This is a genomic window from Telluria sp. LT2P80 (assembly GCF_059685955.1).
The window spans coordinates 1-83,280 of sequence record NZ_JCASIO010000013.1 but is presented as its reverse complement, the minus strand read 5'-3'; the positions used below and the strand labels follow the sequence as shown (position 1 = coordinate 83,280).

Here is an 83,280-nt window from a genome sequence, read left to right as displayed (position 1 = left end):
GCCGTTACGCACAAACTAGCGCATCTGATTTACGGCGTTATCCGAACAGGCAAGCCATTCGACGCAAATTTCTTATCGAATCGGCTTGTAATTCAAGACGGTATCTGACCCCAGCTGCTAAGGCTGACCCCAGCTGCTAAGGCTGAGGTCGTGTCCGAATGTCAGACCTGACCCCAGCTGTGGGTTGTGATGCCTATTTCAGCGTGACGATCGTGCCAGTGCTGAACGCACCGAGCGCAGTATTCCATGCCTGCCGGTTGCCGGCATTGTCTGCGTTGGCCGGTCGTACTGCGAATCGTGGATCGCCGTTGATCTGCGCTGCGCCATCCGGAAGGGCAAGGTAGGTATCGTATTCACCGGACTGGGCTGTCGAGGGGATGACGATTGAGATATCGTGCGCGAACGTATTGCCGGCAGTCCAAGTTCTTGGATCCACTGAGGTCACGAGCTTGAGGACATTGCCGCTGACGCGATGCTTCAGGAAGACACTGAGCTGTCGAGGTTTGTACGGCCGCGCCCAGCCGACGTTGCGCACGGTGATGCGAATCGGCCACGCTGCGCCAGCCGCTGCGGTAGCGCCATGCTCGGTGGAGAGGAACTCCAGCCGGTAGCCCATCGAGCGCTGCACTTCGGCATAGCAACCGTCCTTCTTCCAGCGGCTGTGGAACGCCTCGGTATGGTACTCACTGTTCAAGTACGTCAGCGAAAACTGTTTACCTTCGCCCAGGATCGCCGCGCAGCTCGTGCGGGGCTGTGCGCCATCCTCATCTGCCGGATCGCAGGTTTCGCCACCGAACGGGCTTACCTTGGACAAGGCCATCGTGTAGTTGCGCTGCTCGGTCCTCGTGCTGGCGTTGTCGCTATAGGTGCCGACGTCGGTCGCACTGGCCAGGAAGCAGTCGTTGTGCACGCCGGAGCGCGATGCCGCAGAGCCGTTCAATGCACTCGATTCACCGGGCGCACTGGCAAACCATGCCATCAAATGGGGCGGATAGCGGAACTGGACGAACTGGTCCTTTGGCATGGCATCGAGGAGGGCGTCCCGGATGGCCGTGCGGTTGGTACTGCTGGCCAGACCATTGGACGATGTATGCCACTCGCCCCAGGCCCCGATGAAGCCGGCCTGCAGGTAGGCAATGACGTCGCTGTTTTCCTGCAAAACCGGCTTGAGCTGGGCGATATGCGCCAGCACTCGGCTCAGCGATGCATCGGTGACATCCCGGTACTCGGTTTCGCTGGCCGGATAGTTGTAGACGAATCGCGGAATGACCTTCACGCCCGATTGCCGCGCGTTTGAAAACGCCGTGCGCAGCCTGGACAACAGACTGGCTGGCAGCGCGCTGCTCTTGTAACCGTCGAGTCGGACCATGGCATAGACAATCCGGATTCCATTCTTGTACGCATCAGCGCCGTCGCTCTTGCTGAACTGATCCAGATCAGTCCATGCCCAGCGATAGAAGCCCCGCTCGGGGTTGGCGATCTCGGCATCGGTGCCACCAAATTGTGTGAAGACGAGTGGTGCGGAGACGGACGGTGGCGCCGGCGCCGGGGTCGGCGTTGGGGCGGGTGCTGCGACCGACGTCGGCGTCGGCACCGGTGCCGGGATCGGTGTCGAAACCGGCGCTGGATCAGGTGTCGGATCTGGTGCCGGAATCACGATGGGCGCCGGAGAAGAAACAGGGCTGCTGGCGCTCTCGCCAGATTGCTTGCTTTCCTCAGTGCCACCGCCGCAGCCGCTCAGAAGCACAGTGCTGGCGCAGAACGCAATCGACACCGTGAGGTTCGGGAATGACAGGTTGCTCAATGCCACATATGAATTTTTCTGTAGAACAGTGGTGAGTGGACATGCACCGATGAAGGGAAGGCGTCAGCGTACAGGATCGATTTGATTTCCTATGGGCAATAATACAGAGCGTCGGTACTATGCACGTAACCAATAATTTAATCAAGAATGACACGCAGGGTGGTTCGGGCAGAACGAGGCAATGGTCGAATCCAGATGCCATTCCCGATACCCCAACAAAAAAGCCGCCCTCAGGCGGCTTTCTCATTCACGAACCAGCTTACTGCCCGCGCTTGGCGCGTGCCTTCGCCGCAATGCGCATGCGCAGCGCGTTGAGCTTGATGAAGCCGCCCGCGTCGGCCTGGTTGTACGCGCCGCCATCTTCATCGAACGTTGCGATGTTCATGTCGAACAGCGAATCGGTCTTCGAATCGCGCGACACGACGATCACATTGCCCTTGTACAGCTTGATGCGCACCCAGCCGTTGACGGTGGCTTGCGTGTGGTCGATCAGCGTCTGCAGTGCGACGCGTTCCGGCGCCCACCAGTAGCCGTTATAGATCAGCGACGCGTAGCGTGGCATCAGGTCGTCCTTCAGGTGCGCCACTTCGCGGTCGAGCGTGATCGATTCGATGGCGCGGTGCGCGCGCAGCATGATCGTGCCGCCCGGAGTTTCGTAGCAGCCGCGCGACTTCATGCCGACGTAGCGGTTTTCCACCAGGTCCAGGCGGCCGATGCCGTGCTTGCCGCCCAGGCGGTTCAGCTCGGTCAGCACGGCGGCTGGCGACAGGCGCTTGCCGTTCAGGCCGACGATGTCGCCGCGCTCGAATTCGACGTCCAGGTATTCCGCTTCGTCCGGCGCCGCTTCTGGCGAGACGGTCCAGCGCCACATCGATTCCTCGGCTTCGGCGCTCGGGTTTTCCAGGTGACGGCCTTCAAAGCTGATGTGCAGCAGGTTGGCGTCCATCGAGTACGGCGCGCCGCCGTTCTTGTGCTTCATGTCCACCGCGATGCCCGCGTCTTCCGCGTACTTCAGCAGTTTTTCGCGCGACAGCAAGTCCCATTCACGCCATGGCGCGATGATCTTGACGTCCGGCTTCAGTGCGTACGCACCCAGCTCGAAACGCACCTGGTCGTTGCCCTTGCCGGTCGCGCCGTGCGAGACGGCATCGGCGCCGGTTTCGTTGGCGATTTCGATCAGGCGCTTGGCGATCAGCGGCCGTGCGATCGACGTGCCCAGCAGGTATTCGCCTTCGTACACGGTGTTCGCGCGGAACATCGGATACACGAAGTCGCGCACGAATTCTTCACGCACGTCGTCGATGTAGATGTTCTCTGGCTTGATGCCGAACTTGATGGCCTTGGCGCGTGCCGGTTCCAGTTCTTCACCCTGGCCGAGGTCGGCGGTGAAGGTGACGATTTCGCAGCCGTAATTGTCTTGCAGCCATTTCAGGATGACGGAGGTGTCGAGGCCGCCAGAATAGGCCAGTACTACTTTCTTGATGTCGCTCATGGGATGTTCCAGTGATGGAGGGAGGGTAATGGTCAGCTGGCTCGCAAATCCAGCCCGGCAAGCGCCGGGATGGACGGCCAACGATCAAGCTTCAGGGGTAAAAATCAATCTTCGATACGGCCGAGCAGCAGGTACTCGATCAGGGCTTTTTGCACGTGCAGGCGGTTTTCGGCTTCGTCCCAGACCACCGATTGCGGGCCGTCGATGACCTCGGCGGCCACTTCTTCGCCGCGGTGCGCCGGCAGGCAGTGCATGAACAGTGCGTCGCTCGCGGCGCGGGCCATCTTGGCCTCGTCGACGATGAAGCCGTCAAACGCCTTCATGCGCTCGGCGTTTTCTTTCTCGTAGCCCATGCTGGTCCAGACGTCGGTATTGACCAGGTGCGCACCTTCGCAGGCGTCTGACGGATTGTCGAACAGGGTGTAGCGCGTGGTCGAGACCAGGCTCGGGTCCATCTCGTAGCCTTTCGGCGTGGCGACGTTCAGGTGGAAGCCGAACACTTCGGCCGCCTGCAGCCACGAGTACAGCATATTGTTGGCGTCGCCGATCCATGCGACCGTCTTGCCGGCGATGGAGCCGCGGTGTTCGTGGAACGTGAACACATCCGCCAGCACCTGGCACGGGTGGTGTTCATTGGTCAGGCCATTGATGACCGGCACGCGCGAATTGGCGGCGAAGCGGTCGATGATGTCCTGGCCAAAGGTGCGGATCATGATGATGTCGCACATGCGGCTGATCACCTGGCCGGCGTCTTCCACCGGTTCGCCACGGCCGAGCTGGCTGTCGCGGGTGTTCAGGTAGATGGCGGCGCCGCCCAGCTGGTGCATGCCGGCTTCGAATGAGAGGCGCGTGCGCGTCGAGCTTTTCTCGAACACCATCACCAGCGTACGGTCGACCAGCGGGTGATACACCTCGTAGGCCTTGAACTTGCGCTTGATGATCGCCGCGCGCTTGATGACGTATTCGAACTCGTCGCGCGTGAAGTCGGAAAACTGCAGGAAGTGCTTGATCGGTGGGGTGCTCGTCATCATAAGTCTGCTCGTGTCTGCTGCGATGTTTGTCCCTTGAATTATAAGGGGAATTTCTTTCCGTTAGGGAAAGTAGTCAGGGCCTTAGTACAGGGTCTGCGCCGATTCGTGCAGCAATTGCCCGTACAGTTCATGGCGGTGCTTCCAGATTTTGCCCGCTGCCACGGCGTCGAGAATGGCGCAGAACGGCTCGGCCAGGTGGCGGCAGTTGTAGTACTTGCAGCCGCCCAGGTAGGGCTTGAACTCGACGAAGGCGCGCTCGAGCATGCCTTCGCTCAGGTGGTACAGGCCAAATTCCTGGAAGCCCGGCGAATCGATGATCGCCCCGGCCTTGCCATCGACTTCGGGCAGCCAGTACAGGCGCGTGAAGGTGGTCGTGTGCTTGCCGGTATCCAGCGCGGCCGAGATTTCGCGCACGGCGATATCGGCGTCCGGGATCAACAGGTTGATCAGCGACGATTTGCCCATGCCCGACTGGCCGATGAAGATCGACGACTGGCCGGCCAGCAGCGGCTTGAGGATTTCCACCGTTTCTTCAGGATGCGCCTGGGCCGAGACCTCGTGCACCGGGTAGCCGAGCCGGGCGTACTGCGCAGCGCGCTCCCGTGCGCGGGGCAGCAGGTCGGTCACGTCGGTCTTGTTGAGGATCAGGTGCGCTTCGATGCCGGCCGCTTCGCATGCCACCAGCGAGCGTGACACCAGGTCGTCGGCAAAGCCGGGCTCGGTGGCGATCACGACGAACAGGCGCGAGATGTTCGCTGCCAGCAGCTTGGATTTGTACTGGTCGGAGCGGTACAGCAGCGTGGTGCGCTCGGCGATGCGCTCGATCACGGCCTGGTTCTCGGACGTCCTGACCACGTGCACGACGTCGCCCACGGCCACGTTGGTCTTCTTGCCGCGCGTGACGCACTGCAGTTTTTCGCCGTCGATGTCGGCCAGGTAGTGGCGGCCGTGGGCCGCGATGATGGTGCCGGTCAGTTCAGTGGGGGATGCGCTCATGCGGTTTCCTGGTTGAGGTACAGCGCATTGGCTTTCGCGGCGCAGATAAAGTCGTTGTCGGACAGCGTGCTGCCCGCGGAATGGGTGGTCCAGTTGACGCGGCAGGTGGTGTAGCCCACCGTCATCTCAGGGTGATGGTCTTCGTGCTCGGCCAGCGTTGCCACCGCGTTGACGAATGCAATCGTGGCGCGGTAGTCGGGCAGCGTGAAGGTGCGCGCCAGGACGTTGTCGGCCACGGTCCAGCCAGGCACTTCGTGCAGCAGCGTGGCGATGGCCGCCCCGTCGAGTGCAACCCCTTGCCGGGTACAGTGGCGCTGTTCCAGTTTCATGCGGCCGCCATCGTCAGGCGCTTGACCCGGACCGACGCCGGCGGGTGCGAATCGTAGAACGCCGAGTGCAGCGGATCGGGCGTCAGCGTCGACGCATTGTCTTCGTACATCTTCACCAGCGCCGATACCAGGTCGCGGTGGTCGGTGTGCTGCGCAGCAAAAGCGTCAGCCTCGAATTCATGCTTGCGCGACGTGATCGAGCTCAGCGGCGCGAGCACGAAGGTGAACACCGGCAGCACGAGGATGAACAGGATCAGCGCCATGCCGTCGTTCGACGCATTCATGAACGGCAGCACGCCCAGGCCCGTGTAGAACCAGGCCTGGCCTTTCAGGTAGCCGAGCAGGGCAAGGAAGGCCAGCGAGATCGCGAACATCGTGGCCACGCGCTTGACGATGTGGCGCAGCTTGAAGTGGCCCAGTTCGTGCGCCAGCACCGCTTCGATTTCCTGCGGCTCCAGGCGCGACAGCAGCGTGTCGAAAAACACGATGCGCTTGGCACGCCCAAAGCCCGAGAAATACGCATTACCGTGCGCGCTGCGCTTGCTGCCGTCCATGACGAACAGGCCGCGCGACGCAAAGCCCACGCGCGTCATCAAGCCATCGATGCGCTGTTTGAGGCTGACGTCGGCCAGTGGCGTGAATTTGTTGAACAGCGGCGCGATCACGGTTGGGTAGAACGCAATCATCAGGAGCTGGAACCCGCTCCAGACGAACCACGTGTACAGCCACCACAGCGAGCCGCTTGCTTCCATCAGCTTGAGCACGACCCACAGCAGCGGCAGGCCGATCAGCGCGCCCACGAACGTGCTCTTGATCAGGTCGCCCCACCACAGGCCGGGCGTCATCTTGTTGAAGCCGAAGCGCTGCTCGAGGACAAACTGGCGGTACCAGTCGAGCGGCAGATCGAGCACACTGGCGATCACGGCAAACGCAACGACCAGCACCAGCTGGTGCATCAGGCCGGGGCCGGTAAATGGCAGGATCGCCAGCGACAGCAATTGCAGACCGCCCATCAGCGTGAAGCCGATCAGGACGATGGCGCCCCACAGCGTGCCGATCAGACCGAGCCGGGTCTTGGCGACGGTGTAGTCGGCCGCTTTCTGGTGCGCCGCGATTGGCACTTTCAGCGCAAACTCGGCCGGCACGCTGGCGCGGTGGCGCGCGATATGCCGGATATGGCGCGCGGCCAGCCAGGTGCGCAGCGACAAGGTGAGCAGCAGGAAAACGACGAACAAAACCGAAAACGCGAATGAAGACATTCTGTGCCTGTGAGAAAATGCAGGATTGATTAGGCAAAGAGAGAATTATGTCACAAGCGACACCTTCCGCAGTGCCGGGCACGCCCCAGCGGCCCAATGAATTCAACCTCGTCTGGCTCGACATGGAAATGACGGGCCTCGACCCGGACAACGACCGCATCATCGAGGTCGCCGTCGTCGTCACCGATCCGGACCTGAACATCATCGCCGAAGGCCCGGTGTTCGCGATCCACCAGTCGGATGAAACACTCGACAAGATGGACAATTGGAACAAGGGCACCCATGGCAAGTCGGGCCTGATTGACCGGGTCAAGGCGTCAACCGTGACGGAAGCCCAGGCCGAACTCGAACTGATCGAATTTCTCAAGCAGTACGTCCCCAAGAACAAGTCGCCGATGTGCGGCAATTCGATCTGCCAGGACCGCCGTTTCATGGCCCGTGGCATGCCGAAGCTCGAAGCGTTCTTCCATTACCGTAATCTCGACGTGTCGACGCTGAAGGAACTGTGCCGCCGCTGGAAGCCCGAGCTGGCATCCGGCTTCAAGAAGCACCAGAAGCACACGGCGCTGGCCGACATCGTCGAGTCGATCGAAGAGCTGCGCTACTACCGTGAGCACTTCATCAAACTGTGATGCTTTAACGGTAATGCGAGAGTTGTAAAGTTGCGCAAGGGCCACTGTCAAACCGGAAAAAGCTGCAATCCGGCAAGCAAGTTATGCGACAATCCTTGGCATGGCCTCGCTCTCCGCTACCGCTTTTTCGGGTGACAGTGTAATGGCTGCGCAGATGCGCAGCCACGACTGGCGCCAGTGCCCGCCCGGCGCACCCGACACCTGGCCGCCGTCCCTCCGGACGGCCGTCGACATGATGCTGCATTCCGCGTTTCCGATGTTCGTTGCGTGGGGGCCACAGCACATCGTCCTGTACAACGATGCCTACATCCCGATCCTCGGCGAGCGCCATCCGGGCGCGCTCGGCCAGCCGTTCGCGGCCGTGTGGCCCGAGGTCTGGCCCGAGCTGCAGCCGCAGATCGAACGCACCATGGCGGGCAAGCCGGTCTTTTTCGAAGATTACGCGCTGTGCCTGCTGCGGAACGGCTACCCCGAGCGCACCTGGTTCACCTTTTCGTACGCCCCGCTGCATGCCGACGGCGGCAGTGTCGGCGGCCTGTTTTGTACCGCGATGGAAACCACGGCCCGCATGCTGGGCGAGCGCCGCGCGGCGTTCCGGCTCATGCTGTCCGACGCGCTGGCAGCGCTGGCCGATCCGGGGGAGGTGATTGCCACTGCCAGCACGCTGCTGGGCGCAGAATTAAGCGCAGAATCGGCCACGACACGCGTGCTGTATGCCGAGATCGATCCGCTCAGCGGAACGCTGGCCGCACCCTCCCTGTCGGCGCTGGCGGACAGCGCGCCGCGGGCGCAGCCGGACCGCTTCGGTCCCGCAATGATGGCCGCGCTGCAGCAGGGCGCCGTGGTGAGCATCCACGACACCGCCAGCGATCCGCGCGCGCTGCAGTCGCCGTTTGGCGAGCGCGTGGGCGCCATGCTGGTGGTGCCGTTGATGGCGGCGGGCCGCCTGGCCGCGTGCCTGTGTGTCGATGCGCCAGCACCGCGCGCGTGGACCGAACACGATATCCGGCTGGCGCGCGACGTGGCCGAGCGCACCTGGGCCGCGGCCGGCACGGCGCGTGCGCATGCGATGCTGCGCGAGGAGCGTGACCGGGGCCGCGAGATTTTCGCCAACATTTCCGAAGGTTTCGCGCTGTTCGACCGCAACTGGGTGATGCAGCACATGAACACCGAAGGCTTGCGCATCTGCGCCGTCACGAGCGACGAGGTCATTGGGCGCAATCACTGGGATGTGTTCCCGGCCATGCTCGAGTGCGAAGCCGGGCGCATGTACCAGAGCGTGATGGCCAGCCGCAAGGCGGGCAGCGCCGAACAGTGCCGCGTGTTTCCCGATGGCCGCCGCGTCTGGATCGATCTGCGCGCCTATCCGACCCAGGACGGGGGCATTGCCACGTTCTTCCGCGACATCACCGACCGCAAGCTGGCCGAAGAAAAACTGGTAGAGGCCGACCGCCGCAAGGATGAATTCCTGGCGATGCTCGCGCACGAACTGCGCAATCCGCTCGCGCCGATCAGCGCCGCGGCCGAGCTGCTCCGGCTCGGCAACGTCGATGCGCGCCGGGTGCACCAGAGCAGCACCATCATCAGCCGCCAGGTGCGCCACATGACGCGGCTGGTGGACGATCTGCTCGACGTCTCGCGCGTGACGCGCGGCCTGATCACGCTGGGCCAGGCGCGCGTGGCGGCGCGCACCGTCATCGAAGAAGCCATCGAACAGGTGCGCCCGACCATCGACACGCGCGCGCAGACGCTCACCGTGCGCCTGCCGTCGGCCGGCGTCGCGGTGCTCGGCGACAAGGCGCGCCTGGTGCAGGTGGTGGCCAATGTGCTGGCCAATGCGGCCAAGTACACGCCGGCCGGGCGCAGCATCGACCTGCGCGCCGACCTGCACGGCACGCGCCTGGTGCTGAGCGTGCGCGACGAGGGCATCGGCATGGATGTCGAACTGACCGGGCGCGTGTTCGACCTGTTTACGCAGGCCGAGCGCTCATCGGACCGGGCCCAGGGCGGCCTGGGGCTCGGGCTGGCGCTGGTCAAGCACCTGGTCGAGCTGCACGGGGGTACCGTGGGTTGTTCCAGCCCGGGACTGGGCAAGGGCAGCACGTTCGTCATCACGCTGCCGCTGCTGCTCGAAGAGGCGCCGGACCTGCCAGCGCCGGTCGTCGCGGCGCCGGCCGGCGTCGCGCGCCTGAAAGTGCTGGTGGTCGATGACAACACGGATGCGGCCGAAATGCTCGGTTTGCTGCTGGCGGCGCAGGGGCATGACGTGGCGATCGAGCACGGGGCGCTGGGCGCGCTGGCGCGGGCGCGCAGCATGCGGCCCGATGTCTGCCTGCTCGATATCGGCCTGCCTGACATCGACGGGCATGAACTGGCGCGGCGCCTGCAGCAGGATCCCGGGATGGCCGATTCGGTGCTGGTGGCGGTGACGGGCTACGGGCAGCCGCAGGACCGCGATGCGGCATTGGCGGCGGGGTTTGCGCACCACCTGGTCAAGCCGCTCGATGTGGAGGTATTGCTGGAGGTGCTGGCTGGCGTGCCGGGCAGTGTGCCCGGGCAGCAGGTTTTGAATAGGGTCCGAGAACAGGTTGGGCAGGATTGACGGCCAGGCCGTCAATCCTGCAGTTTATTATTCAGCGCCGCAGCACTTCTTGAATTTCTTGCCGCTGCCGCAGGTGCAGTCGTCGTTGCGGCCAACCTTCGGCTCGTCGCGCACGATCGTTTCCACCGCCGGCTTGCGCAGTGGCAGCCAGTGACGGTAGATCGCCGGCACGTTCGCCTCGATCTGCAGCGCCAGGGCATGTACCTTGACCGGATCGTCGACCTCGGCCAGTTCGGCTTCTTCGATTTCGTCCGCGCCCAGCAGGTAGATCGGGCGGATCAGTTCGGCGACATCGCTGTCCCAGATCGCATCCCACGAGCCGGCGCGCAGTTCGACGCCTTCCCAGAAGCCCCAGCACCAGGCTTCCGGATCGATCAGGACCTTGCCATCGACCTCGTGCTCGCAGAACAGCGGCTCGAAGTCCTTCGGCGCGACTTCGAACGTGATCAGCACTTCGTTCATGAAGCGCATGATCAGGTTGACGATGCGCTCTTCGTCGCGCTTGTTCTTCCATTTCGGCACCGCGGCCTCGTCTTCGCCCCAGACCATCGGCAGCCATTCGGCCGGCATGATCGATTCCGGGCCGATCGCAATGGCGGTCAGGTAGCCGTGCAGGGTGTCCATCGTCATCGCGTCGTCGGAGCAACGGTCGGAGAGCAGGAACTGGTCGAGTTCGTCGAATTCTTTTTCGGAGAGGGGCTGTTCGAGGTGCATGGGGTAGGTGGTCTGTGGCGCGGGCGCGCCTGTTGCGTCAAAGGCGCCAGTGTAACGCCTGCGCCGTCGCCGGGCACGAAAAACCTGCCGGCGAGGCGCTGCTTGCAACGTTTACTTCAGTGAAAAATGATTAACGCTTGGCGTTGAATGCCTTGGTCAGCTCGTCAGCTGCGAACTGCTGGGCTTCCTTGGCCTTCGGCACCACGGCGTCCATGCCGAAGAACTCGTGGGTCACGCCGGTGAAGTGGCGATAGTTGACGGTCACGCCTTCCTTCTTGAGGCGGTCGGCGTACGCCTTACCCTCGGTCATGAGCGGATCGATTTCTGCGGTGATCACGGTTGCCGGTGGCAGGCCCTTGAGCGAGGCGGCCTTCATCGGCAGTGCGTGCGGGCTCTTCGGATCGGCGCCGTAGTGCTTGAAGAACCACGTCATCATCGCCTTGTTCAGCGGCTTGGCGTTGGCGTTCTTCTTGTACGACTCGTTGTTCATGTCGTCGTTCACGACCGGATAGACCAGCAGCTGATGCACCGGCATCTGGATTTTCTTTTCCATCGCCATCATCGACACGACGGTTGCCAGGTTGCCGCCGGCCGACTCGCCCGCCACTGCGACACGCATCGGATCGCCATTGATGCTCTTGGCATTGGCCAGCGCCCACTGGTAGGCCGCGAATGCGTCTTCGGTCTGGGTCGGGAACTTGTGCTCTGGTGCACGGCGATAGTCGGCCGAGATCACGATCGCCTTGGCTTTCTTGGCCAGGCCGCGCACCGATGCTTCATACACCTTGGTGTCGGCAATCACGAAACCGCCACCGTGGAAGTACACGACGACCGGGAACGGGCCCGCGCCTTCAGGCGTGAAGATGTGGATCGGGAAGCTGCCGTCCTTGCCCTGGATCGATTGCGTCTTCATCGTGACGCCTGGTTCCGGTGCCGTGCTCTTGCCGGCGTCGGTCAGTACTTTCTTGACAGCGTCGCTCGGGGTTGGCTGCTTGCGCGCTTCTTCCGGGCTCAGGGTTTCGATCGGCTTTGGCTTCAGGGCCGCCATCGCGTCCAGCACTTTTTGCATGTTTGGCTCGGCCTTCGGCGGCTGGGCAGCAGTTTGTGCGATGGCGGTGCCGGCCAGCAGGCCAGCGGCGAGAGCGATGACGGTCAAAGTCAGTTTTTTCATGGTCAGTCCTATGCGATTATTTGTTCGCAGCACAATGCGCGAATCCATACATGACATGAGACCTTGTTAGATTGTCACGCTCTGTGCGAGAACGAACACAGCAATAGTGAAATGTTCGCAATCACCACGCGGCCGTGCGCCGCCGTACAATGGTGCATGGATAACCTGAACCCCGCCACCGCCGACGCCGCGCCGGATCACCCGTACGCGCGCCTCGATCCCGCGACCGTGCTCGATGCGCTCGACAGTGTCGGCCTGCATGGCGACGGGCGCCTGCTGGCGCTGAACAGCTACGAAAACCGCGTCTACCGTGTGGGCCGTGAAGAAGGCGAGCCGGTGGTGGTCAAGTTTTACCGGCCTGAACGCTGGAGCGACGAGGCCATCCTGGAAGAACACGGATTCGTTGCCGAGCTGGTGGCGCAGGAGGTCCCTGTCGTGCCGGCCATCGAGATTGACGGGCGCACGCTGCACACGTTCGACGGTTTCCGGTTTGCGGTATTCGAGAGCCGCGGCGGGCGCGCCCCTGAGCTGGGTGACCCTGCCGTACTGGAATGGATTGGCCGCTTCATCGGCCGCATCCATGCGCAGGGCGCCGTCAAGCCATTTTTGCTGCGCCCGGCGCTCGACCCGGTCACGTTCGGCCGCGAACCGTTCGACTGGCTACGCAGCCACGACTTCGTGCCACCCGAACTGATGCCGGCCTGGTCGAGCGTGATGGAACAGGCGCTTGAAGGCGTCGCGCGCTGCTACGAGCGCGCCGGCGAGTTGCCGCTCGTGCGCCTGCATGGTGATTGCCATGGCGGCAACGTGCTGTGGACGCCCGACGGGCCGCACTTCGTCGACTTCGACGACAGCCGCATGGGCCCGGCAGTGCAGGATCTGTGGATGCTGCTGTCAGGCGAGCGGCAGGAGATGGTGGGCCAGATGGCCGACGTGCTGGCCGGCTACGAGGATTTCTGCGATTTCCACCCGCGCCAGCTGTATCTGGTCGAAGCATTGCGCACACTGCGCCTGATCCATTACTCGGCGTGGCTGGCAATGCGCTGGACCGATCCGGCGTTCCCGGCCGCTTTCCCCTGGTTCAATACCCAGCGCTACTGGCAAGACCGCATCCTTGAACTGCGCGAGCAGGTCGCGTTGATGGATGAGCCGCCGCTGTGGCAGATGTAGAAGGGTGTGGCAAAGCGCCAAGCTGACGCACGATTGCCACCCAGTTCGGCATAGCACGAGAACCGGATTTACCGGATAATCAACAGGACTGCCGCCACAGAGACTCCGCATGGAACCGAACCCAGCCCAACAAGACGACACCGACTTCACGATCGACCTGTCGCCGGCCGCCGGCGCGCTGGCGCCGACCGATGTGGCGTCAATGCCAGTGCCAGTGCCAATACCAGTGCCAACGCCGGCGGCTGCTGCATTTGCGCAGCCGGTCGTGGCTGTCACGCCGGTGCTGCCCGCTGCGGCGGAAACTGCCGAATTTGCCGGTCCGGGTCGCAAACCACTCGAAATGCGCGAAATCCAGGAAGCGATCGCGCGTGTCGAGGCGGAAGCCAAGGCCAATATGGCGGCCGAGAGCCGCCACCACGCCGAAGCGCGCGCCCGTTCGCTGGCCGATGAGCGCGCGTCCATCGACGCCGCTGCCGCTGCGGCGGCGCAAGCCAATTCCCAGGCCTCCGAAGACGCCATCGCCGCCAACCGCGAACGCCTCGACTCGCTGCGTGCTGCCGCGCAAGCCTCGAGCGAACGTCTGGAGGCGATCCGCCAGGAGACTGCCGAACTGCGCGCGCGCGTGAAAAGCGATACCGAAGTGCGGGTCGCCACCGAAGCGCGTGCCCGCCTCGAAGAAGAAGCGCGCCGCCGCGCGACAGCCCAGATCGAAGCCGAGGCCGAACTGGCTGCCAAGGCCGCCCGCGCGGCAGATGAGCTGGTCGTGCACACCGAGCAGGCGCGCCTGCAGGCGGTCGAACGCATGGCCGCTGTCGAGGCGGCGCGCGAAGAAGTGCAGCACAACGCCAGCGCCGACGCCCGTATCGCCATCCTGGCACGCGAGCGCGAACGGGCCGAACGCTCCGCGCGCCAGACCGCCGAGAAACTGGCCGATGCCGAAGCCGAAGCCCTTGAACTGACCCAGCAGCGCGAGCGCGCCGACCAGATCGCGCTGACGTCGGCCTTCGCCCGCGCGGCAGCCGAAGCGCGCGCACTCGAAGAAGCGCGCGCCTACGCCCACATCGAGCAGGAACGCGAGGCGATCGCGCTGGCCCAGGCCGAGTCCGAACGCGTGGCCGGCCAGTCGCTGCGCATGCGCCTGCAAACCGAAAAAGACATCCGCGACGCCGCCGTGCACCGCGAGCGCCAAGAACAGATGGCGGCCTCGAGCGCCGCCGCGCGGCGCGATGCCGAAACGCGCATCCTGGCCGCGACCGAAGCGCGCATCGAAGCCGACCGCAAGCTGCGCCTGGTGGCCGAAGACCGCGCCCGCGCCGAAGAAGAAGCGGGCGAGCAGGTGCAGGCGCGGCTGGAAGCCGAAGCCCAGGCCGCGCTCGACGCGCGGGCCCGCATGGCGGCCGACGAAGCAGCTACGGCTGCGGCGCAGCGCGAAGCCGAAGAACACCGGCGCGAGCGCGCGCTGGCCGACGAGCGCGCTGCGCTGGCACAGGCGGCAGCCGACGCGCAGGCAGCATTGAACGACGACGACGCGTCGGCCCTGGCGCTCGAAGCGTCGCAGGTGCAGTTGCAACAAGAGGCCGCGCAGCTGGCGGCGCAGCGCCGCGAACAGGCCGAACACCTGGTGCAGGCCGAGCAGGAGCGCACCGCCGCCGAGGCCCAGGCCCTGGCGGCGCTCGAACAGAAAATCGCAGCCGAGCACGCGCTGACGCTGGCGGCGCAGGCGCGCAGCGAGGCCGAAGCAGCGGCTGCCGCAGCCCTGCAGGCAAAGGTCGAGGCCGAGCGGCGCATCGAGGAAGCGCAGCGCGCTGCCTGGGAAGCGCAGCAGGCGCAGGCCGACGCGGCCATCGAAGAAGCCTCCCAGGCCGAGGCGGCAGCCGCCGCCCAGCAGGCCCACGCGCGCCGCGCCGCCGAGCTGGCCCAGGCCCAGGCCGAACGGGCCGAGGTCGAGCAGCAGCAGGTGGCATTGACCGAAGCGGCCATTGCTGCCGAACGCGACGCGACCCGGGCTGCGCGCGAAGCGCTCGTGCTGGTCGAGCGCAAGCTGGCCGCGCAGCGCGAGCAAGCCGCCGCCGACACCCGCGCCAACGAAGCGCAGGCGGCGCGTCTGGCGTCCGAACAGGCAGCGGCGCAGGCGGCCGTATCGCGCGCCGACGCCGAGCAGGCGCAAGCCGAACTGGCGCGCCAGCGCGAGCTGGCCGAGCTGGCGGCCGTGCAGGCGGCGCTCGAAAAACGCGAAGCGCAGCGGGCGCTGCTCGAACACGCGCAAGAGCACGCCGAGATGCAGCGCAAGGCGGCGCACGCGACGCAGCAGATGGCCGACGCGCGCAAGCAGCTGGTGAATCTGGAAAGCCGGCGTCAGGATGACGACGCGGTCGAGCTGGCAGCGACGCAGCGCGCCATCGGCGAGCGCAAGGTCGAAGCAGGGCAGCGCTCGGTCTCGGCCGACCTGACGCGCGAGGTGCTGGGCCGGTTCAAGCAGTCGCAGGCGCGCGCCGGCGATACATCGGCGGCGCAGGCGGCCGCCAGGCTGGCAGAAGTGATTGCGACCCAGCGCGAGCTGGACCCGGATCGCAAACCGTAACGGGGGCGGGCGGCCCGCCCCCTGTGCTTACTGCGCCGGCGCCTGTTCAGGCAAACCCGGCGCCTGGCTTGGCGACAACGGATTGTCCGGGCCGCCGGCCACTTTCGACACGAAATACTCGGTCTCGCCAAAGCACGTGGTCGGCACACCCTTGTGCTGGTCATACGTCAGCTGTACGCGCTTGCCCATGCTGGCCAGCAGGGCCGGCACCACGGTTTCGTCGCGCACCGTAAACACGAAGCGCTCGGGAATCGCGCCCGGCATGCTCGACAGCAGAATCTCGCCTTCCCACGTTTTGCACAGCCAGCCGCGCTTGGAGAATTTCTGCAGGTAGCCGGCACGCTCGCCTTCCGAATACGACCAGGTCAGTGTGAACCAGGTATAGCCTGCAGCCAGGACAGCGACGACGGCGATGAGGATGAGCAGGATGGCGGAAGTGCGCTTGGGCATGGTAGTCGGCATGGTTGGGGCTGGTCGATCAAGAAAGTGGGCAGGGTTGGCAAACGGGCAGCGCAAACGCGGTGCGCGCCCATTCTGCCATGCCTTGCCTTAATCGCAAACCGGGATTCCGGCGACTGGCCGGGTCAGGCCGATTCGGGGCCGGTCAGCGCCTCATGCGCCAGCCGCCGGCGGTAGCGGATCGATGACCACAGCGACACGAGAATGAACGCCAGCCCGGACAGCCCGGTGAACCATTCGGGGATGTGATAGTGCACGCTGGCGAACATGATCAGCGCCAGGATGCCGATGGCGTAGTGCGCGCCATGCTCCAGATACACGAATTCCTGCAACGTGCCCTTGTAGACCAGGAACACGGTCATCGAGCGCACGAACATGGCGCCGATGGCCAGCCCCAGCATGATGATGACGACATCGTTGGTGATGGCAAACGCGCCGATCACGCCGTCGAAGCTGAACGACGCATCCAGCACCTCGAGGTACAGGAAGCCCCCGATGCTGCCCTGCGAGATCATCGCGCCCACCGACGGATCGTGTTCCTTCGCTTCCAGCAGGTTGCTGAGCCATTTCACGGCTATATAGATCAGCACGCCGGTGACGCCGGCGATCAGCACCGCCAGCTTGCGCGCCTCTGGCATCAGGCGCATGGCGAGGACCACGCACAGCAGCGTGAGCAGCACGGCCAGGCCTTCGGTGCCGTATTTGCCGACCTTCGCTTCGAACCAGTGCAGCCAGTGCAGCTCTTTCTCATCATCGAACAAAAAATTCAGGAACACCAGCATCAGGAAGGCGCCACCAAAAGCCGCGACCTCGGCGTGGTGCGCCGTCAGGTTGCGCGAATACTCGTCGGGATTGTTTAGCGCCATGTGCCAGACGTCCGGCAACCCCAGCCCGGTTGCGGCCGCCACGATCACCAGCGGAAACAACAGGCGCATCCCGAACACCGCCACTAGGATGCCGACGGTGAGGAACAACTTGCGCCAGAATTCGTTCCAGTGCTTGAGCACCGAGGCGTTGACCACCGCATTGTCGAAAGAAAGCGACACTTCCAGCACGCCGAGGATGGCCGTGATCCACAAGGCTTGCAGCAGCCCGGGCCAGCCCCGGTGCGCGTAGCCCCACCAGCCGGCGAGCACCATGAGCACTGCCGTCACGACGAACGACCACCGGAAATGCCGCATATGCGCCTTTTGTGTGCAGGTACCTGTTGGGACAATATTACCGTGTCCCTGCCAAAATGGGCTGTACCGAAAGTCGCCCGCCGAGCCTTGCTTCTGAGATAATTCTGCCCAGCATTTTTCACTCTAAGACATCATGGAAATCATTTATCTCGTCACACCGGTACTGACCTGGATGGTAGTCGGCCCGATCAAGTTCCTCATATCCAGTGTCCGCTACCGGCGCTGGGCCTTCGACCTGGTTGGCAATGGCGGCTTCCCCAGCAACCACAGCGCCGTCGTTTCCAGCATGGCCACGCTGATCGCGCTGCGCGAAGGCATGGGCCATCCGGCGTTCGGCGTGGCCGTCACGCTTGCCTTCATCGTCATGATCGACGCCAACAGCCTGCGCCAGCACGTCGGTCGCCACGCTGTCACGCTGAATCGCCTGCATGACGGCAAAGAGGATTATGTGATCCTGCGCGAGCGCATGGGGCACACCCGGTTCGAGATCGCCGGCGGCATCCTGACCGGCATCGGCATGGGCTTTCTGATCTACACCGTGCTGGGCGGGTTCTAATGTATGTACGGGATGCGTGCGCCGCGCATCCCGTGGACGTCCGGGCGTCCATCGTCTGTCCGTTTTTTACGGCATTCCATCCCGGACGGAATGCAGCTCATCGCCAGATTCCGCACTTCATCCATCCAATTCCGCAAACCACAGGATCGTCAATTGACGCTGCTGGAGACCTCCTGAATACTGCGCGCTGGATGTATCTGACCTTATTTTTATAAAAACACCGAGTCCATTTCCGGAGAACCACCATGCTGCGCAAAACACTCCTCGTTCTAGCCATCGCATCAAGCTTAGTTGCTTGCGGCAAGGATGCCAAAGCCCCCGAGGGCAAGGACAACAAGCCGACCCAGCTGACTGTTGCGCAGGAGGATGTCCTGACGATCCAGAGCGCGTCGGTGTCGTCCGGCCCGGTGATTACCGGCTCGATCGAGCCCGAGCGCCGCGCCGACCTGCGCGCCGAAGTCTCGGCCATCGTGTTGCAGGTACTCAAGGAAAACGGCGAGCCGGTCAAGCGCGGCGACGTGCTGGTGCGCCTCGACGAAACCTCGATCCGCGACACCCTGATGTCGGCCGAAGACATGCAGCGCGCCGCCTCGCTGGCGGTCGACCAGGCCAATCGCCAGCTCGAGCGCCTGAAAACCCTGACGGCGTCGGGCATGACGTCGGCCAAGGCGCTCGACGACGCCGAAATGGCGCGCAACAACGCTATGAGCGAACTGTCGAGCTCCCGTAGCCGCGTGGCCACCGCGCGCCAGCAACTGGCCCGCACCACGGTGCGCGCGCCATTCGACGGCATCGTTTCCGAGCGCAAGGTCTCCAATGGCGACACCGCCACCATCGGCAAGGAACTCGTCAAGGTCATCGATCCGACCAGCATGCGCTTTGAGGGCGCGGTCTCGGCCGACTCGGTCAGCACCGTCAAGATCGGCCAGAAGGTCAACTTCCGCGTCAACGGCTACGCCGACCAGACGTTTGCCGGCGTGGTCAAGCGCATTGACCCGGCCGCCAATCCAGTCACGCGCCAGGTCGAGGTGCTGGTGGGCTTTGTCGACAATGCGCAGCCGCGCGTGGCCGGCCTGTACGCCGAAGGGCGGGTCGACGCTGCCGCGACCGACGCGCTGATGCTGCCCGAGAGTGCGCTGGTGCGCGTGGGCGACGCCAGCCACACCTGGCGCATCAAGGACAAGACGCTGTCGAAGGTCAAGCTGGTGGTCGGCGCGCGCGACGCCCGCACCGGCAGTGTCGAGATCAAGCAGGGCCTCGCGGCCGGCGACGTGGTGCTGCGTGCGCCGACGTCGAACCTGAAGGACGGCCAGAAGGTCGACATGCCGAACGCCCGTGTGGCCAGCGCCAATGGCGCCGGTGCGGGCGCCGGCGCGGTCCAGGGCAAGTAAGCCCAGGAACACCAAAGGAAAACCCACCATGTTCCTGTCCAATTTTAGTGTCAAGAAACCGGTCGCGACGATCGTCATCATCGTCGCGATGATGGCCATCGGCCTGCTGGCCCTGTCCAAGCTGAAGGTCAACCAAAACCCGGATGTCGAGATTCCGATTATCGTGGTCGACATTCCGTATCCGGGCGCATCGCCCGAGACCGCCGAGCGCGAGATCACCAACCGCCTCGAAAAGCAGATGCAGGCGATCCAGGGCGTCAAGGACGTCAATTCCAACTCCTACGAAGGCGGCGCCTCGATCTGGATGGAGTTCGACTTCAACCGCGACCTGATCGAAGCATCGGACGACGTGCGCAATGCGATTGCCGCCGTGCGCTACAAGCTGCCGATCGAAATGCGCGAGCCGGTGCTGCGCCGGATCGATCCGTCGGCCCAGCCGATCATGTCGCTGGCGCTGTCGTCGAGCACCCAGACCCACGCCGAAATCTCGCGCTACGCCGAAGACGTGCTGGCTGACGAATTCCGCGGCATCGATGGCGTGTCCACTGTGGTCGTCAACGGCGCGCTGCGGCGCGAGCTGTCGGTGCTGCTGCGCGCCGAGAAGCTGAGCGAATTCAATGTCTCGGCGTCGGATGTCACCAACGCGCTGCGCAACGGTAATACCAATGCGCCGGTGGGCAAGCTGCGTAGCGAACTGGACGAAAAAGGCATCCGCCTGGTCGGGCGCATCGAGCGGCCCGAAGATTTTTCGCAGATCGTTGTCAAGCGCAATGGCGACCAGATCGTGCGCCTGAGCCAGGTGGCCGAAATCCGCGATGGCTTCGCCGACGTGAACACGCTGTCGGTGCGCAGCGGCAGGCCGAATGTAGGCCTGCAGATTTCGCGCTCGCGTGATGCCTCGACCGTATCGCTGGCCAAGCGCGTCCACGAAGTGGTAGCAGCGCAGAGCAAACTGCTGCCGGCCGGCACCAAACTCGAGGTCGTGATTGACGGCGGCAAGGATGCGCAGTCGAGCCTGAACAACGTGATCGAGGCGCTGGTACTGGGGGCCGTCCTGACCGTGTTCGTCGTCTACGCGTTTCTCAATTCATGGCGCTCGACGCTGATCACCGCGCTGGCGTTGCCGACGTCGGTGCTGGCGGCGTTCATCGCGGTCTGGCTGTGCGGCTTCACGCTGAACTTCATGACGCTGCTGGGCCTGTCGCTGGCCATTGGCGTGCTGATCGACGATGCGATCGTGGTGCGCGAAAACATCGTGCGCCACATGGAAATGGGTTCCGACCGCCGCACCGCGGCGCTCGAAGGCACCGCCGAAATCGGCATGGCAGTGGCCGCAACCACCTTCTCGATCATGGCCGTGTTCGTGCCGGTGGCCTTCATGCCGGGTGTGTCCGGTGAGTGGTTCCGCCCGTTTGCGCTGACCGTGACCTGCTCGGTGATCGTGTCGCTGTTCATCTCGTTCACGCTCGACCCGATGATGTCGGCCTACTGGGGTGACCCACCGGATCACCACAGCCGCCCGAAGACCGGCATCGGCGCCGTGCTCGACCGCTTCAACCACTGGTTCGACCATCAGGCCGACCGCTACGGCCGCGTGATTGCCTGGGCGCTGCATCACCGCCGTGCGATGGCATTCCTGGCAGTCGCCAGCCTGATCGGCGCGCTGGCCATGCACCATTTCTTTGGCGGGTCGAGCTTCCTGCCCAAGCAGGACTCGGGCAACCTGCAGATCGAGGTGCGCACGCCGGCCTCGTCGTCGATCGAGTATGCGCGCCGCAAGCTCGAAGCGGCCGCGGTGCTGGCCCGCACCCTGCCTGAAACGAAGGACACGAACAGCAACGTCAAGACCAGCGGCGGCTCGATCTACGTCGACATCGGCAAGCGCAGCGAGCGCAAGCGCTCTGCGTCCGAAGTCGCCGTCGAACTGCGCGCCAAGATTGCCACCCTGGTGGGCGCCGAATACACGGTCATCGATGACCTGTCCGGCGGCGGCAAGCCGGTGCAGGTGGAATTTACCGGTCCCGATTCGCGCAAACTGATGGAGCTGACCACCGCCTACATGGAAAAACTGCGTGAAGTGCCGGGCGCGGTCGACGTCGCGCTGTCCGAGCAGGATCCGAAGAACGAACTGCAGATCGTGCTCGACCGGGGTCTGGCCAATGCCCTGGGCATTTCGGTGGGCGATGCGGCGCAGTCGCTGCGCGTGGCGTTTGCCGGCATCGAAGTGGGCGACTGGGTCGATCCGACCAGCGAAACCCGCGACGTCGCCGTGCGCCTGCATCCCGACGACCGCGTCAATACCGACAGCATCGAGCGCCTGCCGATCCCGGTCGCCGGCACCGGCATGATGGTGCCGCTCGAGCAGATCGCCTCGATCACGATGGGCAAGGGCCCATCGGCGATCCGTCACAAGAATGGCGAGCGCATGATCACCGTGTCGGCCAATGCCCAGGGCCGTTCGGCCGGTGAAGTCACGACCGACGCCATGAAACTGGCGCGCACCTTCGACTTCCCGCCGGGGTACGGCCTGGCGCTGGGCGGCTCGGGCGAAGACCAGCAGGAACTGTTCAAGGAGATGGTCATTGCGCTGTTCTCGGGCATTGCGCTGATGTACCTGATCCTCGTGATGCAGTTCGGCTCGTTCACGGCGCCGATCGGCGTGATGCTGTCGTTGCCGCTGTCGCTGATCGGCGTCGTGCTGGCCCTGATCATGACCGGCAACACGCTCAACCTGATGAGCATGATCGGCATCCTGATGCTGATGGGGCTGGTGGCCAAGAACGCGATCCTGCTGCTCGACGCGGCCAGGGCGCTCGAGCACGAAGGAATGGACCGCGAAGAAGCGCTGATGGCGGCGGGACGCAAGCGCCTGCGGCCGATCCTGATGACCACCTTCGCACTGATCGCCGGCATGCTGCCGGTGGCGCTGGCCCTGGGCGACTCGGGCGAGTTCTACCAGCCACTGGCCATTGCGATCATCGGCGGCACGATCACCTCGACCATCCTGACGCTGCTGGTGGTGCCAACGTTCTATGACAGCATCGAGATCGCCCGCGACCGCATGGTGGCCAAGTACGGCCGCCGCGCCGAGCACCGCAATGCGCTGGTGGCGTTCCTGATGACGTTCGTCGAAGCCATCCTGGCGCTGACGCTGGTGCGTCTGGTCTATCGACTGGTCATGCGCCTCGTGCAGATGGTGACGGGGCGCGGCCGTGCCAAGGTGGCGCCGGTCTGATCCCCCACGGCAGGGCGCCGCACGCGCCTTGCCGGATTTTCCGGACACGGCCGGTGATAACTGGCCGTGTTTTTTTATGCATGACTAATGGTTGGTTTGCCGGGGTTGTAAAATAGCACCCCGGCAACCAACGGACGACGGCTTATGGTCTAATAGCGGCTGTTTTGCCATGCACTTTGCCATCAGGCAGCCTGTGCAACGGTGGCGTGCCTCCGCATGACGCCACGCCGCATCTCCATTTTCCTCCGTAAGGTCCAGCCCCATGCCCGCAGCCCAGCCCATTGCCTTGTTCGTGAACGACGACATGAACTGGCTCGCCGGTGGGGGCGAGATGGGCGAACTGATCCGCAGTATGGACTGGTCGACGACGCCGCTCGGACCGCTGTCCGGCTGGCCGCAGAGCCTGCGCACATCGGTCAGCCTGTGCCTGTCGTCGACGTTCCCGATCCTGGTCTGCTGGGGCCCGGACGACATCCAGATCTACAACGACGCCTACCGCCCGATCTGCGGCGACCTGCATCCCGCAGCCATGGGCGCGCCATTCAAGGTGGTCTGGGCCTCGGCCCTGCCGGTCGTGGGCGAGGCCTTCGAACTTGCGCACCAGGGCTCCGGTGCGTACATCCGCGACCAGCAGATGTTCCTCGACCGCAGTGGCTATCTCGAAGAAGCCAATATGACGTTCTCGTTCTCGCCAATCCGCGACGAGTCGGGCGCGATCGGCGGGATATTCCACCCGATTACCGAAACCACGGTCCAGGTGCTCAGTGCGCGCCGCAGCAAGGGCTTGCGTGACCTGACCGCGAGCCTGGCGGGCGTGCGCTCGATCGATGACATCGGCACGCAGCTGGCCAGCTACTGCGCGCAGATGACGGCCGACGTGCCGTTCGTGCTGTTCTACCAGATCGATCCCCAGACCGGCACGCTGGCGCTGCGTGGCAACGCCGGCCTGGCGGCGGGCAACCCATTGGCGCCGCTGACAGCTGCCTTCGATGACAGCATCTGGCCATTTGCCCGCAGCAGCAGTTCGCATTCGGTTGAACAGGCCGACGACGTTGCCGCGCGCCTGGGGAGTGTCGCTTGCGGACCCTACGAGGACGCGCCGCGCTCGGCGCTGGTCCTGCCCATGACCTTGCCCGGCCAGCAGGAGCTGTTCGGCTTTGTCGTGGCCGGGGTCAGCGTGCGCCGCGCGCTCGATGCCGACTACCGCAACTTTTATGCATTGCTCGGGGCGGCCGTCAATACCGCCGTGGGCAATGTGATTGCCTACGAGCAGGAACAGCGCCGCGCCGAAGAACTGGCCCAGATCGACCGCGCCAAGACGGCGTTCTTCTCGAACGTCTCGCATGAATTTCGCACGCCGCTGACGCTGATTCTCGGCCCGCTCGACGATGCGCTGGCCGATGCGCCCGAGTCGATGAATGCGATCCAGCGCCAGCGCGTCGAGCTCACCCACCGCAACTCGCTGCGCCTGCTCAAGCTGGTCAATTCGCTGCTCGACTTTTCGCGCATCGAGGCCGGCCGCGTGCAGGCCAGCTACGTTCCGGTCGATCTCACGCGCCTGACGGTCGATCTTGCCGGCGTGTTCGAGTCGGCCATGGCCAAGGGCGGCCTGCGCTATGACGTCGTGCTGGAGGAACTCGGCCAGCCGGTTTTCGTCGACCGCGACATGTGGGAAAAGATCGTCTTCAACCTGCTGTCGAACGCCTTCAAGTTCACGCTGCACGGTGGCGTCACGGTGACGCTGCGTGAACATGCCGGCATGGCGCGCCTGTCGGTGCAGGACACCGGCACCGGCATTCCCGAGCATGAACTGCCGCGCATGTTCGAACGCTTCCACCGCATCGAAGGCGCGCCGGGCCGCACCTACGAAGGCACCGGCATCGGCCTGGCGCTGATCCAGGAGCTGGTGCGCCTGCATGGCGGGACGATCGCAGTCTCGAGCACCTTCGGCGAAGGCACCCGGTTCGACGTCGATCTGCCGTTCGGCGATGCACACCTGCCGGCGGATCGCATCGTGCAGGCGCCGGAGACGATGGCCGACCGCCAGCGCATGGGCGCGGCGTTCGTCGAAGAAGCACTGCGCTGGCTGCCCGACACGCAGGAAGGAGCAGCGCCGGCGCCGGAGCCGACGCCGGATATGGACATGGACACAAGCGCGCCCGCGCAGCCTGAAGCGCGCCCGCGCATCCTGGTTGCCGATGACAACAACGACATGCGCGCCTACCTGAAATCGCTGCTCGAACCGCATGCCGACGTGCGCGCGGTGGCCGATGGCCAGGCAGCGTACGAGATGGCGCTGCTGGACCCGCCCGACCTGGTGGTGTCGGACGTGATGATGCCGCGCCTGGACGGTTTCGGCCTGATCGCGAAGGTGCGCGCCAGCGAACTGCTGCGTCATCTGCCGGTCATGCTGCTGTCGGCGCGCGCGGGCGAAGAAGCCAAGGTCGAAGGCTTGCAGGCCGGCGCCGACGACTACCTGGTCAAGCCGTTTTCAGCCAACGAGCTGCTGGCGCGCATCGGCACCCAGGTGGCGCTGGGACGCGAGCGGCGCCAGAACGCACGCGATGCGCAGGCGCGCGAAGCGCATGTGCGGGCGCTGATCGACGCTTCGCCCGCGATGCTCTGGACCACTGACAACGACAGCCTGTGCACCTATCTGAGCCGGCGCTGGTACGACTACACGGGCCGCACGCCCGAGCAGGACCTGGGCATGGGCTGGCTCGAGAACGTGCACCCCGATGACGCCGCGCGTTCGGGCGAGATCTTCCTGGCCGCCAGTGCGGCCCGCCAGCCGTTCTCGTTCGATTACCGCCTGCGCGGCCATGACGGCAGCTACCGCTGGTTCATCGACGCCGGCCTGCCGCGCGTGAATGCCGCCGGGGAGCCGGACGGGTATGTCGGCACCGTGATCGACGTCCATGCGCGCAAGCTGTTGCAGGAGCGCTTCGAGCGCGTGTCCGAGGCGGGCGATATCGGCGTCTGGTATGCCGACGTGCCGTTCACGCATTTCCAGATCAATGCCGAGATGGCGCTGCACTTCGGCGTCGACATGGGCCGCGCCGCGTCGGTGAGCGAACTGCTGGCGGCGGTGGAGCCGGAAGACCGCGAGCGGCTGGCCGAGAGCGTCGAGCACGCGGTGCGCGCCGGCGCGCCGCTGGACCTCGAGTTCCGCACCCGTGTTGCCGCAGCGGACGGCGGCGATGGCACGCCGCGCTGGTTGCGCGCCATCGGCTGGTGTGGCCTGGACAAGAACGGCCAGCCCGAACGCTTCGACGGCGTCACGCTCGATATCGACAGCCAGAAGCACGCCGAGCAGGAACTGCACCGCCTGGCGCGCGAACTGGGCGCAAAGAACCGGGCGCAGAGCGACTTCCTGTTTACGCTCGCGCACGAACTGCGCAATCCGCTGGCCCCGATCCGCTCGGGCCTGGAGCTGATGCGCATCGGCGCGGCCAGCGGCGACGTGCAGGCCATCATGCGGCGCCAGGTCGATCACATGGTGCACCTGGTCGATGATCTGCTCGACATGGCGCGCCTGGCCGAAGGCAAGGTCACGCTGCGCTGCGAGCGTGTGCTGCTGGCCGACGCGGTGCGCGAAGCCGTCGACATGAGCATGCCGCTGGTCGAGCGCGGCCGCCACGCGCTGGCCGTGCATCTGCCCGATGGGCACGTGGGCCTGCACGCCGACCGCCATCGCGTGGCCCAGATCCTGAGCAACCTGCTCAACAACGCGGCCAAGTACACGCCACCGGGCGGTGCGCTGGAAATCCGCGCGCAGATCGAGGGCGACGACGTGGCCATCTCGGTACTGGACAACGGCATCGGCATCGCCGCCGATGCGCTCGAGGGCGTGTTCGACATGTATGCGCAGGCCCACGCGGGCGCCGAGATGGCGCAGGGCGGCCTGGGTGTTGGCCTGAACCTCGTGCAGCGCCTCGTGAAGCTGCATGGCGGCCGCGTGGCTGCTACCAGCGCCGGGGTCGGGCAGGGCAGCCAGTTCACGGTCTGGCTGCCGCTGCCGGCCGACAGCGCGACGCCGCCTGTCGCTGCGGCCGGCACTGTGCTGCAGGCAGCGCAGACCGACCCGGGCATGCTGCGTATCCTGGTGGTGGACGACAATGTCGATGCGGCCCAGACGCTGCAGGCCCTGCTGGAGATGAACGGGCACGCGGTGACGGCCGTGCATGATGGCGCCTCGGCGCTGCTGCAGGCGGCGGCGCTGTTGCCGCAAGTGGTGTTTCTCGATATCGGGCTGCCCGACATGACCGGCTACGACGCGGCCGAAGCGATGCGGCGCATCGCCGGCATGGAGACATCGACGCTGATCGCGCTCACGGGCTGGGGTGCGGAGCAGGACCGGAAGCGCTCGAGCCAGGCAGGGTTCGATCACCATCTGACCAAGCCAGCCGATTTTTTGATTGTGGAGCAACTGATCCGCGACGTGGCGGAGCGTACGCCGGCATCTGGTCCGACAACGTCACAAAACAAACAGCCCGGCTGAAAAGCCGGGCTGCGATGGTGCGCCGAACTCGCCCTGATCTGCAGGGCGCTGTCCGGCTGGTGACCGCGATTACTTGCCGGTCGTGCCGGTTGGCGGCGTGGTGGTGCTGGTTGGATCGGTGGTCTGTGGGCTGGTGGCGCCTTCTGCGGTGCCGGTCATCCCCGTGGTGCCGGTGGCGCCAGTCGTGCCCATGGTGCCAGCTGCGCCCGACGTGTCGGTCGTGGTGCCGGTGGTGCCGGCAGCAGCGCCCGTGCCCATGTCGCCCGTACCGGTGGTGCCGGTGCCCGTTGCGCCAGTGCCGGTGTCACCCATGGTGCCAGTGGCGCCCGAAGTGCCGCTTGGCATAGTGGCCGAGGTGTCGGCTGGAACGGTCGTGGTGGTCGCTGCTTCGTCTTTCTTGCATGCGCCCAGCAGGGTTGCCAGCACGGCGGCGGTCAGCAGAATTTTTGGTGCCTTGGTCATTGCATTCATTTTTTACTCCTCGATTGACGTCTATTTGTGTGCCGCAGATCCCGGACTGCTTGTTGGGACATTGCGGCGCCAGATCGGTTCCACTGTGACGCGATGGTCGCTGGTGAAACGTTGAGGGTACCGACGCAATACGCGGCCCCAGTGCGTACTTCAGTGAATCTGTTTCGACTTCAATGCATCTGTGCCAATTAGACCGCAAGCCCGACAGCTGGTTCGTTAGATACCGCACACTCACGGGAATCGGTAACATTATTTACACACTTCGTGTGACCGCCGGTGTTCTAGGAGCCCAGGTGAACATCGCCCGCCACGGACATCGGATCGTTCACTGTTGCCTTGTCTTTCTGGCCAAGCTGTTCCAGTAAAACCGGTACCTCGGCGGCAAGTTCCCGGGCCAGATAACCGAGCGTTCCCAGGCGCTCTGCAAGCCGGTCGCCGGCGCGTGCATGCAGCGCGACGCCCCAGCAGGCCGCCTGCGCTTCGGTCGCGCCGCGCGCCAGCAGGCCGCCGATGATGCCCGCGAGGACGTCGCCCGAGCCCGAACTGGCCAGTCCGATATTGCCGGCGCCTTCGTGCTGCCACAGCGTGCCATCCGGCGCGGCGATCACGGTGCGCGCGCCCTTGAGTGCGATGACGGCGTTCCAGTCGCGCGCCGCGGCCAGGGCCGGCCCATCGGGCAGGCCGGCGATGCAATCCTTGTCGATGCCCGTCAGGTGCGCCATTTCGCCGCAGTGCGGCGTCATGATCACGGGACGCTCGAAGCGCATCGGCTTGCCCGCGGGCCAGTGCTCTGGTGGATGAAGCCGGACGTCCATGGCACAGGCGTCGAGCACCAGCCCGACGTCCGCTTCAACCAGGCGGGGCAGCAGTGCATGCACCAGGCGCGCCGTGCTCGCTTCGTCGCGCATGCCGGGACCGATCAGTACTGCATTCACGCGATCGGCCAGCGGATCGAGGCTGGCCACCGCATCGAGGCTGAAGCCATCGGTATCGTGCTCGGTCAGGCCAATCACACGCGCCTCGGGCATCGCCAGCGCGACCAGCTGGGCGACACTGGCGCCGGTCGCGATCGTGAGTTTGCCGGCCCCGGCGCGCAGCGCGGCCGTCGCGGCCAGGATGATGGCGCCCGGCATCTCGCGCGAGCCGCCGATGATCAGGATGTGGCCGCGCATTTCCTTGTCGCCTCCGGTGCCCGGCTGCGGCAGCGGCCAGGCGGCCAGCATGGCGGCATCGACATCGTGTACCTGGTTCTTGTCCATGGCGGATGACCTTACGCGTTGGGGGCGGATGCGACGTCCTTGGCCACGGTGACCGGTGTGCCGGTCTCCTCCAGCGGCGCGACGAAATTGACCAATCGCAGCGCCAGATCGCCGCGCTTGCCGGCCTCGGGATCGAATTCGTACGATGTGACGGAACAGTTCGGGACATCGCCGTTGCGATCGAACTCGAGGATCTGCGCTTCGGTGAGATGCTCGAACAGGTAGCGGAAGCAATTGACCGTGACCTGGTGCGCGACGATCAGCACGCGCTCGCCGGCAAATTCCCGTTCCAGCGTATCCATGACACTGCGCAGGCGCAGGATGACGTCGCACCAGCTTTCGCCGCCGGGAGGGCGGAAATAGAACTTGCCAACGTGATGGCGCTGCTCGTACAGGTCGGGGAAGTCGTGCGCGATACCGTGCGTCGTCAGGCGGTCAAGGACGCCAAATTCCTTTTCGCGCAGGCGCTCGTCTTCGCGCACGCACAGGCCGTCGCGGTCGAGGTGGCGCATCACGAGGTTGGCCGTTTCGGTGGCGCGCACGTACGGCGAATGCAGCACGACGGTCGGGCGCTGCGCTGCGGGGAGCGATGCGAACCAGGCGCCGAGGGCGTCGGACTGGCGCTCGCCAAGGTCGGACAATGGCACGTCGACGTCGCGCTCGGCGATGTCGATGCGGTGTCCTGCTGCTGCTTCAGCCAGGTCGCGGGCGACGTTGCCGGCGCTTTGTCCGTGCCGCACGACCCAAATTTCTTGTGGCCATTTTTGTTCCATGAAGTCCGCCAAAAAGTTATCTTGGCGTCATCATAGAAGGTTTCACGACGGCCTCAGCGCACGATTGTTCCGTGCACGGAAACCGTCAGGCGGCGTCAGACGGCCCGCGCCTCGCTGTCCAGGTTAATGTCGGCATCGTCGTCAAACACCCGCATGTCGGTCTGTCCCATGACCCGGCTGGTCACGGTGCCGGCAGCGATCGAGCCGCTGACATTCAGCGCCGTGCGGCCCATGTCGATCAGCGGTTCGACCGAAATCAACAGACCAGCGAGCGCCACCGGCAGGTCCATCGCCGACAGCACGATCAGCGCCGCGAACGTGGCGCCGCCGCCGACACCGGCCACGCCGATCGAGCCGAAGGCGATGATCGCCAGCAGCGGCAGCAGGAACGCGGCCGTGAACGGATCGACGCCCACCGTCGGCGCGATCATCACCGCCAGCATGGCCGGGTAGATGCCGGCGCAGCCGTTCTGGCCGATCGTGGCGCCAAACGACGCGGCAAAGTTGGCCGTGCCCTCCGGCGTGCCCAGGCGCGCGGTCTGCGTGGCCACGCTCATCGGGATCGAGCCCGCGCTGGTGCGCGAGGTGAACGCGAAGACCAGCACCGGGAAGATCTTCTTGACGTAGCGCCATGGCTTCAGGCCGGCCGCTGCGACCATCGCCAGGTGGACGCAGAACATCAGCGCCAGCGCGGCGTACGAGGCGACCACGAAGTTGAGCAGGCCAAGAATGTCCTGCCAGCTCGAGCTCGACACGACCTTGGCCATCAGCGCGAACACGCCGTACGGGGTCAGGCGCAGCACGAGCGTGACCATGCGCATCACGATCACGTGCGCCACGTGCACGAAACTGCTGAACGACGTGAAGACTTCCGGCTTCTTGCCGGCGATGCCGGTGGCCGAGACGCCGATGAAGATCGCGAACACCACCACGGCGATGGTCGAGGTCTTGCGCGCGCCGGTCATGTCGAGGAACGGGTTGGCCGGGATGAAGGACAGGAGCAGCGACGGCAGCGACAGTTCCTTGGCCGCAGCCAGGTTGCCCTGCATGTATTCGCCGCGCGCGACTTCGGCGGCGGTGGAGGTCAGGCCGACCGCCGTCAGGCCGAACAGCTTGGCCATCAGGATGCCGATCGAGGCCGCCACGATGGTCGTGATGAGCAGGATGCCGATCGTGAGCGTGCTGATCTTGCCGAGCGAGGAGGCATCGCGCAGCTTCAGGATCGCCTGGATGATCGAGACCATGATCAATGGAATGATGATCATCTGCAGCAGCTGGACATAGCCGCTGCCGATCACGTTCAGCCATTCATTGGTGGCCTTGATTTCCGGCCCACCCACGTCATACATCACCTGCAGCGCGGCGCCGAGCACGACGCCAAGGCCAAGGCCGGCGAACACGCGCTTGGTGAACGAGACGTGATTGGCCTGCAACCGGTACAGGAAAACGCAGACAGCCAGGGCAATGGCCAGGTTGAGCAGGACGGGAAGTGTCATGGGGGCTTCGTTGGGACGGCGTGGACAATCATGTCATTTTATCGACAAAGTTGCCTGTTCACAGTGCGCTTGTCATTTTTGCCAAGGTGCAGCCTGGACCGGCGGCCAGCGGGTTGTTGCGGACCAGCGACGCCTGTCCCGTGTTGTATAGGGAACCCGTCAATCTCGCGTTCAATACTTCCCATGGATAAGGATAAGTTTCTATAATCCAATAAAGCACCAACTTATTCCTCCTTACGTCAGCCTAGCGAACATGTTCAAACATCTCAGCATCAAGTCGCGCCTCATTTTCGTCATCGCGTTTCTCGCGGTCGAACTTATTGCCGGCGCCGTCATCGGCATCTACAACCTCGGCACAGCCAACGCTGAGCTCAAGCAGATGTACGATCGCCGCCTGGTCGGATTGAGCCAGGCCGGGGAGGTCACGCAGCTGATCACGGCAAACCAGCTGACCGTGGCCAAGGCGGTCACTATGGAAGATGCCGCCCAGCGCAGCGCTGCAATGGACACCGTCCAAGCGACGAGCGCCACCATCAACAAGCTGTGGGGCCAGTTCACGCAAATCCCGATGAGCGAGAAGGAGCGGGCGCTGGTCGCGGAGATCGCCGCGGCGCGCAAGGCGTTCCTCGATGGCGGCCTGTTGCCGGCAGTGGCCGCGATCCGCGCCAATGACAATGCGCAGGCGATCCAGCTGCTGAACGGGCCGATGACGCAGCTTTACGCATCGCTCAATACGCTGGGCATCCGGCTGATCGACGAGCAGCAGGCTGCGGCGCTGGCCGAATACCGGGCCTCACAGGCGACCTTTGAACTGGTGCGCGCGGTGTGCCTGGCCGGCCTGGCCTTTGGCCTCATCATGGCCGCGCTGGTCGGGTATCTGCTGGTGCGCGCGATCGTGCGTCCGATCGAGCAGGCCGTGAAGATCGCCGGCGCCGTCGCCCAGGGCGACCTGACCCAGACCATCGAGGTCACGTCGACTGACGAAACCGGCCGTCTGCTGCAGGCGCTCAAGGACATGAACGAATCGCTCGTGCGCATTGTCGGCCAGGTCCGCACCGGTACCGACAATATCGCCACCGCCTCAAGCGAAATTGCTGCTGGCAATCTGGATCTGTCGTCGCGCACCGAGCAGCAGGCCGGCTCGCTGGAAGAAACCGCCTCGTCGATGGAAGAACTGACGTCGACCGTCAAGCAGAACGCCGACAATGCGCGCCAGGCCAATGCACTGGCCACGTCGGCATCGGAAGTAGCGGGCAAGGGCGGCGCCGTGGTGGCGCAGGTGGTGCAGACGATGGGCGCGATCAATACGTCGGCCACCCGCATCGTCGACATCATCGCCGTGATCGACGGCATCGCGTTCCAGACCAATATCCTGGCCCTGAACGCGGCCGTCGAGGCGGCGCGCGCCGGCGAGCAGGGCCGCGGCTTTGCCGTCGTGGCGGGCGAGGTGCGTAGCCTGGCGCAGCGCAGCGCAGCGGCGGCCAAGGAAATCAAGGTGCTGATCGACGATTCGGTCGAGAAGGTGCACCACGGCTCGGAACTGGTGGACCGCGCCGGTACGACGATGGCCGAAATCGTGCAAAGCGTGAACCGCGTGACCGACATCATGTCCGAGATCACCGCGGCCAGCCAGGAACAGACGGCCGGCATCGAGCAGATCAACGGCGCCGTGGCGCAGATGGATCAGGTGACGACGCAAAATGCGGCGCTCGTCGAACAGGCGTCGGCAGCGGCGACGTCGCTGCAGGAAGAAGCGGCCAAGCTGGCGCAGACCGTGGGGGCGTTCAAGCTTGCTACGCCGGCAGGCGTGCGCGCAGTCGTGGCCAAGCCGCGCGTGGTTACCAGTGCGCCGAAGATGGTGGCCAACGCGGCGCCGAAGCCGGTGGAGAAGGCGCCTGCGAAGTTGCCTGCGAAGTTGTCTACGAAGGCGCCGGTAAAACCGGTCGTGACAAAAGCCCGCACCGATGCCGCGCCAGTCGCGAAGCCGGTGAAGCCAGCGAAGGCAGCGAACGCAGAGACCGCCAACGCCAGCGCCGGCGACGGCTGGGAAGAGTTCTGACGCAGTCCGGGGTTGGCGGCCCGGCCGCCAATCCTACCGTACCGTGCGCAAGGTGCGCAGCCCCGCCGCCAGCAGCAGCAAGGCCAGCATGGCCAGCGCCAGCAACTGCCCTGGCGCCAGCGTCCCCTTCATCGCGCTACCGTCATACACGGGCAGTTTCGCCGCATCGCTTGGTGTGAACGGCCGCTCCCCGAACAGGTACGGATAGAAGAACTGCCGCAGCTGCGTGTGATACGCCCCGATCCGGTCGTGGTACGCCAGTTGCGACGCCAGGTCGGTATCGGCCAGCCGGTGCAGCAGCACCTGCACGTTCACCGACGCCAGCAGCAGCCCGGCGCGCGCGGTCCAGTCTTCGCGCGCCACCATGCTGGCGCGGTACTGCGCCACGCTTGGCGCCACCGCGTCGTCGCCCGCCTGGTGCATCGCGTAATACCACTTCCAGTGGAAGCGCCCGGTGACCGGCGCCGTGTCCTTCCATTCGGGATGCGTGCGGAAGAATTTCTCGAACGTCTCCGTCTTGGGCACGTCCCACGCCGAGTGCACGGCCTGGCGCTGCGCCAGCGCCAGCTCGACCCCCTTCGACACCGGCGACAGGCGCGCGATGCCGGCATCGGCCAGTGTCGGCAGGATCATCGTCAGTCCCACCAGGCCCGCCAGCAGGATCGCGGCGCTGCCGGCCGACGTGCGCGCACGCGCTGCCACCCAGGCCGCGAGGCCAAACCAGAACGCCAGGTACAGCGTCGCGACCAGCGCAATCTGGCCGAAGCCCGTCACGCCGGCGCCGGCGATGAACGCGCCCACGGCCAGTGGCAGCAGCGCAGCGAGCCATAGCAATCCATAGCGCAGGCCGACGCGGCGGCGCCAGGTATCGGCCGCGCCTTTGGGCAGGGACGCCAGCAGGCGCAGGCGGCCGGCTTCGCGTTCGCTCGAGACGAGATCATGCATCAGCGCGATGACGAACAGCGGCGTCAGGTACACCAGCACGAACGCAAAATCGAAGCGCCCCGGCATGGCCAGCTCGGGATTGATCGACTCGGATTCATACAGCTGCGACTGCAACCCGAGAATCCGCACGCGCAGCGCCGACGGCTGCAGATCGCGCCCGCCGATGGCGGCAAACGCCAGTGGCGACGGCGGATTGACGGTCAGGTGCGGCAGGTAGTAGCCGACCGCGCCGGCTTCGGCGCTCCCGGTTTTGCTGACAGCGCGTAACTGCGTAGCCAGGATGGCCGCATGGTCATGTGCGTGGCTTGCGGCGATGCGCTCAAGCGTGGCGCGCTGCTGGTTCACGGCGTGCAGGCCGGTCCAGACCGACAGCGCGGACAGCAGCGCCAGCAGCACGACGGCGCCGACAGCCAGGCGCGAGTGCGCGATCTGGCGCAGTTCAAGAAAGTACGTTTTCATGCCGGATTCCTTTCCAGGCGTTTGGCGATCCAGCCGCCGATGGCGAACAACGCCAGCAGCCAGCCGCCCAGCAGGGCAAACGCGGGCCAGGCATGGCGCGCGGCGACCTCGGCGAACAGTGCGGGGGCGTAGCCGAAGCGCGGCGTGTCTTCCCAGTGGTGCTTGTCGATGCGCTCGTCGCCGGCGCCGGTGGGCGTGACGACGTTGACGTGCAGGCCGTTGAGCCGCTGGACGAAGGCGTAGCGGTAGCGTTCACCTTCGAGCAGGAAGCGCGCATGGCTGTCGAGGTTGGTGCCGGACAGCGCGGTCGACATGCGGCGCAGCGCGATCAGCGGACTGGCCACGCTGGCCGAATGGACGATCGCGCTTTCCGCAGTTTGACGTGCGTAATCGGCGCGCATGAATTCATCGAACAGGGCGCTCGTCATGCGCTCGCCCTCGGCCATCAACAGGCCGCTGTAGTTGACCGGCAGGTCTTCCACGCGCGTCACGCCGTAGTGTTGCAGCGTGCGCGCCCGGAACGCATTGAAGTACGGGTCGTCCGGATTGTGGCTGTCGCCGATCGCGGCCAGGCGCTCGTGGATGGCGACCTCGGTTTCGATGCGGCTCGGGCGACCCACGTCGCCAGCCGCCACATCGGGCATCACGCGCGGCAGCAGGATCGCCGTGACGATCCAGCCGGCCACCAGCGCCAGCAGCGCATCGCGCGCCCGGGGCAGCGACGCCGATACCAGCACGGCCGCCACGACCCACACCAGCAGGTACAGCGCGTACCCGGCCAATAGCGCGATCGCCTCGGCCGCGACGGCCGGGTGCACGACGGCGATCGCCACCAGCGCGATGAAGGCCGGCGCACCCAGCAGCAGCGCTACACCGGCGTGGGCCGCGAGCTTGCCAAGCAACAGCGTCGCGCCGCGGACACCCTGCACGATCTGCAGCCGCAATTGGCCGCGCTCGCGTTCGCGCGCGACGCTGCCGAACGCGAGGAACACGATCAGCAGCGGCGTGAGCACCTGCAGCACGAAGGCCGGGGTCAGCTGGCCAAAACGCAGCAGCACCGACGATTGGGCGGCGTCGCTGAAGTTGGCGCTGTTCTGGCGATGACCCTCCAAAAAGAGCGTACTGCCAGTGAACGGATCGACGCCGAAATCGAAGAAGGCGAGGGGGCTGAGTGGCCGGAACACATAGTGGCCGTAATGGACGACACGGTGCGGGTGGCGGTCCGGCTGGTTGGCCCACTGGGCGTCGACCGTGCTCTGGAAGCGCGCCCGTTCGGCGTTCACGGTGCCCACGCGCTCATGACTGACAACGATGGCCACGAGCGTGAGCGCCAGCATCAGGATGCCCGCGGCGACGGCCACCTGGTTGCGCAGCATCGCGCGCCACTCGCCCACGGCAACCGCGGGCAGTGCTTGAAAAACGCTCATGCGGCCTCCGGTCTGGCGGCAGCGTTAGTGGCACCCGCGTAGCGCCGGTACAGGTCGCGCACGTCATAGCGTTCGGCGCCGCTGGCGGCCACTTCGTGGCTGATGTGGCCACGCTCCAGAAAGCCGATGCGGTCCGCCACTTCGGCGGCGCCCAGCAGATCGTGCGTGACCATGAAGATGGCGCTGCCCCGCGCGCGCAAGTCCTGCAGCAGCGTGTTGAATTCGCTGGTCGCTTGGGGATCCAGGCCCGTGGTCGGCTCGTCGAGCAGCAGCAGCGGCACCTGGCGCGCCACGGCGAGCGCAATCGCGACCTTCTGGCGCATGCCTTTCGAGTAGCCGCCCAGGCGACGCGTCCATGCGGCCGGGTCGAGCCGCACTGCGCGCAACGCATCGTCGATGGTGGCGTCGATGGGGTGACTGCCGGCCAGGCGCAGGAAGTAGTCGATGTTTTCGCGGGCGCTCAGGTGTTCGTAGAGGGCGACGTTTTCCGGCACGTAGGCAAGCTGGCCGCGCGCGGCGAGCGGGTCGGCGACGACGTCGATGCCGCACACGCGCACGCTGCCGGCTTGCGGTGCGAGAAAGCCGAGAAAGGCGTTGAGCGTCGTCGATTTGCCGGCGCCATTGCCGCCCAGCAGGGCATAGATTTCACCGCGCGCAACGCGCAGGTTCAGGTCGCGCAGCACGGTCGTGGCGCCATAGGCGACGGTCACGCCGGTCGCTTCCATGGCAGGAGTGGTCATGGTCATCGTGTTCTTTCAAGGTAAATAAGGTATGCCGGCGCACGCATGCAGCGTGCGCGCCGGATGCAGACGCGCACAGGTGCCGCGACCGCAAACGGGACGGAGATGACTCGCGCCGCTACGCCGTCAGGCCACGTTGGTAGCCGCGGCGGCGCACGAGCGGATCAGTGGACGGACTGGTGGCGTGGTGGCGCCTGGGGGGAAGGGATCAGGTACTGGCGCCGGTAGAACGGCGCAGGGCGCGGCAGGCGCGCGAGGAGGTAGACGACCGCCAGGAAGACGGCCAGCAATTGTGGCGACACGGCCGGCAGGTCGGCCGTGGCATGGGCTGCAACCTGGCAGCTGACGCAGTCGGACAACTGCTCGGCCAAGTCATGGTCGTGATACGAGCTGCCGATGAGTTGCAGTGCCAGGATCAGCGCGCACACGCACAGGAGCAACCGGCGCAGGGCCGTGCTGGTGTGCGTAATGCGTAGCGTGTGCAACAGCGACATGCGATCCTGGCTGAACGGGTGACGGCGCAGTATAGCCCGGCCGTAACGGCGCGGGCAAGGCGCAATGCGGGGCGTAATGCGGGGCGAAATGCGGCGGCTTACTCGAACGCCACCAGCAACGTGGCCAGGCCGATGCAGACGACCGCGACCACGCCGATGCGCTGGCGCAGGCGGCGGCTGCTCGAGACGATGTCTTGCGCAATATGACGGCGCGGCTTCTTCGGATTGCTGCGGTCGACGGCGGTCGCCGTATGGATCGGCGTGCGGTGACGCTGGACTTGTTCGGTGTGCATTGATGGCTCCAGTTGCAGGCCCCGGCGGTGCACGGTCAGTACTGTGCTTCTGCTTGTGTTTGAGGCAATAAACAATCCTAGCATGCACGCATTGGGTTGTGGAAGGCCACGTTGTCAACCGTGCGCGCGTACGGACAGCCAGCTTGCCCGGCCTGCAGGACCGTCCAAAAAGAGGCGCTGCGCAATCGTAGTGCGCTCCGCGCGCCATGCTGCGGTGCACCGCAGCAGCGGCCATTCTCACGCTCACTCTGCGCCGGCCACTGGCACGAAGCTTGCGTAATGAGTAATGCGCAACGGAGCGCACGAGGTGAATGCCAACGCTGGCCCCGCCTCCCCGGACAACGACGTCTACCAATGCATGAACACGTTCATGTGGGGTAGCCGTTTTTTTTTGCCTGATCACTTTTTGGGATTTGCAATGGAAAATCAACAGCGTCAAGCGCAGGGCAATTCGTCCACCGGTACGAACGTCGATGGGACGCGCAGGAACATCATCCAGGGTGCCTCGCTGGCAGCGGCCGGTGGCCTGCTGGGGCTGGCCGGGGGCGGGGCATGGGCGGCGGGGTCGGACAAGCCCGAAAAGACCGAGATCAAGATCGGCTTCATTCCACTGACCGATTGCGCATCGGTCGTGATGGCGTCGGTGCTGGGCTTTGACAAGAAATACGGCGTCAAGTTCGTGCTGAGCAAAGAGGCCTCGTGGGCCGGCGTGCGCGACAAGCTCGCCAACGGCGACCTGGACGCCGCCCACGTGCTGTACGGCCTGCTGTACGGCGTGCAGATGGGCATTGGCGGCCAGAAGAAGGACATGGCCGTGCTGATGGGCCTGAACAACAACGGTCAGGCCATCACGCTGTCGAAGCAACTGGCCACCAAGGGCGCGGTCGACGGCGCCTCGCTCGCCAAGCTGATGCGCACCGAAAAACGCGACTACACATTCGCGCAAACGTTCCCGACCGGCACCCACGCGATGTGGCTGTATTACTGGCTCGCCGCCAATGGCATCAATCCGATGAAGGATGCCAAGGTCATCACCGTGCCGCCGCCGCAGATGGTGGCCAATATGCGCATCGGGAACATGGACGGCTTCTGCGTGGGCGAACCGTGGGGCCACCGCGCCATCATGGACGGCATCGGCATCACCGCCACGACGACCCAGGACATCTGGCGCGACCACCCCGAGAAGGTGCTGGGCTCGACGCTGGAATTTGCCAAGGCCAATCCGAACACGTGCCGGGCGATGATGGCCGCCATCCTGGAGGCGGGCAAGTGGATCGATGCGTCGCTGGCCAACAAGAACAAGATGGCTGAAGTGATCGCCGCCAAGTCGTACGTCAACACCAGCAAGGATGCGATCGACCAGCGCATCATGGGCCGCTACCAGAACGGCATGGGCAAGACCTGGGACGACGCGAACCACATGAAGTTCTACAACGACGGCCTGGTCAACTTCCCGTACCTGTCCGACGGCATGTGGTTCATGACGCAGCATCGCCGCTGGGGCCTGCTCAAGAGCGATCCGGATTACCTGGCCGTGGCCACGGCGGTCAATCAGGTCCAGTTGTACAAGGACGCGGCCACGATGACGAAGACGCCGGTCCCGGCGGGCTTGCTGCGCACATCGAAGCTGATGGACGGCACCGTGTGGGATGGCAAGAACCCACAGGCGTACGCCGCGTCGTTCAAGGTCAAGGCTTGACCATCCACCCGTACTGCGAGGAGCCGTCATGAATGCCCTGTTGAAATCCGTTCCCAACGAGCCGGCGCCAGTGCCGGTGGCTGTCAGCGGCCCGGCGCGCGCCGCGCCCCCGCGCAAGCCGGCCGCCGCCGTCGCTGCGCGCCGCGCACAGCCGTTTGCCACGGCAGTCCGGCGTGTGGCGCCGCCGCTGACCGGCATCGCGCTCGTGCTGCTGGTATGGCAAGTGATCGCCGCGCAGAACGAGGCGTTTCCGTCGCCGCTGGTCACGTGGCAGGCGGCGCTCGAACTGTTCGCCGATCCGTTCTACCGCAACAGCCCCAACGACCAGGGCATCGGCTGGAACGTGCTGGCGTCGCTGCAGCGCGTGGCGATCGGCTTCGGCCTGGCGGCGCTGATCGGCATTCCGCTGGGCTTCGTGATCGGGCGCGTGCAATTTGTCAGCCGCATGTTCGGCCCGATCATCAGCCTGCTCAAGCCGGTCTCGCCGCTCGCTTGGCTGCCGATTGGCCTCCTGGTCTTCAAGTCGGCCGACCCGGCGGCGATCTGGTCGATCTTCATCTGCTCGATCTGGCCGATGATCATCAACACGGCCGTCGGCGTGCAGCGCGTGCCGCAGGACTACATGAACGTGGCGCGCGTGCTGAACCTGTCGGAATGGAAGATCCTCACCAAGATCCTGCTGCCATCGGCGCTGCCGTACATCCTGACCGGTGTGCGCCTGGCCATTGGCACTGCATGGCTCGTCATCGTGGCAGCTGAAATGCTGACCGGCGGCGTGGGCATCGGCTTCTGGGTATGGGACGAGTGGAACAACCTGAACGTGGCACACATCATCATCGCCATTGCCATCATCGGCGTGGTCGGCCTGCTGCTCGAACTGGCGCTGGTGTCGCTGGCACGCGCACTGACCCACGAACAAGTGGCTAACTGAAAGGGTTTCGATCATGGACGAACTGCAAAAAAAATTCATCGACATCACCGGTGTCGAGATGGCGTTTCATACCAAGAAGGGCGTGTTCCCGGCGTTGCAGGGGATCGACCTCACGGTCAGCAAGGGCGAATTCATCACACTGATCGGCCACTCGGGGTGTGGCAAGTCGACGCTGCTGAACCTGGTGGCCGGTTTGCTCAAGCCCACTGCTGGGCTGCTGATCTGCGCGGGCCGCGAGATCGGCGGCCCGTCACCGGAGCGCGCGGTCGTGTTCCAGAATCACTCGCTGCTGCCATGGCTGACGTGCTACGAGAACATCCATCTGGGTGTCGAGCGGGTGTTTGGCTCACTTGAAACCCGGGCCCAGTTGCGCGAGCGGACGATGGATGCGCTGGCGCTGGTGGGCCTGACGAGCGCCGAAACCAAGCGGCCGCATGAAATCTCGGGCGGCATGAAGCAGCGCGTCGGCATCGCACGGGCGCTGGCGATGCAGCCGAAGGTCCTGCTGATGGATGAGCCGTTTGGCGCGCTCGACGCGCTCACGCGGGCGCATTTGCAGGATGAGCTGCTCAAGATCGTGGCGGCCACGAAATCCACCGTGGTGATGGTGACGCACGATGTGGACGAGGCAGTGCTGTTGTCCGACCGGATCGTCATGCTGACCAATGGGCCGGCAGCCACGATCGGCGAGATCGTCGCCGTGGAACTCGAGCGGCCGCGCGACCGGGTGGCGCTGGCGCAGGATGCGCGCTATACCGAGCATCGGCGGCAGGTGCTGGAGTTCTTGTACCGCAAGCAGGCGCATCCGGCCGTAGCGGCTTGACACGCGGTAGGGTGGACGGCAGAGCCGTCCACCCTACGGTTCTTCACTGAGCGGCGATGTCTGCTTAAACGGCTTTTTTCTTCTGCACCTGACGCTGCTGCTGCTTGCGCTGCGTCTGGTTGCGGTTCTGCTTGCCTTCGTGGAGCGCGGTGGCGTCCAGCTTGGCTTGCTCGGCGGTGCGCAGCTCTTCCTTGTCGTCGTGTGCGACAAAGTAATCGTTGGCTTGCGCGTCGACCACCAGCTTGATCGCCGCTTCGTCGGTGAGGTCATACATCTCCGTGAGGAGCGTGGTCACCTCGTCGAGAAAATCTTCATAAGTCATGGTGGGATCATCCTAATATGAGCGGAACACAAAAAAGCCAACCCGAAGGTTGGCTTTTCTGCTGAATCTTTGGTAGGCCGTGCGGGATTCGAACCTGCGACCAACGGATTAAAAGTCCGCTGCTCTACCAGCTGAGCTAACGACCCGAAGAAGCAAGATTATAGGGGGCGACACGGGCGCTGTCAAATGCCGCGCCCGGTGTGTGGTGTGCCTTTGCCGTTACTTCAGCGACGCCAGCCGATCGCGCGCAGTCTGCGCGGCGCTCGAATCCGGGTACTTCGCCACCAGCGTCTGGAGCGACTTCTTCGCGTTCTTGTTGTCCTTGAGCAGGGCGTAGCTGCTGGCGATATTGAGCATCGCGTCCGGGACCTTCTGGCTCGTGCCGTAGGTGGTGGTGACGACCTGCTGCGCCGCAATGGCCTTCTTGTAGTCGCCCAGTGCGTAGAAGGTGTTGCCGAGCCAGTATTGCGCGTTCGATGCGTACGGCGACTGCGGGAACTGCCGCACGAATTCCTGCAGCGCGACCGAGGCGCCCTTGTAGTCGCCCGACTGGAACATCGCGGTGGCGGCTTCGTACGCGGTCTTTTCGGTGGGCAGCACTTCGGCGGCCTGGCCGTCGATCACTTCGGCGCGTGGCTCGACCTTTTTCAGGCGCGCGTCGAGGTCGGCGTACAGCTGCTTCTGGCTGTTCTGGGCCTTGGCGACTTCATTGGCCAGCACTTCGATCTGGCCGCGCAGGCGGGCGATTTCCTGCATCGTCTGCTCGTGCTGGTTGAGCATTTCGATCTGCACCGTCTTGTCCGATTTGCTGTCGATGCGTGCGGTCAGGTCGCGCGTGATGTTGTCGACCTTGGTGCGCAGGTCCAGGATGGCCTTGCGCGCTTCTTCGTCGTCGAACGGGCCGGCGACGGCGTGCAGTGGCATCGACAGGGCCAGCACGAGGCATGCGAGGCGGGACTTGGACAGTTTGAGCATAAGCGTTGTGTTCTTTCTACTAAGCCGGTGACTTCGGCGGTTGCTGAGATAAAACAAGGGGCGGGTAGCAGTCTGCACTGCGTCCCGCCCCCTGTCAATCGAACCTGTCCGGCTTGTTCAGCCGAATCGATTATTGATAGACGATGTCTGCGCGGCGGTTCTCAGCCCACGATTCTTCGTTGCTGCCGGTGGCTTTTGGCTTTTCTTCGCCCAGCGACACGGCTTCGATCTGGCCTTCCGACACGCCCAGCGACGCCATCGAACGACGGACGGCTTCAGCACGCTTCTGGCCCAGGGCCAGGTTGTACTCGGTGCCGCCGCGTTCATCGGTATTGCCCTGGATCAGGACTTTACGCGACGTGTTCTTGGTCAGGAACGCCGAGTGGTTCTGGACCACTGGCTGGCCATCAGCGCGCACGACGAAGCTGTCGTAGTCGAAGTAGATGCTGCGCTTGGCCAGAACGCCTTGTGGGTCGTTCAGCGGATCGACGCTGCCGGTCTGGACCGGGTTGATGTCGCGTGGATCAGCAGCTGGCGCTGCCGGGGTTGGCGATTTCTCGACGACCGGGGTTTCGTTCAGCTTGGTTGGCGACGAGCAAGCGGCCAGCAGGGCTGCGGTGGAAACGATGAAAGCTACACTCTTGAAGTTGCGCATGGATTTTCTCCTGTTATGTTGAGGTTTTACTTCTTACTTCATGAAGGGACCCCAGCTGGGCTCCCGAATGTTTCCCGCTTTGGTCGTCAAGCGTTGCTTGACTCGTCCATCCACAGACACCACGGCCAGCGAGGTGCGACCGCCACCCTTGGTTGCATACATGATGTACTTGCCGTTAGGCGAAAAACTCGGTTCGGTGGCCCCATCGGCCAGGCGCAGTTCCTGGCCGCTGGCCAGGTCCATCGCATATAAGGAGTAAGCGCCGCCGCGCTGCGAAATCCAGGCCAGCGTCTTGCCGTCGGACGACACGCGCGGGCTGATGTTGTAGCTGCCATTGAACGTCACACGGGTGGCGTTGCCGCCGGCTGCGCTCATCTTGTAGATTTGCGGGCCACCGCTGCGGTCGCTCGTGAAATAAATGGTCCGGCCGTCGGCCGAGAACTGCGGCTCGGTGTCGATCGCCGGGTTGTTGGTCAGGCGCTTGTGGCCGGTACCGCCCGAATTGACCGAATAGATCTCGGTATTGCCGTCCTTCGACAGGGCCACGGCCAGCGTCGAGCCGTCCGGCGACCACGATGGCGCCGAGTTGTTGCCCTTCTGGTTCGATATCACATTGCGGCGACCCGTCATCAGGTCTTGCAGATAGACGACCGGCTTGCGGTCTTCCATCGAGACGTAGGCGACTTTCGAGCCGTCCGGCGACCACGATGGCGAAATGATCGGTTCCTTGCCCTGGGTGGCGATGACTTCGTTCTCGCCATCGGCATCCGAGACGGCCAGGATATAGCGCTTGGCGCCGCTGTCGGCCTTCACGTAGGCAATGCGGGTCGAGAAGATGCCGCGCACGCCGGTCAGCTTTTCATAGACGTCATCGGCAATGCGGTGCGCCTGCAGGCGCGTGTAGCGGGGCTGCACTTCGCCGCCCATCTGCGAGATTTCGCCGCCCTTGACCGTGTCCATCAGCTTGTAGCGGATGGCAAAACGGCCATCTGGCTGCTTCGACACGCTGCCGACCACGAGCGCGTCGGCGCCGCTGGCCTTGAAGGCGGCCAGGTTGATGCTGCCGGCGTCACGGTCGCTGATGACCTGGCCAGCGTCGATGACCTTGAACACGCCACTGCGCTCGAGGTCGGCGCGGATGACGGCCGAGACCTTATCGGGTGCGACGGATTCGTCAGCGAAGGCCGCAATGGCGACCGGAATCTGGTTGCTGCCGACACCGGCGATTTCGATTTGCAGCTGCGCATTGGCTGCCGATCCCATGGCGAGGGAAGCGCTAAACAGCAGGAAATGGATTTTTTTCATAGTTTCTCTTGTAAACTGGTTCGAACCGAATCAATCGTAATCGCGCATCGAGAAATTCACGTCAAGCGTACGCTCTACCGTCCCGTCCTTCTTTTTGGGCAGTGGCGATGCTTTCTTGATACCATTTTCCACTGCCCTGTCAAATTCTGGCACACCGCTGCTTTTCACCAACCTGACCGACATGATTTCACCGGTCGGCAACTGGTCGACGCGGAACGTGGCGCGTGGATTTCCCGACACATCGGTGTTGCCCGGATAGGCCGTGCTGCTCTTGATCGCCGCCGTGATCGCGGCAATATAACCGCCGTCCGATTTCGGGCCCGTCGACTTGGCGGCGCTGCCGCCGCTGCCCATGGCGCCGGCCATGCGCTTGAGTTCGTCGGCACGCAGCTTCGCGAGCTTGGCGTCTTCGGCAGCGGCCGCTTTGGCTTTGGCGGCGTCCGCCTTCTTCTTCTCGGCCGCCGCCGCGACCTGTTCGGCTTTCTTTTTCTCGTCCGCTTCTTTTTTCTTTTCCGCCGCGGCCAGCGCTGCCGCTTTCTTGTCGGCTTCCTTTTCAGCTTCTTTCTTCTTCTCGTCCGCTTCCTTCTTCGCCAGCAGCTCTTTTTCTTTCTCTTTCTGCTTGCGTTCTGCCTCGTCCTTCTTCTTTTGCTCGGCGAGCTTTTCGTCACGCTCGCGTTTTTCCACGTCGCGCTTCTCGGCCAGCGCCTTCTTCTTGGCTTCCTCGGCCTTGCGTTCCTTTTCGCGCTGCAGCGCGATATCCGGTGCCGGCTTTGGCGCCGGCTCTTCGACCACCGGTGGCGGTGGCGGTGGCGGTGTGCGCACGGGTTCCGGCGTCGGCTCGGGCGCTGGCTCCGGTTCAGGGGTTGGCTCAGGCTCCGGGGTAGGCTCGGGCGGCAGCTCGGGCGCGGCGGCCGTCTGTACCGACATGTCCCATACTTCGGCCTCGACGGTGATCGGCGTCTTGGCCGTCCAGCTCACGCCGATCCACAGAAACGCCAGCAACGCGGCGTGCACGGCCACTGCCAGCAGGAACGATGGCAGGCGGCTCGGTTCTGGCGGCACGTGGTACGGCACGCCGGCGTTGTCTGGCTTTATTTCGGGCATATTCTAGGCATCAATGCATCGACATCACTGGGTGGCCAGGCCAACCCGGTTGATACCCATCTTCTTGGCTTCCGAGATCAGTTGGATGACGTCGTCGTACTTGCTCTCGCGGTCGCCCGCGATCAGCACCGGATAATCGGGATGTTCTTCATGCAGCGCGCGCAGGCGCTGCAGAAGGGCAGAGCGGTCGGCCACGTCTTCTTGGGCCACGCGGCCCTTGCCCTGCACGCCGATTGACAGGCGATTTTCGGGTTCGATCGAAATCTGGATATAGGTGTCCGGCGGCAGCGCCGATTTCTCGGCGCGCGGCAGGTTGACCACGCTCGGCGCCTGATTGGCTGGCACTGCCATGAAAATAATGAGCAGCACCAGCATCACGTCGATGTACGGCACGACGTTGATCTCGGATTTGAACTTGCGGCGACGTCCGCCGCGCATGCTGCTGGAAAAGGCCATGGTCGGGCTCCCTGGATCAGCGCGACTGGCGCTGGAGAATGTTCGAGAATTCTTCGACGAAGCTCTCGAAGCGGTTGGCCAGGCGGTCGATATCGTGCGTGAAGCGGTTGTATGCCACCACGGCCGGGATCGCGGCAAACAGGCCGATCGCGGTCGCGATCAGTGCTTCGGCAATGCCGGGTGCGACGATGGCCAGCGTGGCCTGCTCGACGCTGGCCAGACCGCGGAACGCGTTCATGATGCCCCAGACGGTACCGAGCAGGCCGATGTACGGCGAGACCGAGCCGACCGACGCCAGGAAGTTCAGGTGCGATTCCAGTGCATCGAGTTCGCGCTGGAACGAGGCGCGCATGGCGCGGCGAGCGCCGTCGAGCACCGAGTTCATGTCGAGCGTTTCGCGCGACGCTTGCTTGCCCTTGATGAATTCACCCATGCCGGATTCGAAGATGCGGGCCAGGGCGCCGCTCTGGTCACGCTGGCTGCTGGCGCTCTGGTGCAGCGTGTGCAGATTGCCGCCGGCCCAGAAGCTGCGCTCGAACTGCTCGGTCTGCGCACGTGCGGCGCGGATCGCGAATACCTTGCGGAAGATGTACGTCCAGCTCACGATCGACAGCAGCAACAGCAAGGCCATAATCAATTGCACCAGCACGTGGGCATTGCCGATCAGGGCGACGAATGAAAGGTCTGGGGTGACGGTCATGGGCTATTTATTTAGGTATGTATTCAGGCGGCACGCATTTTAGCAGCCACGTGGTCAGGCAAGGGGCGCGGGCGCATTGTTGCAATATCGACACAACACACGGTCACGCTCGCCGTATTGAGCAGGGTTTCACCGCACCAGGCCTGCTGCAGAAACTGGACCGATGCGCGGCCCAGCCTGGCAACACTGGTTTGTATCGTCAACTGGTCGTCGAGGCGCGCCGCAGCGTGATAATCGAGGGTCACGTTCTTGACGACGAAGGCAGTGTTGTCCGCGTCGAGCAGGGATTGTTGCTGCACGCCGAGTGACCGAAGCCATTCGGTGCGGGCGCGTTCAAAGAATTTCAGGTAGTTGGCATAGAAAACAATGCCGCCAGCGTCGGTATCTTCGTAATACACCCTGACTGGCCAGTTAAATACTGAAGACATTGTTACTGCCGATACATGAACATGAGAAACATTCTACGCGAGTTTCCTTCTCGATATCACCGTTTCCGGCCGTCGAGCGTGGAAATTACTTACGTACCCCTCGCACAAAATCGTGCTTTTGAGCGGTAGTAGACTTGAAACTTGGCAAAAAGACCAATCACTGTAACATTTTCTCACAAATGGCGGGCACGCTATCGGTTGCCATTCAGCGTGCCAGCGTAACCGCCGCGCGGTCACTCGCCGGGTCAGGCGCGCTTGATGGTGAATGGCGAAAAGCCCTGGCAGGTCGGCATCAGTTCGATGCTGTTGACGTTGACGTGCGGTGGCAGCGTCGCGATCCAGTACGCGGTGTCGGCAATATCCTTTGCGCTCAGCGGCGTCGTGCCTTCGTACACTTTGGCTGCTGCCGAATCGTCGCCCTTGAAGCGCACGTTGGAGAATTCCGTGCCGCCGGACAAGCCCGGCGCCAGATTGGTGGCACGCACGCCGGTGCCGACGAGATCGGCGCGCAGATTGAGCGTGAACTGTTCCACGAAGGCCTTGGTGGCGCCGTACACATTGCCGCCCGGGTAAGGGTAGTGGCCGGCAGTCGAGCCGATATTGATGACCAGTCCGCTGCCGCGCGCGACCATGTCGGGCAGCACGAGCCGGGTCATCGTCACCAGGCCTTTGCAATTGGTGGCGATCATGGTTTCCCAGTCTTCCAGCGGCACTTCGTGCGCTGGCACCGTATTCAGGGCCAGCCCGGCATTGTTGATCAGCACATCGATCCCCTTCCAGTCGGCCGGCAAGCCGGCCAGCGCAGCCTCGACCGACGCGCGGCTGGTGACGTCGAGCGTTACCGGCAGGGCGGCGTCGCCCAGTTCGCCTGCCAGATCGGCGATGCGGTCGGTGCGGCGGGCTGCCAGAATCACGCGGTGGCCGTGCGAGACGAAGGTGCGCGCCATTTCGGCGCCGAAGCCGGCCGATGCGCCGGTGATGAGGACGATCATGATGAATCCTTGAAAAGGGCAGTGAGGGAGCAGTGCGCAGGCAGATGCAGGGTTGCAAAATTGTAGCCGAAATGACCAGGACGCCGTGGCGGGCGGGCGATTACGCCCCGGCGGGTCACCAGGACGGCGCTTTCCTTGCCCTTCAATGGGGAGTTCAGTACAATTTGCGGACTTTACGTCTCACGTAACTGGCGAAACACCGCACAAGCGCCACCGATTGGTGCGCGGCGCGGCAAAGGTGGGTACCCACCGGGGAACGTGAGACGCCATACGCCGTTCGCCTGGGCAGCCATCAACCGGTACGCGTTCGATCGCGGCTGCCCGCGCCCTTTGGCTCCCGCACCCGCACACAGCGCCGCTCGTTGCCTGGATTACTATCGATTGGAGTTTTACATGTTTGCTAAAGACCATACGCTGGCCAATGTCGATCCGGATCTGTGGAATGCCATTCAGAAGGAAAACGTCCGTCAGCAAGACCACATCGAGCTGATCGCGTCCGAAAACTACACCTCGCCAGCCGTCATGGAAGCGCAGGGCTCGCAACTGACCAACAAGTACGCCGAAGGCTATCCGGGCAAGCGCTACTACGGCGGCTGCGAATACGTCGACATCGTCGAGCAGCTGGCAATCGACCGCCTGAAGCAACTGTTTGGCGCGGAAGCCGCCAACGTGCAGCCGAACTCGGGTTCGCAGGCGAACCAGGGCGTGTTCTTCGCTGTGTTGAAACCAGGCGACACGATCATGGGCATGTCGCTGGCCGAAGGCGGCCACCTGACCCACGGCATGCCGCTGAACATGTCGGGCAAGTGGTTCAACGTCGTCTCGTACGGCCTGACCGCTGAAGAAGACATCGACTACGAGGCGCTCGAGCGCCAGGCGCACGAGCACAAGCCGAAGATGATCATCGCCGGCGCATCGGCGTTCTCGCTGAAGATCGACTTCGAGCGCATCGCCAAGGTCGCCAAGGCCGTCGGCGCCTACTTCATGGTCGACATGGCCCACTACGCCGGCCTGATCGCTGCAGGCGAGTACCCGAACCCGGTGCCGTTCGCCGACTTCGTCACCTCGACCACGCACAAGTCGCTGCGCGGCCCGCGCGGCGGCATCATCCTGATGAAGGCCGAGCACGAGAAGATCATCAATTCGGCCATCTTCCCTGGTATCCAGGGCGGCCCGCTGATGCACGTCATCGCCGGCAAGGCCGTCGCGTTCAAGGAGGCGCTGACGCCTGAGTTCAAGACCTACCAGCAGCAGGTCGTCAAGAACGCCAAGGCACTGGCCGACACGCTGACCGCACGTGGCCTGCGCATCGTGTCGGGTCGCACCGAATCGCACGTGATGCTGGTCGACCTGCGCGCCAAGAACCTGACGGGCAAGGAAGCCGAAGCCATCCTGGGCCAGGCGCACATGACCTGCAACAAGAACGGCATCCCGAACGACCCGCAAAAGCCGTTCGTCACGTCGGGCATTCGCCTGGGCAGCCCGGCCTTCACGACGCGTGGCTTTGTCGAAGAAGACGCCGTCACCGTGGGCAACCTGATCGCCGATGTGCTGGACAACCCGCACGACGCTGCGACCATCGAGCGTGTCAAGGGCGAAGTCAAGAAACTGACCAGCCAGTATCCGGTCTACGCTGCCTGATTTGCCTTCCGGGCCGGTTCGCCGGCCCGGAAGTACCCCATGTAGTATTGCAGCCCCGGCGCCATGAAATGTCCCTTTTGCCAGCATGAAGATACACAAGTCCTCGATACCCGCGTATCGGAGGAGGGGGACGCCATCCGGCGCCGGCGCCGCTGCGGCAAGTGCGACAAGCGCTTTACCACCTATGAGCGCATCGAACTGTCGATGCCGATCATCGTCAAGAAGAACGGCAGCCGCACCGAGTTTGCCTCCTCGAAGCTGCGCGGCAGCCTGATGCTGGCGCTGCGCAAGCGGCCGGTGGCAGCCGAAGCGATCGACAAGGCCGTTGCCTCCATCGAAGAAAAGCTGCTCACCAGCGGTCTGCGCGAAGTCGATACCGGCCATGTGGGCGAGCTCGTGATGCAAGAGCTGAAGGGCCTCGACAAGATCGCGTATATCCGCTTCGCATCGGTCTACAAGAATTTCGAAGACCTGGATTCCTTCCAGGCAGCGCTGGCCGAAGTCGGGCACCAGCGCAAGCTCGACAACTAATCCCTTTTCAAGGTTCCCCGATTGGCGCGGCGTACGCTTGCGCCGACGCACGGGCGTGCAAAGCCGGCCTGATAACGTCGTAGCTCGTTATCGGGAGGCTTGGGTGCGCAACCATTCACACCACGGTTTTACGCTCATCGAAGTGCTGGTGGCCTTGTTCGTGCTCGCCATCGGCATCGTCGGCGCCGGGGCGGCCCAGCTGGCGGCGCAGCGCACGCAACAGCAGGCAGCGCTGATGGCCGAAGCGGGCCAGCTGGCAAGCTCGCTGGCGGCGCGCATTGGCGCCAATCTGCCGCTGGCCAGCCTGCCCGATGCGGGCAATCCCTATCTGTCGCTCGATTACGACGCCGTTGCCGACGGCCCGCCTGTCGCCGCCGCCGCGTGCTTCGGCACTGCCGCATGCGATCCGCTGGCGCTGGCGGCCTTCGATCTCGATGAGACGCGCCTGCTCGTGCACCGGCGTTTTCCCGGCGGGCGCATTGCCGTATGCCGCGATGCGGCGCCGTGGGATGCCGGCAGTCGCCGCTATCGGTGGGCGTGCAGCGGCGGGGCGCATGCGGCCGTGGCCATCAAGATCGGCTGGCACGGCAACGATGACCTGCCGGCATTCGTGCTGATGGTGGCGCGATGAGGATCCATCGGTACCGGTGTGTGCGTCAGGCTGGCTTTACCATCGCCGAATTCATGGTCGCGATGACGCTCGGCCTGGCCGTGCTGCTGGCGGCTGGCTCGCTGCTGATCGGCGCCACACGTGCACATGCGGCGCTGCTCGAAGCGGCCGAGATGGACGACGCCGGTCGCTACGCGCTCGATGCGCTGGCGCGCGCCGTGCGCCTGGCAGGCCACGTCGACTGGGCGGCGCATCCGGTGATCGATCCTGCGCTACCTGCCGCGATCGCCGGGCTGGATGCTGCCTCGCTGACCCATGCCGGCGCCGGCATCGATGCGCCGCTTCCGGCGACGGTCAACGGCAGCGATGTGCTGGCGCTGCGCTTTGCCGGCACCGGCGCGCCGCCGCATGGCGACGGCGGCACGCTCGATTGCGCTGGCTTTCCCGTGCATCGCGATCAGGAAGGCTGGAGCATTTTTTATGTAGCACGCAATGCGCAGGGCGACGCTGAACTGCGCTGCAAATACCGGGGCGCCGGCAACTGGTCGTCCGATGCCGTGGCAGGCCACGTCGACAGCTTCCAGGTGCTGTACGGACTCGATACCGATGGCGATGGCGCGCCCAATCGATACGTGAACGCCAGCGCGATCCGGGCGCTCGACGCGGCGCTGGTGCTGGCCGGGTCGACTCCAGATGAGCTGGCCGCCGACCTGCGTACGCGCAGCCACTGGAAGCACGTTGCGAGCGTACGGGTCGGCTTGCTGCTGCATGGGCCGCGTCAGGCGCCTGATGCCGGTGAGGGCCTCGTCCATTGGCTGTTCGGTCCGGGGTATGACGGTGCGCTGGCGGCTGCCGATCTAGGTGTCCGGCTGGCGGCGGCCGACCTCGATCGCGACGGCGATGCGCGCATGCACAAGGTGTATGGCGCGGTGATCGCGGTGCCAGTCGCGGTGCCAATTGCGGTGCCTGTCGCTCCACCCGGCGTGCCGCCATCTGCGCCGCCGGTCGCGCCGCGTTGAGCAGCGTATGCGCCATCAGCGTTTCCCTATCCCACGGCGCCAGGCCGGCATCGCGCTCATCACCGCGCTGGTGCTGATGCTGGCCGTGCTCATGACAGGCATCGCCTCGGCGCGCGGCGCCCTGCAAAGCACCCGTGCCGCGGCATACGAACGCGAGCGCGCGCTGGCCCTGCACATGGCCCACGCCGCCTTGCTCGATGCCGAACACGATATCGACGGCGGCGCAGCGCCAGGCTCGGCGCGCGCCAACGCGATCCGCAGCGGCAGTGCGGATGCCTTCGTCGGCGCGTGCCTGGGCGCCCGGCCGTACAACGGTTTGTGCGCGCACGACGCCGACGCCAATGGTCAACTGGCCCGGCTGGCGCTTGACGACGGCCCGGCCATCCCGTTCGGCACCTTCACCGGCGCCACGCTGCCCACAGGGGACGGCGGCTTGCCACTCGAGACGCCACGCTACCTGATCGAGCTGATGCCGGCGTCCGCCGACGGCCCGCTCTACCGTATCGCCGCGCGCGGTGCCGGCAGCATGCAGGGCGCCGGGGCCGCCGTCCAGGCCTATTACCGCCTGCCACCCGCCGGCGGGCATGGCCGGCGCGTCGGCTGGCGCGAGATCGGCAACTGGTCCGCGCTGGTCGCCGCGGCATCCGAATGACGTACCCGGGCAAACAGGGGCAAACAGGAGCACATCATGACCCGACACCGCAATGGCTTCACGCTGATCGAACTGCTGCTGGTGCTGGCGATCGTCGGCATCCTGACATCGGTGGCCTATCCGTCGTATGCGCGCCAGATCGTCAAGGCGCGCCGGGTCGAAGCCCAGCTGGCGCTGCTCGACCTGATGCAGCGCCAGGAGCAATACCGCGCCCAGCATCACAGCTATGTCGCGTTCTCGATGGCCACGGGCGCCTTTGAAGCGGGCCAGTTCCGCACCTGGCTCGGCAACAGCGCCGCAGCCAGTGCTTATGAGCTCGACGGCGAGGCCTGTCCCGAGCAGACGATTGCCGCCTGCATCGTGCTGCGTGCGCGGCCCGGCACGGTCAATGTCAATACTGCATTTGCCGATCCGGAATGCGGCACGCTGACGCTGGACAGCACCGGCGCGCAGGGCGCCAGCGGGGCTGGTGGTTCGAGCGGCTCAACTGGCGCAAGCGGCCAGTCCACACGCTGCTGGCCATGACAACGCGCCTTGAGGCCACGCTGGCCCGCGCGATCCTGCGCCGCCACTGCACCGGCCTGTCGATGGCCGAACTGGCCGTGGTGCTGGGCATGGTGGCGATCACGTCGTCGCTGGCGGCGCCCGGCCTGCACCGGATCGTGCAGGGCCAGGAACTGCGCGTGGCCGCAGGCGACCTCTACAGTGCAGTCCAGCTCACCCGATCGATGGCGATTGCCCGCAACGAACCCGTGATCCTCACAGCGAACGACGCAGCCGGCATCGACTGGTCACGCGGCTGGACCGTGTACGTCGATCGCGACAACAATCGCCAGGCGGGCGCAGGCGACGAGATTCTGGCCGTGCGCGCCACGCTGCCGCAGGGGGTGCAGGTGAGCTATTCCTTTGCCAGCCCTGCAGCCCCGCAATACATCGCCTACAATGGCGCGGGACGCAGTTGCAGCGATACGAGCAGCGCCGCGGCACGGCCGGGCACGCTGTCGCTGTTCCACGGCGGCGGGGTACGTCGTATTAAAATCAATCTGCTTGGCCGCCCGCGCCTGTGCAACCCGGCGCATGACGCCGGCTGCGATGGCGTCGCCGCACCGCCCTGAAACAAGACTGACAACAAGCTTGAAACCAAGCGCATTGCACGATGCACACCGATGAAAGACCACGTGACGCACGACAGCCAACCGATTCTCAACGACACCGAAGGCATGGCCGCGGCGCTGGCCTGGGCGGCGCGCGGCATGTTCATCACTGCGCCCAATCCCCGCATCGGCTGCGTGATCGTCAAGGACGACGTCGTCATCGGCGCCGGCCACACGCAACCGGCCGGCCAGGCGCACGCTGAAATCCAGGCGCTGCGCGACGCCGCCGCGCGCGGCAACGATGTGCGTGGTGCCACCGCCTACGTCACGCTCGAACCGTGCAGCCACCACGGCCGCACGCCGCCCTGTTCGGACGCGCTGATCGCCGCCGGCCTGGGGCGCGTGGTGGCGGCCATGGTCGACCCCAATCCGCTCGTCGCCGGTCGTGGCCTGGCGCAGCTGGAAGCAGCGGGCATCGCCGTGCGCTCCGGGATCATGGCGTGCGAAGCGCAGGAACTGAATATCGGCTTTTTCTCGCGCATGGTGCGCGGCCTGCCGTGGGTGCGCCTGAAAGTGGCCGCCAGCCTGGATGGCGCCACGGCCCTGGCCGGCGGCGAAAGCCAGTGGATCACCGGCCCCGACGCCCGCGCCGACGGCCACGCCTGGCGCGCGCGGGCCAGCGCGATCGTCACCGGCATCGGCACCGTCAAGGCCGACAACCCGCAGCTCACCGTACGGGGCCTGGCCACACCGATGCAGCCGCGCCGCGTGATCGTCGACAGCCGCCTCGAGATCGCTCTGGATGCGCACATCCTGCAGGGCGAACCGTGCTGGCTCATCGCCGCAGCCGAACAACCGGGCGGCGAGAAAGCCGCTGCCCTGCGCGCCGCCGGCCACGACGTGCTGTACCTGCCGAACGCCCACGGCAAGGTCGACCTGCCGGCGCTGATGCGCGAACTGGGCCGGCGCGAAGTCAATGAAGTCCACGTCGAAGCGGGCAGCAAGCTCAATGCCTCGCTCGTGCGCGAAGGCTGCGTCGACGAATTGCTGGTCTACCTGGCGCCCAGCCTGATCGGCCCGGGGCAGGGGATGTTCGACCTGCCGCCGCTCACGCAACTGACCGAGCGGCGCCAGTTGCGCTTCCACGACGTCACGCGCGTGGGCGACGACCTGCGCATCCTGGCCCGCTTTGCCGAAGCTGCTTCCCCATCCTCTGCTACCCCCAACAAGGAATAACGTCGTATGTTTACTGGAATCGTCGCCGCTGTCGGCACCATCACTTCCGTTGCGCCGCTGGCCGGCGGCCTGGACGCCGGCGTGCGTCTCGCCATCGATGCCGGCCCGCTGTCGCTGGCCGACGTGGGTCTGGGCGACTCGATCGCCATCAACGGCGCCTGCATGACCGTCACCGAAAAGAGCGCCACAGGGTTCACGGTGGACGTCTCGCGCGAAAGCCTGAACAAGACCGTGGGCCTGGACGCGCCCGGTGAAGTCAACCTCGAGAAAGCCCTGACGCTGGCCGAGCGCCTGGGCGGGCACCTGGTGTCGGGCCACGTCGACGGCCTGGGCGTCGTGCACAGCTTCGAACCGGTCGGCGAATCGCGCGAACTGATCATCGATGCGCCGCACGAGCTGGGCAAATTCCTGGCCTATAAGGGGTCGATCGTCGTCAATGGCGTGTCGCTGACCGTCAATCGCGTGGCTGACCTGGAAGAGGGCGGCCAGAAAGTCTGCCGCTTCTCGATCAACCTGATTCCGCACACGATCGAGGTCACCACGCTGCGCCACCTGGCGGCCGGTTCGCGCGTCAATCTCGAGATCGACCTGATTGCGCGCTACGTCGAGCGCATGCTGGCAGCGACCACCGCCAGGTAATCGAGTACCCGGCTCGAGTCCACCGGCTTGGTGAAGTGCGCATCGAAGCCGGCGGCGCGCGAGCGCGCCAGGTCGTCCTGCGCGCCCCAGCCGGAAACAGCGACAATGGTGCAGCGTTCAAGCCCGGCGATCTGCCGCAAGGCGCGCGCCACGTCGTGGCCCGACATGTCCGGCAGGCCGATATCAAGAAACACCATGTCCGGCCGGTATTGCGCGGCCACCTGCAGCGCCCGCTGTCCGTCATGGGCGACCGTAACGGCGTGGCCCTCCATCTCGAGCAGCATTGACAACGTCACCGCCGCATCGACATTGTCGTCCGTGACGAGAATGCGCAGCGGCCCGACTGGCGCGCCCAGTGCTGCTGGCGCGTTGGCAGGCGCCGGCGCCACTGTCGCCTGAGCGAGCGCGAGCCTGACCACGAACGTGCTGCCCTTGCCGATGCCCTCGCTGTGCGCACTGACCGTGCCGCCATGCAAATCGATTAGCTGGCGTACCAGCGACAGGCCGATGCCCAGGCCGCCCTGCGCGTGCTGGCGGTTGCTGCCCACCTGGCTGAACATCTCGAACACCGATTCCAGTGAGGCGGCGGGAATGCCGACGCCGTTGTCGGTGACGGTGATGACGGCGTCAGTCCCGTCCTGCGTCACGTACAGCGACAGCGCGCCACCCGGCGGCGTGTACTTGGCCGCATTGGTCAACAGGTTGCCGATCACCTGTGCGATGCGGGTGGCGTCGGCCTGTACCGGCAGCGGCGCAGCGTGCAGCTGCAGGTCGAATGCATGCCGATGCTTGTCGATCAGCGGCAGGCTGGTCTCGACCGCATTGTTCACGATCGCGTTGAGGTCGACGCGGGTCTTGCGTATCTCCACCTTGCCGTTGGTGACGCGCGCAATGTCGAGCAGGTCGTCGATCAGGTGCGCCAGTTGCCGGACCTGGCGCTCCATCATGTCGCGCACATTGGCCGCCACGGCGGGGTCGCGGGGACCTACGCGCAGTAATTCCAGGCCCGTCATCAAAGGGGCCAGCGGATTGCGCAGTTCGTGCGCCAGCACGGCCAGGAATTCGCTCAGGTTGCGGTTGGCCCTGGCCACTTCGTCAAACAGTTCGCGCTGGCGGGATTCGGCCAGGCGCAGCGCTGCTTCGGTGCGTTTGAAGGCGTCGATGTCGGTAACGATCGCCACGTGGCCGCGTGTGACATCGTCGCGGCCCTTGAGCGGCACGGCCGCCACCTGCGTCCAGATCTCGACACCATCGTCGCCCAGGTAGCGCGCTTCGATGCCCGGGACGACGCGCTCGCCGCGCGCCGCGCGTGCGCCGGCGAAATCACGGCGCTCAAGCGGCCGGCCAGCCGCATCGAACGCGGTCCAGCGCATGTAGCGCTCTTCGTCCAGCGATGGCAGCACGCCGGTGGGCAGGTAGCGGTGCATTGCCTCGTTCGACAGCAACAGCTTGCCGTCCTGGCCGGCCACGGCCACGCCCACCGGCAGGGCGTCGAACATCGTCACGAGCGTGTCGCGCGTCTCGTGCAGCGCCTGTTCGGTGCGCTTGCGGTCGCTGATGTCGAGCACATTGCCGACAAAACCCAGGAAGTCGCCGTTCGCCGCAAAGCGCGGCTGTCCGGTCGCAATCACCCAGCGGTACCCATCGACGACATGCTGCAGCCGATGCTCCATGCTGAATGGCACGCGGCGCGCATTGGCATCGACGACCGCGTGCAGCGCCGCGTCGCGCTCATCGGGATGCACGGCTGCCGTCCAGCCGAACGCCAGGCTCGTTCCCCGGTCCTGGGCCGTGAATTCGTGCCAGGCGCGCGACAGGAACGAGAGTTTGCCATCGGGTTCGGTGACCCACAGCATGGCCGGTGCGGCATCGGCCAGGTCCTGAAAGCGCGACTCGCTGCGCGCCAGCGCGCGTTCGGCCAGGCGCCGCTGCAGGATGGCGGCGGCCTGGTTGGCGGCCACACCCAGCAGCAGGCGCTCGTGCTCGGATGGAAAGCCGGCGCGCCGCGCGCCGATGACCACGACGCCGGGATCGTTGCCGATGCCAAAGCGGGCGGTGCCCAATTGCAGTGATGCGTCGCCGGTTTGCAGCGTTGCCGGCTGCACGCCATCTACGGCGCCCGACTGCATGGCGGCATCGAGCGCCGCGCGCGCGGCGGGAAGCGTGTCGCCGGTCTCGCCGCGCCGTAGGCGGATGACTTCCAGCGGATCGGTCTCGCCCTTGCCCGGCAGGTGGATACCGACCAGATCCAGGTTCAGGGTGTTGAGCAGGACGCTGGCCAGGCTGTCGATGACACCTTCCGGCGGCAGGTCGCCCCAGACGGCTGGCAGGGTGGTCATGGCCACCAGGTCGCGCGTGGTCTTGCGCAGGCGGTCGATCTCGGCGCGGTACTCGTCGGGTGAATGCATGCCGGTGTGCCTGCCTATCGCGCAGCGCTGGCCGGCGTGACTCCTGCCAGGCGACGCGCTTCGAGCTCCTCGAGCATCTCGGCCGGCGGCACGAAGAAAGGATTTTCCTGCAGGATGCCGCCGATGATCACCATCGGGTGGGTGCGCAGGATGTCGATCACGATATCGGCGCTGAAATGCGTCAGGTCGTAGGTGCAGACGATCGGGTTGTGGTGCTCAGGGAGTACCTGGTTCAGGCGCGCCTCGTATTCGACGATGTCGTGGGCGTCGGGACGCGCGCCGGGCGACCATGCCATGTCGGCGATATTGCGCGTGACGGTTCCGGGTGGTGCGTCAGCCGGCGCAATCAGCGCCAGCAGCGTGGCGATCATGCGCTGCTGGTCGAACTTGCCGTCCTGCAGATAGGTCTCGTCCCAGGTGCGCACGGCAAGCTGGCCTTGCGCCTGGGCGGCGTCAAGGTCCACACCCGCCTGCGCCAGCCGGGCCAGGTGCATGTCGCGCTGCGCCGGGTTGACGATGTGGGCAGCCAGTTCGCCGCGTTCAACGCCTTCCAGGATGAACGGCAGCAGCACACGGTACTTTTCTTCGTCCGTATGAAAAAAGGCGCAGGCATGGCACGCGTGGGTGAGGGGCTTGCCGGCCAGGTGAACCGGGTTATCGGAAATGCGCATGGTGTTTCACCAGTAGAGCGCCGGTGATGCCGGGCGCCGGCGTTGATCTGTACGTGGGCGGATGTCCGCTGCAACGGCAGCGGACACGCACAGTATAGACGATGCCCGCCGCCACGCGAACGGTCGTGCGAGGCTCAGGTGCCGGGCGTTGCTGGCACGTCCTGCCTGCCCGTGGCCAGCGCCCTGGCCACGTTCGCGGCCTTGTTGGCCAGCTCCGGATTGAGCACCACCTGCACATAGTTCTTCGTATCGAAGTAACGCCGCGCAGCCGCCTGCACGTCCTGCGCCGTCAGCGCAGCCACCTGCTGCTCGACCTTCAGGATCGACGCCGGATCGGTGCCTTCGGTCAGGCTCGATTGCAGGTTCGCCACCCAGTAGCCATTTTCGCGCAGCGAGCGGCGATGGTTCTGGATCCAGCCGGATTTCACTTTTTCCAGCTCGGCGGCGTCCGGTCCGTTCTCTTGCAGGCGCTTGATTTCGGCAAACGTCGCGGCCACGACCTTGTCGACATTTTCTGGCCCGGTCGGCAGGTTGATGCCGATCGAGTAGTTCCCGTATGGGATCTTGCTGAGCGCGCCGCTGGCACCCCCGCCGTAGATCATCGCCATCTTTTCGCGCAGCACCTCGATGATGCGCAGATTGGTCACTTCGATCAGTGCCGACAGGCGCAGTTGCTCGGCCTCGGAGAACACGGCCGGTCCCGTGAAGTTGATCGAGATACTGCTCTTTGGCTCGGTGCCGCTGCGCACTTCGCGCTTGACCACGCCCGTCACCGGGCGCAGACCCACGTCGCGGTACGCCACCGGCAGCGCGGGCGTGGGCAGGGTGCCCAGATAGCTCGTCAACAGCGGACGGATCGCCTTTTCGTCGAAGCTGCCCACCAGGATGAAGGTCATGTCCTTTGCGCTCGAGAAGCGCTGGCGGAAGATGGCGATGCTGCGATCCAGGTCGATCTTGGCATACTCGCCGGCGTCGAGCGAACGTGGCGCGCGCGGGTGGTCGCCAAACAGCGCCGACACCACGGCGTCGCCGAAACGCCGCCCCGGCTGGCCGCTGGCATTGCGCGCAATCTCGGCCTGCTTGTCGATATATGCGTGGAACAGGTCTTCGTCACGGCGCACGCCCGCGAACTTCAGCCACAGCAGTTGCAGCATCGTTTCGATGTCGGTGGCGCCCGAGGCGCCCGCGATCACGTCGGTGTAGCTGCCCAGGCCCACGGTCACGCCGGCGGCCTTGCCGGCCAGGATCTTGCGCATGTCCAGCGGGGTGAAATCCTTCACGCCCATGCTGGCCACGATCGCATTGGAAAAGCGCGCGTTCAGGATGTCCTGGTCGGGGAACAGGCTTTGCCCGCCGGGGCGCGCCGCGCTCAGGACCACCTGGTCATTCAGGAAGTCGGTGGGTTTCAGGATCACCTTCACGCCGTTCGACAGGGTGAGGCGCGTCAGGCCCAGCGCCTTGTCGTGCTCTTCGTGCGTGATCGTGCCGGGTTGCGCCGGGCGTTCCATCAGGCGCGCTGCCAGCAATTTTTCATCGTATGGCTCGACCGGCAGGCGCGCGGCTTCGCTCACCGCGGCCAGCAATTGCGGGCCGGTGGGCGTGTCGGACTTGGCCACGCCCGTGTACAGCACCAGCTTGCCGGAGTCTTGCGGGATCGTGCTGCGCGCGTAGGCGTTCATCTCGGCTTGCGTGATGCCGGGCACGAGGTTCTGCACGTAGCGGTATTCGGTCTCGATGCCGGGGATGGCTTCGTCCTGCAGGAAGTTGCGGATGTACTCGGCGGCGTAGGTGCCCGAATCGCTCTTGGCGCGCTCGTTCCAGGCCTGCTCGTAGGTGCGCATCAGGTTTTTCTTGGCGCGCTCGAGTTCCTGCACGCCGAAGCCGTGCTGGCGTGCCCGTTCGTTTTCCTGGACCAGCGCCGCAATGGCGGGCTGCGCGCCGCGCGGGCCAATGGCGGCCGACGCGTTGTAAGCGCGGTAGCGCGGGGTCAGCTTGCCCAGCGAGCTGCTGGCGCCCAGCCACGGCGCATCGGGCAGTTGCGAGATCTCGGCCAGGCGCGCGCTGAGCATCGACGCAAACAGGCCCTGCACCAGCTCTTCGCGGTAGGCGCGCACGGTGCCCAGGTCGCGTACCGGTTGCACCGGATAGCGGATCAGCACCGCATTGCCATCGGCTTCCGGATCCGTCACGACCAGCGCCTCGGTGTCGGCGCGCGCCGGAATCGCGGCGTAGTCGCGCGGGCGCGGCGTGGCCGGATTCTTCAGGCGCGTGAAGTGCTGCTTGACGAGCTTCTCGGCCTGCGCCGGATCGATGTCGCCGACGACGACGACCGCCATCAGGTCGGGCCGGTACCAGTCCTTGTAGAAGCGCTTGAGCGTCTCGGGCTTGAAATTGCGCAGCACGTCTTCGCGGCCGATCGGCAGGCGCTCGGCGTAACGCGAGCCGTTGAACAGGCGCGGGTAGATCTGCTTGCCCATGCGGTCAGCGGCGCCTTTGCCCAGGCGCGCTTCTTCGAGGATGATGCCGCGCTCCTTGTCGATGGCGTCGCTATCGAAGCTCACGCCATGGGCCCAGTCTTCCAGCACCTGGAAGGCGCGCGTGACGTTCTGCGGCTTGTCGGTCGGAATCGGCAGGATGTACACGGTCTCGTCGAACGAGGTGTAGGCATTCAGGTCGGCGCCGAAGCCCACGCCGATCGATTGCAGGTACGACACCAGCTCGTGCTTGCGAAAGTTGGTGGAGCCATTGAACGCCATGTGCTCGACGAAGTGCGCCAGGCCGCGCTGGTCGTCGTCTTCGAGGATCGAGCCGGCCTTGACGACCAGGCGCAGTTCGAGCTTGTGTTCGGGGCGCGCATTGCGCTGGATGTAGTAGGTCAGGCCATTGGCGAGCTTGCCGACCTTGACCTGCGGGCCGACCGGGATCACGGCGTCGAGCTGCAGCGCGTCCATTTTCGAGACGGCTGCCTTTGGCGCGCTGACCTGGGGCGCACTGTGCGCCAGCGAGGACACGCACACCAACGCGGCCAGGCAAGCGCCGCGTACGAATTTGTTGCTCATTGGGGGTTCCCGGTGACTTGATCGGTGCATTTTACAGCGCGCGCGCCGCTGCACGGCTGGGCTTAAGGCTACGCTAACGAACGCTGCAGGGACCGTGCAGCGACGGCGCAGCCCTTACAGCATCACACGACCGAGCGCCAGCAACCGCGCCATGTCGACGGCCGGAACGGGGCGGCCATACAGATACCCCTGCATCACGTCGCACCCGAGCGAGCCGAGAAAATCGCGCTGGCCGATCGTCTCGACACCTTCGGCGACCACGGCCAGCGACAAGCCCTTGGCCAGCGCGATGGTGGCCTGGGCAATCGCTGCGCTGCTCGCTGGTGATGTTGCGCACGAAGGTCTGGTCGATCTTGAGTTTGTCGAGCGGGAAGCGCGACAGGTAGCCCAGAGACGAGTAGCCGGTACCGAAGTCGTCGAGCGAAAGCGAGACGCCCAGCGCGCGCAGTTCGGCCATCTGGGCCTCGGCCGCGCTGCTGTCGCCCAGCATCACGCTTTCGGTCAGTTCGACTTCGAGCCAGCGCGGTGCAAGGCCGCTGTCGCGCAGCGCGCTGCGCACGACCGACACGACGGCGCCGGCCTTGAACTGGTGGGCCGAGACATTGACCGCCACGCGTACCGGCGCCAGGCCCGCATCCTGCCAGGCCTTGTTCTGGAAGCAGGCCTGGCGGATGACCCATTCGCCGATCGGATGGATCAGGCCCGTGTCTTCGGCCAGCGGGATGAAGTCGGCCGGCGAGACATTGCCGATCTCGCCGCTGTTCCAGCGCAGCAGGGCTTCCATGCCGACCAGTGTGCCGTCCAGGTGGGACACTTGCGGCTGGTAGTGCAGCGCCAGTTCGTCACGTTCGATCGCGCGCCGCAGGCGCGTCTCCAGCGCCAGCCAGCGCAGCGCCTCGGCGTTCATCTCGCCCTTGAAGAAGCGAAAGCCATTGCGCCCCGACTCCTTGACGTGCGTGAGCGCCGCGTCGGCCGCCTTGAGCAGGTCGCCCGGCGCATCGCCATCGCGCGGATAGATGCTGATGCCCACGCTGCCTGTGACCACCAGATCGTGACCGCCCACGCCATGCGGCTCGGCGACGGCGTCAATGAGCTTCTGGGCGCAGTAGATCACGTCATCGGTGTCGTCGAAATCGGTCATCAAGAGCACGAACTCATCGCCCGACAGGCGCGCCACGGTATCGGTGGGGCCAGCCAGCACACTAACGCGGCGCGCGACTTCGCGCAGCACGGTGTCGCCGGCAGAGTGGCCCAGGCTGTCGTTGATGCGCGAGAGCCGGTCGACGTTGAACAGCAGCAGCGCGACCTGGCTGGCATCCTGGCGCGCCGCGGCCAGTGCCTGGCCCACGCGGTCGTTGAACAGCGAGCGATTCGGCAATTGCGTCAGCGCGTCGTGGTTCGACAGGAAGTCGAGCTGGTGATGCGCCGCTTTCAGCGCCGACAGGTCGGTCGACACCGACACGTAGGCCGTCAGGTTGCCGGCATCGTCGCGCACCGCGCTGATGCTCATGCTGGCCGGGTAGATTTCGCCATTCTTGCGGCGGTTCCAGATTTCGCCGCGCCACTGGCCGTCCTGTTCGAGGCAGTTCCACATGCTGGCGTAGAACGCGGCGTCGTGCCGGCCCGAGCGCATGAAGCGCGGATTGGTCCCCATGACGTCGGCTTCGACATAGCCGGTGATCGTCTCGAAGGCCGGATTGGCGGCGACGATATTGGCGTCGGCGTCGGTCATCAGGATCGCTTCCTGGGTGCTGTCAAACACCTGGCGCGCCAGTTCCAGCCGGTGTTCGCTGTCGCGCAGCGCGGCGTCGGCATCGGCGCGGGCAATGGCCTCGAGCTGCAGCTGCGCCGCATGGTGCTGGACCACTTCGTACAGGTTCAGGTTTTCGTAGGCCACCGCCAGTTGTGCGGCCAGCGCCGTGGCCCAGCGCTCTTCTTCGTCCGTGAAGGGCGCGCCGCCGTCGGCGCGCGTGCAATACAGCCAGCCCAGTGGGTGCTGCAGGTCATGGACCTGCAGGCCGAGCAGGTGCACGACGCGCGGATGGCCGGCGGGCAGCGTGGCCAGCAGCGCATCGTCCGCATCCAGCCGCAATGGGGCCCGGGCGCGCAGCAGCACGCCCGGCAGGTCGTGCTCATCCAGCGCCGATGGCAACAGCAGGGCGGCGTCGACACCATACGTGCTCAGGTGGCGCACGCTGTTTTCGGAGCTGCCCAGCAGGCACAGGGCAACGCAATCGGCGTCGAGCACACGGCGCACGGCGTCGACGAATGCCGCGGCCAGCGCCTCGACCCGGCGTTCGCCGACGAGCATCATGCACATGCGTTCGAGTTCGCCGAGGCGCGCGCCCAGGTCGAACGGCAAGTCGCGCTCGTGTTCGTGCTCGGTGACGGGGCAGGGCACCGGCGCGCCGCCGGCCACGCCCAGTTCGGCGTCAACGGCGTCAAGGATGCGGTGCGGGTCGGCCGGCTTGCCCAGCACCGTGGTCACGCCGCAGCGCGCCGCCATCGCCACCGTTTCGCGCTCGGAGTACACGGCCGAGAAGAAGATGACGCGCGTGTTTTCCAGCGCCGGCTCGGCGCGCAGCTGCTGGACGAACTCGTAGCCGTCCATCGTCGGCATCAGGATGTCGGTGATGATCAGGTCGGGCAGCTCGGCGCGCGTGATCGCCAGCGCGCAGGCGCCGTTTTCGGCTTGGAGGATGCGGTGCCCGCTCATGCCGAGCAGGGCGCTCAGATAACTGCGGTTGCTGGGCCGGTCGTCGACAATCAGGATGGTCGCCATCAGTGAAGCCTGCCGCTGGCAGTGGCGCCTGGAGGATGAAGGGGGCAAGCAAGCGGCATGGCAACTCCGTCGGAAAGACTGCCGCGGTGAAAGGGTAAATACGGCAATAATGTGTTAATCATAATCCAGTTGGTGACGGTCGTGCCGCGGGCTTGCCACGCGAATGAACAAGCTTAACAATTAACCGACACGCGGTCACCTGTGGTTGTCTATTGGCAACGCATGGTTGACGACAAGGGCACATCGTGCTGTCAATTTGGCGCTGTGGCCATCGGGAATGCCGTTGGGCGTCTGTAAATCCTTTAAAATAGCGGATTACGCAAAACCCCTGTTTCAAGGAATCTGTATGTCCATTTCCAGCACTGAGGAAATCGTCGCCGAACTGCGCGCTGGCCGCATGGTCATTCTGGTCGACGAAGAAGATCGCGAAAACGAAGGCGACCTCGTGCTTGCAGCCGATTTCGTCACCCCCGAGGCGATCAATTTCATGATCCGCCACGCCCGTGGCCTGGTGTGCCTGACCCTGACCGAAGAACGCTGCGATCAGTTGGCCCTGCCGATGATGACGTCCAAGAACGGCACCTCGTTCGGCACCAATTTCACCGTGTCGATCGAAGCGGCCGAAGGCGTGACCACCGGTATCTCGGCGGCCGACCGCGCGCGCACCATCCAGGTGGCGGTCCACAAGGGCACCGTACCGGACGATCTGGTCCAGCCGGGCCACATCTTCCCGCTGCGCGCCCAGAAGGGCGGCGTCCTGATGCGCGCTGGCCATACCGAAGCCGGTTGCGACCTGACGCAGATGGCCGGCCTGTCGCCCGCCTCGGTGATCTGCGAGATCATCAAGGAAGACGGCACCATGGCGCGCCTGCCCGACCTGATCGAGTTCGCCAACGAGCACGATCTCAAGATCGGCACCATCGCTGATCTGATCCATTACCGCAGCCAGAACGAATGCCTGGTCGAGCGCATTGCCGAACGTGCGCTGTCGACCGAGGCGGGCGAATTCAAGCTGGTGGCATTCCGCGACGCACCGAGCGGCTCGGCCCACTTGGCGCTCGTGCATGGCGAACTGTCGCCTGACAAAGAAGCGCTCGTGCGCGTGCACCAGCCGGTGTCGATTCTCGACCTGCTGGAAAACCGCGCCACCACCCACTCGTGGGACATGGCTTCGGCGATGCGCACGATCAAGGCCAGCGACGCCGGCGTGATCGTGCTGCTCAATTGCGGCGAAACGGCCGAGCAATTGTTTGCGCAACTGGCGCCGCAGGATGCCAAGGGCAGCCGCGCCGGCGCACGCGCCGCGTCGATGGACCTGCGTACCTATGGCATCGGCGCGCAGATCCTGCGCGCACTCGGCGTGCGCAAGATGCAGCTGCTGGCCAATCCCCGCAAGATGCCGTCGATGACCGGGTTCGACCTGGAAGTGACCGGCTACGTGCCGCGTCCCGACGCCTGAATCATCCCATCCAACTAATACAAGAGGTCAGTCATGACGGTAGGAACTTTTGAAAGCAATATGCAGGGCGAAGACCTGCGCATCGGTATCGTGCAGGCCCGCTTCAACGAGACCGTGGGCAATGGCCTGCTGTCGTCGTGCCTGGCTGAGCTCAAGCGCCTGGGCGTGGCCGATGAAGACATCCTGCACGTGACCGTGCCGGGTGCACTCGAAGTGCCGCTGGCGCTGCAGCGCATGGCCGTGACTGAACAGTTCGACGCGCTGATCGCGCTGGGCGCGGTCATCCGCGGTGAAACCTACCACTTCGAACTGGTGTCGAACGAATCGGGCGCGGGCATCACCCGCATCGGCCTCGATTACGGCATCCCGGTTGCCAACGCGATCCTGACCACCGAGAACGATGCGCAGGCAGAAGTGCGCATGGCCGAAAAAGGCGCCGACGCCGCGCGTGTCGCCGTCGAAATGGCCAACCTGCTGATGGCCCTGGACGAGCTGGTGCCAGAAGACGAATAACACTAAAGGCAAGAGAACAATGACTGACAAGAATATGCACGCCAACCCGAGCAAGAACCGCACGCCGCGCCACCGCGCGCGCGAGTTCGCGCTCCAGGGTCTGTACCAATGGCTGCTGAACAACGAACCGGCACGTATCGTGGCGGCCAATATCCGCAGCGCCCATGGTTTCGACAAAGCTGACAGCGAGTTCTTCTCGGCGCTGCTCAATGGCGCGATCAGCACCTCGGTCGAGCTGCGCGAGTCGATCGCCCCGTTGATCGACCGTTCGATCGCCGAACTGTCGCCGATCGAGCACGCGGTGCTTCTGCTGGGCGCGTACGAGCTGAAGAACCATCCCGAAGTGCCATACCGCGTCGTGATCAACGAAGCCGTCGAGCTGACCAAGTCGTTTGGCGGTATCGACGGCCACAAGTATGTCAATGGCGTGCTGGACAAGCTGGCCCAGCGCCTGCGTCCGGACGAAGCTGCAGGCGATCAGCGCCGCTGATCGTCTTGCCTGCACCATGTAAAAAGCCACCGTGCGCAAGCCGGTGGCTTTTTTGTTGATCGTCGCCCGCGTAAGCGGCGTAAAAAAACCACCGCCGAGGCGGTGGTTTTCAAATGAGCCGTCGAATTTACAGACCGGCCAAAGCGTCCGAAGTAACCACCGGTGCGGTGGCGGCGGTCGTCGCTTCCGGCACTGGCGTTGCATCCGGCTTGACGCTGTCGGCTTCGGGCTGCTTGCTGACGACGATCGGTGCCGGCGTCGGCTTGTTGCGCTTCATGGCCGGCACGTTCTGACCTTTCGCGACCTGGTTCAGCAGGCGATACTCGTTGATGACCTTCGCGCCGTAGCCTTGGTCGCTGTCCATGTCGGCCGCGCCCACATAGGTCTTCAGGCCGCCTTCGACCGAACCGGTACGCTTGACGTAGTCTTTCAGGATCAAGGCGCCGACACGGATGTTGGCCACGGGATTGAGGGCTGCCTGCTGGCCGCCGACTTTCTCGAACTTGTCGTGGTGGACCTTGGCCATCACCTGCATCAGGCCCTTGGCGCCCATCGCGCTTTCGGCGAACGGGTTCAGGCCCGATTCAATCGCCATCACCGCCAGGATCAGGAGCGGATCGAGTTTCAGGTCGTGCGCCGTCAGGTAGGCGGTCGAAACCAGCATATTGGCGGCGTCACTGGCGACGCGGTAACGCTTCGACAGCCACTTGGTCACGTACTGCTGCTGCTTGGTGTTGCCAAGCGTGGCGGACGACGTGCCCATGTGGGTCGTTTCAACGGCAACCGTCTGCGCCGTGGCCTGCATTGCAGGCACGACGGTGGCGACGGGTGCTGCCGACATGTTGACGGCGACGACCGGTTCCGGATGCAGCATCTCGGAGACGCGCTTGGCGACGCTGTCGTTGGAGTAGATCAGGGCCATCAGGGCTACAGCGCTAAGACCGAATACGGTCAGGGTAGAACGCGCAGTTTGTACAACACTGCGTGCCGTTTTGGTCACGGAGGATACCGTGATGGGCTGGCTGGCCCTGGAGTGCATGAACTTTGCGCTCATGATAAAACGATGAAACATCGAATTTCCCCTTGTCGCGGCAAAAAGAAGCCCGTCGTCGCGCCAAAGGCGTTACGTGGGGTGCTCTGGACCGTGCATCAGAAAATCGTTTGTCGCCGCGACGCGGCCGACTAACGCCGTCATTGCCTTGCTTCAGCTGGCTGCCGTCCAACATGGGGACTGGTGCCAGTGGCTCAACAACTGTCTCGGGGGAGTGGGCAGACGCCCGTTGAAAACACTCCTACAATGTCATGTGGGGCCCCGACCCCGTGAATGCATGAGAACAGCTAAAATTGTGTCAAAAAAAGTATCGCTGCCTCATCAAGTAGGACGGATTGTATGGGCGAGCTTATATCAAGTCAACCCTAGCACGACTGTTCTATATTACTTCCAGTTATTAAGGGTGTACTGATGAGCGTGAAACACTTGTCGAATCAATCACTTGGCGGCGTCGCTTCACTAATGTTCTCCAACCGAAGAAAAGCTTAAAACTTGATGAAATATACAGATCTGCGTGATTTTATGGCCCAATTGGAGCGCATGGGTGAGCTCAAACGTGTCGATTTTCCTGTCTCGACGCACCTTGAAATGACCGAAGTGTGCGACCGCACGTTGCGCGCCGAGGGTCCTGCGCTGCTGTTTTCCAAGCCGACCGGGCACACGATCCCGGTGCTGGCTAACCTGTTCGGCACGCCAAAGCGGGTGGCACTGGGGATGGGCGCGAGCGATGTGAGTGAGCTGCGCCGCATCGGCCACGTGCTGGCGCGCCTGAAGGAACCCGAGCCACCCAAGGGCTTTGCCGACATCATGGGCATGGGCTCGCTAGTCAAAGCGGTGTGGGACATGGCGCCAAAGGAAGTCAAGGGCGCGTCCTGCCAGGAGATCGTCTGGGAAGGGCAGGACGTTGATCTGGCCCGCCTGCCGATCCAGCATTGCTGGCCCGGTGACGTCGCACCATTGATCACCTGGGGCCTGGTGATTACCAAGGGGCCGAACAAGAAACGCCAGAACCTGGGCATCTACCGCCAGCAGGTGCTGGGCCGGAACAAGGTCATCATGCGCTGGCTGGCGCACCGGGGTGGCGCGCTCGATTTTCGCGAGCACGCGCTGTCGAACCCGGGCAAGCCGTATCCGATCGCCGTGGCGCTGGGCGCCGATCCTGCGACGATCCTGGGCGCGGTGACGCCGGTACCTGATTCGCTGTCCGAATACCAGTTTGCCGGCTTGCTGCGCGGCAGTCGCACGACGCTGACCAAGGCCATCGGCAGCGAACTGCGTGTGCCGGCGTCAGCCGAGATCGTGCTGGAAGGTCATATCTATCCGGATGCGAACCACCCGACCGGTTTCGAGCATGCGCTCGAGGGGCCATATGGCGACCACACTGGCTACTATAATGAGCGGGACAGTTTTCCGGTGTTTACCATTGACCGGATTACGATGCGGCGCGACCCCATCTACCACTCAACCTATACGGGCAAACCGCCGGATGAGCCGGCCGTGCTGGGCGTGGCGCTCAATGAAGTGTTCATTCCGTTGCTGCAGAAGCAGTTCACCGAGATCACCGACTTCTATCTGCCGCCGGAAGGTTGCAGCTACCGCATGGCGGTCGTGCAGATGAAGAAGCAGTATGCGGGCCACGCCAAGCGCGTGATGTTCGGCGTCTGGAGCTTCCTGCGCCAGTTCATGTATACCAAGTTCATCGTGGTGGTCGACGAGGACGTCAACGTGCGTGACTGGAAAGAAGTGATCTGGGCGATCACGACCCGCGTCGATCCGACCCGCGACACGGTGCTGGTTGACAATACGCCCATCGATTACCTGGACTTCGCCTCGCCGATCAGTGGCCTGGGCAGCAAGATGGGCATCGACGCGACCAATAAATGGCCGGGCGAGACCAACCGCGAGTGGGGCACGCCGATCGTGATGGCGCCGGACGTCAAGGCGCGCGTGGATGCAATCTGGCAAGAACTGGGGATCTGATGACAGTGGCCGGCGATGGATGTTGCCGGCCATTTCCCCAAACCGCGTGCGTGGGGTATAATTCGCGCTGGCGGGCCCCTGCGCATTGCGGCATGGTTTACCTGGTCAGGTCGGGAACGAAGCAGCCAAAGCCGTTCACCGCAAGTGCCGCAGATCAGGCTCGCCTCTTTCGTTGTTCTTCGCGTCATTACGCGTTCGTATTTTCTGTTTGCCCCCCTTTTTGCATCACGTTCGCCAGCATGGCGCCGTCACGCGTGTCGCCAGCATCGCATGCCGTCTTGTATGCCAGCGCATCCGCCGAATGTCCGCGGCGGGCGTCATCTGCGGTAAAATCGTGGCATGTCCTATCAAGTCCTCGCCCGCAAATACCGTCCCAAGAATTTCGATACGCTGGTCGGCCAGGAGCACGTCGTCCGTGCACTGAGCCACGCCCTGCGCACCGGGCGGCTGCACCACGCCTATCTGTTCACGGGTACCCGCGGGGTCGGCAAGACCACGCTGTCGCGCATCCTGGCCAAGTCGCTCAATTGCATTGGCCCGGACGGGCAGGGCGGCATCACCGAGCAGCCCTGTGGCGTTTGCGAAGCCTGCGTCGCCATCGATGCTGGCCGCTTTGTCGATTACATCGAGATGGATGCGGCGTCCAACCGCGGCGTCGACGAGATGGCCCAGTTGCTCGAACAGGCGGTCTACGCGCCAAGCAATGCGCGCTTCAAGGTCTACATGATCGACGAGGTGCACATGCTGACCAACCACGCGTTCAATTCGATGCTCAAGACGCTCGAAGAACCGCCGCCGCACGTCAAGTTCATCCTCGCCACCACCGATCCGCAAAAGATTCCGGTGACGGTGCTGTCGCGCTGCCTGCAGTTCAACCTCAAGCAGATGCCGCCGGGGCATATCGTCGGCCACCTCGAAGACATCCTGGGGCAAGAGGGCGTCACGTTCGAGCAGCCGGCGCTGCGCCTGCTGGCGCAAGGCGCCCACGGCTCGATGCGCGATGCGCTGTCGCTGACCGACCAGGCGATTGCGTACGCCGCCGGCCAGGTCACGCTCGAAGCGGTGCAGGGCATGCTCGGCGCGCTCGACCAGTCGTACCTGGTGCGCCTGCTCGATGCGCTTGCCGCGCAGGACGGCGCCGACCTGATGGCGGTGGCCGATGAAATGGCCAGCCGCAGCCTGTCGTACAACGGCGCGCTGCAAGACCTGGGCACGCTGCTGCACCGCATCGCGCTGGCGCAGTCGGTGCCGGGCGCGGTGCCGCAGGATTTGCCCGAGCTGGCCGACATCATGCGTCTGGCCGGCCTGTTCGAGCCGCAAGAAGTGCAGCTGTATTACCAGATTGCCGTGCATGGCCGTAACGAGATCGGTCTTGCGCCCGACGAATACGCGGGCTTCACCATGACGCTGCTGCGCATGCTGGCGTTTCGCCCCGGCCAGGGCGGCGCCGAGGTCCAGGCCCCGCCCGCCGCCGCACCGATCAATGTGCCCGGCGCCCGCGCGGCTGCTGCCGCCGCTGCCAGCCATGCAGCGGTGACGCCGCGCGCGGCTGCATCGGCGGCACCCGCTACCGCAGCGACGCCACCGGCACCTGCGCCACGTCCCGCAGTGCCAGCACCAGCGCCACCGCCGCCAATGCCTGCTGCACCGACCAGTGCATCGGCACCCGGCGCGCCGCCGATGACATCGGCGCGGGCGGCAATCAATGCAGCGCTGGAAGCAGCACGCGCCGGCGCCGGTATGCGACCAGGCGGCAACAAGCGTCCCGAGTCCGCGCCGGCGCCTGCTGCTGACCCTGCACCGCCACCACCGCGGCCTTCCGCGCCTGCCGCGCCAGGGCCGGGCGCCACGATGCACGCGGCCTCAGCGGCGCCGCAAGGCCGGTCCGCGCCGCCATGGGAAGGCGGCGGCCAGCAGGCCGTTGCGCAATCCGTTGCACCGGCGCAGGCGCAAGCGATCGCATCGCCGCAGCCGGCGCTGCGCGCCCAGCAGCCGCCCGAGGACGATGTGCCGTCCTGGGTCACCGAGTTTTCGGATGACACGGCTGTGGCAACCGTCACCACCGAGGCCGCGCCAGTCGTCGTGGTTGCCCCGTCTGCGGCTGCGGCTGCGGCTTCAGCTGTCCGTGCACCGCGCGTGGCGCCGCATGCCTACGTCATCACGCCGGTCCCCGAGATCGACTGGGACGGCAACTGGCCGGCGCTGGCTGGCAGCCTGCCGCTGCGCGGCGTGGCCCAGCAACTGGCGCTGCAGACCGAGCTGGTCGCATGCGAGGCGCGTGACAATGCGGTCACGTTCCGCTTGCGCGTCCCGGTCGACACGCTGCGCGCCAGCGGCAACAGCGAGAAGCTGGCGGCGGCGCTGCAAGAACATTTCCCGAACCTGCGCGTCTGCGTGGAGTCCGATATCGGCCCGGTCTGGTACACCGCCGGCGCCGAACAGAAAGCGGCGCGCGAGGCGCGCCAGCGCGAAGCCGAGGCCCTGGTCGCGGCCGACCCGTTCGTGCAGGAACTCGAGCAACGCTTCGATGCGTTCGTCGTGCCCGGCTCGGTCAAGATCGCCTGATCCAATCACTACAGATAACCCCATTTGGAGAACCACACCATGATGAAAAACCAGCTCGCAGGCTTGATGAAACAGGCGCAAGCCATGCAGGACAACATGAAAAAGGCGCAGGAAGCGCTGGCCCTGGTTGAAGTCGAAGGCCAGTCGGGCGCCGGCCTCGTCAAGGTCGTCATGACCTGCAAGAACGACGTCAAGCGCGTCACGATCGACCCGTCGCTGCTCGGCGACGACCGCGACATGCTGGAAGACCTGGTGGCCGCCGCGTTCAACGACGCGTCGCGCAAGGCAGAAGCCACCGCCGCCGAAAAAATGAGCGGCGTGACCGCCGGCATGCCGGGCCTGCCGCCTGGCTTCAAGATGCCTTTCTGATCCAGGGATGATGCGGCCCTGCCGGCGCCATGCCGGCGGGCCGTTTTATTCACCCATCCATGTCGACATCCCTCGAATTTCTCATCGAATCGCTCCGGCGCCTGCCTGGTGTGGGTCCCAAATCCGCCCAGCGCATGGCGTTTCACCTGCTCCAGCATGACCGCGAAGGCGCGGCGCAACTGTCGCGCGCGCTGTACCAGGCGGTCGACACGGTGCACCACTGCATCAAGTGCAATACCTTCTCCGACATCGAGATCTGCGACCTGTGCGCCGATACCGAGCGCGACCACACGCTGCTGTGCGTGGTCGAGACACCTGCCGACCAGTTGATGGTCGAGCAGACGCTGACCTGGCGCGGCTTGTACTTCGTGCTGATGGGGCGCCTGTCGCCGCTGGATGGCATCGGACCGCGCGATCTGCACCTGGAAAAACTGGTGACGCGCGCCACCGACGAGGTGGTGGGCGAAGTGGTGCTGGCCACTAACTTCACCAACGAGGGCGAAGCCACCGCGCACTACATCAGCGAAATGCTCAAGGCGCGCGGGCTCAAGGTCAGCCGTCTCGCACGGGGCGTGCCGGTCGGCGGCGAACTCGAGTATGTCGACGCTGGCACGATTGCGCGCGCGATGCTCGATCGGCGCAGCACGTAGCTGGCATCGTCAGCAGGCTCCCGACGAGGCCCGTTCACGCGGGCCTCATTTCTTTGTGGCACAGTTTTCTGGCAACATACACAGCACTAGCGCAGCTCTCAGGGAGACACCATGCAGGGATGGAAGAAATGGACGTTGCGCGGCCTGGCCGCTTTGCTGGGCCTCGTGCTGCTGGTACTGCTGGGTGCGTGGCTGTTCCTGCGCGCCAGCCTGCCGCAGCTCGATGGCGAGCGTCAGGGAGTGGGCCTGTCGGCCGAGGTGCGCATCGAGCGTGACGCGAGCGGTGTCCCCATGATCACCGGCGCGACGCGGCCAGATGTGGCATATGCGACCGGCTTCGTGCATGCCCAGGAACGCTTCTTCCAGATGGACCTGCTGCGCCGCACGGCATCCGGCGAGCTGGCCGAGTTGTTCGGCCCACGCGCCGTACCCCTCGACCGCGCCAACCGGCTGCACCGTTTCGCCGCCCGCGCCCAGGCCACGTTCGCGCGTCTGGCGCCGGCCGAGCGTGTGCTGCTCGAACGCTACGCGGCCGGTGTCAACGCCGGGCTGGCGGCGCTGAACGCGCGGCCGTTCGAATACGCGCTGACCGGCGCTGCGCAGCGTCCGTGGCATGGCGCCGATTCGCTGCTCGTCGTCTGGGCCATGTACATCGACCTGCAAGGCATGCAGGCGTCGCGCGAACTGGCGCGCGGCTGGCTGCGCGAGCACAGCGACGCCGTGCAACTGGCCTTTCTGCTGCCCGAGGCGACCGCGTTCGATACCACGCTCGATGGCGGCGCGCCACCAGCGCCGGCCCCGATTCCCGCACGTGCGCCAGCCTGGTGGGGTGGGGCGCCAAACCCACCGGATGCCCCCGTCAAGCTGGCCGGTCTTGACGTGACTGATTCCGTCGGCAGCAACAACTATGCACTGGCCGGCAGCCGCAGCACGAATGGCGCGGCGATCGTTGCCGACGACATGCACCTTGGCCTGCAACTGCCGAACATCTGGTACCGGCTGGCGCTGCGCTTTCCCGATCCGGCGGCGCCCGGCGGCCAGCGGCGTCTCGTCGGCGTGAGCCTGCCCGGCGCGCCGCCTTCCGTCATCGTCGGCAGCAATGGCCAGGTAGCGTGGCCCTTCACCAACAGCTATGCCGATGCGCTGGACCTGGTCGAACTGGGCGTGGACGCCGCGCGCCCGGGCCAGTTCAAGGTGGAGGGCCAGTGGGAAACGCCGCAGGAACACGTCGAGTCGATCCTGGTGAAAGGCGCGCCGGCCGAACGAATGGTCATTCGCGAGACCTCGCTGGGCCCGATCCGCGAGGTCGCCGGCCGCAGCTACGCCGTGCACTGGATCGCGCACGACCCGGCGGCGCTGAACATGCAGCACCTGAAACTCGAGTCCAGCGCGACGCTGGCTGCCGCGCTGGCAACGGCCGCCAGCGATGGCATCCCGGCGCAGAACTTCGTGGCCGGCGACGCGCAGGGGAATATCGGCTGGACGATCGCCGGCCTGCTGCCGCAGCGCACGACGGCGCCGAGTGCCACGACGTTCCCGCTGACGCCGGATGCGGCAACGCCCACCTGGGCAGGCGCGCTGCCTTATGCGGCGCATCCGCGCGTGGTCAATCCCGCCAACGGCCAGCTCACCACTGCCAACAGCCGCCAGTTGATGGGCGCCGGTTACGCGCTGCTGGGCGACGGCGGCTACGACCTGGGCATGCGCAACCACCAGCTGCACGATGGCCTGGCCGCTTTGGGCGCGCAGACCGACGTGCGACGTGCATTCGACGCGGCGCTGGACGACCGCGCGATCCTGATCGGTGCCTGGCGCGAACGCGCGCTGGCCGCGCTCGACGCCGGGGCGCTGGCAGGGCATCCGGCGCGCGCCGAGTTCCGGCGCCTGCTCGAGACCAGCTGGGATGGCCGCGCCAGTGTGAATTCGGTCGGCTACCGCCTCGCGCGCGACTTCATGTGGGCGCTGCACGACCTGCTGTACGGCGGCGCCAATCTGGCGCTGAAAGACCTCGACCCGAAAGCCAGCGCCGCCGGCGCCAGCGCGCGCTGGCCGGCCGTCGTGGCGCGCCTGCTCGACGCACGGCCGGCCGGCTGGCTGCCGCCGGGGCACGCCGATTGGCAGGCGCTGCAACTGGCCGCGGTGGACCGCGCGATCGCCGCGCTGCAGGACGCCGGCACGCCACTGGCGCAAGCCACCTGGGGCCAGCGCAACACGGCCGGCGTTGCGCATCCGATCAGCATGGCGGTGCCGGCGCTGCGGCCCTGGCTCGCCGCACCGGCCGACCAGCTGGCCGGCGATGCGCATATGCCGCGCGTGGCGGGGCCGAAGTTCGGCCAGTCCGAACGCCTGGTCGTGTCGCCGGGGCGCGAAGAAGAAGGTTTGTACAATATGCCGGGCGGGCAGAGCGGCCATCCGCTGTCGCCGTTTTTCCTGACCGGGCACGCAGCCTGGGTCGATGGCAAGCCGACGCCGTTGTTGCCGGGCGCGGCGCGCTACACGCTGCGCCTCCATCCCTGATACTGCTGGTGCTGCCGGCCTTACCTGGCCGGCAGCACCAGCTGCACGACCTGCAGCAGCTCGGTGATCGTCTCGGCGCCGGACGGGTGGCCGAGATAGTAGCCCTGCACCAGATCGCAGCCATATTCTTCAAGCAGCAGGAGCTGCTCGCCCGTCTCGACGCCTTCGGCCACCACGACCATTTTCAGCCCGTGCGCCATCGCGATGATCGCGCGCGTGATGGCCGCGTTTTCAGAATCCTGCGGCAGGCCCGAAATGAAGCTGCGGTCGATTTTCAATGCGCGCACGTCGAAGCGCTTCAGGTAATTCATCGACGAATACCCGGTCCCGAAGTCGTCGATCGACAGGTGCACGCCGATATTGCGCAGGCGTTCGAGCGTGACCATCGTGGCGCGCGCATCGTCCATCAGCGTGCCTTCGGTGAGCTCCAGTTCGAGCAGGCGCGGCTCGAGCCCCGTGTCGAGCAGCGCCGAGAGCACGATCTGCGACAGGTTCTCGTCCTTGAACTGCTTGGCTGACAGGTTCACCGCGATGCGCAGCGTGCGCTGCGTCAGGCGTTGCCACGTGCGTGCCTGGCGGCAGGCGGTGCGCAGCACCCATTCGCCGATCGGCACGATCAGGCCCGTTTCTTCGGCCAGCGGAATGAACTCGGTCGGCGCGATCAGGCCTCGTTCGGGATGGCGCCAGCGCACCAGCGCTTCGACGCCGACGATCTCCGCGCTGGCCACGTCGCGCTGCGGCTGGTAGACCAGGTACAGCTCGTCGTTTTGCAGTGCGCGGCGCAGGCCGACCTCGAGCTTCACGTGGCTCATGATCTGCATCGTCAGCGATGAGCTGTACAGCTTCGCGTTGTTCTTGCCGCAGCTCTTGGCGTGGTACATCGCGGTGTCGGCAAACTTGAGGAGCGAGACGCAATCGTCGCCGTCTTCCGGGAACAGCGAGATGCCAATGCTGGCCGTGACGAAGATCTCGTTGCCTTCGATGATGAACGAACGCTGCATCGCTTCCTTGACGCGGTGCGCGACGTTGAGCGCGTGCTCGACCCGTTCGAGGTCCGGGATCAGGATCGTGAATTCGTCGCCGCCCAGGCGCGCCAGGTTGCTGGCGCCGTCTTCGTTCACTTCGCCGCCGTCGCCGCGCGAGACCACGTCGCTCGGGCGCGTGGTTTCGCGCAGGCGCTCGGACACCATCTTGAGCAGCTGGTCGCCCGCATTGTGGCCAAGCGTGTCGTTGATGCGCTTGAATGCATCGAGGTCCATGAACAGCACCGCGAACTTCTTGTTGCCGATCCGCGAGCGGTGCAGCTCGCGTTCGAGCGTTTCCAGGAACGCCTGGCGGTTCGGGATCCCTGTCAGGCCGTCGCAATAGGCCAGGCGCCGGATCTGTTCTTCGGCGCGTTTGCGCTCGCTGATATCGCGCACGAGACCTAGCACTTCGGACGAGCTGGTGGCCACCAGGCGCGCTTCGAAATGCTGGGCTACGCCGCCGTCGACCAGCTCGTATTCGACCGAGCGCACCTGGTGCGTGGTCAGCACGGCTTTCATCTGCTCCAGCATGCGCCCGGCGATGTCGGGCGGTAGCGTCGCGGTCAGGTGTTTGCCGATGAAGCGGGCGCCGGCGCTGTCGGGCGGGTCCGGGCGGGTGAGGCTGCCCTGGCCAGGTTGTTCGTGACCGGGACGTTCGTGCCCCTGCTCGTAATCCAGATAGAAGCCGTCGGCATTCAGGCGAAAGAAGGTATCGGGAATCGCCGCCAGCACGGCGCGGTTCTGGGCGTCGGCGATGCGCAGGCGGGCGATGGCGTCGCTGGCGCGCAGCACGTACAGCACGCGGTGGCCGAGGATCTGCCAGTTGATCGGCTTGGACACGAAATCGGTCGCGCCCACTTCGTAGGCATGGGTGACGGCTTCGATGTCGTCGCTGCCGGTCACCATGATGACCGGCACGCAGACGCCATCGCGTTCGGCGGCGCGGATCGCGCGGCAGGCAGCGAAACCGTCCATGCGCGGCATGTCGACATCCATCAGGATCAGGTCGGGCTGGCCGGTGCGGGCCTGGTCGAGGGCGTCGATGCCGTCGCCGGCCTGGATCCCGTCCAGGCCAACCTGTGCCAGCATTTCGAGCATCAGCATCCGCATGACCGGATCGTCGTCGGCAACCAGGACCGTCACGCGCTGGGTGGGAGCGGAAGGCATGTCAGGATTCCTTTTCAAGCGCTGCGTGCAGCGACAGTCTTACCGCGCGAAATTCGCGTGCCAGGTCGGCTAGCAGCGGGCCGCCGCTGTCCACATTGCCGCTGCGTCCCAGTTGTTCGAGTTCGCGGCACAGGCTTGACAAGTGCGTGGCGCCGATATTGGCGCTGGCCGATTTGAGGCCGTGGGCCACGCGCCGCACGCTTTCGGCGTCGCCTTCGCCCAGCGCCTGGCGCAGCGCATGCAACTGGCGCGGCGTGTCGCCGACGTAGGCGGCAATCACTTTCTGCACGAGCGCGTCGCCGTCGTCGCGGCTCAGGGCGCGGATATTCTCCAGGGCGGTGCGGTTGATCGGATCGGCGCCTGGGGTAGTGTGCTGATCGGTGCGCGTGGAGGCAGTAGCCGCCGCAGGCGCAGGCCGGGCTGACGGCAGCGGCGTCGCTGGCGCGATCTCGACGACTGGCTCGTCGCCATGCTCGCGCGCCGACAGCAGCGGCATCGCGATCCAGCGGCCGATGACGGTAGCCAGCTGCTGCTGGGTGAAGGGCTTGGACAGGTAATCGTCCATGCCCGCCGCCAGGCAGGCTTCGCGGTCGCCCTGCAGCGCGTTGGCGGTGATCGCGATCACGGGTAGCCCGCGCTGGCGGCCCATCTCGCGCTCGTGGCGCCGGATCTCGCCGGTGGCCGCAAAGCCGTCCATCACCGGCATCTGGCAATCCATCAGCACCGCATCCCAGCGGCCTTCGTGCACGGCGCGCAGCGCTTCCTGGCCGTTTTTCGCGCAGCCCGTTTCGAGGCCCAGGCTTTCCAGCATCGCGCGGGCGACTTCGACATTGACCGGGTTGTCCTCGGCCAGCAGCACGCGCCGCGCGCGCCGGGCCGGATGCAGCGCCGGCTCCTGGCCGCTGCCCTCGGCCGGCGGCGCGGAAGGCCGCTGCAGCCGCGCCGCCCGCACCGCCAGGCACGCATACAGATCGGCCGCGCGCGCCGGCTTGACCAGCTGGTACGCCACGCCCGCTTCGCGCCGTTGCACCGGATCGGCGGCCAGCCGTTCGGGGCTGAGCAGCACCAGGTGCGTGTCGCGCGCCAGCGGTTCGGCGCGCACTGCGGCGGCCAGGGCCAGGCCGCTGGTCTCGCACAGTTCCATGTCCAGCACCGCCGCATCGTAGGGCCGGCCGGCGCGGGCCGCGTTGACCAGCCACTCGAACGCGAGTGCGCCACCGACGTCGTCGCACTGCGCATGCCACGTCGTCAGCTGCTGTACCAGCGCCTTGCGGCTGGTGTCCTGCTCGTCGACGACCAGCACGCGCAGGCCATCGAGTGTGTTGAGGTGATGGCCCGGCGCGTCCGCGTCGACCCGGTGCTTGTCGAAGCTGACCGTGAACCAGAACACCGAGCCGCGCTGCTGTGCATTCTCGACGCCGATGGCGCCGTTCATCAGCTCGACGATCTGCTTCGAAATCGCCAGCCCCAGGCCAGTGCCGCCGTACTTGCGGGTGGTGGAGTCGTCCGCCTGCGAGAAGGCGTTGAACAGGCGCGCCCGTGCTTCGCGCGAAATGCCGATGCCGGTGTCGTGCACTTCGAAGCGCAGCACGACCTGTTGCGGGTCTTCGCCCGCCACGCGCACGCGCGCCAGGATGCGCCCATCGTCGGTGAACTTGAGCGCGTTGCCCAGCAGGTTGGCCAGGATCTGGCGCAGCCGGTTCGGGTCGCCGCAGATCGCGACCGGGATGTCGTTGGCGATGTCGAAGTCGCACGCCAGGCCCTTGGCCGCGGCTTGCGGCGTGTAGACCTTGTGGATCTCGTCGAGCAGGTCCCACAGGTTGAAGTTGATGTACTCGATCGTGAGCTTGCCGGCTTCGATCTTGGAAAAATCGAGGATGTCGTTGATGATCACCAGGAGATGCTCGCCCGAGCGTTTCACCAGCTGCGTGTAGTTGCGCTGGGCGTCGGTGAGCGACGTGGCCAGCAGCATGTCGGTCATTCCCAGCACGCCGTTCATCGGCGTGCGGATCTCGTGGCTCATCGTGGCCAGAAAGCCGCTCTTGGCGCGGCTGGCCGCTTCGGCCGCATTCTTGGCTTTCTCGAGCTGCTCGGTGCGCACGCCGACCTGGCGTTCGAGCTCGTCACGGTGGTGCAGCAGGGCGGCGCCGCGCTCTTCGATCTGCGCCAGCATGCCGTTGAAGCTGTCGATCAGCACGCCCAGTTCGTCGCTGCGCGTGTGCGGGATGCGCAGGCCGTAGTTCTGGCTGGCCGAAACCTTGTGCGCGGCCTGGATCAGCTTGGTGATCGGCTCGGCGATGCTGTGCTTGAGGCGTCCGGCCAGCACCAGCGACACGAGCAGCGCCGCGCCCATCGCCAGCCCGATCACGCCCAGGCTGGTGGCGATGTCGAGCCACATCGGCAACAGGTCGGCTTCGATCATCACTGCGCCGACCACCAGTTCGCCGTGCCGCACCGCCTGCACCACGCGCATGTGGCGCGCCAGCAGCGCGCGGCCGCCGCGGTTGATCTGCTCGAGCGTGCCGGCCTCGATGTCGTCCAGCGGCGCGAGGGCGGCGGCCTGGCGCCCCGGCGTGTGGTAGGCGGCGATGGGCTGGCCGAAACGGTCGTACAGCACAGCGGCCGAGACGCTCTGGCGGGCTTCGAGGGCCGACAGCGTCGCGCCGGCCTGCTTGCGGTCGACCAGCATCAGGTCGCCGGCGCAGGCCGCGCCGATGACGCGCGCGAATGCCGTCAGTTGCGCAGCTTCGGCGCGGCGGTGATTGTGGATGGAGGTGACGGCAAACGCGGCGAACACGAACAGCAACGCCGTCGCGGTCGAGAGCAGCGAGATGATGGTCAGCTTCCGGTTCAGGCTCTAGCGCTCGAAGTTCGGCATCGCAATTCCCGCGGTGGGCACAGCGGCATGGACCTGCACGACGCGGATCCTCCGCGCGGGAAAGAGCCCGCAGGAAAAAAATATACGGGGTAGGGGCGTGCGCGGCTTTGCGTGAGCGCAAAGGGGGCGGGCGAACCGGGTTCGTGTTGCAAACACGCCCAAATTGAAAGGGAGCGAGCGTACATTAGTCGCTGAAGGTTGGATGGACTGATCCGGACAGCGACGATCCAGTCCCACTCGTTAAAAATGTAACTAACCAACTGTGAAGGTCGGGGTCACCGAACAGCGGCAACCATGGCCAGGTCCGGCCCATGACGCATCATGGGCCAACGCAGCGGGCAGCGGGGAGATACCTGGGGCGACACACGGATGGTGAATCACTCCCCCTCATCATGGTGGCGGAGCAGGGCGGCGTGCGCAGATCGACGCCGCCCGGCAGGTTACGGCAAAACGAAAATCAGTCGATTTCGCTGACGAACTGGTCGAGCGGGCGGCGCACTTTCGCCAGGCCTGCCAGCCAGTCATCTTCGGTCTTGCGGTAGCCCAGCGGCAGAATGACCACGCTACGCAGGTGACGTTCGCCCAGGTTCAGGATGCTGTCGACAGCGGCCGGATCGAAGCCTTCCATCGGCGTGCAGTCGACTTCCTCGAAGGCGGCGGCGACCATCGCCGCAGTGAAACCGATGTAGGCCTGGCGCGCCGCATGCTCGAAATTCACCTGGGCATCGCGGCCCGGGTAGGTCGACAGCAGCTGCTGGCGGTAGGCTTCCCAGCCTTCGTTGCGGAAACCGCGCACTTCGTTGGTCAGGTCGAACATGTGGTTGATCCGCTCGGGCGTGTAGTCGTCCCAGGCCGCGAAGACCAGCAGGTGCGAGGCATCGACCACCTGCGCCTGGTTCCAGGCGACGTCCTTGATCTTGGCGCGCAGTGCCTGATTCTTCACGATCAGGATTTCATAGGGCTGCAAGCCGGACGACGTAGGCGCCAGGCGCGCGGCTTCGATAATCCGGTCCATCTTATCCTGCGGCACCTTGCGGGTGGGGTCCATCGCCTTGGTGGCATAGCGCCAGTTCAGTTTGTCGAGCAATTCCATGTGATTCCTTTTTTTAGATAGATGCACCATTGTATTTTTTCTCAGCAGATAGATAAACTATGATTCTGGCAAATGATTTGTTCTTGAGGAGACAAGATGGCACGCAAGTTCGATCACCTGGCCGATGTCGAGGTGTTTCTGAGCGTCGTCGAGCACGGTTCGTTCAGCGCAGCCGCGATCGTGCTGTCGACCACGCCTTCGGTGCTGAGCCGGGCCCTGTCCCGACTCGAAGCACGGCTCGCCACACAACTATTGCGCCGGACCACGCGCAGCCTCAGCCTCACCGACGCCGGTCAGCGCTACGCCAACGAGGCACGCGATGCCTTCGCCCGGCTCGGGCAGGCAGAGCAGGCGATGCGCAGCACGACGGCGCAACTGAGCGGCAAGGTCCGCATGAGCGTGTCCACCGGCTACGGCCAGCAGCGCCTGCCGCCGATACTGGCCGCCTACGCGCGCGCCTATCCGCTGGTCGAGCTGGACGTCGACATCACCAACCGCAACGTCGATCTGGTGGCCGAAGGATTCGACCTGGCGATCCGCTCCGGCCCGCTGCCAAGCAGCACGATGGCGTCGCGTCAGCTGGAAGCATCGCCACTATGCCTGCTGGCATCTCCAGCCTACCTGGAGACAGCCGGATCGCTGGCGACGCTCGACGACCTGGCGCGCCAGCAATGCATCGCCTTTGTCCGGCCCAATACCGGACGGGTATTCCCCTGGCAGCTGCGGGACGGCGGGCGCGACATCGACTGGATCCCGCCGGCGTCGGTGATGGTGTCGACCGACGCGATGGGCGTTATCTGGCTGGCCGAGCAGGGAATGGGGATCGCACTGTGTCCGCGCCTGTTTGCCGAAGCCAGCCTGGCGGCCGGACAGTTGGTGGAGATATTGCCGCAGCTAAGTGGCCGCACGCGCGCATTCTCGGTCGTCTACCCGGCCCACCGAGGCCTCTCGGCCGCGTCGCGCGCGCTGATTGACATGCTCGTCGCAGCGCGGGCAAATGCAAATAGCCGGGGTCAGGTCTGACATTTGGACACGGGCTCTTCTTTAGTGCGTTCATAGCCAGGGTCACATAGCCAGGGTCAGGTCTGACATTTGGACACGGACTCTTCCGTAGTCCGTTCACAACGTCTTTCATATACAGGCTATTGTTGAACTCGTGTCCGAATGTCAGACCTCGTATATTGAAGATGCCAGCGCACCAGTAGATAATATTGTTGATGTGGCCGGTCGGGGTGACACTGTTCAGACTGAGTGCCATTGAGCACGTGGGT

Annotated in this window: 66 protein-coding genes, 1 tRNA gene, 1 other RNA gene and 1 riboswitch; of the genes, 31 read left to right on the top strand and 37 right to left on the bottom strand. The window is 65.2% G+C overall.

The genetic code is table 11. From position 1 onward, the window contains the following. Window positions 1-193: 193 nt before the first annotated feature. From AC56LW_RS22790 to AC56LW_RS22765, 6 genes are all read right to left on the bottom strand, one after another. Window positions 194-1,810, bottom strand: a complete 1,617-nt coding sequence (locus AC56LW_RS22790; RefSeq protein WP_499637932.1) for a DUF4832 domain-containing protein — start codon at window positions 1,808-1,810, stop codon at window positions 194-196. Window positions 1,811-2,063: 253 nt separating this feature from the next. Next, entirely contained in the window at window positions 2,064-3,296 is a 1,233-nt protein-coding gene (locus AC56LW_RS22785; RefSeq protein WP_258836058.1) for an argininosuccinate synthase, read from the bottom strand. A 104-nt stretch (window positions 3,297-3,400) separates the two neighbouring features. Further along, window positions 3,401-4,324 carry an ornithine carbamoyltransferase gene (gene argF / locus AC56LW_RS22780; protein WP_499504326.1) on the bottom strand — a complete coding sequence of 308 codons (924 nt, stop codon included), beginning with the start codon at window positions 4,322-4,324 and terminating at the stop codon, window positions 3,401-3,403. Between the two features lie 84 nt (window positions 4,325-4,408). Beyond that, window positions 4,409-5,323, bottom strand: a complete 915-nt coding sequence (gene rsgA, locus AC56LW_RS22775) for a ribosome small subunit-dependent GTPase A (protein WP_332529786.1) — start codon at window positions 5,321-5,323, stop codon at window positions 4,409-4,411. Beyond that, window positions 5,320-5,652 (bottom strand): 4a-hydroxytetrahydrobiopterin dehydratase, encoded by a 333-nt coding sequence (locus AC56LW_RS22770; protein ID WP_499637930.1) that lies wholly within the window; start codon window positions 5,650-5,652, stop codon window positions 5,320-5,322. Before AC56LW_RS22770 ends, rsgA begins: the two co-directional genes overlap by 4 nt. After that, window positions 5,649-6,911: a M48 family metallopeptidase gene (locus AC56LW_RS22765; RefSeq protein ID WP_499637927.1), complete on the bottom strand. Its 1,263-nt coding sequence runs from the start codon at window positions 6,909-6,911 to the stop codon at window positions 5,649-5,651. Before AC56LW_RS22765 ends, AC56LW_RS22770 begins: the two co-directional genes overlap by 4 nt. Before the next feature lie 47 nt (window positions 6,912-6,958). Here AC56LW_RS22765 and orn point away from each other — a divergent pair, with 47 nt between their 5' ends. Both orn and AC56LW_RS22755 read left to right on the top strand, forming a co-directional pair. Continuing rightward, window positions 6,959-7,543: an oligoribonuclease gene (orn, locus tag AC56LW_RS22760; protein ID WP_332529789.1), complete on the top strand. Its 585-nt coding sequence runs from the start codon at window positions 6,959-6,961 to the stop codon at window positions 7,541-7,543. 142 nt (window positions 7,544-7,685) lie between these two features. Beyond that, on the top strand, window positions 7,686-10,145 hold the full coding sequence (locus AC56LW_RS22755) for a hybrid sensor histidine kinase/response regulator (RefSeq protein ID WP_499637924.1): 2,460 nt from the start codon (window positions 7,686-7,688) through the stop codon (window positions 10,143-10,145). Window positions 10,146-10,172: 27 nt separating this feature from the next. Here the strand turns inward: AC56LW_RS22755 and AC56LW_RS22750 are convergent, their stop codons facing one another. Both AC56LW_RS22750 and AC56LW_RS22745 read right to left on the bottom strand, forming a co-directional pair. Further along, window positions 10,173-10,859, bottom strand: a complete 687-nt coding sequence (locus tag AC56LW_RS22750) for a UPF0149 family protein (protein ID WP_499637921.1) — start codon at window positions 10,857-10,859, stop codon at window positions 10,173-10,175. Between the two features lie 130 nt (window positions 10,860-10,989). After that, complete coding sequence (locus AC56LW_RS22745) at window positions 10,990-12,030, bottom strand: alpha/beta hydrolase (RefSeq protein WP_499501586.1); 1,041 nt, start codon at window positions 12,028-12,030, stop codon at window positions 10,990-10,992. A gap of 156 nt (window positions 12,031-12,186) precedes the next feature. Here AC56LW_RS22745 and AC56LW_RS22740 point away from each other — a divergent pair, with 156 nt between their 5' ends. After that, the gene (locus AC56LW_RS22740; RefSeq protein WP_332529792.1) at window positions 12,187-13,200 is read left to right on the top strand and encodes a serine/threonine protein kinase; all 1,014 of its coding nucleotides are present in this window, start codon (window positions 12,187-12,189) and stop codon (window positions 13,198-13,200) included. Window positions 13,201-13,309: 109 nt separating this feature from the next. Further along, window positions 13,310-15,781 (top strand): coiled-coil domain-containing protein, encoded by a 2,472-nt coding sequence (locus tag AC56LW_RS22735; protein ID WP_499637918.1) that lies wholly within the window; start codon window positions 13,310-13,312, stop codon window positions 15,779-15,781. A gap of 27 nt (window positions 15,782-15,808) precedes the next feature. Here AC56LW_RS22735 and AC56LW_RS22730 read toward each other — a convergent pair whose 3' ends face one another. Beyond that, the gene (locus tag AC56LW_RS22730) at window positions 15,809-16,231 is read right to left on the bottom strand and encodes a DUF8785 domain-containing protein (protein WP_499637915.1); all 423 of its coding nucleotides are present in this window, start codon (window positions 16,229-16,231) and stop codon (window positions 15,809-15,811) included. A 134-nt stretch (window positions 16,232-16,365) separates the two neighbouring features. Beyond that, window positions 16,366-17,421 (bottom strand): DUF475 domain-containing protein, encoded by a 1,056-nt coding sequence (locus AC56LW_RS22725; RefSeq protein ID WP_499637912.1) that lies wholly within the window; start codon window positions 17,419-17,421, stop codon window positions 16,366-16,368. A 133-nt stretch (window positions 17,422-17,554) separates the two neighbouring features. Here AC56LW_RS22725 and AC56LW_RS22720 point away from each other — a divergent pair, with 133 nt between their 5' ends. From AC56LW_RS22720 to AC56LW_RS22705, 4 genes are all read left to right on the top strand, one after another. Further along, a complete protein-coding gene (locus tag AC56LW_RS22720; protein WP_499501591.1) occupies window positions 17,555-17,977 on the top strand; it encodes a divergent PAP2 family protein in 423 nt (140 codons plus the stop codon). A 245-nt stretch (window positions 17,978-18,222) separates the two neighbouring features. After that, on the top strand, window positions 18,223-19,368 hold the full coding sequence (locus AC56LW_RS22715; protein ID WP_499637909.1) for an efflux RND transporter periplasmic adaptor subunit: 1,146 nt from the start codon (window positions 18,223-18,225) through the stop codon (window positions 19,366-19,368). A gap of 28 nt (window positions 19,369-19,396) precedes the next feature. Further along, window positions 19,397-22,603, top strand: a complete 3,207-nt coding sequence (locus AC56LW_RS22710) for an efflux RND transporter permease subunit (protein ID WP_499637907.1) — start codon at window positions 19,397-19,399, stop codon at window positions 22,601-22,603. 262 nt (window positions 22,604-22,865) lie between these two features. After that, window positions 22,866-27,104, top strand: a complete 4,239-nt coding sequence (locus AC56LW_RS22705; protein WP_499637904.1) for an ATP-binding protein — start codon at window positions 22,866-22,868, stop codon at window positions 27,102-27,104. A 69-nt stretch (window positions 27,105-27,173) separates the two neighbouring features. Here the strand turns inward: AC56LW_RS22705 and AC56LW_RS22700 are convergent, their stop codons facing one another. The 4 genes from AC56LW_RS22700 to AC56LW_RS22685 all read right to left on the bottom strand — a co-directional run bounded on the left by AC56LW_RS22700 (window position 27,174) and on the right by AC56LW_RS22685 (window position 31,103). After that, the gene (locus AC56LW_RS22700) at window positions 27,174-27,575 is read right to left on the bottom strand and encodes a hypothetical protein (RefSeq protein WP_332529800.1); all 402 of its coding nucleotides are present in this window, start codon (window positions 27,573-27,575) and stop codon (window positions 27,174-27,176) included. 281 nt (window positions 27,576-27,856) lie between these two features. Next, window positions 27,857-28,834, bottom strand: coding sequence for an NAD(P)H-hydrate dehydratase (locus AC56LW_RS22695; RefSeq protein WP_499637900.1), 978 nt, complete (start codon window positions 28,832-28,834; stop codon window positions 27,857-27,859). Between the two features lie 11 nt (window positions 28,835-28,845). Continuing rightward, window positions 28,846-29,607, bottom strand: coding sequence for a histidine phosphatase family protein (locus tag AC56LW_RS22690; protein ID WP_499637898.1), 762 nt, complete (start codon window positions 29,605-29,607; stop codon window positions 28,846-28,848). Window positions 29,608-29,702: 95 nt separating this feature from the next. After that, window positions 29,703-31,103 (bottom strand): L-cystine transporter, encoded by a 1,401-nt coding sequence (locus AC56LW_RS22685; RefSeq protein ID WP_499637895.1) that lies wholly within the window; start codon window positions 31,101-31,103, stop codon window positions 29,703-29,705. Window positions 31,104-31,356: 253 nt separating this feature from the next. Between AC56LW_RS22685 and AC56LW_RS22680 the strand changes: the two genes are divergently transcribed. Then, complete coding sequence (locus AC56LW_RS22680; RefSeq protein ID WP_499637893.1) at window positions 31,357-33,162, top strand: methyl-accepting chemotaxis protein; 1,806 nt, start codon at window positions 31,357-31,359, stop codon at window positions 33,160-33,162. A 33-nt stretch (window positions 33,163-33,195) separates the two neighbouring features. Here AC56LW_RS22680 and AC56LW_RS22675 read toward each other — a convergent pair whose 3' ends face one another. From AC56LW_RS22675 to AC56LW_RS22655, 5 genes are all read right to left on the bottom strand, one after another. Next, window positions 33,196-34,566, bottom strand: coding sequence for a DUF3526 domain-containing protein (locus tag AC56LW_RS22675; RefSeq protein ID WP_499637890.1), 1,371 nt, complete (start codon window positions 34,564-34,566; stop codon window positions 33,196-33,198). Further along, on the bottom strand, window positions 34,563-35,993 hold the full coding sequence (locus tag AC56LW_RS22670) for a DUF3526 domain-containing protein (protein ID WP_499637887.1): 1,431 nt from the start codon (window positions 35,991-35,993) through the stop codon (window positions 34,563-34,565). The genes AC56LW_RS22675 and AC56LW_RS22670 overlap by 4 nt, the downstream gene beginning before the upstream one ends. Next, window positions 35,990-36,733: an ABC transporter ATP-binding protein gene (locus AC56LW_RS22665; RefSeq protein ID WP_499637884.1), complete on the bottom strand. Its 744-nt coding sequence runs from the start codon at window positions 36,731-36,733 to the stop codon at window positions 35,990-35,992. Before AC56LW_RS22665 ends, AC56LW_RS22670 begins: the two co-directional genes overlap by 4 nt. Window positions 36,734-36,897: 164 nt before the next feature. Continuing rightward, window positions 36,898-37,227 (bottom strand): hypothetical protein, encoded by a 330-nt coding sequence (locus tag AC56LW_RS22660; RefSeq protein WP_332529808.1) that lies wholly within the window; start codon window positions 37,225-37,227, stop codon window positions 36,898-36,900. 98 nt (window positions 37,228-37,325) lie between these two features. Beyond that, on the bottom strand, window positions 37,326-37,520 hold the full coding sequence (locus AC56LW_RS22655) for a hypothetical protein (protein WP_332529809.1): 195 nt from the start codon (window positions 37,518-37,520) through the stop codon (window positions 37,326-37,328). A 418-nt stretch (window positions 37,521-37,938) separates the two neighbouring features. Between AC56LW_RS22655 and AC56LW_RS22650 the strand changes: the two genes are divergently transcribed. The 3 genes from AC56LW_RS22650 to AC56LW_RS22640 are packed head-to-tail and all read left to right on the top strand — an operon-like array spanning window position 37,939 to window position 40,973. After that, complete coding sequence (locus tag AC56LW_RS22650; RefSeq protein WP_332529810.1) at window positions 37,939-39,219, top strand: CmpA/NrtA family ABC transporter substrate-binding protein; 1,281 nt, start codon at window positions 37,939-37,941, stop codon at window positions 39,217-39,219. 28 nt (window positions 39,220-39,247) lie between these two features. Beyond that, window positions 39,248-40,150, top strand: a complete 903-nt coding sequence (gene ntrB, locus AC56LW_RS22645; protein WP_499637879.1) for a nitrate ABC transporter permease — start codon at window positions 39,248-39,250, stop codon at window positions 40,148-40,150. Window positions 40,151-40,163: 13 nt separating this feature from the next. Next, entirely contained in the window at window positions 40,164-40,973 is an 810-nt protein-coding gene (locus AC56LW_RS22640) for an ABC transporter ATP-binding protein (RefSeq protein WP_332529812.1), read from the top strand. Between the two features lie 64 nt (window positions 40,974-41,037). Here the strand turns inward: AC56LW_RS22640 and AC56LW_RS22635 are convergent, their stop codons facing one another. The 10 genes from AC56LW_RS22635 to AC56LW_RS22590 form a co-directional block, all read right to left on the bottom strand. Further along, window positions 41,038-41,295 (bottom strand): hypothetical protein, encoded by a 258-nt coding sequence (locus tag AC56LW_RS22635; RefSeq protein WP_332529813.1) that lies wholly within the window; start codon window positions 41,293-41,295, stop codon window positions 41,038-41,040. Window positions 41,296-41,365: 70 nt separating this feature from the next. Further along, a tRNA-Lys gene (locus tag AC56LW_RS22630) sits at window positions 41,366-41,441 on the bottom strand. Between the two features lie 73 nt (window positions 41,442-41,514). Next, the gene (gene ybgF / locus AC56LW_RS22625; RefSeq protein ID WP_499637876.1) at window positions 41,515-42,270 is read right to left on the bottom strand and encodes a tol-pal system protein YbgF; all 756 of its coding nucleotides are present in this window, start codon (window positions 42,268-42,270) and stop codon (window positions 41,515-41,517) included. Window positions 42,271-42,400: 130 nt separating this feature from the next. Continuing rightward, window positions 42,401-42,925 carry a peptidoglycan-associated lipoprotein Pal gene (gene pal / locus AC56LW_RS22620; protein WP_332529815.1) on the bottom strand — a complete coding sequence of 175 codons (525 nt, stop codon included), beginning with the start codon at window positions 42,923-42,925 and terminating at the stop codon, window positions 42,401-42,403. Window positions 42,926-42,958: 33 nt separating this feature from the next. Further along, window positions 42,959-44,230 (bottom strand): Tol-Pal system beta propeller repeat protein TolB, encoded by a 1,272-nt coding sequence (gene tolB / locus AC56LW_RS22615; protein ID WP_332529816.1) that lies wholly within the window; start codon window positions 44,228-44,230, stop codon window positions 42,959-42,961. A 30-nt stretch (window positions 44,231-44,260) separates the two neighbouring features. Continuing rightward, a complete protein-coding gene (tolA, locus tag AC56LW_RS22610; protein WP_499637873.1) occupies window positions 44,261-45,334 on the bottom strand; it encodes a cell envelope integrity protein TolA in 1,074 nt (357 codons plus the stop codon). A 24-nt stretch (window positions 45,335-45,358) separates the two neighbouring features. Then, complete coding sequence (locus AC56LW_RS22605) at window positions 45,359-45,790, bottom strand: biopolymer transporter ExbD (protein WP_332529818.1); 432 nt, start codon at window positions 45,788-45,790, stop codon at window positions 45,359-45,361. Window positions 45,791-45,806: 16 nt separating this feature from the next. Continuing rightward, a complete protein-coding gene (tolQ, locus tag AC56LW_RS22600) occupies window positions 45,807-46,490 on the bottom strand; it encodes a protein TolQ (RefSeq protein WP_183550516.1) in 684 nt (227 codons plus the stop codon). A gap of 23 nt (window positions 46,491-46,513) precedes the next feature. Beyond that, complete coding sequence (gene ybgC / locus AC56LW_RS22595; RefSeq protein ID WP_499637870.1) at window positions 46,514-46,918, bottom strand: tol-pal system-associated acyl-CoA thioesterase; 405 nt, start codon at window positions 46,916-46,918, stop codon at window positions 46,514-46,516. 245 nt (window positions 46,919-47,163) lie between these two features. Continuing rightward, window positions 47,164-47,910, bottom strand: a complete 747-nt coding sequence (locus tag AC56LW_RS22590; RefSeq protein WP_499637867.1) for an SDR family oxidoreductase — start codon at window positions 47,908-47,910, stop codon at window positions 47,164-47,166. A gap of 174 nt (window positions 47,911-48,084) precedes the next feature. Further along, window positions 48,085-48,204, top strand: a riboswitch (ZMP/ZTP riboswitch). A 99-nt stretch (window positions 48,205-48,303) separates the two neighbouring features. On the opposite strand from AC56LW_RS22590, the gene glyA reads away from it, so the two are divergent. From glyA to AC56LW_RS22545, 9 genes are all read left to right on the top strand, one after another. Beyond that, window positions 48,304-49,551, top strand: coding sequence for a serine hydroxymethyltransferase (gene glyA, locus AC56LW_RS22585; protein ID WP_499637863.1), 1,248 nt, complete (start codon window positions 48,304-48,306; stop codon window positions 49,549-49,551). A gap of 63 nt (window positions 49,552-49,614) precedes the next feature. Further along, complete coding sequence (gene nrdR, locus AC56LW_RS22580; RefSeq protein ID WP_183550526.1) at window positions 49,615-50,082, top strand: transcriptional regulator NrdR; 468 nt, start codon at window positions 49,615-49,617, stop codon at window positions 50,080-50,082. 103 nt (window positions 50,083-50,185) lie between these two features. Next, the gene (pilV, locus tag AC56LW_RS22575) at window positions 50,186-50,713 is read left to right on the top strand and encodes a type IV pilus modification protein PilV (RefSeq protein ID WP_499637860.1); all 528 of its coding nucleotides are present in this window, start codon (window positions 50,186-50,188) and stop codon (window positions 50,711-50,713) included. Further along, complete coding sequence (locus AC56LW_RS22570) at window positions 50,710-51,711, top strand: PilW family protein (RefSeq protein WP_499637857.1); 1,002 nt, start codon at window positions 50,710-50,712, stop codon at window positions 51,709-51,711. Before pilV ends, AC56LW_RS22570 begins: the two co-directional genes overlap by 4 nt. A 7-nt stretch (window positions 51,712-51,718) precedes the next feature. Further along, window positions 51,719-52,363 carry a pilus assembly PilX family protein gene (locus tag AC56LW_RS22565; protein WP_499637854.1) on the top strand — a complete coding sequence of 215 codons (645 nt, stop codon included), beginning with the start codon at window positions 51,719-51,721 and terminating at the stop codon, window positions 52,361-52,363. Between the two features lie 36 nt (window positions 52,364-52,399). Further along, window positions 52,400-52,888 carry a type IV pilin protein gene (locus tag AC56LW_RS22560; RefSeq protein ID WP_499637851.1) on the top strand — a complete coding sequence of 163 codons (489 nt, stop codon included), beginning with the start codon at window positions 52,400-52,402 and terminating at the stop codon, window positions 52,886-52,888. Beyond that, window positions 52,885-53,478 (top strand): GspH/FimT family pseudopilin, encoded by a 594-nt coding sequence (locus tag AC56LW_RS22555; RefSeq protein WP_499637848.1) that lies wholly within the window; start codon window positions 52,885-52,887, stop codon window positions 53,476-53,478. Before AC56LW_RS22560 ends, AC56LW_RS22555 begins: the two co-directional genes overlap by 4 nt. A gap of 51 nt (window positions 53,479-53,529) precedes the next feature. Continuing rightward, window positions 53,530-54,693, top strand: coding sequence for a bifunctional diaminohydroxyphosphoribosylaminopyrimidine deaminase/5-amino-6-(5-phosphoribosylamino)uracil reductase RibD (gene ribD, locus AC56LW_RS22550; protein WP_499637845.1), 1,164 nt, complete (start codon window positions 53,530-53,532; stop codon window positions 54,691-54,693). Window positions 54,694-54,699: 6 nt separating this feature from the next. Next, window positions 54,700-55,332, top strand: a complete 633-nt coding sequence (locus AC56LW_RS22545; RefSeq protein ID WP_332529828.1) for a riboflavin synthase — start codon at window positions 54,700-54,702, stop codon at window positions 55,330-55,332. On the opposite strand, the gene AC56LW_RS22540 is transcribed toward AC56LW_RS22545, so the two are convergent. From AC56LW_RS22540 to AC56LW_RS22525, 4 genes are all read right to left on the bottom strand, one after another. After that, window positions 55,293-57,740 (bottom strand): hybrid sensor histidine kinase/response regulator, encoded by a 2,448-nt coding sequence (locus tag AC56LW_RS22540; protein WP_499637842.1) that lies wholly within the window; start codon window positions 57,738-57,740, stop codon window positions 55,293-55,295. The genes AC56LW_RS22545 and AC56LW_RS22540 overlap by 40 nt on opposite strands. 14 nt (window positions 57,741-57,754) lie before the next feature. Continuing rightward, the gene (locus AC56LW_RS22535; RefSeq protein WP_499637839.1) at window positions 57,755-58,411 is read right to left on the bottom strand and encodes an MEDS domain-containing protein; all 657 of its coding nucleotides are present in this window, start codon (window positions 58,409-58,411) and stop codon (window positions 57,755-57,757) included. A 134-nt stretch (window positions 58,412-58,545) separates the two neighbouring features. After that, a complete protein-coding gene (locus AC56LW_RS22530; RefSeq protein WP_499637836.1) occupies window positions 58,546-61,470 on the bottom strand; it encodes a M16 family metallopeptidase in 2,925 nt (974 codons plus the stop codon). Window positions 61,471-61,543: 73 nt separating this feature from the next. After that, complete coding sequence (locus tag AC56LW_RS22525) at window positions 61,544-64,252, bottom strand: two-component system response regulator (protein ID WP_499637833.1); 2,709 nt, start codon at window positions 64,250-64,252, stop codon at window positions 61,544-61,546. A 346-nt stretch (window positions 64,253-64,598) separates the two neighbouring features. Here AC56LW_RS22525 and ribBA point away from each other — a divergent pair, with 346 nt between their 5' ends. Genes ribBA through nusB form a run of 3 tightly spaced genes read left to right on the top strand, consistent with a single transcriptional unit; the run spans window position 64,599 to window position 66,714 of the window. Then, window positions 64,599-65,711: a bifunctional 3,4-dihydroxy-2-butanone-4-phosphate synthase/GTP cyclohydrolase II gene (ribBA, locus tag AC56LW_RS22520; protein WP_499637830.1), complete on the top strand. Its 1,113-nt coding sequence runs from the start codon at window positions 64,599-64,601 to the stop codon at window positions 65,709-65,711. Between the two features lie 33 nt (window positions 65,712-65,744). Next, complete coding sequence (ribH, locus tag AC56LW_RS22515) at window positions 65,745-66,224, top strand: 6,7-dimethyl-8-ribityllumazine synthase (protein ID WP_183550546.1); 480 nt, start codon at window positions 65,745-65,747, stop codon at window positions 66,222-66,224. 19 nt (window positions 66,225-66,243) lie between these two features. Then, window positions 66,244-66,714 carry a transcription antitermination factor NusB gene (gene nusB / locus AC56LW_RS22510; protein ID WP_183550548.1) on the top strand — a complete coding sequence of 157 codons (471 nt, stop codon included), beginning with the start codon at window positions 66,244-66,246 and terminating at the stop codon, window positions 66,712-66,714. 127 nt (window positions 66,715-66,841) lie between these two features. On the opposite strand, the gene AC56LW_RS22505 is transcribed toward nusB, so the two are convergent. Then, the gene (locus tag AC56LW_RS22505; protein WP_499637937.1) at window positions 66,842-67,639 is read right to left on the bottom strand and encodes a transglycosylase SLT domain-containing protein; all 798 of its coding nucleotides are present in this window, start codon (window positions 67,637-67,639) and stop codon (window positions 66,842-66,844) included. A gap of 621 nt (window positions 67,640-68,260) precedes the next feature. Here AC56LW_RS22505 and ubiD point away from each other — a divergent pair. From ubiD to AC56LW_RS22475, 6 genes are all read left to right on the top strand, one after another. Further along, a complete protein-coding gene (ubiD, locus tag AC56LW_RS22500; protein ID WP_499637827.1) occupies window positions 68,261-69,745 on the top strand; it encodes a 4-hydroxy-3-polyprenylbenzoate decarboxylase in 1,485 nt (494 codons plus the stop codon). 69 nt (window positions 69,746-69,814) lie between these two features. Next, an RNA gene (ffs, locus tag AC56LW_RS22495) (signal recognition particle sRNA small type) lies at window positions 69,815-69,913 on the top strand. Between the two features lie 171 nt (window positions 69,914-70,084). After that, window positions 70,085-72,310 (top strand): DNA polymerase III subunit gamma/tau, encoded by a 2,226-nt coding sequence (locus AC56LW_RS22490; RefSeq protein WP_499637825.1) that lies wholly within the window; start codon window positions 70,085-70,087, stop codon window positions 72,308-72,310. Between the two features lie 39 nt (window positions 72,311-72,349). After that, complete coding sequence (locus tag AC56LW_RS22485; RefSeq protein WP_183550557.1) at window positions 72,350-72,679, top strand: YbaB/EbfC family nucleoid-associated protein; 330 nt, start codon at window positions 72,350-72,352, stop codon at window positions 72,677-72,679. Window positions 72,680-72,738: 59 nt separating this feature from the next. Continuing rightward, window positions 72,739-73,329 carry a recombination mediator RecR gene (gene recR, locus AC56LW_RS22480; RefSeq protein ID WP_332529836.1) on the top strand — a complete coding sequence of 197 codons (591 nt, stop codon included), beginning with the start codon at window positions 72,739-72,741 and terminating at the stop codon, window positions 73,327-73,329. Window positions 73,330-73,440: 111 nt separating this feature from the next. Further along, entirely contained in the window at window positions 73,441-75,846 is a 2,406-nt protein-coding gene (locus AC56LW_RS22475; RefSeq protein WP_499637822.1) for a penicillin acylase family protein, read from the top strand. A 20-nt stretch (window positions 75,847-75,866) separates the two neighbouring features. Here AC56LW_RS22475 and AC56LW_RS22470 read toward each other — a convergent pair whose 3' ends face one another. The 3 genes from AC56LW_RS22470 to AC56LW_RS22460 all read right to left on the bottom strand — a co-directional run bounded on the left by AC56LW_RS22470 (window position 75,867) and on the right by AC56LW_RS22460 (window position 82,009). After that, entirely contained in the window at window positions 75,867-78,038 is a 2,172-nt protein-coding gene (locus AC56LW_RS22470; protein ID WP_332529838.1) for a putative bifunctional diguanylate cyclase/phosphodiesterase, read from the bottom strand. 1 nt (window position 78,039) lies between these two features. Then, window positions 78,040-80,892: a hybrid sensor histidine kinase/response regulator gene (locus tag AC56LW_RS22465; protein WP_499637935.1), complete on the bottom strand. Its 2,853-nt coding sequence runs from the start codon at window positions 80,890-80,892 to the stop codon at window positions 78,040-78,042. A gap of 481 nt (window positions 80,893-81,373) precedes the next feature. Then, window positions 81,374-82,009, bottom strand: coding sequence for an NAD(P)H-dependent oxidoreductase (locus AC56LW_RS22460; RefSeq protein WP_499637819.1), 636 nt, complete (start codon window positions 82,007-82,009; stop codon window positions 81,374-81,376). Window positions 82,010-82,105: 96 nt separating this feature from the next. On the opposite strand from AC56LW_RS22460, the gene AC56LW_RS22455 reads away from it, so the two are divergent. Beyond that, entirely contained in the window at window positions 82,106-83,032 is a 927-nt protein-coding gene (locus tag AC56LW_RS22455; protein ID WP_499637816.1) for a LysR family transcriptional regulator, read from the top strand. The last annotated feature ends 248 nt before the right edge of the window (window positions 83,033-83,280 follow it).

What these genes read in the sequence shown, in the direction of transcription:
- AC56LW_RS22785 (WP_258836058.1), bottom strand. Translation starts at nt 3,296, where the DNA reads ATGAGCGACATCAAGAAAGTAGTACTGGCCTATTCTGGCGGCCTCGAC.
- argF (WP_499504326.1), bottom strand. Translation starts at nt 4,324, where the DNA reads ATGACGAGCACCCCACCGATCAAGCACTTCCTGCAGTTTTCCGACTTC.
- rsgA (WP_332529786.1), bottom strand. Translation starts at nt 5,323, where the DNA reads ATGAGCGCATCCCCCACTGAACTGACCGGCACCATCATCGCGGCCCAC.
- AC56LW_RS22770 (WP_499637930.1), bottom strand. Translation starts at nt 5,652, where the DNA reads ATGAAACTGGAACAGCGCCACTGTACCCGGCAAGGGGTTGCACTCGAC.
- AC56LW_RS22765 (WP_499637927.1), bottom strand. Translation starts at nt 6,911, where the DNA reads ATGTCTTCATTCGCGTTTTCGGTTTTGTTCGTCGTTTTCCTGCTGCTC.
- orn (WP_332529789.1), top strand. Translation starts at nt 6,959, where the DNA reads ATGTCACAAGCGACACCTTCCGCAGTGCCGGGCACGCCCCAGCGGCCC.
- AC56LW_RS22755 (WP_499637924.1), top strand. Translation starts at nt 7,686, where the DNA reads ATGGCTGCGCAGATGCGCAGCCACGACTGGCGCCAGTGCCCGCCCGGC.
- AC56LW_RS22750 (WP_499637921.1), bottom strand. Translation starts at nt 10,859, where the DNA reads ATGCACCTCGAACAGCCCCTCTCCGAAAAAGAATTCGACGAACTCGAC.
- AC56LW_RS22745 (WP_499501586.1), bottom strand. Translation starts at nt 12,030, where the DNA reads ATGAAAAAACTGACTTTGACCGTCATCGCTCTCGCCGCTGGCCTGCTG.
- AC56LW_RS22740 (WP_332529792.1), top strand. Translation starts at nt 12,187, where the DNA reads ATGGATAACCTGAACCCCGCCACCGCCGACGCCGCGCCGGATCACCCG.
- AC56LW_RS22735 (WP_499637918.1), top strand. Translation starts at nt 13,310, where the DNA reads ATGGAACCGAACCCAGCCCAACAAGACGACACCGACTTCACGATCGAC.
- AC56LW_RS22730 (WP_499637915.1), bottom strand. Translation starts at nt 16,231, where the DNA reads ATGCCCAAGCGCACTTCCGCCATCCTGCTCATCCTCATCGCCGTCGTC.
- AC56LW_RS22725 (WP_499637912.1), bottom strand. Translation starts at nt 17,421, where the DNA reads ATGCGGCATTTCCGGTGGTCGTTCGTCGTGACGGCAGTGCTCATGGTG.
- AC56LW_RS22720 (WP_499501591.1), top strand. Translation starts at nt 17,555, where the DNA reads ATGGAAATCATTTATCTCGTCACACCGGTACTGACCTGGATGGTAGTC.
- AC56LW_RS22715 (WP_499637909.1), top strand. Translation starts at nt 18,223, where the DNA reads ATGCTGCGCAAAACACTCCTCGTTCTAGCCATCGCATCAAGCTTAGTT.
- AC56LW_RS22710 (WP_499637907.1), top strand. Translation starts at nt 19,397, where the DNA reads ATGTTCCTGTCCAATTTTAGTGTCAAGAAACCGGTCGCGACGATCGTC.
- AC56LW_RS22705 (WP_499637904.1), top strand. Translation starts at nt 22,866, where the DNA reads ATGCCCGCAGCCCAGCCCATTGCCTTGTTCGTGAACGACGACATGAAC.
- AC56LW_RS22700 (WP_332529800.1), bottom strand. Translation starts at nt 27,575, where the DNA reads ATGAATGCAATGACCAAGGCACCAAAAATTCTGCTGACCGCCGCCGTG.
- AC56LW_RS22695 (WP_499637900.1), bottom strand. Translation starts at nt 28,834, where the DNA reads ATGGACAAGAACCAGGTACACGATGTCGATGCCGCCATGCTGGCCGCC.
- AC56LW_RS22690 (WP_499637898.1), bottom strand. Translation starts at nt 29,607, where the DNA reads ATGGAACAAAAATGGCCACAAGAAATTTGGGTCGTGCGGCACGGACAA.
- AC56LW_RS22685 (WP_499637895.1), bottom strand. Translation starts at nt 31,103, where the DNA reads ATGACACTTCCCGTCCTGCTCAACCTGGCCATTGCCCTGGCTGTCTGC.
- AC56LW_RS22680 (WP_499637893.1), top strand. Translation starts at nt 31,357, where the DNA reads ATGTTCAAACATCTCAGCATCAAGTCGCGCCTCATTTTCGTCATCGCG.
- AC56LW_RS22675 (WP_499637890.1), bottom strand. Translation starts at nt 34,566, where the DNA reads ATGAAAACGTACTTTCTTGAACTGCGCCAGATCGCGCACTCGCGCCTG.
- AC56LW_RS22670 (WP_499637887.1), bottom strand. Translation starts at nt 35,993, where the DNA reads ATGAGCGTTTTTCAAGCACTGCCCGCGGTTGCCGTGGGCGAGTGGCGC.
- AC56LW_RS22665 (WP_499637884.1), bottom strand. Translation starts at nt 36,733, where the DNA reads ATGACCACTCCTGCCATGGAAGCGACCGGCGTGACCGTCGCCTATGGC.
- AC56LW_RS22660 (WP_332529808.1), bottom strand. Translation starts at nt 37,227, where the DNA reads ATGTCGCTGTTGCACACGCTACGCATTACGCACACCAGCACGGCCCTG.
- AC56LW_RS22655 (WP_332529809.1), bottom strand. Translation starts at nt 37,520, where the DNA reads ATGCACACCGAACAAGTCCAGCGTCACCGCACGCCGATCCATACGGCG.
- AC56LW_RS22650 (WP_332529810.1), top strand. Translation starts at nt 37,939, where the DNA reads ATGGAAAATCAACAGCGTCAAGCGCAGGGCAATTCGTCCACCGGTACG.
- ntrB (WP_499637879.1), top strand. Translation starts at nt 39,248, where the DNA reads ATGAATGCCCTGTTGAAATCCGTTCCCAACGAGCCGGCGCCAGTGCCG.
- AC56LW_RS22640 (WP_332529812.1), top strand. Translation starts at nt 40,164, where the DNA reads ATGGACGAACTGCAAAAAAAATTCATCGACATCACCGGTGTCGAGATG.
- AC56LW_RS22635 (WP_332529813.1), bottom strand. Translation starts at nt 41,295, where the DNA reads ATGACTTATGAAGATTTTCTCGACGAGGTGACCACGCTCCTCACGGAG.
- ybgF (WP_499637876.1), bottom strand. Translation starts at nt 42,270, where the DNA reads ATGCTCAAACTGTCCAAGTCCCGCCTCGCATGCCTCGTGCTGGCCCTG.
- pal (WP_332529815.1), bottom strand. Translation starts at nt 42,925, where the DNA reads ATGCGCAACTTCAAGAGTGTAGCTTTCATCGTTTCCACCGCAGCCCTG.
- tolB (WP_332529816.1), bottom strand. Translation starts at nt 44,230, where the DNA reads ATGAAAAAAATCCATTTCCTGCTGTTTAGCGCTTCCCTCGCCATGGGA.
- tolA (WP_499637873.1), bottom strand. Translation starts at nt 45,334, where the DNA reads ATGCCCGAAATAAAGCCAGACAACGCCGGCGTGCCGTACCACGTGCCG.
- AC56LW_RS22605 (WP_332529818.1), bottom strand. Translation starts at nt 45,790, where the DNA reads ATGGCCTTTTCCAGCAGCATGCGCGGCGGACGTCGCCGCAAGTTCAAA.
- tolQ (WP_183550516.1), bottom strand. Translation starts at nt 46,490, where the DNA reads ATGACCGTCACCCCAGACCTTTCATTCGTCGCCCTGATCGGCAATGCC.
- ybgC (WP_499637870.1), bottom strand. Translation starts at nt 46,918, where the DNA reads ATGTCTTCAGTATTTAACTGGCCAGTCAGGGTGTATTACGAAGATACC.
- AC56LW_RS22590 (WP_499637867.1), bottom strand. Translation starts at nt 47,910, where the DNA reads ATGATCGTCCTCATCACCGGCGCATCGGCCGGCTTCGGCGCCGAAATG.
- glyA (WP_499637863.1), top strand. Translation starts at nt 48,304, where the DNA reads ATGTTTGCTAAAGACCATACGCTGGCCAATGTCGATCCGGATCTGTGG.
- nrdR (WP_183550526.1), top strand. Translation starts at nt 49,615, where the DNA reads ATGAAATGTCCCTTTTGCCAGCATGAAGATACACAAGTCCTCGATACC.
- AC56LW_RS22570 (WP_499637857.1), top strand. Translation starts at nt 50,710, where the DNA reads ATGAGGATCCATCGGTACCGGTGTGTGCGTCAGGCTGGCTTTACCATC.
- AC56LW_RS22565 (WP_499637854.1), top strand. Translation starts at nt 51,719, where the DNA reads ATGCGCCATCAGCGTTTCCCTATCCCACGGCGCCAGGCCGGCATCGCG.
- AC56LW_RS22560 (WP_499637851.1), top strand. Translation starts at nt 52,400, where the DNA reads ATGACCCGACACCGCAATGGCTTCACGCTGATCGAACTGCTGCTGGTG.
- AC56LW_RS22555 (WP_499637848.1), top strand. Translation starts at nt 52,885, where the DNA reads ATGACAACGCGCCTTGAGGCCACGCTGGCCCGCGCGATCCTGCGCCGC.
- ribD (WP_499637845.1), top strand. Translation starts at nt 53,530, where the DNA reads ATGAAAGACCACGTGACGCACGACAGCCAACCGATTCTCAACGACACC.
- AC56LW_RS22545 (WP_332529828.1), top strand. Translation starts at nt 54,700, where the DNA reads ATGTTTACTGGAATCGTCGCCGCTGTCGGCACCATCACTTCCGTTGCG.
- AC56LW_RS22540 (WP_499637842.1), bottom strand. Translation starts at nt 57,740, where the DNA reads ATGCATTCACCCGACGAGTACCGCGCCGAGATCGACCGCCTGCGCAAG.
- AC56LW_RS22535 (WP_499637839.1), bottom strand. Translation starts at nt 58,411, where the DNA reads ATGCGCATTTCCGATAACCCGGTTCACCTGGCCGGCAAGCCCCTCACC.
- AC56LW_RS22530 (WP_499637836.1), bottom strand. Translation starts at nt 61,470, where the DNA reads ATGAGCAACAAATTCGTACGCGGCGCTTGCCTGGCCGCGTTGGTGTGC.
- AC56LW_RS22525 (WP_499637833.1), bottom strand. Translation starts at nt 64,252, where the DNA reads ATGGCGACCATCCTGATTGTCGACGACCGGCCCAGCAACCGCAGTTAT.
- ribBA (WP_499637830.1), top strand. Translation starts at nt 64,599, where the DNA reads ATGTCCATTTCCAGCACTGAGGAAATCGTCGCCGAACTGCGCGCTGGC.
- ribH (WP_183550546.1), top strand. Translation starts at nt 65,745, where the DNA reads ATGACGGTAGGAACTTTTGAAAGCAATATGCAGGGCGAAGACCTGCGC.
- nusB (WP_183550548.1), top strand. Translation starts at nt 66,244, where the DNA reads ATGACTGACAAGAATATGCACGCCAACCCGAGCAAGAACCGCACGCCG.
- ubiD (WP_499637827.1), top strand. Translation starts at nt 68,261, where the DNA reads ATGAAATATACAGATCTGCGTGATTTTATGGCCCAATTGGAGCGCATG.
- AC56LW_RS22490 (WP_499637825.1), top strand. Translation starts at nt 70,085, where the DNA reads ATGTCCTATCAAGTCCTCGCCCGCAAATACCGTCCCAAGAATTTCGAT.
- AC56LW_RS22485 (WP_183550557.1), top strand. Translation starts at nt 72,350, where the DNA reads ATGATGAAAAACCAGCTCGCAGGCTTGATGAAACAGGCGCAAGCCATG.
- recR (WP_332529836.1), top strand. Translation starts at nt 72,739, where the DNA reads ATGTCGACATCCCTCGAATTTCTCATCGAATCGCTCCGGCGCCTGCCT.
- AC56LW_RS22475 (WP_499637822.1), top strand. Translation starts at nt 73,441, where the DNA reads ATGCAGGGATGGAAGAAATGGACGTTGCGCGGCCTGGCCGCTTTGCTG.
- AC56LW_RS22470 (WP_332529838.1), bottom strand. Translation starts at nt 78,038, where the DNA reads ATGCCTTCCGCTCCCACCCAGCGCGTGACGGTCCTGGTTGCCGACGAC.
- AC56LW_RS22460 (WP_499637819.1), bottom strand. Translation starts at nt 82,009, where the DNA reads ATGGAATTGCTCGACAAACTGAACTGGCGCTATGCCACCAAGGCGATG.
- AC56LW_RS22455 (WP_499637816.1), top strand. Translation starts at nt 82,106, where the DNA reads ATGGCACGCAAGTTCGATCACCTGGCCGATGTCGAGGTGTTTCTGAGC.